At 35.2% G+C, this 115,343-nt stretch carries 109 protein-coding genes, 1 other RNA gene, 3 pseudogenes and 4 riboswitches (2 of these 117 running past the window's edge); of the genes and pseudogenes, 33 read left to right on the plus strand and 80 right to left on the minus strand.

Annotation, left to right across the window (positions count from 1 at the left end; all coding sequences use genetic code 11):
* The 4 genes from liaF to AC3IS5_RS18895 form a co-directional block, all read left to right on the plus strand.
* Positions 1-312, plus strand: partial view of a cell wall-active antibiotics response protein LiaF gene (liaF, locus tag AC3IS5_RS18880; protein WP_489425771.1) — the 3' portion only. The gene continues 390 nt to the left of window position 1, outside the view; the window shows 312 of its 702 coding nt (coding positions 391-702); the start codon falls outside the window, past its left edge; the stop codon is at positions 310-312.
* Positions 309-1,367, plus strand: coding sequence for a sensor histidine kinase (locus AC3IS5_RS18885; RefSeq protein WP_489425772.1), 1,059 nt, complete (start codon positions 309-311; stop codon positions 1,365-1,367). Before liaF ends, AC3IS5_RS18885 begins: the two co-directional genes overlap by 4 nt.
* Positions 1,342-1,971, plus strand: coding sequence for a response regulator (locus AC3IS5_RS18890; RefSeq protein WP_489425773.1), 630 nt, complete (start codon positions 1,342-1,344; stop codon positions 1,969-1,971). The genes AC3IS5_RS18885 and AC3IS5_RS18890 overlap by 26 nt, the downstream gene beginning before the upstream one ends.
* Positions 1,972-2,204: 233 nt before the next feature.
* Positions 2,205-3,500 (plus strand): helix-turn-helix domain-containing protein, encoded by a 1,296-nt coding sequence (locus AC3IS5_RS18895; protein WP_489425774.1) that lies wholly within the window; start codon positions 2,205-2,207, stop codon positions 3,498-3,500.
* A gap of 43 nt (positions 3,501-3,543) precedes the next feature.
* Here AC3IS5_RS18895 and AC3IS5_RS18900 read toward each other — a convergent pair whose 3' ends face one another.
* The 5 genes from AC3IS5_RS18900 to AC3IS5_RS18920 form a co-directional block, all read right to left on the minus strand.
* On the minus strand, positions 3,544-5,781 hold the full coding sequence (locus AC3IS5_RS18900; RefSeq protein ID WP_489425775.1) for a HAMP domain-containing sensor histidine kinase: 2,238 nt from the start codon (positions 5,779-5,781) through the stop codon (positions 3,544-3,546).
* Positions 5,782-5,783: 2 nt separating this feature from the next.
* Complete coding sequence (locus tag AC3IS5_RS18905) at positions 5,784-5,957, minus strand: hypothetical protein (protein WP_489425776.1); 174 nt, start codon at positions 5,955-5,957, stop codon at positions 5,784-5,786.
* Positions 5,935-6,627 carry a response regulator transcription factor gene (locus tag AC3IS5_RS18910; protein WP_489425777.1) on the minus strand — a complete coding sequence of 231 codons (693 nt, stop codon included), beginning with the start codon at positions 6,625-6,627 and terminating at the stop codon, positions 5,935-5,937. The genes AC3IS5_RS18905 and AC3IS5_RS18910 overlap by 23 nt, the downstream gene beginning before the upstream one ends.
* Before the next feature lie 92 nt (positions 6,628-6,719).
* A complete protein-coding gene (locus tag AC3IS5_RS18915) occupies positions 6,720-6,920 on the minus strand; it encodes a hypothetical protein (RefSeq protein ID WP_489425778.1) in 201 nt (66 codons plus the stop codon).
* A gap of 124 nt (positions 6,921-7,044) precedes the next feature.
* A complete protein-coding gene (locus tag AC3IS5_RS18920; protein WP_489427939.1) occupies positions 7,045-7,923 on the minus strand; it encodes an EamA family transporter in 879 nt (292 codons plus the stop codon).
* A gap of 113 nt (positions 7,924-8,036) precedes the next feature.
* On the opposite strand from AC3IS5_RS18920, the gene AC3IS5_RS18925 reads away from it, so the two are divergent.
* The gene (locus AC3IS5_RS18925) at positions 8,037-8,267 is read left to right on the plus strand and encodes a hypothetical protein (RefSeq protein ID WP_053418039.1); all 231 of its coding nucleotides are present in this window, start codon (positions 8,037-8,039) and stop codon (positions 8,265-8,267) included.
* 132 nt (positions 8,268-8,399) lie between these two features.
* Here AC3IS5_RS18925 and AC3IS5_RS18930 read toward each other — a convergent pair whose 3' ends face one another.
* The gene (locus AC3IS5_RS18930) at positions 8,400-9,383 is read right to left on the minus strand and encodes a homoserine dehydrogenase (RefSeq protein WP_489425779.1); all 984 of its coding nucleotides are present in this window, start codon (positions 9,381-9,383) and stop codon (positions 8,400-8,402) included.
* Between the two features lie 558 nt (positions 9,384-9,941).
* Positions 9,942-11,237, minus strand: coding sequence for an O-acetylhomoserine aminocarboxypropyltransferase/cysteine synthase family protein (locus tag AC3IS5_RS18935; protein WP_489427940.1), 1,296 nt, complete (start codon positions 11,235-11,237; stop codon positions 9,942-9,944).
* 115 nt (positions 11,238-11,352) lie between these two features.
* Positions 11,353-11,466, minus strand: a riboswitch (SAM riboswitch).
* Between the two features lie 199 nt (positions 11,467-11,665).
* Here AC3IS5_RS18935 and AC3IS5_RS18940 point away from each other — a divergent pair.
* Positions 11,666-12,397 (plus strand): NADPH-dependent oxidoreductase, encoded by a 732-nt coding sequence (locus tag AC3IS5_RS18940; RefSeq protein WP_489425780.1) that lies wholly within the window; start codon positions 11,666-11,668, stop codon positions 12,395-12,397.
* Between the two features lie 162 nt (positions 12,398-12,559).
* Here the strand turns inward: AC3IS5_RS18940 and AC3IS5_RS18945 are convergent, their stop codons facing one another.
* Complete coding sequence (locus AC3IS5_RS18945) at positions 12,560-14,245, minus strand: hypothetical protein (protein WP_489425781.1); 1,686 nt, start codon at positions 14,243-14,245, stop codon at positions 12,560-12,562.
* 124 nt (positions 14,246-14,369) lie between these two features.
* Here AC3IS5_RS18945 and AC3IS5_RS18950 point away from each other — a divergent pair, with 124 nt between their 5' ends.
* The 6 genes from AC3IS5_RS18950 to AC3IS5_RS18975 all read left to right on the plus strand — a co-directional run bounded on the left by AC3IS5_RS18950 (position 14,370) and on the right by AC3IS5_RS18975 (position 20,117).
* Positions 14,370-15,020, plus strand: coding sequence for a lysoplasmalogenase (locus AC3IS5_RS18950; protein WP_489425782.1), 651 nt, complete (start codon positions 14,370-14,372; stop codon positions 15,018-15,020).
* Between the two features lie 35 nt (positions 15,021-15,055).
* Positions 15,056-16,282: a peptidase T gene (gene pepT / locus AC3IS5_RS18955; protein WP_489425783.1), complete on the plus strand. Its 1,227-nt coding sequence runs from the start codon at positions 15,056-15,058 to the stop codon at positions 16,280-16,282.
* Between the two features lie 25 nt (positions 16,283-16,307).
* Positions 16,308-17,267 carry a DMT family transporter gene (locus AC3IS5_RS18960; RefSeq protein WP_489425784.1) on the plus strand — a complete coding sequence of 320 codons (960 nt, stop codon included), beginning with the start codon at positions 16,308-16,310 and terminating at the stop codon, positions 17,265-17,267.
* Between the two features lie 383 nt (positions 17,268-17,650).
* Positions 17,651-18,361, plus strand: a complete 711-nt coding sequence (locus AC3IS5_RS18965) for a Fe-S oxidoreductase (RefSeq protein ID WP_489425785.1) — start codon at positions 17,651-17,653, stop codon at positions 18,359-18,361.
* A 169-nt stretch (positions 18,362-18,530) separates the two neighbouring features.
* A complete protein-coding gene (locus tag AC3IS5_RS18970) occupies positions 18,531-19,820 on the plus strand; it encodes an Nramp family divalent metal transporter (RefSeq protein ID WP_489425786.1) in 1,290 nt (429 codons plus the stop codon).
* Between the two features lie 48 nt (positions 19,821-19,868).
* On the plus strand, positions 19,869-20,117 hold the full coding sequence (locus AC3IS5_RS18975; protein ID WP_489425787.1) for a hypothetical protein: 249 nt from the start codon (positions 19,869-19,871) through the stop codon (positions 20,115-20,117).
* A gap of 102 nt (positions 20,118-20,219) precedes the next feature.
* Here AC3IS5_RS18975 and AC3IS5_RS18980 read toward each other — a convergent pair whose 3' ends face one another.
* The 6 genes from AC3IS5_RS18980 to AC3IS5_RS19005 all read right to left on the minus strand — a co-directional run bounded on the left by AC3IS5_RS18980 (position 20,220) and on the right by AC3IS5_RS19005 (position 25,122).
* Positions 20,220-20,732, minus strand: coding sequence for a hypothetical protein (locus AC3IS5_RS18980; protein WP_489425788.1), 513 nt, complete (start codon positions 20,730-20,732; stop codon positions 20,220-20,222).
* Positions 20,729-20,938, minus strand: a complete 210-nt coding sequence (locus tag AC3IS5_RS18985) for a helix-turn-helix transcriptional regulator (RefSeq protein ID WP_193738191.1) — start codon at positions 20,936-20,938, stop codon at positions 20,729-20,731. Before AC3IS5_RS18985 ends, AC3IS5_RS18980 begins: the two co-directional genes overlap by 4 nt.
* 161 nt (positions 20,939-21,099) lie before the next feature.
* Positions 21,100-21,993: a ribokinase gene (rbsK, locus tag AC3IS5_RS18990; protein WP_489425789.1), complete on the minus strand. Its 894-nt coding sequence runs from the start codon at positions 21,991-21,993 to the stop codon at positions 21,100-21,102.
* Positions 21,994-22,199: 206 nt separating this feature from the next.
* The gene (locus AC3IS5_RS18995; protein WP_489425790.1) at positions 22,200-23,159 is read right to left on the minus strand and encodes a nucleoside hydrolase; all 960 of its coding nucleotides are present in this window, start codon (positions 23,157-23,159) and stop codon (positions 22,200-22,202) included.
* A gap of 147 nt (positions 23,160-23,306) precedes the next feature.
* Positions 23,307-23,993, minus strand: a complete 687-nt coding sequence (locus tag AC3IS5_RS19000) for a GNAT family N-acetyltransferase (protein ID WP_489425791.1) — start codon at positions 23,991-23,993, stop codon at positions 23,307-23,309.
* A 19-nt stretch (positions 23,994-24,012) separates the two neighbouring features.
* Entirely contained in the window at positions 24,013-25,122 is a 1,110-nt protein-coding gene (locus AC3IS5_RS19005; protein WP_489425792.1) for a mandelate racemase/muconate lactonizing enzyme family protein, read from the minus strand.
* Between the two features lie 95 nt (positions 25,123-25,217).
* Between AC3IS5_RS19005 and AC3IS5_RS19010 the strand changes: the two genes are divergently transcribed.
* The gene (locus AC3IS5_RS19010) at positions 25,218-26,462 is read left to right on the plus strand and encodes a hypothetical protein (protein ID WP_489425793.1); all 1,245 of its coding nucleotides are present in this window, start codon (positions 25,218-25,220) and stop codon (positions 26,460-26,462) included.
* 43 nt (positions 26,463-26,505) lie between these two features.
* On the opposite strand, the gene nhaC is transcribed toward AC3IS5_RS19010, so the two are convergent.
* The 3 genes from nhaC to AC3IS5_RS19025 form a co-directional block, all read right to left on the minus strand.
* Positions 26,506-27,957, minus strand: coding sequence for a Na+/H+ antiporter NhaC (gene nhaC, locus AC3IS5_RS19015; RefSeq protein WP_489425794.1), 1,452 nt, complete (start codon positions 27,955-27,957; stop codon positions 26,506-26,508).
* A 211-nt stretch (positions 27,958-28,168) separates the two neighbouring features.
* Positions 28,169-29,269: an amidohydrolase gene (locus tag AC3IS5_RS19020; protein WP_489425795.1), complete on the minus strand. Its 1,101-nt coding sequence runs from the start codon at positions 29,267-29,269 to the stop codon at positions 28,169-28,171.
* 185 nt (positions 29,270-29,454) lie between these two features.
* Positions 29,455-29,589, minus strand: a complete 135-nt coding sequence (locus AC3IS5_RS19025; protein ID WP_489425796.1) for a hypothetical protein — start codon at positions 29,587-29,589, stop codon at positions 29,455-29,457.
* A gap of 176 nt (positions 29,590-29,765) precedes the next feature.
* On the opposite strand from AC3IS5_RS19025, the gene AC3IS5_RS19030 reads away from it, so the two are divergent.
* Complete coding sequence (locus tag AC3IS5_RS19030; RefSeq protein WP_489425797.1) at positions 29,766-30,056, plus strand: hypothetical protein; 291 nt, start codon at positions 29,766-29,768, stop codon at positions 30,054-30,056.
* A 13-nt stretch (positions 30,057-30,069) separates the two neighbouring features.
* Here the strand turns inward: AC3IS5_RS19030 and AC3IS5_RS19035 are convergent, their stop codons facing one another.
* The 11 genes from AC3IS5_RS19035 to AC3IS5_RS19085 form a co-directional block, all read right to left on the minus strand.
* Entirely contained in the window at positions 30,070-31,710 is a 1,641-nt protein-coding gene (locus tag AC3IS5_RS19035) for a hypothetical protein (RefSeq protein WP_489425798.1), read from the minus strand.
* Complete coding sequence (locus AC3IS5_RS19040) at positions 31,703-32,458, minus strand: ABC transporter ATP-binding protein (RefSeq protein ID WP_489427941.1); 756 nt, start codon at positions 32,456-32,458, stop codon at positions 31,703-31,705. Before AC3IS5_RS19040 ends, AC3IS5_RS19035 begins: the two co-directional genes overlap by 8 nt.
* Positions 32,459-32,588: 130 nt before the next feature.
* The gene (gene mprF, locus AC3IS5_RS19045; protein WP_489425799.1) at positions 32,589-35,168 is read right to left on the minus strand and encodes a bifunctional lysylphosphatidylglycerol flippase/synthetase MprF; all 2,580 of its coding nucleotides are present in this window, start codon (positions 35,166-35,168) and stop codon (positions 32,589-32,591) included.
* 104 nt (positions 35,169-35,272) lie between these two features.
* A complete protein-coding gene (locus AC3IS5_RS19050; protein WP_489425800.1) occupies positions 35,273-35,827 on the minus strand; it encodes a superoxide dismutase family protein in 555 nt (184 codons plus the stop codon).
* A gap of 149 nt (positions 35,828-35,976) precedes the next feature.
* Complete coding sequence (locus AC3IS5_RS19055) at positions 35,977-36,753, minus strand: 3D domain-containing protein (protein WP_489425801.1); 777 nt, start codon at positions 36,751-36,753, stop codon at positions 35,977-35,979.
* Between the two features lie 556 nt (positions 36,754-37,309).
* Entirely contained in the window at positions 37,310-37,681 is a 372-nt protein-coding gene (locus AC3IS5_RS19060) for a helix-turn-helix domain-containing protein (protein WP_053418095.1), read from the minus strand.
* Positions 37,682-37,820: 139 nt separating this feature from the next.
* Positions 37,821-38,300, minus strand: a complete 480-nt coding sequence (locus AC3IS5_RS19065) for a PaaI family thioesterase (RefSeq protein WP_489425802.1) — start codon at positions 38,298-38,300, stop codon at positions 37,821-37,823.
* Positions 38,301-38,665: 365 nt separating this feature from the next.
* Positions 38,666-40,123, minus strand: a complete 1,458-nt coding sequence (locus AC3IS5_RS19070; RefSeq protein WP_489425803.1) for a carbon starvation CstA family protein — start codon at positions 40,121-40,123, stop codon at positions 38,666-38,668.
* Positions 40,124-40,283: 160 nt separating this feature from the next.
* Complete coding sequence (locus AC3IS5_RS19075; protein ID WP_489425804.1) at positions 40,284-41,012, minus strand: LytR/AlgR family response regulator transcription factor; 729 nt, start codon at positions 41,010-41,012, stop codon at positions 40,284-40,286.
* The gene (locus AC3IS5_RS19080; protein WP_489425805.1) at positions 40,999-42,750 is read right to left on the minus strand and encodes a LytS/YhcK type 5TM receptor domain-containing protein; all 1,752 of its coding nucleotides are present in this window, start codon (positions 42,748-42,750) and stop codon (positions 40,999-41,001) included. The genes AC3IS5_RS19075 and AC3IS5_RS19080 overlap by 14 nt, the downstream gene beginning before the upstream one ends.
* 149 nt (positions 42,751-42,899) lie before the next feature.
* Positions 42,900-43,337, minus strand: coding sequence for a hypothetical protein (locus AC3IS5_RS19085; protein WP_489425806.1), 438 nt, complete (start codon positions 43,335-43,337; stop codon positions 42,900-42,902).
* Between the two features lie 320 nt (positions 43,338-43,657).
* On the opposite strand from AC3IS5_RS19085, the gene AC3IS5_RS19090 reads away from it, so the two are divergent.
* Entirely contained in the window at positions 43,658-44,287 is a 630-nt protein-coding gene (locus AC3IS5_RS19090; protein WP_193741127.1) for a YfbR-like 5'-deoxynucleotidase, read from the plus strand.
* Between the two features lie 95 nt (positions 44,288-44,382).
* On the opposite strand, the gene AC3IS5_RS19095 is transcribed toward AC3IS5_RS19090, so the two are convergent.
* Positions 44,383-44,883 (minus strand): flavin reductase family protein, encoded by a 501-nt coding sequence (locus tag AC3IS5_RS19095; RefSeq protein ID WP_489425807.1) that lies wholly within the window; start codon positions 44,881-44,883, stop codon positions 44,383-44,385.
* Between the two features lie 832 nt (positions 44,884-45,715).
* Between AC3IS5_RS19095 and ssrS the strand changes: the two genes are divergently transcribed.
* From ssrS to AC3IS5_RS19115, 4 genes are all read left to right on the plus strand, one after another.
* Positions 45,716-45,911, plus strand: a non-coding RNA gene (gene ssrS / locus AC3IS5_RS19100) — 6S RNA.
* A gap of 583 nt (positions 45,912-46,494) precedes the next feature.
* The gene (locus AC3IS5_RS19105; RefSeq protein WP_489425808.1) at positions 46,495-47,022 is read left to right on the plus strand and encodes an RNA polymerase sigma factor; all 528 of its coding nucleotides are present in this window, start codon (positions 46,495-46,497) and stop codon (positions 47,020-47,022) included.
* Positions 46,997-47,947, plus strand: a complete 951-nt coding sequence (locus tag AC3IS5_RS19110; protein ID WP_489425809.1) for an anti sigma factor C-terminal domain-containing protein — start codon at positions 46,997-46,999, stop codon at positions 47,945-47,947. Before AC3IS5_RS19105 ends, AC3IS5_RS19110 begins: the two co-directional genes overlap by 26 nt.
* A 168-nt stretch (positions 47,948-48,115) precedes the next feature.
* The gene (locus AC3IS5_RS19115) at positions 48,116-48,478 is read left to right on the plus strand and encodes a hypothetical protein (RefSeq protein WP_489425810.1); all 363 of its coding nucleotides are present in this window, start codon (positions 48,116-48,118) and stop codon (positions 48,476-48,478) included.
* Positions 48,479-48,660: 182 nt separating this feature from the next.
* Here the strand turns inward: AC3IS5_RS19115 and AC3IS5_RS19120 are convergent, their stop codons facing one another.
* Together AC3IS5_RS19120 and AC3IS5_RS19125 are read right to left on the minus strand one after the other, a co-directional pair.
* Complete coding sequence (locus tag AC3IS5_RS19120) at positions 48,661-49,011, minus strand: hypothetical protein (RefSeq protein ID WP_489425811.1); 351 nt, start codon at positions 49,009-49,011, stop codon at positions 48,661-48,663.
* Between the two features lie 146 nt (positions 49,012-49,157).
* Positions 49,158-49,661, minus strand: a complete 504-nt coding sequence (locus tag AC3IS5_RS19125; RefSeq protein ID WP_489425812.1) for a DUF2716 domain-containing protein — start codon at positions 49,659-49,661, stop codon at positions 49,158-49,160.
* Positions 49,662-49,990: 329 nt separating this feature from the next.
* Between AC3IS5_RS19125 and AC3IS5_RS19130 the strand changes: the two genes are divergently transcribed.
* A complete protein-coding gene (locus AC3IS5_RS19130) occupies positions 49,991-50,191 on the plus strand; it encodes a cold-shock protein (protein ID WP_489425813.1) in 201 nt (66 codons plus the stop codon).
* A gap of 198 nt (positions 50,192-50,389) precedes the next feature.
* Here AC3IS5_RS19130 and AC3IS5_RS19135 read toward each other — a convergent pair whose 3' ends face one another.
* Entirely contained in the window at positions 50,390-50,599 is a 210-nt protein-coding gene (locus AC3IS5_RS19135; protein ID WP_489425814.1) for a DUF6440 family protein, read from the minus strand.
* Positions 50,600-50,881: 282 nt separating this feature from the next.
* Entirely contained in the window at positions 50,882-51,745 is an 864-nt protein-coding gene (locus AC3IS5_RS19140; protein WP_489425815.1) for an alpha/beta fold hydrolase, read from the minus strand.
* Positions 51,746-52,188: 443 nt separating this feature from the next.
* Here AC3IS5_RS19140 and AC3IS5_RS19145 point away from each other — a divergent pair, with 443 nt between their 5' ends.
* Positions 52,189-52,389 (plus strand): cold-shock protein, encoded by a 201-nt coding sequence (locus AC3IS5_RS19145; protein WP_489425816.1) that lies wholly within the window; start codon positions 52,189-52,191, stop codon positions 52,387-52,389.
* Positions 52,390-52,584: 195 nt separating this feature from the next.
* On the opposite strand, the gene AC3IS5_RS19150 is transcribed toward AC3IS5_RS19145, so the two are convergent.
* The 4 genes from AC3IS5_RS19150 to AC3IS5_RS19165 form a co-directional block, all read right to left on the minus strand.
* The gene (locus tag AC3IS5_RS19150) at positions 52,585-52,752 is read right to left on the minus strand and encodes a hypothetical protein (protein ID WP_489425817.1); all 168 of its coding nucleotides are present in this window, start codon (positions 52,750-52,752) and stop codon (positions 52,585-52,587) included.
* A 318-nt stretch (positions 52,753-53,070) separates the two neighbouring features.
* Positions 53,071-54,336 (minus strand): MFS transporter, encoded by a 1,266-nt coding sequence (locus AC3IS5_RS19155; protein WP_489425818.1) that lies wholly within the window; start codon positions 54,334-54,336, stop codon positions 53,071-53,073.
* A 142-nt stretch (positions 54,337-54,478) separates the two neighbouring features.
* Positions 54,479-55,234, minus strand: coding sequence for an SDR family NAD(P)-dependent oxidoreductase (locus tag AC3IS5_RS19160; protein ID WP_489425819.1), 756 nt, complete (start codon positions 55,232-55,234; stop codon positions 54,479-54,481).
* 258 nt (positions 55,235-55,492) lie between these two features.
* Positions 55,493-55,645 carry a hypothetical protein gene (locus AC3IS5_RS19165; RefSeq protein ID WP_489425820.1) on the minus strand — a complete coding sequence of 51 codons (153 nt, stop codon included), beginning with the start codon at positions 55,643-55,645 and terminating at the stop codon, positions 55,493-55,495.
* A gap of 931 nt (positions 55,646-56,576) precedes the next feature.
* Here AC3IS5_RS19165 and AC3IS5_RS19170 point away from each other — a divergent pair.
* Both AC3IS5_RS19170 and AC3IS5_RS19175 read left to right on the plus strand, forming a co-directional pair.
* Positions 56,577-57,311 (plus strand): glucose 1-dehydrogenase, encoded by a 735-nt coding sequence (locus AC3IS5_RS19170; RefSeq protein ID WP_489425821.1) that lies wholly within the window; start codon positions 56,577-56,579, stop codon positions 57,309-57,311.
* Positions 57,312-57,824: 513 nt separating this feature from the next.
* The gene (locus tag AC3IS5_RS19175) at positions 57,825-59,060 is read left to right on the plus strand and encodes an IS110 family RNA-guided transposase (RefSeq protein WP_489425426.1); all 1,236 of its coding nucleotides are present in this window, start codon (positions 57,825-57,827) and stop codon (positions 59,058-59,060) included.
* Positions 59,061-59,222: 162 nt separating this feature from the next.
* Here AC3IS5_RS19175 and AC3IS5_RS19180 read toward each other — a convergent pair whose 3' ends face one another.
* The 5 genes from AC3IS5_RS19180 to AC3IS5_RS19200 all read right to left on the minus strand — a co-directional run bounded on the left by AC3IS5_RS19180 (position 59,223) and on the right by AC3IS5_RS19200 (position 63,113).
* Entirely contained in the window at positions 59,223-59,489 is a 267-nt protein-coding gene (locus AC3IS5_RS19180; protein WP_489425822.1) for a hypothetical protein, read from the minus strand.
* A gap of 133 nt (positions 59,490-59,622) precedes the next feature.
* Entirely contained in the window at positions 59,623-59,802 is a 180-nt protein-coding gene (locus tag AC3IS5_RS19185) for a DUF4083 family protein (RefSeq protein ID WP_038183346.1), read from the minus strand.
* Between the two features lie 489 nt (positions 59,803-60,291).
* Positions 60,292-61,620 carry an MATE family efflux transporter gene (locus tag AC3IS5_RS19190; RefSeq protein ID WP_489425823.1) on the minus strand — a complete coding sequence of 443 codons (1,329 nt, stop codon included), beginning with the start codon at positions 61,618-61,620 and terminating at the stop codon, positions 60,292-60,294.
* Between the two features lie 108 nt (positions 61,621-61,728).
* Positions 61,729-62,289: a TetR/AcrR family transcriptional regulator gene (locus AC3IS5_RS19195; RefSeq protein ID WP_489425824.1), complete on the minus strand. Its 561-nt coding sequence runs from the start codon at positions 62,287-62,289 to the stop codon at positions 61,729-61,731.
* Positions 62,290-62,645: 356 nt separating this feature from the next.
* A complete protein-coding gene (locus AC3IS5_RS19200) occupies positions 62,646-63,113 on the minus strand; it encodes a MarR family winged helix-turn-helix transcriptional regulator (RefSeq protein ID WP_489425825.1) in 468 nt (155 codons plus the stop codon).
* 357 nt (positions 63,114-63,470) lie between these two features.
* Here AC3IS5_RS19200 and AC3IS5_RS19205 point away from each other — a divergent pair, with 357 nt between their 5' ends.
* A complete protein-coding gene (locus AC3IS5_RS19205; RefSeq protein WP_489425826.1) occupies positions 63,471-63,860 on the plus strand; it encodes a hypothetical protein in 390 nt (129 codons plus the stop codon).
* Between the two features lie 222 nt (positions 63,861-64,082).
* Here AC3IS5_RS19205 and AC3IS5_RS19210 read toward each other — a convergent pair whose 3' ends face one another.
* The 3 genes from AC3IS5_RS19210 to AC3IS5_RS19220 all read right to left on the minus strand — a co-directional run bounded on the left by AC3IS5_RS19210 (position 64,083) and on the right by AC3IS5_RS19220 (position 66,869).
* Positions 64,083-64,991, minus strand: coding sequence for a methyl-accepting chemotaxis protein (locus AC3IS5_RS19210; protein WP_489425827.1), 909 nt, complete (start codon positions 64,989-64,991; stop codon positions 64,083-64,085).
* Positions 64,992-65,191: 200 nt separating this feature from the next.
* On the minus strand, positions 65,192-65,659 hold the full coding sequence (locus tag AC3IS5_RS19215; RefSeq protein WP_489425828.1) for a MarR family winged helix-turn-helix transcriptional regulator: 468 nt from the start codon (positions 65,657-65,659) through the stop codon (positions 65,192-65,194).
* A 211-nt stretch (positions 65,660-65,870) separates the two neighbouring features.
* Positions 65,871-66,869 (minus strand): bifunctional metallophosphatase/5'-nucleotidase, encoded by a 999-nt coding sequence (locus AC3IS5_RS19220; protein ID WP_489425829.1) that lies wholly within the window; start codon positions 66,867-66,869, stop codon positions 65,871-65,873.
* Positions 66,870-67,151: 282 nt separating this feature from the next.
* Here AC3IS5_RS19220 and AC3IS5_RS19225 point away from each other — a divergent pair, with 282 nt between their 5' ends.
* Positions 67,152-67,403, plus strand: a complete 252-nt coding sequence (locus tag AC3IS5_RS19225; RefSeq protein WP_489425830.1) for a hypothetical protein — start codon at positions 67,152-67,154, stop codon at positions 67,401-67,403.
* A gap of 177 nt (positions 67,404-67,580) precedes the next feature.
* Positions 67,581-68,138, plus strand: a complete 558-nt coding sequence (locus AC3IS5_RS19230; RefSeq protein ID WP_489425831.1) for an SLOG family protein — start codon at positions 67,581-67,583, stop codon at positions 68,136-68,138.
* Positions 68,139-68,142: 4 nt separating this feature from the next.
* Here the strand turns inward: AC3IS5_RS19230 and AC3IS5_RS19235 are convergent, their stop codons facing one another.
* The 6 genes from AC3IS5_RS19235 to AC3IS5_RS19260 all read right to left on the minus strand — a co-directional run bounded on the left by AC3IS5_RS19235 (position 68,143) and on the right by AC3IS5_RS19260 (position 74,862).
* Complete coding sequence (locus tag AC3IS5_RS19235; protein WP_489425832.1) at positions 68,143-69,024, minus strand: DMT family transporter; 882 nt, start codon at positions 69,022-69,024, stop codon at positions 68,143-68,145.
* Between the two features lie 106 nt (positions 69,025-69,130).
* On the minus strand, positions 69,131-70,345 hold the full coding sequence (locus tag AC3IS5_RS19240) for an amidohydrolase (protein WP_489425833.1): 1,215 nt from the start codon (positions 70,343-70,345) through the stop codon (positions 69,131-69,133).
* A 2-nt stretch (positions 70,346-70,347) separates the two neighbouring features.
* The gene (locus AC3IS5_RS19245) at positions 70,348-71,583 is read right to left on the minus strand and encodes an amidohydrolase (RefSeq protein WP_489425834.1); all 1,236 of its coding nucleotides are present in this window, start codon (positions 71,581-71,583) and stop codon (positions 70,348-70,350) included.
* A gap of 269 nt (positions 71,584-71,852) precedes the next feature.
* Complete coding sequence (locus AC3IS5_RS19250; RefSeq protein WP_489425835.1) at positions 71,853-72,818, minus strand: bile acid:sodium symporter family protein; 966 nt, start codon at positions 72,816-72,818, stop codon at positions 71,853-71,855.
* Between the two features lie 167 nt (positions 72,819-72,985).
* Positions 72,986-74,278, minus strand: a complete 1,293-nt coding sequence (locus tag AC3IS5_RS19255; RefSeq protein WP_489425836.1) for a nucleobase:cation symporter-2 family protein — start codon at positions 74,276-74,278, stop codon at positions 72,986-72,988.
* The gene (locus AC3IS5_RS19260; protein WP_193738143.1) at positions 74,275-74,862 is read right to left on the minus strand and encodes a xanthine phosphoribosyltransferase; all 588 of its coding nucleotides are present in this window, start codon (positions 74,860-74,862) and stop codon (positions 74,275-74,277) included. Before AC3IS5_RS19260 ends, AC3IS5_RS19255 begins: the two co-directional genes overlap by 4 nt.
* Before the next feature lie 193 nt (positions 74,863-75,055).
* A riboswitch (purine riboswitch) is annotated at positions 75,056-75,157 on the minus strand.
* 242 nt (positions 75,158-75,399) lie between these two features.
* On the opposite strand from AC3IS5_RS19260, the gene AC3IS5_RS19265 reads away from it, so the two are divergent.
* Complete coding sequence (locus AC3IS5_RS19265; protein WP_489425837.1) at positions 75,400-75,588, plus strand: acetyltransferase; 189 nt, start codon at positions 75,400-75,402, stop codon at positions 75,586-75,588.
* Positions 75,589-75,744: 156 nt separating this feature from the next.
* Here AC3IS5_RS19265 and AC3IS5_RS19270 read toward each other — a convergent pair whose 3' ends face one another.
* Together AC3IS5_RS19270 and AC3IS5_RS19275 are read right to left on the minus strand one after the other, a co-directional pair.
* The gene (locus AC3IS5_RS19270; protein ID WP_489425838.1) at positions 75,745-77,205 is read right to left on the minus strand and encodes an amino acid permease; all 1,461 of its coding nucleotides are present in this window, start codon (positions 77,203-77,205) and stop codon (positions 75,745-75,747) included.
* 107 nt (positions 77,206-77,312) lie between these two features.
* Positions 77,313-77,491, minus strand: a riboswitch (Lysine riboswitch).
* A gap of 123 nt (positions 77,492-77,614) precedes the next feature.
* A complete protein-coding gene (locus tag AC3IS5_RS19275) occupies positions 77,615-78,481 on the minus strand; it encodes an aminoglycoside 6-adenylyltransferase (protein ID WP_489427942.1) in 867 nt (288 codons plus the stop codon).
* A 147-nt stretch (positions 78,482-78,628) separates the two neighbouring features.
* Here AC3IS5_RS19275 and AC3IS5_RS19280 point away from each other — a divergent pair, with 147 nt between their 5' ends.
* Positions 78,629-79,846 carry a CynX/NimT family MFS transporter gene (locus tag AC3IS5_RS19280; RefSeq protein WP_489425839.1) on the plus strand — a complete coding sequence of 406 codons (1,218 nt, stop codon included), beginning with the start codon at positions 78,629-78,631 and terminating at the stop codon, positions 79,844-79,846.
* A gap of 156 nt (positions 79,847-80,002) precedes the next feature.
* On the opposite strand, the gene AC3IS5_RS19285 is transcribed toward AC3IS5_RS19280, so the two are convergent.
* The 4 genes from AC3IS5_RS19285 to AC3IS5_RS19300 form a co-directional block, all read right to left on the minus strand.
* Positions 80,003-80,812, minus strand: coding sequence for a VOC family protein (locus AC3IS5_RS19285; RefSeq protein ID WP_489425840.1), 810 nt, complete (start codon positions 80,810-80,812; stop codon positions 80,003-80,005).
* A 12-nt stretch (positions 80,813-80,824) separates the two neighbouring features.
* Positions 80,825-82,024 (minus strand): M20 metallopeptidase family protein, encoded by a 1,200-nt coding sequence (locus AC3IS5_RS19290; protein ID WP_489425841.1) that lies wholly within the window; start codon positions 82,022-82,024, stop codon positions 80,825-80,827.
* A gap of 171 nt (positions 82,025-82,195) precedes the next feature.
* Positions 82,196-82,301, minus strand: a riboswitch (SAM riboswitch).
* Between the two features lie 82 nt (positions 82,302-82,383).
* Positions 82,384-83,439 carry a nitric oxide synthase oxygenase gene (locus AC3IS5_RS19295; protein WP_489425842.1) on the minus strand — a complete coding sequence of 352 codons (1,056 nt, stop codon included), beginning with the start codon at positions 83,437-83,439 and terminating at the stop codon, positions 82,384-82,386.
* Positions 83,440-83,666: 227 nt separating this feature from the next.
* Entirely contained in the window at positions 83,667-83,828 is a 162-nt protein-coding gene (locus AC3IS5_RS19300; RefSeq protein ID WP_489425843.1) for an LPXTG cell wall anchor domain-containing protein, read from the minus strand.
* 1,052 nt (positions 83,829-84,880) lie between these two features.
* On the opposite strand from AC3IS5_RS19300, the gene AC3IS5_RS19305 reads away from it, so the two are divergent.
* On the plus strand, positions 84,881-86,368 hold the full coding sequence (locus AC3IS5_RS19305; RefSeq protein WP_489425844.1) for a catalase: 1,488 nt from the start codon (positions 84,881-84,883) through the stop codon (positions 86,366-86,368).
* 448 nt (positions 86,369-86,816) lie between these two features.
* Here AC3IS5_RS19305 and AC3IS5_RS19310 read toward each other — a convergent pair whose 3' ends face one another.
* The 11 genes and pseudogenes from AC3IS5_RS19310 to xylF all read right to left on the minus strand — a co-directional run bounded on the left by AC3IS5_RS19310 (position 86,817) and on the right by xylF (position 98,984).
* The gene (locus AC3IS5_RS19310; RefSeq protein ID WP_489425845.1) at positions 86,817-87,281 is read right to left on the minus strand and encodes a helix-turn-helix transcriptional regulator; all 465 of its coding nucleotides are present in this window, start codon (positions 87,279-87,281) and stop codon (positions 86,817-86,819) included.
* Positions 87,282-87,361: 80 nt separating this feature from the next.
* Positions 87,362-88,939, minus strand: a complete 1,578-nt coding sequence (locus AC3IS5_RS19315) for a sensor domain-containing diguanylate cyclase (protein ID WP_489425846.1) — start codon at positions 88,937-88,939, stop codon at positions 87,362-87,364.
* Between the two features lie 485 nt (positions 88,940-89,424).
* Positions 89,425-90,471 (minus strand): aldose epimerase family protein, encoded by a 1,047-nt coding sequence (locus tag AC3IS5_RS19320; RefSeq protein WP_489425847.1) that lies wholly within the window; start codon positions 90,469-90,471, stop codon positions 89,425-89,427.
* A 31-nt stretch (positions 90,472-90,502) separates the two neighbouring features.
* The gene (locus AC3IS5_RS19325) at positions 90,503-91,492 is read right to left on the minus strand and encodes a Gfo/Idh/MocA family protein (protein WP_489425848.1); all 990 of its coding nucleotides are present in this window, start codon (positions 91,490-91,492) and stop codon (positions 90,503-90,505) included.
* Positions 91,493-91,516: 24 nt separating this feature from the next.
* Positions 91,517-93,019 (minus strand): xylulokinase, encoded by a 1,503-nt coding sequence (xylB, locus tag AC3IS5_RS19330; protein ID WP_489425849.1) that lies wholly within the window; start codon positions 93,017-93,019, stop codon positions 91,517-91,519.
* Positions 93,020-93,186: 167 nt separating this feature from the next.
* A pseudogene (locus tag AC3IS5_RS19335) lies at positions 93,187-93,321 on the minus strand (PspC domain-containing protein); the annotation flags it as partial.
* 138 nt (positions 93,322-93,459) lie between these two features.
* Positions 93,460-93,660: pseudogene (locus tag AC3IS5_RS19340) on the minus strand (hypothetical protein); the annotation flags it as partial.
* Between the two features lie 118 nt (positions 93,661-93,778).
* Complete coding sequence (gene xylA / locus AC3IS5_RS19345; protein WP_489425850.1) at positions 93,779-95,104, minus strand: xylose isomerase; 1,326 nt, start codon at positions 95,102-95,104, stop codon at positions 93,779-93,781.
* A gap of 30 nt (positions 95,105-95,134) precedes the next feature.
* Positions 95,135-96,304, minus strand: coding sequence for a sugar ABC transporter permease (locus AC3IS5_RS19350; protein WP_489425851.1), 1,170 nt, complete (start codon positions 96,302-96,304; stop codon positions 95,135-95,137).
* Positions 96,249-97,820 (minus strand): xylose ABC transporter ATP-binding protein, encoded by a 1,572-nt coding sequence (locus AC3IS5_RS19355; RefSeq protein WP_489425852.1) that lies wholly within the window; start codon positions 97,818-97,820, stop codon positions 96,249-96,251. Before AC3IS5_RS19355 ends, AC3IS5_RS19350 begins: the two co-directional genes overlap by 56 nt.
* Positions 97,821-97,892: 72 nt before the next feature.
* Complete coding sequence (gene xylF, locus AC3IS5_RS19360) at positions 97,893-98,984, minus strand: D-xylose ABC transporter substrate-binding protein (RefSeq protein WP_489425853.1); 1,092 nt, start codon at positions 98,982-98,984, stop codon at positions 97,893-97,895.
* A gap of 160 nt (positions 98,985-99,144) precedes the next feature.
* On the opposite strand from xylF, the gene AC3IS5_RS19365 reads away from it, so the two are divergent.
* On the plus strand, positions 99,145-100,293 hold the full coding sequence (locus AC3IS5_RS19365; RefSeq protein ID WP_489425854.1) for an ROK family transcriptional regulator: 1,149 nt from the start codon (positions 99,145-99,147) through the stop codon (positions 100,291-100,293).
* A gap of 600 nt (positions 100,294-100,893) precedes the next feature.
* On the opposite strand, the gene AC3IS5_RS19370 is transcribed toward AC3IS5_RS19365, so the two are convergent.
* A complete protein-coding gene (locus AC3IS5_RS19370; RefSeq protein ID WP_489425855.1) occupies positions 100,894-101,469 on the minus strand; it encodes a TetR/AcrR family transcriptional regulator in 576 nt (191 codons plus the stop codon).
* A 345-nt stretch (positions 101,470-101,814) separates the two neighbouring features.
* Between AC3IS5_RS19370 and AC3IS5_RS19375 the strand changes: the two genes are divergently transcribed.
* On the plus strand, positions 101,815-102,150 hold the full coding sequence (locus AC3IS5_RS19375; RefSeq protein ID WP_489425856.1) for a heme oxygenase: 336 nt from the start codon (positions 101,815-101,817) through the stop codon (positions 102,148-102,150).
* Between the two features lie 73 nt (positions 102,151-102,223).
* Here AC3IS5_RS19375 and AC3IS5_RS19380 read toward each other — a convergent pair whose 3' ends face one another.
* Complete coding sequence (locus AC3IS5_RS19380; protein ID WP_489425857.1) at positions 102,224-103,231, minus strand: C40 family peptidase; 1,008 nt, start codon at positions 103,229-103,231, stop codon at positions 102,224-102,226.
* 444 nt (positions 103,232-103,675) lie between these two features.
* Complete coding sequence (solA, locus tag AC3IS5_RS19385) at positions 103,676-104,821, minus strand: N-methyl-L-tryptophan oxidase (protein WP_489425858.1); 1,146 nt, start codon at positions 104,819-104,821, stop codon at positions 103,676-103,678.
* Positions 104,822-105,074: 253 nt separating this feature from the next.
* Between solA and AC3IS5_RS19390 the strand changes: the two genes are divergently transcribed.
* Positions 105,075-106,274: a class I SAM-dependent rRNA methyltransferase gene (locus tag AC3IS5_RS19390; RefSeq protein ID WP_489425859.1), complete on the plus strand. Its 1,200-nt coding sequence runs from the start codon at positions 105,075-105,077 to the stop codon at positions 106,272-106,274.
* A gap of 137 nt (positions 106,275-106,411) precedes the next feature.
* Here the strand turns inward: AC3IS5_RS19390 and AC3IS5_RS19395 are convergent, their stop codons facing one another.
* From AC3IS5_RS19395 to AC3IS5_RS19425, 7 genes and pseudogenes are all read right to left on the minus strand, one after another.
* A complete protein-coding gene (locus AC3IS5_RS19395) occupies positions 106,412-108,163 on the minus strand; it encodes a methyl-accepting chemotaxis protein (RefSeq protein ID WP_489425860.1) in 1,752 nt (583 codons plus the stop codon).
* 232 nt (positions 108,164-108,395) lie between these two features.
* Positions 108,396-109,262 (minus strand): MurR/RpiR family transcriptional regulator, encoded by an 867-nt coding sequence (locus AC3IS5_RS19400; RefSeq protein WP_489427943.1) that lies wholly within the window; start codon positions 109,260-109,262, stop codon positions 108,396-108,398.
* A 148-nt stretch (positions 109,263-109,410) separates the two neighbouring features.
* Complete coding sequence (locus AC3IS5_RS19405; RefSeq protein ID WP_489425861.1) at positions 109,411-109,647, minus strand: hypothetical protein; 237 nt, start codon at positions 109,645-109,647, stop codon at positions 109,411-109,413.
* Positions 109,648-109,653: 6 nt separating this feature from the next.
* Positions 109,654-110,670 (minus strand): N-acetylglucosamine kinase, encoded by a 1,017-nt coding sequence (locus AC3IS5_RS19410; protein ID WP_489425862.1) that lies wholly within the window; start codon positions 110,668-110,670, stop codon positions 109,654-109,656.
* Positions 110,657-111,202 (minus strand): annotated as a pseudogene (locus tag AC3IS5_RS19415) (carbohydrate ABC transporter permease); the annotation flags it as partial. The gene AC3IS5_RS19410 and the pseudogene AC3IS5_RS19415, both read right to left, overlap by 14 nt.
* Positions 111,203-111,245: 43 nt before the next feature.
* Positions 111,246-112,265, minus strand: a complete 1,020-nt coding sequence (locus AC3IS5_RS19420; protein ID WP_489425863.1) for a serine hydrolase domain-containing protein — start codon at positions 112,263-112,265, stop codon at positions 111,246-111,248.
* Between the two features lie 201 nt (positions 112,266-112,466).
* Positions 112,467-112,688 carry a YdbC family protein gene (locus tag AC3IS5_RS19425; protein ID WP_489425864.1) on the minus strand — a complete coding sequence of 74 codons (222 nt, stop codon included), beginning with the start codon at positions 112,686-112,688 and terminating at the stop codon, positions 112,467-112,469.
* A 393-nt stretch (positions 112,689-113,081) separates the two neighbouring features.
* On the opposite strand from AC3IS5_RS19425, the gene AC3IS5_RS19430 reads away from it, so the two are divergent.
* On the plus strand, positions 113,082-114,167 hold the full coding sequence (locus AC3IS5_RS19430) for a metallophosphoesterase (protein WP_489425865.1): 1,086 nt from the start codon (positions 113,082-113,084) through the stop codon (positions 114,165-114,167).
* Between the two features lie 69 nt (positions 114,168-114,236).
* Here the strand turns inward: AC3IS5_RS19430 and bioB are convergent, their stop codons facing one another.
* Both bioB and AC3IS5_RS19440 read right to left on the minus strand, forming a co-directional pair.
* Positions 114,237-115,238, minus strand: a complete 1,002-nt coding sequence (gene bioB, locus AC3IS5_RS19435) for a biotin synthase BioB (RefSeq protein WP_489425866.1) — start codon at positions 115,236-115,238, stop codon at positions 114,237-114,239.
* Positions 115,235-115,343: the final stretch of a biotin transporter BioY gene (locus AC3IS5_RS19440; RefSeq protein ID WP_489425867.1), read on the minus strand. 488 nt of this gene lie beyond the right edge of the window; the window shows 109 of its 597 coding nt (coding positions 489-597); its start codon lies off the right edge, out of view; it ends in the stop codon at positions 115,235-115,237. The genes bioB and AC3IS5_RS19440 overlap by 4 nt, the downstream gene beginning before the upstream one ends.

Below are 115,343 nucleotides of genomic sequence, written 5' to 3' on the forward strand. Positions count from 1 at the left end.
ATTCATGTGCAAGGGATTGTTGGTGATTTAACAATTGATACAACACAAACACTTTTACCGAAAGGTACTTCCCTTATATCAGTTCGTCAAGGCTTTGGAAAAGTGAGAATTGCCGTACCCTATGAAGTTCCAGTACGAATTCATTTTAATACTCTAGTTGGTGATGTTCAGCTTTTCGGCAACAAAATACCACGTTTATGGAATAAAACAATTTCGATGAAGGACGGCTATAATCAAGAAATTGAACATACTGTTGAGCTGATTATTACTGTATCAACTTTATTCGGGGATGTTGAGGTGATTCGTAAATGAAATCACTTTTCCCGAGATTTCTATCCATTTTCCTTATCGAAATTGCGATTGTTTTATTCGTTTTCTTCATTTTATGGGGATTTCCTGAATTAGATACTTGGTCCCCTCTATGGAAGTTATATTATTTAGAACTACCACTTGGTTTGTGGATTGCAACATTATTAGCTATTTTCAGCATAAGTATTGCTATTTGGTCTATTTCATTAACGCAAAGCAAAGAAAAAGAATTAGCAAATGTACTACAATCCTTAATACAAACGGATAAAAATACACCCGTATCAACAAAATATTTATCTAAAAATGTTCATAAATCTATTGAGTCTGTTGAAGACCTAATCATTACCCAACGGAAAAGTCTCCAACGAATTACAAATGAAAGAGCTGAGGCTGAGGATAAAATAATTCAAGAGCGAATCATTCAAGAAAGACAGCGCCTTGCTCGCGAATTGCATGATTCCGTATCTCAACAATTATTTGCAGCCTCTATGTTATTATCAACGGTCAATGAAACGGCACCTGAAGATTTACCATTACATTTCACAAAACCATTAAAACAAACAGAGACAATTGTACAACAAGCACAACTGGAAATGCGCGCTTTATTATTACATTTACGACCGGCTGCCTTGCACAACAAATCACTTGCTCAAGGTCTTGAAGATTTATTGTTTGAATTAAAGCAAAAAGTTTTCTTCAACATACATCATCGATTAGAAGAAGTTTCTTTACAAAAAGGTGCGGAAGACCATTTATTTCGGATTGCTCAAGAAACCTTATCCAACACTTTACGCCATGCAAAAGCAACTGAAGTTGACATTTTACTGGTGGAACGTGATAACCTTGCTATTTTCCGTGTACAAGACAATGGGGTTGGCTTCCAAGAGTATGATGAAAAAGCCGGCTCATATGGTTTAAAAAACATTGAAGAACGTGCCATCGAAATTGGTGGTACTTGTAAAATTGTTTCCGTTCCAAATCAAGGAACAGTTATAGAAGTAAAGATTCCAGTAGAGAAGGAGCATGAACCAGATGATTCGAATATTATTAGCGGATGACCATGAAATGGTACGGATCGGTGTATCAGCTTATCTTCAAGCACAACCTGATATGGAGGTAGTTGCAGAAGCTACTAATGGGCAAGAAGCGTTTGACCTATCGTTAAAACATCGACCTGATATTATTTTAATGGATATGGTAATGCCCATTATGACAGGTGCTGAAGCTACTGCTGCAATTATTAAAGAGTGGCCACAAGCCAAAATCATGATAGTGACAAGCTTCTTAGATGACGATAAAGTTTACCCAGCTTTAGAAGCTGGGGCTATTAGCTACTTGCTCAAAACAACTAATGCAAAGCAAATCGCTGATGCTATCCGTCAAACTGCAAATGGTACCCCTGTTTTAGAGCCTGAAGTAACGAGTAAAATGATGAAGCGGTTACGTCAAACCGATCGACCTCTTCATGAAGATTTAACTGAACGTGAAAGAGAAATCCTCCTTTTAATTGCACAAGGAAAGGCCAATCAAGATATTGCTAACGAACTCTTCATTGCCTTGAAAACGGTCAAAACACACGTCAGTAATATATTAGCTAAACTTGAAGTACAAGATCGTACTCAAGCAGTCGTATACGCGTTCCAACATCATTTAGCGAAGTAAGTGATGTTGGAAACAATAATTCATTTTAATAAATCCCCTATTTTGTGATAATAAGTAATAATATGATGTTTTAATACCACAATTTTTAAAGAATTATCTAAATTTTCCTACATCTATGAGTTTAGTCTCTACAAATAATAATTTTCGTCACACAAAATCACTCTTTTTACCGATTCTAAAATTATTTTAATAGTGTAATATCCAAAATAGTATAATTTATGGAAGGTATATATATGCAAAATATTGGGCGAATTATTAAATCTGAACGTATAAAACAAAACATGAAACAAAAAGTACTTGCTGAAGATATTTGTTCTACATCTTATTTAAGTAAGATCGAAAATGGCAACAAATCTCCCTCTCCCGAAGTACTGAACGACTTAATTGCGCGTTTACAAATTAATCTAAATTACTTTTCACAAGAAAACGAAGAGCAGATTATGGCTAATCTTTACGAAAATTACAAATCTATTGTGCTAACTCGTAACGAGCAAGCTGCTAAGGACAAAGTTAACCATTATATGAACTTTGAAATTAGGTTTGATGAACCCAAAAATTTTTACTATTATAATCTGTATTTGTTCAGACTTTTTTTAGTCTCTAAACAACCTCTAGATGAAATAGAACACTTTTTAACAGCCTTTTATGCCATGGAAGAAAATTTAGATGAACGTCAAAGTTTTATCTATAACGTCAATGCTAATATCTATCATTTTAGAAAAAGTAATTATATAAAAGCACTTTCCTATTTAGAATCATCTATAAATTTATTACCTAATATCCAATTAGAAGATTGGGAAAAAGCCGATTATTATTATATATTAGCTTTAAATTATTATTCCTTAAACCAAAACTTAAACGCGCTTAATTATGCAAAGAAATCTAGTGCTATATACGAATCACTAGGATACTTCGCACGCTCAGTTGATTGTAAAACTTTAATTGCCGCAACATACATTCAAAATGGTCACTACGCTAGTGCAGAGCAAATATTAGAAGATACTTCGCTCTTCTGTCATCAGCATCAGCTTCAACAATTTGAAAGTTTACTGTCGCAGAACATGGGTTTTATCTTTGCTCTCCAAGGGCATGCAAAAAAAGCTATTACTTTTTACAAGAAAAGCTATAATGCTAAAACAGAGCCTCTTAGTATTCTCATAACTATCCATTCAATCATTAAAGAATACTCTAAATTAAAACAAGAAGATTACGTGCGTAAATGGTGCGAAAAAGGGCTAGACCTTATAAAGGAAAATGAATTAACTGACAATACAACAACCTATTTATATCACTTTGAAATTTTCAAAATGAAACATCAGTTAATTCCCTTTGACGAAAAGCTGATCGCCAATGCCATCGACCATTTCCAACGAATCAATGACATTAAAAACGTTCAAAAATACGCTATTCTTTTAGGCAATTTACTTTATGAGCATCATGAATATAAAAAAGCCGCTTCCTATTTCCAAAGGTCAACTGAAGCTATGTATCAATTAAAGTACATTAATAAATGGGAAGACCTCACATAACAGTGAAAACCCAGATTGCGTCATAGCAGTCTGGGTTTACTTATTAATAAACGGATACTACATTTACTGTTACTTTAAACAAGTCTCCATCTACTTCAATTTTCATACGAGCACCATGTAAATCTACAATTGATTGTGCAATGGCTAAGCCAAGACCTGATCCATCTGTATGACGAGAAGCATCTGCTCGCTTGAAGCGTTCATAAAGCTCCTCAACATTTTCACCAATCTCATATTTCGTTACATTTTTTATAACAAATTCAGCTTCACCATTGTGCTGACGAAGAGTCACATAGACGCGTGTACCTTCTAGTGCATATTTCAGCGTGTTGACGATTAAATTATCCAGTACTCTCCACCACTTTTGACCATCAACATATGCAAATAACGGCCCATCTGGTGTATTCACACGGAAATCTAACGCAGATTTTGTTATATCCTCTTCATGTTCAGCAAGAGCTTGTTGTAACAACTGATTCAAATCGACCCGTTGTTTATGAAGCTCAATATTGCCCGAAGCCATTTTCGAAACTTCAAATAAATCTTCGATAAGCGTTTTTAAACGCTGTGATTTTTTATCTAAAATTGCAATATATGAATTGCGTTCTTCTTCTGTGACATTTGGTTTTTTTAATAAATCAGTGTACGTAATAATCGATGTTAATGGTGTACGCAAATCATGACTAACATTAGTGATTAGTTCTGTTTTTAGACGCTCACTTTTTGCCTGCTCAGAAATCGACGTGCGAACACCATCACGTAAATCATTTAGATTTTTGGCATGAGTAGCAAGAGCTGACTTACCTTGTATCTTAATTTCATTGCTCAAACGACCTGCAGCCATTTGCTCTGTTTCTTTCATAATACGATTTAAATAACTCATTCGGGTTAAGAATAGAAGCGTCGCTGGTAGTAGGATGAATAGAAACAGCGGAATGTATATGAGTATAAATATAGATGTGTCTACAAACGCGCTAGCAAAGCCTAATCCTCCCAAGAAAATAATTCCAAGTAGAATAACTGATTGGAAACCGATGCTACGATTTAAGAATAAATCCTGTAACTTCTCAAAAGCTTTTCTTGCTAAACTATTCTGATATGCTTTCACACGTTTCTCTTCGCTACTTAGATCTTCTAAAACAGATACTAACTGTACAAGGAATATCCATAAAATGAAATATAATAATACAAAAGCAAAGCCAAATCTGATTAACTGGTACACGCTAATATGATAATAACTATATTCAATCCCATCTTCTACCAATAACAAGCCTATAAACAGAGCCCATATCGTAACAAGTAGACTTATTATTCGTACATCAATCGACCATCGGCGAATCCAGTGAGCAGCATTATTATTTTCTAGAATGGCTTTCTTATTTGATTTCCAAGTTGCCAATAATATTACTAAACTTACTAAACCTAACCCCCAAATAATAGAGTACCAAATTTGGTTTGCTTTAAATGCTTTATAGTCTGTAGCAAATTCTGCATTTTCCAATGCATTCTTTGGAATTGTGATTAGCCCTTCGTACTGGTACGTTTTATCAATAAGTGCTTGGTCGATATCACTTGGCTCTAGCCTTGTCGATACACTATCTGAATCATCATACCAAGAATCCCCATAATCATTTGAATAATTGCTATTAATACTATTCGACTTAAGTAATTCTTTTCCTTTTCCAAATTTAATACTAAATGCAGCAGGACTATCTACATCACCAAATGTAGTTGTTTTCTGTGTATCCACATCAGTAAATTTAAAAGCAAAAAAGCGATAGTTATTCAATAAATCCCTTTTTTCTCTACTTACATTTGCCACGTAATCATCTATGGCTCTTTTCTTACTGTCAATAATTTTAGCTTTAATATGCTCATCGTCTTCAAAATTTTTCGTAATATCATCTATTTTAGCATCGCGTTCTTTAATCAAAGCTGCTTTCACTTTTGTTGACTTAGAATCGATTGCTTCAGAAATACGGTCTTCGTATTGACTATTAATATTCTCAATTTGTTCGCTCAAACTACCATATCTAGTACGATGTTCTTCGATTTCATTATCTGTCACAGTAATGGCCTTTTTCGCCTCATCAGCATCAATAGGGTTTAACAGAAGAGGCCCGATATTGTTTGTAAACTCATATAACTTAGATTGGAAAACTTCGGAATCAAAATAATCCTTACCTATATACTCCTGACCCTTCTGAACTAATGAATAAACACTGAACACAACAATTGTTAGTAGAAACAAACTAAAAAGCCTTCTAGAATTGCTTTTCATTATTAATCCCCTCCCATCCATCTTATTAGCTGAGCAAATGTCCTAGTCGTTCTTGCAAAGCTTAAATCTACTAAATCTAAAATAAAAGATAAGCAATACGTCAGGCTAATGACCGCTATAAATAATGCAAGGATTGACCATAAAAACGCATTATTATTTCTCGATTTTGTAGCCAATGCCCCACACCACCTTTAAAAAACGTGGATTTTTTGGATCCACCTCTATTTTTTCTCTTATCTTCCGAATATGCACAGCCACTATATTTTCCGCATTGTATGCAGGCTCGTTCCAAACACGCTCGTAAATTTCCTGAATCGAAAATACACGACCAGCATTCGCCATCAATAGTTCAGTTATCTTAAACTCAATTGGTGTTAGTTTCACTGAATCCCCATCAAGCGTTACTTCTTTGGATTCCTGATCCAGCACTAATCCTTGCACTGCAATTTTCGATTGTTGCTCATTATACGTCCCAAGTTTCACATAACGGCGCATTTGCGATTTCACACGCGCCACAAGCTCCATCGGATGAAATGGCTTCGTCACATAATCATCGGCCCCGACTGACAAACCATGTATTTTATCTGAATCCTCCGCCTTCGCACTCAACATTATTATAGGAATGTTACGCTCCTCGCGAATTTTAAATGTCGCTGTAATCCCGTCCATCTTAGGCATCATAATATCTAAAATTATTAAATGTACTTCATTTTCTGAAAGTATCTCCAACGCCTCGAGCCCGTCCGCTGCCTTTAATACGTTGTAGCCCTCATTTTTTAAATAAATCTCAATTCCATCACGAATATCCTGGTCATCATCCGTTACAAGAACCGTATATTCTGCCATCTCTCGCACCTCATCCCTCAACAAATTCAAATATATATTTTACTCATTCACTAATTTCGTAGTTCTATAACATTTATAATACACATCAAATCTTAAGACCACCTTATCACAAAAATGAAGAAATTCTTAAGGTTTTTAATAAATGCTGAAGGCGCTCGTTTAGACTCGACAAGCACTGGATATCTTAATAAAAATCTTGTTTGTTGCGCTAACTCAGTTGTTTGTTGCATCAACTCGACTGTTTGTTGTGCTATCTCGGTTGGTTGTTGCACTAACTCGACTGTTTGTTGCACTAACTCCACCCTTTGTTATTTAGCAGAATATTCACGTCCTAATTCTCTTTCATAATACCGAAAATAGCACACACTACTCATATCTATACTTCATTTTCCCCACAAAAAAGCTACTTAGCCTTAACTAAGTAGCTAAAATTTTATTAACCTTCTTAACACGACCGCCAAATGTAATCACTAAAATACCACCAAGTAGCATCGCAACACCAATCCATGCCGTTACACTTAGGTATTCACCTACTAGAAATACACCGAGTATAGCAGCCGTTAATGGTTCTCCTAGTGATAGTGTCACTGCTGAAGACGATGATATTTTTTGCAAGCCCGTTAAAAATAACAAATACGCGATACTCGTACCGAATACGCCCATGAATGCTAATGGTAACCAGTTTGCACTTTGCCCGACCCATTCAATTCCATACACTAATGAGATTGGACACAATAATAACGCACTGATCGAGAATGTCATCGCCACCGCTGGCAATGCTTCTTCTTTTTCCATTAATGCTTTGCTCACATGTGTATAGATTGCAAAAGCTGTTCCTGCACATAGAGCCATGGCAATACCAACCGGATTGACAGTTGCCTCTCCTTTATTTACAAACAATAATACACAACCAACTATCGCAAGTAATGTGGCTATTCCCCATGTGCGTGTCGGTTTATTTTTGAAATAAAGCCAATCAATTAAACCTGCAAATACTGGAGAACTCCCAATCGCTACGACTGTTCCAATTGCTACGCCTGTCAAACGTACCGATGAAAAAAATAGTGGTTGGAACAGGGCCATCGATAGTGCCGCAAAAAATGTATACTTCCAAGCCCAATGGCGAAATTTTATCTTTCTCATTAAAATAGCTATGAACAATAAAGTGCCGCCTCCAACTGTTGATCGCATCATGGCAACAGTAAGAGGATTAATACCATCTGTTAAAAATGTCTGCGTAGTACCAACTGTTCCCCATAAAACGGCTGCCAATAACACAAAGGCATACGGTAATATACTCACTTAACAGCTCACTCCTTATGTATCTTTTCATAAATATACCATAAATTCTGAAAGTTGAGGCAAACAGTTTCATCTATTATAATGAAGGCAAAAGGAGGCATTGAATTATGTACAAAACCGTCGCAGATACAGCGAAAGATATCTCAATGCCAGAGCAACAAGTGATGCGTTACATCCTAGAAGGTCGCATTCATGCCGTTCACGATGGCGAACAATTTTTAATCAGCAGTGACCAATTTGAGCGTTACCATGAACAACTTGAACGTATCAAAGAAGAAATTGAAATTTGGAAGAACACGCCCATTCCAGAAGATATTGATATTAAAGATGAAGACTAAAAGACAGCCAAGAGCTGTCTTTTTGATTTGGATTATATAGATAGAAAATTAAAACACCAATGGCATTTTACAATAGCCACTGGTGTTTACGATATGTAGAAGCTAGCAACTGATTGCCACTCTAACATTTAATTAGATTGTAACAGGTGCTGTTTGTTTAGCTAGCATATCTGCATAATCTTCAACCATTACACTTGCAGTTGGGAACATTCCTGCTCCAGGTCCTACAAGAGTTAGTGTCCCAATGTAGTTTGTATCAAGAGCAACAGCATTATTAACGCCCTCGATTGAGTAAAGTGGATGTTCTGGACCAACTAGTTCAGGTCCTACTTTAGCAATTAACTCTCCGTCTTCACCTAACTGTACATCTGCTACATGACGGTAACGTAAACCTTTCGCAGAAGCTTCTTCTACTTGCTCAGAAGTGATTTCAGTAATCCCAATTACATCAACATCTTCCCATCTTGGTTGTTTACCAAATGCTAATGCACTAAGAATCATAAGTTTTCGGAATGCATCTTGACCCGAAATATCGTTATACGGATCCGCTTCAGCATAACCAAGGTTTTGTGCATCTTTTAATACATCATCGAATGCTAAACCTTCACTACGCATTTGAGTAAGGATGTAGTTTGATGTACCATTCAAGATTCCTTGAATATGGTGTACATTATTTACACGTAAGATATTTTGCATTGTTTTAATGACAGGAACGCCACCAGCAGTTGTTGCTTCGTATCCCACTTGTACGCCATATTGCTTCGCTTTTTCTTGTAAAACTAAACCATGTTTAGAGAACATTACTTTGTTAGCTGTAATTACGTTACAACCATTTTCGATTGCTCGTGCTGAATATTTAAATGCGGGTTCTTCCCCAACTATTGCTTCAAATACAACTTGTAAATCTGGAATAGCTAAAATTTCTTCAAAGTTATCTGTTATTAACTCTTGAGGTGCATTTGAACGTGGTTTAGTCACATCACGCACTAAAATTTTAGCAATTTCAATATCTACTCCTAATGTTTCCTTAAACTGTTCACGCTTTTCATTAATGATATGATAAATGCCTTGCCCTACAGTACCAAATCCTAGAATTGCTACCTTTACTGCTGCCATATGATCGCCTCCAAAAATAATATTGCAATCTCACACTCAATCTCCAAATTGTTTTCAAACTCTATCTAGCATAGATGACATCAAAGTCAGATTTTAAAACTCATTTTGTAGTTCCGATTCTGTCTATGTTTCAGCACAATACCAAATGATATTGACTTCCACTTAATTCAGAGAAATAGACATATCGCTAATTACTAATTATGTTGCTGTACAACTGTATTGAACCCCTTTACAGCGTATCTCTCCCGTAATCCCCTTACGAATAGTTTTTCAAATAGCGTTTAGCAATTTTATCAATTACTAATATAATGTGCTTCAATTTTTTTACTTATTGATGATTTTAGACTATAAATGAACAGATTACAAGAAAAATCTTTCCGGAGAGGACAATTGTTTTTTCTAGAAGGTCACAAAAACCGATACTAACAATACTTTAACTGTATTTTAAATTTTGCGACATAACGTTTATAGTTTAAAAATAACGATTTAAAAAGAAAAAAGGACGACATAATGTCCCTCGTCATCCCTTGTCTTGATCTTTTCTCAATATATAAATACTTATTTTGCTACGACTGCTTCAGCTACTTTTGCAAAAGCATTATCTAGTGCTTCAATAATATCCTCAATTGCTTCTAAACCAATTGATAAACGTACAAGTTCTTCAGATACACCCGCTTGAACTAATTCTTCTGCACTTAATTGTTGGTGTGTTGTAGATGCAGGATGGATAATTAACGAACGTGCATCACCTACATTTGCTACATGCGAGAATAACTCAATGTTATCAATTAACTGGCGACCAGCTTCACGACCACCTTTAATTCCGAATGTTAAAACTGATCCGAAACCATTTTTTAAATACTTTTTCGCATTTTCGTGAGTTGCACTTTCTTCAAAGCCATTGAAGCTAACCCACTCAACATTTTCATGACTACGTAAGTATTCAGCTACTTTTTGTGCATTCTCATTATGTCGTGGTACACGTAAATGCAATGTTTCGAGACCTTGAATTAATTGAAATGCATTGTCGGGACTTAATGTTGGACCAAAATCACGTAGTAATTGGACACGCAAACGAGTTGCGAATGCAGCACTAGCAGCATCAACACCGTAACGAATACCATGGTAAGAAGCATCTGGTTCTGTATAGTCAGGGAACTTCCCTTGTGTCCAATCAAATTTACCAGCATCGACAGCGACACCACCGATTACTGTACCGTGTCCACCAATCCATTTTGTTGCAGAGTGCACTACAATATCAGCACCGAACTCTATTGGATTTGAACCATATGGTGATGGAAATGTATTATCAACAATTAATGGAATCTCATTTTCATGTGCGATATTTGCCAAAGCTTCAATATCCACTACAGTTAAACTCGGATTACCAATTGTTTCCACATAAATCGCTTTTGTATTTTCTTGAATCGCTGTACGGAAATTTTCTGGATCTCTTTCATCTACAAATGAAGCTGTAATGCCATAGCGTGGTAAAGTATTGGCTAACAAATTATATGTACCGCCATATAAACTACCTGAAGCAACGACATGATCGCCTGCACGCGCAATATTTAAAATTGAAAATGAAATAGCAGCCATTCCTGAAGATAATGCTACCGCCGCTGTTCCACCTTCTAATAGAGCAACTCGTTTTTCGAATACATCGACTGTTGGGTTCATAATGCGAGAATAAATATTACCGGGTTCTTCAAGTGCAAATAGTTTTTGAGCATGCTCCGTACTATTAAAAGCGTAAGCAGTTGTACGATAAATTGGTACAGCACGTGCACCTGTTGTTGGATCTGCCACTTGGCCACCGTGTAATAATAAAGTTTCTGGACGTAAATTTGTCATCATTCATTCCCCCTAAATGTTTTTTGAGATGGCAAATCGGAGGTGTGAGGAGGATTTTATGGAAAAATAAAAACCCCCTTCGCTAAGAAGAGGGTTGCATGAGCAATTTTTCCTCCCCTTATCTGTCAGATCCGATTAAAAATCTGTAGGAATTAGCACCATTGTGAGTTCGTCGCTCACCGGTTGCTGGGCATCGCAGGGCCTATCCCTCCGCCGCTCTTGATAAGAGTATTTGATTCAGTTCCATCTTGTTGACAAGTATAGAAGATATATCGAACTAATGTCAATACTTTTATTTGTTTTTTCTGAACATTAAATTAAATAGATGCACTTTTAAGAACGATGAATTTAATTTAAGTAGACTTTAAAATATGTTAGCCTAAAGATAGAACATAAATATATATTATTTGGCAAAGGGGTTTCGGATAATGGCAAGAGAATTACTACGTAGTCACGCTTCTGTGCGTAAATATACAGGCGAACTTATTACTAAAGAAGTTGTTATTGATTTAATTGAAACAGCACAAATGGCAGCGAGCTCGCATTTCGTACAAGCTTATAGCGTCATTTGGGTTACAGATGAAAATAAGAAGAAAAAACTTGGAGAACTTTCGAATAATGAATTCCAATTCGGAACAGCGGGTGCTTCGTTTTTATTTTGTGTAGATTTTAAACGACTGCAAGTTGCGGGACAGAAGAATGGTGTAGAAATTATTGCTGATTCTGCGGAGAACGTACTTGTGGGTGTAGCAGATGTTGCACTTTTCGCTCAAAACTTCGTTATTGCTGCTGAAGATCAAGGTTACGGTATTTGTTATATTGGTGGAGCACGTAATAATCCAAAAGAAATTAATGAATTATTTGGACTTCCTGAATATGTATTCCCATTGTTTGCTATGACGATTGGTGTACCTACGAAACGTAATGAAACAAAACCTCGTTTACCAGTTCAAGCTGTACTACATGAAAACACTTATGATGTAGAACAATATGACACATTGTTAGATGAGTATGATGCAACAATGGAAGCCTACTATGCAAGCCGTGGGTCGAATCGTAAAATGGCCAACTGGACAAAACAAATGGCGGATTTCTTAATAGAACAACGTCGACCACATATCAAAGAATTTTTGGCTCAAAAAGGCTTCACTTGGAAGTAATAAAGCAAGCTCTGAAATTAGGGATACTTAGTTTTAGAGCTTTTTTCTATGAGTTCAACCTATTATAAGTTGTTTTACTACGCCTCATCTCTTTCACTTCGTTAGATCACTATTCATAACCCCATAAAAAAACCTGCCACTATTTAGTGACAGGCTGGTTTTTTATTCTTTTACTAAACCTTCAATTACTAGCTCTTTTACAGGTAGGAAGACTTCGCCTGAGTTGATATATTTCACTTCGACTGTGTCACCTTCTTGTAGATAAATTGCTAGTGGTACAACTTCTGAGCTGACGCTATAGTTATCTTTGTTATCTAACATAAACGATACCGTTGTAAAATCGCCATTTTGCTCTTTATAAACGCGGACAATTTTCCCTTTAATAGTAGCTTCCTCTTGCTTAGAGCTACCGTTTACTGAACTACCACCACGACTTAGGATAGCTTTATATTGTCTTAATGCCTCATTTGGAGTAGCTCCTGAAACTGAAAGCTCAGGATTAGCAGCTGAGACGATGAAATAATTTTGTAAGAAACCATTTGAATCGAGTACTGGTGTTAACCAGCTTGCTTCACCATAGAAGTTATAGATGATTGGCATTTGACCATGCCATTTTTTCTCGATAAATTTCTTTTCGATTATTTGTAATGCACCTTGAGAATCCATGTACGCTTCCTCTTGGCTTCCAGTGTAATACGTTGCCTTTCCGGTGCGGCCATTTGTTAAGGAATAACCGAGCATTGAGTCGACACCTTCTTTAGGACTTGTAAAATCTGTGAAGTAGTACATCTCACCATTTTCATCAAAGACCGGGCTAACATTGGCTTCCGTTCCTTCATCCGAAGGTAATTTCACATCTTTTTTACCAAATTTACTATTCCAGAAACCGTGAATATAGTTACCAAAATAGCTATTTTGAAGGCTAACTGCTTCCGGTGAAACTGCACCGTCGATAAATGCTGGAACATCTTTTAAAGCAAATGTCTGAGATTTACCTGTTTTTGCATCGACCATGACAATACCTTCTGCATCAAATCCGTTACGCGCTGTGATGAATTTCCCATATGAACGAATGTAATATGGTTTACCATTATCATCTACTTCAAGTTGTGGCTCACCGTAGAAGATTTTTGTCGGATTTTCTAAACGAATATGACGCTCAACATTATTGTTTAAAAAAGAAGAAGTTGTATATTTCATTTCTGATTTGATGAATTTTGGATTATCTGAAGAATCTGTAGCACTCATTTTAAAATAACCTGGTGTTACTTTCCCCTTTGTCCATTTAAAGAAGCCTGAGAATTCAACAGGCGCAATATACACAAATTCACCGTTAACCTTTTGAATTTGCAAACTACCTAATTCATAATAGCTCGTATTAGGTACTTGGCTAAATGCTTTTTTCATTTTATTTCGAGCAAATTTTGGTGGTACGCTCGCAGGTGTTTTTGTTTCATCGAATGCTTTCAGTTCCACCTTTTGTGTCATTTCTGCTGATGTATATTTTTCATTCGCATTAAATAATGGCGCTGCCAAAATATATACACCAAAACCTAAGCTTCCTAAAAACAGAATACCTTTTATATTCCGTTCTATGCCACTTGCAGACCAAGCTCCAAGCGCTGTTAAAACAATCATCACTGGCCATAAAAGCGTCCAGTTTTGATCAATTATAAGAACATAGTAAATTGTTGCTGTCGCTATAAAGGCAACTATGAATACGAAAATAAAAAATTGGATTTTGAATTTAGCTTTCAAATCGCCATCTTTTGTTTTACTTGTTATCGGTACGATTAATAGTCCAGCTACCGCTGCAACTATCGCCGACATTATTAATGTAGCAATCATTTTGATCATCCTTTCACATATCTATTTTACGATACAATCTTCAGAAAGTTTCAGTTATATTTGATAATAGAAAGGTTTTATTTATTCTAAGCAAGAATACTCTTTAATGAAGGGAGGTGAGAATATGAAACAAAAAATTCTCATTAGCTTAATCATTCTATTAGGTTTCATTTATATTTTCTTTATACCTGCTGAACCAGCGAATATAAAACTTATCTTTAAAGTAATTCCTATGCTTCTCATTATTTGGTTAGCTTCTCTTCAAAAAGCACCTCTTAATACAAGTTATAAAAATTGGTTACTACTTGGCTTACTCTTTTGTATGATTGGAGACGCAACGCTCCAATGGTTTTTATTTGGATTAACTAGTTTTTTAATCGGTCATATTTGCTACATCGTTGCATTTGTACAACTTAAAGAAAAAATGATTGCTAAACCTGCAGCTATCCTTTTATTACTTTATGGAGTATTTATGGCTATTTGGATTGCTGGGACTGTCTTTAAAACTGGGGACATCATTTTAGGTGTTGCTGTCATAGCATATATCACTGTTATTTTAACAATGGGTTGGACAGCTATTCAGACAAACACGAAGCTTGCTACAATAGGGGCACTATCATTTATTTTCTCAGACTCAATATTATCGATTAATATGTTCATTACAGATGTACCTTTTTCGCATGCGCTTATTATGGTGAGCTATTACAGTGCCCAGCTATTATTTGCTATTAGTATTTCTAATTATTCCGTCATACGAAAGAAAGTGTTAGAATAGTGACAATGCTTTTACAATAAGGGGGATATTCCAATATGAAGGAAACAGTGATTGAAAGACTAGTACGTTATGCACAAATTGACACACAATCTGATGCTGAAAGCGAAACAACTCCATCAACTGAAAAACAATGGGATTTACTTCATGTACTTGAGAAAGAATTAGCCGAAATCGGTATGACTGAAATCTCTCTTGATGAAAATGGATACCTGTTTGCTACTCTACCAGCTAATTCAGACAAACAATTACCAACAATTGGTTTCCTGGCACACGTTGATACTGCTACTGATTATACTGGTACAAATGTTAAACCACAGCGTCACGACAATTACGATGGTGGAGATATTCAATTAAATGAAAACACAATTCTATCTCCAAAAAATTCACCAGAGCTTGCCAATTATGTAGGGCAAACATTGATCACTACTGATGGTACTACATTACTTGGTGCTGATGATAAAGCGGGTATTGTTGAAATCATGACAGCTATGGAATATTTAATTGCTAATCCTGATATTAAACACGGAAAAATCCGAGTTGCCTTCACACCTGATGAAGAAATCGGCCGTGGACCACATAAATTTGATGTTGAAGCATTTAATGCTGATTTTGCATATACAATGGATGGTGGCCCTTTAGGTGAATTACAATATGAGAGCTTCAACGCAGCTGGAGTAAAAGTAAAAACTTTTGGCGTGAGTGTACACCCAGGCTCTGCCAAAGATAAAATGGTCAACGCTATTACGATGGCTATTAAATTCCAATCTTATATGCCTGCAGATGAAGTACCCGAAAAAACATCTGGCCATGAAGGATTCGTTCACCTAATGAACTTCAACGCCCATATTGAAGAAGCAAGACTTTCTTATATCATTCGATACTTTGACCGCGAAGAATTTGAATCAAGAAAACAATTATTTAAAGAAGTTGAAGCTAAAATTAAAGCTGAGTTCGGTGAAGATGCCATTACTGTTGAAATAGCAGATCAATACTATAATATGGCTGAAAAAATTGAACCACAAAAAGATATTGTTGATGTAGCCTATACAGCAATGGAAAACCTAAATATCAAACCTCTTATTTTACCAGTTCGTGGTGGTACAGATGGGTCTCAACTTTCATATATGGGAATGCCTACTCCGAATATCTTCGCTGGTGGCGAAAATATGCATGGTAAATTCGAGTATGTTTCTGCTGAAACAATGGTTAAAGCTACTGAAGTTATCATAGAAATTGTCCAATTATTTGAACAACGAGCATAAAGTGTATTAATAGGTAGGTGGTATTTTGAAAGAAATTGCTTTAGGTGTTTTAGCGTCATTATTTTTTGCTGTAACTTTTATATTAAATCGAGTAATGGAGTTAGATGGTGGTAGCTGGCTATGGAGCTCATCATTACGTTACTTTTTCATGATTCCCTTTTTACTAGTTATTGTGATGTACCGTAAAGGCGTAAAACCAATGACAAAGGAAATGAAAAAACAACCTAAAGCTTGGCTAATATGGAGCTTTGTTGGGTTCGTTCTATTTTATGCACCGTTAACATTCGCGGCAGCTTATGGACCTGGTTGGCTCGTATCGGGTACATGGCAATTTACAATTGTTGCAGGCGTATTATTAGCACCACTTTTTTTCATACGACTTGGTGAAAAAACAATACGACAGAAGATTCCTATCTTGTCATTGCTTATATCGTGCATTATTTTAGTTGGGATTATATTAATTCAAATTCCTAGTGTTAAAACAGTATCTGCAGAAAGCTTAATGCTAGGCATCTTGCCAGTTATTGTTGCAGCGTTTGCTTATCCACTTGGCAACCGTAAGATGATGGATGTGTGTGATGGTCGCTTAGATACCTTCCAAAGGGTTCTTGGCATGACCATCGCTTCGCTTCCTGCTTGGATTATTTTAGCTGTTATTGCTCTAATAACAGTCGGGTTGCCTTCTGCTAGCCAAGTGATTAATTCACTTCTTGTTGGGATTAGCTCAGGTGTTATAGCGACTATCCTTTTCTTTATCGCAACAGATCGTGTCCGTAATAACCAAGGAAAACTTGCAGCCGTTGAAGCAACACAATCGACTGAAATTCTATTCGTTATTGCAGGAGAGATGATTATCTTAGGTATTCCTTTACCAGTGCCACTCGCCCTATTCGGCTTAGCTGTTATCATCATCGGAATGTTCTTACATAGCTATTACACAATGTTGATGAAGAAAAAGCAAACGCCCACTGTGGAAACTCAGTGAGCGTTTGTTTTCATTTAAAGCTAGATAAATGAAAGCGTTAAAGCACAACAAAAAACGGCAAGCCACTATAGGCTTACCGTTCCAGTTTTATCGATATATTCTTAAACTTTTGAGGGGGGTTTAAGAACACATTGTATTGTTTAGCTAAATTTTGGAGAAAAGTAGCTAATTAAAGTCCTTCTCTACTCGCTATGTTGTAAAGGAGGTTTTTCTTTATATGATAATGATAATCATTATCATATAAAGAGTCAAGTATTATATTGAAAATTCACTTATATTTTACAGTTTGGAAATTGTTACTTTCTTTTTTCTATGAAAGTATAAATATTAATCCAATAAGTCTTTAAAATTTTATTGTATAGTAATTTGTAAGAGGTGATTAAATGGGTACTTTATCTAAGGATCAAAGACAGCAACTAAATGCATACAGCGTATATACGGACGAGCCATCAATAGTACTCTTCCGGCTAGATCAATTGCAAGATGATTCATTTCTCCCTGATTTTATGAATCTTATGTATGCCATAAGTGGTGTAACGTCAGAAACAACTGCGATTTCATATTTCACAAAACGTTATGGCATGTTCATCGCTATGCAGTTTTACATGCTTAGTACATATGACGAAGTTTGGGATAGCGATGTTTCCTCAATCCATTTTGGAGCACGTGAAGAATTTGGTAGAACAGCGCTCTGCACATTTATTAAGGAAGATGATTGGCGTGTTGTTGATGATACGGAACGTGAGGAAGTAATTGCACATATTTTGCTCACACAATGTCATGAAATCATCCAGCAGTTACGCAAAATTACATCTGTTTCTCCATTAATGCTATGGGAAAACATTTTCGGATATATGCTATGGCATTTTCACACCCTACTTTCTAATCCTGGAACTGAAGATCAGGCACGTATTGATTTAGACATTTTAGAGGGTGACAAAGTATGGTCTAAGTTCTTAAAGCGATCTCAGTTCGCAAAGTATACTGGTGGTCAACATCCATCTAAATTAGTCAATATACCTGTTCGTAAGACATGTTGTTTCTCAAAAGACGTGCCAGGATGGTTACAATGTGGCTTCTGCCCTTTAAAATAAGGATTTTCTTTCCTATCTATAAAAAACCAAAAAATTAAATGTTTTTTTGATTAGAAAAATCATAAATTTTTCTTTACAATTTCCAAATTGAGGATTATACTGTAAACACCGAAAGTTTCCTTGAGGAAACTTTATTGTTCACACAACAATTTTGAGAGTGAGGGAAACTATGACGCAAGCTAGAGAGAAGACTGTCTATAAACGTTTTCGAGGCCCTACCGCTGAGGATGTATTAAAAGGTGATGTGAAGGGTTTCAGACGCATTTTACCATTTTTAGGTCCAGCCTTTATCGCTGCAGTCGCTTATATAGACCCAGGAAATTTTGCAACGAATATTACTGCCGGCTCAGAATATGGCTATTTACTATTATGGGTAATTGCGGTTTCTAACTTAATGGCTGTCCTTATCCAATCTCTTTCTGCAAAATTAGGGATTGCTACAGGAAAAAATTTACCGGAAGTTGCTCGTGAAAACTTTTCTAAAAAAACATCAATATTTTTGTGGATACAAGCTGAACTAGTTATTATGGCAACCGATTTAGCTGAATTTATAGGTGCTGCTCTAGGGCTGTACTTACTATTCGGTATTCCAATGTTACCTGCAGCGCTTATTACAGCTGCTGGTTCATTTGCTATATTAGAATTACAACGTCGTGGATATCGTGCATTTGAAGCAGGCATATCTGGAATGGTTTTAATTGTTGTTGCAGCATTTGCCTTTCAAACATTTATGGCGAAACCCGATGTCGGTGGTGTCATTTCAGGTATTTTCACACCACGATTTGAAGGTATAGATTCCATCTTACTTGCAACAGGTATTTTAGGAGCAACTGTTATGCCTCATGCAATTTATTTACATTCTTCTCTAACACAAAGTCGTGTTATTGGCCGTACTAATGAAGAAAAGAGGAAAATTTTCCATTTTGAATTAATCGATATTGTCATTGCTATGGTAATTGCTGGAGCAATTAATATGAGTATGTTGATTGTTGCAGCTGCTGTATTCTTTAAAAAAGGTATTGCTGTTGAAGATTTAGATGTTGCATTTGAAGGTTTAACACAATATATCGGACCGATGGCTGGTATTTCTTTTGGTCTCGGATTATTGATTGCTGGTCTAGCGAGTTCTTCAGTAGGTACGATGGCTGGTGATATCGTAATGCAAGGATTTATTCGGAAAAAAATCCCAATTTATTTACGACGAGCTATTACGATGTTTCCGCCTCTTGCTATTATTGCATTTGGTGTTAACGCAACTTATGCATTGGTATTAAGCCAAGTCATTTTATCATTTGGTATCGCATTTGCGCTCGTTCCCCTTATCATCTTTACAAGTAACAAAACAATCATGGGCGAGCTCGTAAATTATAAAATTACTACAATTGTTGGCTGGATAGTTGCTGCGATCGTAATTTTCTTAAATTTATATTTACTTTATCAAATGGCATTTGGTGCATAATCATAAACCAGTTCGAGCACACTTCTATATACAAGGGAGTGTGATTAAATGGAGAGACCTGAAATACCAGCTGATAAAAAGATTTTCGCTGATTTGCCATATCTAGATAATCCTGATGTTGTTGCTACCGATTCCATTAGCTTGTTCGATTTGCATGAAGATATGCAAACCGTTGATGCCATTCCTGTTGAAGAGCTAAATGATAAAGTGAAAGATGAAGACAATCATCATGGAACAAAATCAACCTCTTCTACAAAACGGAAATACTCACGATCAGTAGATGATATGGAAGCTTAAAATGGCTATATTGCAAATAAAAGAAGCTGTGCATAAAGTATTCATAAATACTTTTATGCACAGCTTCTTTAGGTTTTAGCGGCGATATAAAATAATGATATTTTATATCTCTACAATGTATTTACGAATTTCTTTGTAGTACAACAAATTTTGAATTATAAAAATTAAACAAAGAATAACAATGAAAAAATAACGATTAAGTGGAAAAAGCATAATTGCGATTGTCATTGGTATTGCCATTGTGTAAAAACTATATACTTTTTTCGTTGCTTTTTGCGTTACTTGTCGGAACATTTCATCTTCTTCAATGTATTCAGGTGGTTGAAATGAAAATAAAGATATTTTGTTATTTGGATGCTGTTTGTTATGTTTGGACAACTTTTGGAAATAGGCGCTATAAAAAGGTACTAACAATACTAAACCCACAAGTATCGTAACGATTGCTGTCATATCTATTCTAGCTACTACTACACCACCATCATTATCAATTAATGATCGTATCATTGAAAATAAAATATCCGAACAACGAACAACACCATAACTAAATATCATTAAAATAATAATTAGAGCAATATTCCAAAGTGGATATTGAACACGTAGGTCACTTTTTTTCATATTTCATCCTCCCCCTCTAACCAAAATAAATCGTCAACAGAAACTTGTAAATGTTTTGCCAACCGTAATGAAAGTGTTATTGAAGGAGAAAACTCCCCTTTTTCAATAAAACCTATTGTTTGTCTCGTAACTCCAGTACGAGATCCAAGCTCAGTTTGTGAAAACCCGTGACGTGCTCGTAATTCTTTCACTCGATTCCGTAGCATATAACAAACTCCTATACGTTAATTATTATATACATAATGTAATGTATAGTTAACATAATGTCAATTATTACCTGTGTTTCTAAAAATAATAAAAATGTCATTTCATAGAATTAAAATTCCGATGAAATGACATTTAAATATAACCTATTCATAAAAATAAATTATCTACCGAATTCTGCTGGGATATCTGGTTGAGCCCCCATTTCAGTTACAACAAATGCCGCTACTTTTGAAGCGTATGCAATAGCATCTGTAAGCAAATCTCCATGACATAATGCAACTGCTAAAGCTCCGTTAAAGGAATCCCCTGCTCCTGTTGTATCCACTACTTTTGCCATTTCAGCTGCTACGAATCCACTTTCTTCGGAAGTCATATAAAACGCCCCCTTACTCCCAAGCGTTACGACTACTGCTTGCACACCTTTTCCAAGCATAATAGAACATGCCTTTTGCAAGTTTTCTTCTGAATCTGCTGTAATTCCTGTTAATAATTCAAGTTCTGTTTCATTAGGTGTTAAAATTGATACTTTCTGTAACAGCGAATCTGGAATATCACGCGCAGGCGCTGGATTTAAAATAATTTTCACTCCATTTGCATATGCAAGCTCTGCAGCCTTTTCTACTGCTTCAATAGGTATCTCCAACTGTAATAACAATATATCACTTGCTTCAAAAGCAGCTTCCGATTCTTGGATCTGCTCAGGTGTTACAAGGAAATTGGCGCCAGGAAATAGGACAATCGAATTTTCTCCAACATCAGAAAGCTGAATAATTGCTTGGCCAGTTGCACCTTTAGAAGAAATCGCTTCAGTTTTAACGCCTTTTCTCTCCATATTCTCTTTCGCACGATTGCCATGGTCATCGGCTCCAACGCTCCCGATAAATTTGACGTCTGCGCCTAGCTGCCCTGCAGTGACTGCCTGATTAGCTCCTTTTCCCCCAAAATACAGATCATGCTTCGTACTGTGAATAGTTTCACCTTCTTTTACTATATGAGGCACTTCATATACAAGGTCAATATTAATACTACCTGCTACTATAATATTTTTAGACATAAATTAATTTACTCCTTTTTCTGCATAGCATTTTTAGTAAACATTACAACTGCGGAACTTCAAATATTGTTTCTTGATTAATAGCTTTAAATTTTTATATTATAAAAACTAAATTATTTTTCCATCTATATTAGTGCAAAATAATACTACTAAAAAAACTACTTGATATCCAAAAAGATATCAAATAGTTTTTAAATACTTCTTCCTTAAGCTAGTTGTTTACCAATCGTATTCACAGCATTAAAGAATAATTCGATAAATCCTTCACGATTAACTGTATGTAGTACTTTAACATTAGGAGCTTTACCTGTTTTACCTTCATAATCAACAATTGTTGAACCTGCTGTTAAACGGCCTTCCAACTCCACTTCTACAAAGTAGTCTCCACCTTGGAATAACTCTGGAGCAACAAGATAAGCAACTGCACACACATCATGTACACGAATTTGTTTTTCGAAATTTGGAGCATGAAATGGTGTTTGTGATTGTGTGAATGTATAAAATTTCATCATCTCAGAAACTTTTTCAGCAAATGAGGTTCCTGACTTGCTTAATCGTTCCATTTCATCAAGGGTAATATATGCTTTATGCGTTACATCTAAGCCACTCATAACAATCGGTAAACCTGAACGGAACACTAATTCTACCGCATGTGGATCAACATAAGCATTAAATTCAGCAGTTGTTGACATATTACCACCTACTACTGCTCCACCCATCCATGAAATCATTTTAATTTTCGGTTTTACTTCTGGGTGTGCTAATAATAACGCTGCTACGTTTGTTAGTGGGCCAGTCGCTACTATGATCATAGGCTCATCACTAGCTAAAAGCGTTTCACGCATTGCATTTACAGCTGAGCGTTTACTCGTTTGCAGAGTTGGCTCCGCCCATTTCACATTGCCTAATCCACCTTCACCATGAATATCTTCAGCCACTTCTAATGTACGGAACATAGGAGTATCTAGGCCTCTAGCTACTTCAACATCTTGTTTAATATACGTTAAGAAACTAAGTGCATTATACGTTGTTTTATCTTGCGATACGTTTCCAGCTTCCGTTGTTACTAAACGAATATCTAACTCAGGTCTTGCAAAAGCAAGTGTTAGCATCATTGCGTCGTCAATACCAGGATCACAGTCTAATATTACAGGGATCTTATTCAATAAATTCACTCCTCAATTCAGTTAATTCTATGTACTTCAATAAGTATTGTAACCTTTTTTGAAGCTTGTATCATCAACATATTATGTTCTTCTTTATCTATATCTTTATATTAAAAAGCCACCTTCTTTATCGAAAGTGGCTCATACTCATTTCATTCTTTTATACTCTACAAACCATTCGTCATTTTCTAGGAACATTTGTACACCAAGCCAACCTTCTTTTAATAGCTGTTGCTGCGTAATGGTATCACTCATTAATACTTTATAAGATTCATGGAATGACAATACCTCTTCAGTTGTTTTTTTGAAAAACACATAACGAAGCTTGCCACCATATTTTAATTTTAAAGCTGCAACCATCATACCTTGAGAAAATTTATCTTTTAGGCTTGGGATATTGAACGGCTTTACTGTTGCACAAATATAATCAAAACGTTCCACATCTACCTGTTCCATAATAACTTTAGCCAATGTCTTTTGAAGACCAAAGCCACGATAATCAGGCGAAACATTTGAAATTTCTTGGTATAAAACACGTGGTAATTGTGATTCTTCTACTCCACAATCACGTCCAAGATGCTCATCATCCATTTCAGGCTCAAGAAGTGCACGGAATGCAATTAGCTCTTCTCCTACAAATGCTCCAATCATTAAGCCGTTGCCATGAAGAATATATTCAAATTCCTCTTGTGATAGCGGCTGTAACACTGATTGATCTGGTAATGCATTATAAACAATAGTTTGTAATTGTTGTATTACCGGTAAATGTTCCATTGCTAATAAGCGTATATCAAATGGTGTTTCACCTAAATGACCTTTATATATACTGTTCATTCAAGCCCTCCTCCAACTGTTATTTCACTACATGCGAGTAGTGGCAAAGTTCTTGTAGGACAGCCTCATCTACATCAATGCCTAATCCAGGACGCTCATTTAAATAAATAAATGGTACATCATATTTTAAGTTACCTACATCTTTTGAGAATTTTAATGGTCCTGTTAACTCGACACTTGTCATAATTTTTTTTGAGAATGCAACATGGAATCCAGCCGCAGAACCGACTGATGATTCTACCATGGATCCGATTTGACATTCAATTCCTGCCATTTCAGCCATTGTTGCTAATTTCATCGCTGGATAAATACCTCCGCATTTCATCAGTTTAATATTGACCTTATCAGCAGCGCGTTTAGCAATTATTTCACGCATTTCTTTTACACCATGTAAGCCTTCGTCAATCATTAAAGGAATGTCTGTTTTAGATTTTATTTCTACCATCGCATCAATGTCGTCCGCAACAACAGGTTGCTCTAACCAATCTAAGTCAACGTCTCGTAATGCTCGTAAACCGCGTAAAGTTGTTGAGCTATTTCCCCATCCTTGATTGACATCCACACGGATTGCGATATCAAAGCCAACGCGCTCACGCACTGCTTGAATACGTTCTACGTCCTTCATGACTTCTGTTCCGACTTTCATTTTGAATGAGCGGTAGCCTTGTCTTACACGCTCTTCTGCTTCATTTGCCATCTTTTCAGGTGTACCAATGCTTAGTACATGTGTTATTGGGAATTTCTCATGATAACGACCACCGATTAATTGATAGACTGGTATATCTAATTTTTTTCCTGCTATATCGAAACAAGCAATATCAATTGCTGCTTTTGCTGCAGGCACTTGATAAACTGCCTTATCCATTAATGCGTGAATCTTTTCGAATGCCATTGGATCTTGACCAATCATTAATGGTGCAAGTTGGTTTTTTAATACAGCATAGGTGCTTTCCCAAGTCTCCCCTGTTACATGTTCATCAGGGACAGACTCACCGTAACCTATAATTCCCTCATCCGTAGTCATTTTCACAATTATAGAGGGCATTGATGGATATGTGTCATAGCTAACAATGAATGGTTCAATTAAAGGTAGTTCGATAGCAAAAATTTCAATTTCAGTTATTTTCATTTATATTCACCCTTTTCTTTTTATTTACGAGCTGTTATAGTTGTCGTTAAATAGTCGCTAATTAGTAAAAAAATATAACAAGGGAGTCATATTATATGTCAACAAAAATAGCAGTCATTTGTTCAAAAGCATTTATGAATCGTCTCAATATTATCTCACATGAAGTACCACATATACAATTAGATTTTTATATTTACAATTCACCAGAAGAAACACCTAATTTAATGAAACAAGTAAAACCTTGTGATGTTCTACTGTTGGCAGGGACATTGCCTTATTTATATGCCCAGCACTTATTAAGACAATGGCCAATACCTTGGACATATATAAAACAAGATGAAACGATGATATCAACGACCATTCTTTCTGCCATCTCTAATCACGATGTCACGATTGATCGGCTATCTATTGATGTAATGAGCTCAACTTTTATACAAAATGTCTTATATGATATCCAATATGAAGGTCCATTACCATTCATGCAAGAAATTGAATTATCGACACCAACTAAGCAATTACTTACAAATCATATTGCTCTTTGGCAGTCAAAGCAAATTGACTTAGTCATAACGAGTATTCATGCTATTTATGATGAATTAACGGCATTGGGTATACCTGTTATACGTATGCTTGATCCAAAAAGTTCGATTATCCGGCGTCTAAATGAATCTATATCTCTATCACAATTAACAAAATTGGAGTCTGCAAAAGCCGTTGCCGGACTTATAGAATTTCATGACGCTGCTCATAATACATTACAAATTGTTGAACAATTAGCTTCAACCATCCATGCTTCATATCAACAAATAGATGATTGCCGTTTTGAATTATTCACAACATATGGACATTTACAAAATGCACTAACCCAAAATAAACTCGAGTCTTTTTTTACTGATTCAGAAAAACCGGTGAAGCTTGTCTTTGGTTATGGTGAATCTATACTAGAAGCTCAAAGGAATGCACAACAAGCTTTAAAATATGCTTCACCTAATGCTATTTATATCTTAACTGAAAACAAGGAATTACAAGGACCATTTCCAAATACCACCACGACATTATCATTACAAGCAAAAGACCCTTATATTGTCCTTATGGCAAAGGAAACAAAACTTAGTCCACTCAACATTTCTAAAATTATGGCCTTTAGTAAAGCGAGACAGTCGTTACAATTTACAGCTCATGATTTATCCGAATATTTACAAGTAACACGGAGAACAACAGAGCGTATTCTAAAAAAACTTGTTGAACATAACTACGCTAAAATTGTTGGAGAAGAAATGACATATCAGCAAGGCCGACCACGTAGTTTATATGAACTGAATTTCTCCACATACAATTAATAAAGCCTTCTAGACATCAAATATGCTAGAAGGCTTTTGCCTATTAATCTAGTGCAGGTACACTATTTAAATCTTCTTCCTCTTTTAACTCCGCTTCATTACTCTTTAATAATGCCTGTTCTTCCGGCGTTAATTTAACGATAGAAAACCCAATATATCCATAAATAATTGAAAGAATTGGTACAGTAAAATTCAATATCGCATACGGCGCATATTCGAACGCGCTTACACCTAGTGTTGCTAGTATAAATACACCACACGTATTCCAAGGGAAGAACACCGACGTCAATGTACCGCCATCTTCTAAAGTACGTGATAAGTTTTTGGAGTGCAATCCTCTATCTTTATAAACCTTAACGAACATACGAGAAGGTACAACAATTGATATGTATTGCTCCGAACAAGTTGCATTTGTTGTAATACAAGAGGCAATTGTTGCAGCAACTAAGCTACCCGTTGATTTTGCTGCCTTCACAATAATATTCATCATTGATTGAAGCATACCAGAATACTCTAATACACCGCCAAAAGTCATCGCAACAAGGGTCATCGAGACAGTGAACATCATTGAATCTAAACCACCACGATTAAACAATTCATAGACCATTTCATTGTCTGTTTCTAGTTTAAATCCTTCTTGCAAAGTATTCAATGCATCTGCTGGTGCACCGCCCTGCACTAAGATTTGAGCGATAAACCCTAGTAAAATACCGACAATTAAAGCCGGGATAGCAGGTACTTTTTTCGCTACTAATGCTATTACAATAACCGGTACTAATAATAACCATGGCGAAATAACAAAGCTTTCTTGTAAAACACTTAATGTTCCTTCAATTTTTTCGATATCCATAGAAGAAGATGAAAACTGTCGACCAAGAATGCCAAATACAACTAACGAAATAAGTAACGCAGGAATTGTTGTATAAAACATATGCTTAATATGATCAAACAAATTTGTATCTGTTAAACCCGCAGCTAAATTCGTTGTATCAGAAAGTGGAGACATCTTGTCACCAAAATAAGAACCAGAAATAACCGCCCCTGCAATCATTGCAGCAGGAATCCCCATACTTAAGCCAATACCCATTCCAGCTACACCAATTGTAGCCATTGTAGACCATGAACTTCCGATAGCTAGTGACACAATTGAACAAATAAGCATAATCGTTACTAAAAACCATGCTGGAGAAATAATTTTCAAACCGTAGAAAATCATCGTTGCTACGACTCCTCCACCAATCCACGCGCCAATCGTTAGCCCAACTAACATTATTATTACTATTGCTGGTAATGCAAGACGTATCCCCTTATACATCATGCCTTCAATCTCTGTCCATTTATAACCATGCTTCCAAGCAACAATCGCCGCTACAATTGTACCCACAATTAATGGCACATGTGGACTTTGACCAAATTTCACGACTGATACACACATTGTGATAATCATAATCAAAAATGTTAAACCAGCCCAACCTGCACTAATCTCCTTTTTCATTTCTCACAACCCCTTTGCGAAAATATAAACAGTTTAGAATAGTCTATAAATAAACACTATTATAATAATAGTAATGGCCACTTCTTTTTGAGTCAAACCTTTTTTTGAAAGCGTTAGCATATTTGGTACATAAACTAGCAAAATTCATCTAACTGAAATTACTAAAAAATAAAAAACCTATGCAAAGATTTTCTTCGCATAGGTTCTTAAATTATTTCACTAGAGTTTTTGAAAGTACTTTCGCTAATACTTTAGCAGCATCTAGTAAAGCTTCTCTTTCAAAAGTCATTTTAGGATGATGTAACCCTGGGGCTAAATTGGCGCCAATACCGATCATTGTCGCTTTTAATTCTGGTTTTAACACTGTGTAGAAGTGAAAATCATCGCTACCTGGTGTGACAACTGCTGGCGATAAATGCTCTTTACTTAACACTTCAATAATCGCCTCTTCTGCCATCTTTGTAGCTTCAGAAGATACTTCTGCACCTGGTGTTAAATCCACCCAGTTCCATTTAATGTCTACATTAAATTGTTGCTTGATTCCTTCTAAGCCATGTTCAACTTTAGATTGTATCTCTTTTAATACACCGTTTTTCTGCGCGCGTACATCCATCGTAAAGCTTGCGCCACCTGGAATAATATTGATACTCCCGCCATCTGCTACAATTTTCGTTAATTTCAATGAATGTGGCTCAAATGGCGATATATAAATACTCTTCACCATTTGTTGTATAGCTACTACAACATCAATAGCATTTTGTCCTTGATGTGGTCGTGCGCCATGGGCATCTGTTCCATGGATACTTCCCTCTAAAAATACTGCCGCTCCATGGTGGATAGCTGGGGATACTTGCCCTAATTTAAGTTCCTCAATAGGACGTAAATGCACACCAAATAAATGGGTAACATCCTCAACTGCCCCTCTTTCAAAAGCAGCAACAGCACCGTTTCCTTTTTCTTCAGCTGGTTGGAAGATAAAACGAACACGATGATTTAACTTTTGATCTTTTAAATGTAATAGTGCACCTAATACCATCGATATATTGGCATCATGACCACATGAATGGTTTGCACGCCATTCGCCATCAACCTCTTGCCATAAAGCATCGATATCGGCACGTACTGCTACTACATCTTCCCCTTCACCGATTTCCGCCAGTAAACCTGGCACATCTCCAAGTAGTCTATAAGAAATGTTTAACTCATCTAATATAGACGCAATTTTTTTTGTTGTTTCATGTTCTTCCCAGCTAATTTCAGGATTCGCATGAAAATACTCAAACCAATTCACAATTTGTTCATCAATTATCACGTTAAACACCCCATCTGAATCACATCATACTGCAAAAATGAATAGATTTCCATCTCAGCTTTTCTGTCCTACTTTAATTTCCTGTTAATGTTTTTACTAGGAAACGAATTAAATTTCCAATGATATTATGTAAAAAATAGTCCCTTTTCATAAAAAAACAGCCCTTAAATACGGCTGTTCAATAGCTATAACTCCGTAAAAAAACCTTCAGGATATTGCTCACCATTATTCTCATGGCAAATCTCCTCACGTTTTTCCTCTTCTTTTTGAACCTCAAAATCCTGATCTACTAAGTACGTTTCAAATCTTGACACTTTCATTAGCATTCCCCCTTATAAAATAATTTTAGTGCTTTTAATATTACAATTTTCTCCACGTAAAATCAAGAGTTATAACCTAATTAATTTAAATTTTCTGTCATTTTATAAAATTGAAACAAAACCCAACATTTTACAGTATAATGATGACAATATAATTTTACTAAAGGAGATTGTTTATGAGCCCATTTTTAATCCCTATTTTCGCATTATTAATTCCAATTGTCGCTATTTCATCAAAAGCTTTCAATGATCGCTTGAAAATTAAACATTCTATACTAAAAGATGAACTCGAGCTTGAAAGACTGAAACAACAAAGTTTTATAGCTGAAACAGAAAAGCTTCGTTTAGAAATTGAACAAGTTCGTTCATCATCTTCACTATCCAAAGATGCTTTGTTAGAATTTAAGCCTATTCAACCAGACTTAAATATAGAACCTACACCAATCTCTTTTAAAGAAATAAAATAAAATCACGGTCGCTCTAAGAGTGACCGTGATTTTTCTTTTCTCCAAAAACAAGACGCCATCCAATAACAACCGCAATTATTAATATCAGCATATATATCAACTTAGCATATGGAATCATAGCGATTAAATAATGGACTAAAGCAAATGCACCAATGACAACCATTGCTAATAAAGTCTTTAAGGTATTATTATCTTGTGTTAATTCATGAGAATTTGAAAAAGGATATACTTCTCCATTCAAAAGTATATACGAAAGCAATGTCATCATAATTGCAACTAATAAAATAATAAGTAAATCCGGAATAATTGCCCATGAGAACATAGCAATGAATACAATGCTTAGCAGAGCAAAAGTGGGGAAGAACAACTTCACAATTGCTGCTTTGAGTGTACTACTATAAAACATTTTCGAGTTGCTAATCGGTGTTGCTCTAAAAATCCAGTTACCTTTATATGCTCCTGAAAACTTCAATAAATGAACAACCGTCGGAATCATAAGCGCACTAAAATACAAAGGATACACATTTTCATTTGCCATAGCTTCTTTTAAAGAACCGATTCGTACTTCATTAAAAAACATGACAAATGGAATAACAATGGCAAAACCTATTTGTGGATATGCCTTCAATTTAAATTCTCGTTCCTGCCGAATCATTAGTGAAGCAAATCGATAAAATGTACGCTCCTGAGCATTACGACATAAAATTTTCGAAGTCAAATCTTCAAAGAAATGTGACTTACCTTTAGTACGTATCGTATCACTCATCAGTTTTGATAAGCTTTTCTCAAATGTTGGCATCAACTTAATATATAACCTCAGCATCAGCAAGGGAATAACAATACCACATGCCATTAATATAAGCATATTTATCGAGTAATCTTGGTTTAGCAATACTTCAAAGAAAGCACTATACCAAAGAGGGGGTAAAAAAGCGTGCCACCACGAAAACGTATACTGTAAATTCATTTGAGTTAACTCAAATGAATTTGCCATAACTTGATAGCTAACCATTACTGCAACAGCTAAAAAGATTTGCACATAATTGATAAGATCCTTCAGTTTTTCACCACTAAAGAAACGTAGAATAAATAAATATGTGAAGGCAGTAATGACAACGACAAAACAACTAACAAAAACAATACTAACGATGAAAATGAGCCCGTAAAAAATACCAAATCGATATATACCAACAGCAAGTGGAATAATGACAAATGCACCTTCCACCAATGCTAAATAAATTACAATGTGCATTAATTTAGCCGCATTCAGTGTGCGATTACTGACCGGTTTTGGCTGTAATATATTTTTGTCACGCACATCTAACAATACGGCTGAGAAATCAGACACCATCGTCGTAATTGTAATGAACATTAGCACAGTAAATAAAATGCTCGACGCGAACATATATTGATTTCCCAAAAATAAAAAAGGGGTTAACAATAAGAGTCCGTAAAAAAGATATATCCAGAGTGATTTAATAAATTGATTGCCTTCTTTTTTCTGCTTTTGTCCATTGAAAATAGCCGGTATTCGACGACTATCCATGGTTAGTTTCAATTGAATAAGTTTCCTCATAATTGGATAATCGATATCAAATTTCTCAAAAATCCACCGGAACGCATCGAGTACTCTTAACGATTTAAAATCATTCATGTACTCGACCTTCTTTCACAATCTCAACAAAACGCTCGGCGATCTCCACCTGTTGATTAAATCCTGTCATCTGATTGAATATTTCCTCTAGTGTCCCCTCCTTACCTTGCTGTTGTAACTCTTCGAAACTACCATCTGCTACTACTAAACCATTAACTAAAAGCACAATTCGATCACTAATCTTCTCAACAACTTCCATGATATGAGAAGAATAAAAAACAGTCTTCCCTTCATCAGCAAGCTTTGCTAAAATCTCCTTCACAACGAGTACACTATTTGCGTCTAACCCACTTAAAGGTTCATCAAAAAACAATAAATCTGGATTATGCAATACACTAGAAATGATTAGCACCTTCTGACGCATCCCCTTTGAAAAAGAGGTTAAGCGTTGATGAAAAGCATGCTCTAACCCAAACTGAAACATCAATTGATACGCTTTTTTCTCAGCTTCTTCGCGCTCTAAACCATACATTTCTCCGGTAAAAGTTAAATACTCTGCGGCTGTTAAATGATCGTATAGCTCTGCTGTTTCAGGCACATAGCCAATCCTTTTTTTATATGTATAATCCCCATCAGCAATATCCTTACCGAAAATTTCAATTTTCCCTGAATAGCCTTCAATTAACCCAAGCATTAATTTTACCGTTGTACTTTTACCCGCTCCATTTGGTCCTATATAACCAATAATTTGCCCCTTACCTACTTCTAGATTAATACCATTTAAGACTTGTTTATTACCAAAAGACATCTCAACATTTTGTAATCGTAAAATGGGTTCACCTATCAACAAAACCACTCCTTTATAAGAATTTTCTTTTTTCTTTAATTATAATAAAACCTTAGAATCGTATAAAGGACTCTAAGGTTTTATGGTTATTTTATCGTTTACGAGAGTTTTTAATTTCAGATACTTGCTCTCTCATAGTAGCGTATTTATTGTCACCTATTAATATCATAATTTGTAACATTGTAAAAGGTAAATAAGCTCGTTTTCTATAAGCCAAATATTTAGGCTTCCATGTATTTGCGAATTTCTCTTTAAAATGCTGCACGTCTTTGAAATTATAATATTCTTGCCCATTAAATATAATTTCTGCAGCAATTTTCTCTGTTAATGTAGCATACTTGGAAACACCAATATGCGAAAGTGGTGTCATACCAACATTTAAAAGTTTGAAATTCTCACTCTTAGCCCAGATGAAGATATTAAGGAATAAATAATCTATTATACCTGTTGGAAGATCCGTCTTTTTCGAACGCATTAAGTCAATCGAGATAGTCTGTTCTTCATCATATAACGGGATGATATTTGAGAATGCCACAACTTGATTTTCACCGTTTTTTACAACCGCGAGCGGCGCAAATTGCAAATAATCTTCATTGAAATAGCCAAGTGAGAATCCCTTTTCTTTTCGATTATCCAGCCATTCATCTGATAAGGTGCGCAATTCTTTCATCAGATCCTTTTGAAATGGCGGCTGTATAATTTCAAATGAATATCCTTCCTGCTCTAAACTATTTGTTAACTTACTAACGGACTTTGCATCATCGTTTGAATATACAAGTTTATCTATATCAATATAGCCCTCTTCTCCTAATTTAAAGAAACTGTATCCATAGCCATGTAGATAAGGAACAAACTGATCGCTTACTTCATAAAAGACTGGCGTGTAACCGTAATAATCCGCATGCGCAACAAACTCTTCAATTGCTTCCGCAAAGTCTGCCTTTTCTCCAACCAAGTCTCCAAGGACAACTAACTTATCGGCACTTTCCTGATAAGGGAATAAGACAGTTTTCTTCTTATTCCAAAAAATATATTTATCATGTAAAAAAATAAGATGCGATAACTCTTTACCACCATATTTATTGAGATGTAAAAATATCTCTTTCTCATGTTGGAATGAAGATATTTTTTTGAATTGTGTCACTTTCCTTACCCAAACTTCTATTAATACAACAATGGTTACAACAATTAAAGCGATAAATGCGCTCCGAAATAGATCACCCGAATCCGTAATAAAGTATGGTCTCATGCTTTCTGGAATTGGATATCTTGCAGATGGCTTCGCCCAAATGCCAATACCCACATACAATGCTGTAATAATCAAAATAATAGACACATTTATAATTGAGCGACCCCACGTAACTATATAACTTTCACGATAGAAACGGTCTCTAGATACAAATAATAGCCCAGCTACAAAAATCATAAATAGCGCCTGTTCATATTGAATACCTTTTACAATAAATAATGCTGCAGCAAACAATAATACAAATAATGTTAATTGATATGACCGTCGATCCTTGTATGAAATACCATTCGATAACGCTAGCAATATAAATCCTGTCGCTACAGCTACCTGATGAGAAACATTGACTATCGGCAAAGATAATACATCTTTTGCATACTTAATTCTTTCAATGGCTCCAGGAGCAGCGGAAGATAACAAAAGCAACAATCCTGACAAAAACACAAGAACAGTAGCGGTGATATGACTAGCGCGTTCTAAAATAATATTCGGAACACTATTAAAACCGGCATTTAATTTACCCCATAGCTCTCGAAGGAACAAAGCAAGCCCCGCAAAAAAAGGAATAATATAATAACCAACGCGGTAAAATAACAGCATTAATAAAACAGATTCTTCAGGGACATTTAAACTTTGAGTTCCCCAGATGAACACTAAATCAAAAGATCCTAGACCACCAGGAATCATACTCACAATACCAGCACAAGAAGCAACAATGAAAATCGGCAGTAAATTTTCAAATCCAATTGGAACTTCTAGCATATAACTGATTAAGTATATAAATGCAAATGCACCTAACCATTCTAAAACTGATACACCTAGTAATCCTACATCACCTAATACATTGCGGGGTGTTGTTGTTTTTTTAGCTAATTGAACAATAGCTTTGATAATTAAAAATGGCACATATAAACCAATAATTGATACAGCGATAACTAAAATTTTCCGTTCATTAAATAATGGGAAATCCCAATAGAAGATTGGTAACACCCAAGCAAATAATGAAAGACCAGCTAAATAAAATAAAGTTACTGAAGCAATTGTTTTGAAAAATGCACCACTATCCACTTCTTTTTTCTTAAAATAATGCGTTCGTAACAACACACCAATTAAGCCGCCAAAACCAATTAGATTCGAGAAAGAGTTAATAATTAACGATTCTTTCATCAAACGTCTTAAAGGTCTTTTAATCTTTAGTTTTTTCACAATAAAATAGTCATAAAAAAACATTGGAAATACAAGAACTAAAGGTACAGCTGCCATTAATACTAAAGTACGAACATCTAAATTCTCTAGCTCTCGAACAATTTCTTGCCCATTAATATTCCCAAGTATCTTAACTATTTCATGGATAGCAAAAATCATTAATAGTACCGGAACAATGATTTTCAGCCATTGAAAAATTGTCGATTTGTTTAGTTTCATTCGCAACCACCCATTTACGTCAACTTCTTATACTACTACTATACAGTTGTGACGCGAAAAATGCTGAATTCGTTGCTTAAATTCTTATTTTTTTCACAAATCGACTATTTTTTAATAACTCCGCACGCTATTCTCTTACCAGAATTCCCTGATGGATCTGTTTTATAATCGTCTGATGATTCATGTATGACAAAAGCACTACCATTTCCATCTAGAATAGAACGACTATCTCCTTGTTTTAAAGTAAATGCTTTAGTCGAAAATTCCAAATCAACTGTACCATCTTTATCGATTTGTAAATTTGGCAAATCACCTAAATGGTACCCCTTTGGATTTAGATATCCATGTTGCTTTGCTGTTGGATTAAAGTGCATACCTGCCGACTCGAATGTAGGTGGTTCACATTTTCCGACTGCATGAATATGAATCGCCCTTTCGCCAGGTTCTAACCCTTGTAAAGCAAGTCCGATGTTAACACCTTCTTCTGTTTCAGTTAAAACTGCTTCACCAATAGATTTACCTTCACTATTAATAAACATTGCATGTGCAGATTCAGCTGGAATTGCTGTTACTTCTTTATAAGCTTCTTTATTAGAAGAACAAGCACCAAGTAATAATGTCATGCTTAGTAACATCCATTGTGATTTTTTTACTCTCATTGAACACCACTCCTTTTATAAAAGGATGGCTAAAATGTTTGAAATTATGTATGAGAAATGCTAATACACTCTCTTTTTAAAAAAGTAAATAAAAAATCCCTCTCACAACGAAATATTTTCGACATGAGAGGAACATTTTATATTGCATATTAGTTTAATACTTTGATTGTGACATTACGTACGCCCCACTGATAAACTTTGTTATTATCTGGGATAAAGACATCAATACGGTTCCCTTTAATAGCTCCACCCGTATCAGAAGCGATTGCTTCCCCATAACCTTCTACCCACACTCTTGAACCTAACGGGATAACAGAAGGATCGACTGCAATAACTTTTGCTCCTGGATTTGCACGTAAATCATAACCAGTAGCTGTCACACCTGAACAGCCTGTACAATAGGCTGTATATGCTGTCGCACGTACAGTCATCGTTTTACCTCCTTGTTGAGGTGCTGATGTTGTTGTTTGTCCAGATGTTGATTGGGCTTGTTTTGCTTGTGGCGCTTGAGCAGGTTTTTGTTGAACTCTTGTAATATTTGAAGTTGCCTTAGCGGATAATGCGAGTGTATCTCCTGCAAAGATTAAATCGCTTGACAAATTATTCCAACTCATCAAATCTGCTATAGTAACCTCATTTTCTTTGGCGATTTTAGTAAGTGTATCACCTTTTTTAATAGTATATGTGTCATCTGATTTTTCATCAGATTTAGATTCTAATTCTAGTTGTTGTGCTGGGAAGATTAAAGAAGAATCTAGCTCATTAGATGCTTGCAAGTCTTCGACTGAAATTTTGTTGGCCTGTGCAATAGCCCAAAGTGTATCACCTTTTTCAACATTATGGCTAACAGATGCAGCTTGCGCTGTCATTGTTGCAGATCCTAATATCAAAAAACCTGCCGCTAGTGCAATCAATTGTTTTCTCATCGTTAAAAACGACCTCCTTTTCACTAACACGGATAACTCTAACATCCCCATATGTCATGAATATTTCTAAATGATGTAGGGGGGGTATCATTCCTGTTACAATAGTTATCAATATTCTGTAATTTTATACATTTTTCTGTAAAATTTTTTTTCAAAGTGTTCTAAATGGTTGTCACAACTACTAAAACAAGCATTGGAATATAACTCCAATTAATTATTTTTGAAGTACTTGTTGCTCAAAAAACATAAAGAAACTGTCTCCAATTTTTATTGTTTTCTTGAAAAAAATTGTTATTACGCTAAATTTAAGGGTGAAAATAGAGGTTTGACCGTTCAAATATTACAAAGTTCATACTTGTTTTTAGAAGAAATACACAGTATAAGAATGTTTTTCAATTTATTTTCTGGTGGAATATTCCATCAGATAAATACTTTAAAAGCAAAATTTTATTTTAAAGCAGATATTTTCTTAACAAAAAAAACACCTTCCTTTATCATTTAGGAAGGTGTTAAGTAAATTTAATTTGACCATGCTTGATTACAAACATTTATTAATTTAAGAAATAACCTCTTTTTGCATAGCCTTTAATTCGGCCAAAGTATAAAGTTCTAATAAGTCCTGTTTGTTAAGTTCAGGCAATAATAAATGAATATCTCTTAGTAATACTTTACGTTTTTTAAATTTGTCTTTATCTTCTTTTTGCTCAGCTGATTCGTCCATTACATTCAATAGTAATTCATCGGCCGAAACTTGTAATACCCCACTTAACTTCACAATCCAGCTTGCTGATGGAACACTCTCTCCCATCTCCCAACTTTTAATACGGCTTGCGGACGTGCCAATTTTTCTGCCTAATGACAACATTGAATAATCATTTAACTCTCGTAGTTCCTTCAACTTCATTCCAAAAGCTTGCGCATCAAACATTTTTTCTCACTCCTTTTAATGTATTTTCTCTTGTGGGTTTTTGAGTTACTTCTATTATAAAGTTTTCGTATTTGCACTATTGAAATTAAGTGTTGAAAACTAACTCTGATGACTAATATTTATAGACTATATAAAATTGTTATTTAACAAAACTAGCTGGCATATAAGCCGCTACTACTTCTCCATTAACTACATGCTCATCCCCAGCATATAATTTCACGTGAACTTTGAATTTCTTTGGGTGAATTTCTTCTACCTTGCCAACAGCTTTTAGCTGTACCCCTTGTGGCGTAGGTTTCAGGTAATCCACATGTAATGATGCGGTAACGAATCTTGGCGGTTCCACACTATCACCTGGCTCATGACCATTTTTTCTATGGAGTGCCAATGCTGCTGATCCGGTACCATGACAATCAACAAGTGAAGCTATAAAGCCACCATATACGAATCCTGGTATAGCAGTGAATTTATCTCCTGATTCATAATAAGTAACGGTTTCTTCACCTTCCCAAACCGTACGAATATGATGACCTTCAGTGTTCAATCTTCCACAACCGTAGCACCAAGCAAATTCTTCCGGATATTCATCTTGAATAGCTATTTTTTCTACCTTATTCATGCACATTCATCCCCCTTATTGCAAAATAATCCAACTACTATACAATTCGACACCCTCCTTCTTATACCTTTTCTTTTTAACAACTTTTCTGCTTTAAAGAGAAAATTTTTATGTTAATCAGAATATTAATTAGAATATTAATTAGATTACAAAGCGGATTCACTTTAACTTAAAAGCAAAAAAGCCATTTCAGCTAATCGATGAAATGGCTTTTTTAACCTAATATACTGTTACAAATAAAACACAAATAATAATTATGGTAACAATCAATTTGAAAAGCCAAGGTATGTTTTCTTTTCCTTTTGAGTTGATCCTTTGCTCTTCTTCATCTACTATTTTGCGATAATTAGGACTGCAACATCCCATTAGATATAATCCTTCTTATAACCTGATACATCTTCATCCAATAATATTGAATTTTCATTCCTTTGTTTGACTGCAGCAACAAAGAAGATAGCAATTATTGCTAAAGTGATGACTGTGGATCCTATATATGCCACGTTTATCGGTAAATTAAAACCAATAGTAGCATTTAAAATGTATGTCATTGTTGTCATTGTCATAAACACTCCTGGAATAAGAGAAATCCAATAGTTTTTCTTTGCTAAAAATAAATACATTGTCGCAACCCATAAAGCAATCACTGCTGTAGATTGATTAGCCCATGAGAAGTAGCGCCAAAGAATATTAAAGTCTACTTTTGTTAAAGCAAATGAAATAACGAATAAAGGTAAAGCGATCCAAATTCGACTCATAAATTTAGCTTGTGATAATTTAAAATAATCCGCGATAATCATGCGCGCACTTCGGAAAGCAGTATCACCCGAAGTGATAGGTAAAATGATTACTCCTAAGATAGCTAATGTACCACCAAATGCTCCAAGCATCATAATAGAAGCATCACTAACAATCTTCGCTGGACCGCCAGCTGCTAATAATTCATTTAGCCCTTCATAACTACCAAATAAACTCATTCCTGCTGCTGCCCAGATCATAGCGATAACACCTTCTGCAATCATCATACCGTAGAAAATTTTACGACCTTCTCCCTCTTTTTTGGTCGTACGAGAAATGATTGGTGATTGGGTTGCGTGGAAACCAGAAAGTGCCCCACATGAAATTGTTAAAAACAGTAATGGATAAATCGGTAAATTATCTGGGTGGAAATTTTGTACTGATAGTTCAGGAATAGGAGCACCTGTAACAACTAGTCCAACGCCAACACCCAATGCACTGATTAAAAGCAAAGCACCAAATATTGGATAAAATCGACCGATAATCTTATCAATTGGCAATAACGTCGCTAAAATATAGTAGATAAAAATAGCACCAACGATAATCCCCATCGCTGTCCAACCGTCCATTAAGTTATAAAGTAATGTTGCTGGTGAAGTAACAAAAACAGTACCTACTAATAATAGTAGTAAAATTGCGAAAGCATTTACAACATGCTTCATAAATTTACCTAGAAACTTACCTGCTAGTTCTGGTAAATGTGCGCCTCGATTACGAATTGAAATCATGCCTGTTAAATAATCATGAACTGCTCCTGCGAAAATACAACCAACTACAATCCATATAAATGCTACAGGTCCGTATAATGCACCCATGATTGGACCAAATACAGGACCCACACCAGCAATATTTAATAGTTGAATCAACGAGTTTTTAGTCGTTGACATTGGGACATAATCAACACCATCTGCACTTGTGTATGCCGGTGTCGGCCTTGTTTCTTTTGAGCCAAAAACCTTTTCAACAAACTTTCCATAAGTGAAATATCCGACAATCAATAAGACTATTCCAACCAAAAATGTAATCATAGCCTTCCCCCCGTAATCACCATTTTATGAATGCGTTTCCATAATTATATTAAAAGAGAACTGTTTAAGAACATTCTGTGACTATCATGTCGATATGGACAATTTACATGTTAAAATCGCTGGCTAAAATGCAGGAATTTTTAAAATAAAAAGTATAATATTAAATTTCCAAAATTCTCCTTAAACTTTTTACATAATTACGACTTACCGGTAATAAGAGCTCCTGACCTTCTATTTCCAATTGATATGCGCCATTAAACCAGGGGCTTAACCCTTTAATATATTTCAAATTCACTAAATAACCTTTATGAATACGGAAAAACGAGTATGTTTGCAAACGAATCTCCAGATCTTTGAGCGCTGACTTTGTCTCATATTCACCATGCTGTGTCATAATTTTCGTTAGTTTATCCTCACGAGAAAAATAGAATATATTTTCCAAATTCAAATAGACAATTTCCCCATTTATGTCAACAGCCAACTTTCCTGAATCTTTCTTTTGCTCGTTAATAGGTTGAAACTGCAGTTTTTTCTTAACACGTTCTACTGCCTGCTCCATTTCCTCTTCTTCATATGGCTTTAATAAATAATCAACTGCTTCATAACGGAAAGCCTCTGCTGCAAACTGTGGATAAGCTGTTGAGAATATAATAAGTGGCACTTTTTTTAATGCTCGTAACGATTTCGCTACCTCCATCCCATTCATTGATGGCATTTCAACATCTAAAAATACGACATCTGGTAGGTGCTGTATAGCTTGCATTATCGCCCCTTCCCCTGTTTCAGCTTCACCTACTACCATAATAGAAGGAAATATAGATAAAAGATGCTTCAATTCCTCCCGGTTATATAACTCATCATCGACAATTAATGCTTTAATGGACTCCACTAATACTCACCTCCCTTTGCGGTACTGAAAATGTAATAGCAGTACCTTTTCCTTCTATGCTCTTTACTTGGATTGCTGCCTCATCACCAAAATGCATTGTCAATCTACGGTTCACATTATATAAAGCAATGCCATTTCCTGTTTTCGAAGTGATTTGTTCCTTACCAATTCGCTTAGCCAGTTCTAATGACATCCCTTGTCCGTTATCCTCAACCGTTACAACAATAACTTTATCTACTACTATAATTCGAACGAAAATTTTGCAGTGTTCACGCATATTTTGTATTCCATGTTTTACTGCGTTTTCAACAATTGGTTGTAGAGTAAGAGGTGGAAGATGCATAACTAATGCTTTTTCATCTATGTCGTAAATCACTTCCAATTTATGAACAAAACGCGTCTCCTCTATTTCTAAATAGGCTCTCACATGTTTTAATTCCTGAGCTAATGGAGTCGTTTCCATAGTAGTAGCCACTAAATTCTGTCTTAAAAAATGTGATAACGACAATAGAAGTTTCCTCGCCTTATCAGGATCTAATCGGATAAGCGAAACTATGGTATTCATCGAGTTAAAAAGAAAATGTGGACTAATTTGTGCTTGCAATGCTTTCACTTCAAGCTCTTTTGCGAGTTGAAAAGACTGCTTAGCTGCAGCAATTTCAAGTTGATTGCTAAGTAATGACCCTAGTCCTGAAATAAGCTCAATTACTACAGGGGTAATATCCTTACGCGATTGAAAATAAAATTTCATGGTCCCAATTGTTTCACCCCGTTGAGTTAAAGGTGCCACAATGGCGTCATGAAGCTGGCAATCCTCTCTAAGACAATGAATCATTTCACTACTTGCAACAGTCAGTTTACCATCCCCAATTACTTGCCTTGTTATCTGTGTCATAATTGGGCTATTTGGAATATGATGGTCATCACCTATCCCAACATGGGCTAATATTTTTGATTGATTCGTTATCGCAACTGCGCTTGTTTGTAATTCCTTATGTAAAATCTCACACACAGCTTGTGCCGTTTTCTGATTCATTCCTTCGCGTAAATAAAGTAGGGTCTGGTCTGCAATTCGTAGCGTCTTCTGCGCTTGTACTGCACCAATCTTCTCTTCTTCATTTACAACGTTTTTTAGTATTAACAAAAACACTGCGCAGCCTAATCCATTTGCCATAATCATAGGTAAGCCAATTACCTCTACAAGGTCCCAAGCTCTTTCAAATGGTTTTGATAGTAGCAGTATATTAAGCATTTGAAGCCCTTCACTTATGGCTCCTATAAAAAACACAGTAGGTAAACTAATCTCCTTATTCTTTTTATGGAAAATACCCGCAATAGCACCAGCCAAAATCGAAGCAGATCCACAAGGAACTGCTGTAAATCCTCCCAATGTTAAGCGATGAATTCCAGCTATCAAGCCGGCTCCAATACCAACTTTATATCCCCCTAGCAATCCAGCAATAACCACTCCAATTACACGTGAATTTGCAAGTGCTTCATCCGCTGAAAGCTCAGATGCCCAGCGATTAAACTGTTGTGTTTCAGTACTAAACTTCAAACCTGAATATGTACCTATAATCCCAAAAAAACCAAAAAACAAAATAGCCATCCATTGCTGGCGCTTACTAAGTTGCTCCTGTCCAATCAGACCACGTAAAAACTTCAAGCGTGTTAATATAAACGCGATCATGACGATTATTCCTAATCTCTCTAACATTGTTATAAACAATTCGAACATTCAATTTCCCCTTTGTTTGAACAATTATTGTTAACTTCAATTTTAACGGAAAGATCATTCTCAAGCACTGAAATTCCCAATAATTTGAAAAAATATTAAAAAAGCTATCTATTTATCAATTTGATGAATAGATAGCTTTCATATTTTTATTACCATAATGTCGGCTTTGCAACCATAAACCATAGCATAATTAACAACAGCACAATATAAATCCAAACAGATTTCACCAACTTATTGGTAAACTTCTGCTGATCGAATTCTGGTGTATTAAATGTACGAATAGTTGGTTTAAAAGCACTTGCCAAAAAGACGATTGAGCTAATCATTACAGCAAATGTCATGACAATCCATGACGTCAGTAAGTTCCAACCACCGAGCCACATAGCAAGCAATCCAGTAGTGACGAGAACATGGCCCGCATGCTTTACTATACGAATGGTAGTCGAAAATGTCCCCACATATGCCTCTAATGCATGATGATTTTCCGTCGTACGCATCTTCTTCAACATCGGTAACAATACAAAAAATGGTCCAATCGACAAAATGGCACTAATTACATGTATAAAAACGATTATTGAATATATCATTTGATCGAATCCTTTAAATGGTATTTATTTTTCGATATTCCTTCTATATTCACGATAATTGAAAAGGTAATAGAGTGCAATGTCTGAATTATGAACAAAAAACTACGTTGTTTTATTCAACAGTCATAAGCAAAAAAGTAGTATTTCTACGGTTTAATCATATACACTTAAACTAGTGTTAACCTAATGTAAATTACTTATTAAGAAATCGTAAATTGGACAGGTTTTTTATATTTCTGTAGTACAATGCAGATATAGGTGAAACCATCACATAAAAGGTTGCACTTTAGCATATACTTAATATAGAGGAGAGGATTTTTATAGGTATTCACAAATTTTTTACAAGTTTAAACGACTTAGAGCGAATTATTCGCTGTCCCGGACGCTTCAAATTCGAAGAGCACAATGTAGCAGCTCACTCTTGGAAAGTATCACAATACGCCATGTTCTTCGGTACCTTAGAGGAAATGAATGGCGCAACGATCGACTGGAAATCATTGTATGAAAAAACAATTAACCATGATTTCGCAGAAGTTTTCATTGGTGATATCAAGACACCCGTTAAACATGCATCGCCCGAGTTAAAACAAATGTTGGCACATGTCGAAGAGAAAATGATGGAAAAATTCATCGTCTCAGAAATTCCAGAAGAATTCCAAGCCATCTTCTTTGACCGTATGAAAGAAGGTAAAGATGCCACTACAGAAGGCCGTTTACTCGAATTCGCAGACAAACTCGACCAATTCTACGAAGCATTTGCAGAGCTAAAACGAGGGAATACTGATTTAGAATTTGTTTATATGTATCAAACTGCTTTAGAAAAGTTATTACGTATCCCACTGCCAACGAGTGTCGCATACTTCAAAGAAGTTATGTTAGCAGACGTTATCGCAGAAGAAACGCAAATTGATATTTACGCATTAACCCATGAAATTATCAATAAAGCCTAAGCCTTGGAAATAAAAAGGCGAAGAGCTTTTTTATTTTACCCTAATTTCATAAAAAAACTGCAAATCCCAAGCCTTAGGAATTCACAGTTTGCCCTTTACTTTGCTTCTATTTTATAAAACTCTTCAGGAATTGGCCCTACATTACGTCGATGATAGAGCAATGGTTCCTTTTCTGTATTTTCAATATTGATGACATGCCCGATTAAAATCGTATGATCACCCGCATCAACTTGCTGTACTGTTTCACACTCTAGCACGGATAATGTATCATTCAAAATAGGTAAATTTTGTACAGACTCTTGCCACTTACATTGACTAAAACGATTTTCAATTTTACTCGAAAATAGGTTACACATTTCTTGTTGATCGCTTGCTAAAATATTTACGGCAAATTTTTTCGTTTTCATAAATTCATTATATGATTTTGATTTTTTATCAATTGACCATAAAATGAGTAACGGATCTAGAGAAACCGATGCAAATGAATTGACCGTTAATCCAAGAGGTTCATGATTTTCATTAAATGTTGTTACCACTGTAACTCCTGTAGGGTAGTTACCTAAAGCTCTTCTAAATACTTGCTGTTGCTCTGACATATTATCCACTCCTATTTTTCAATTCCTTTTTATTATGATATCTCTATCATATGTTTATTTTTAACGAAATGGTTCGGTCAAGAGTATGACGATAAGTTTCTTATTTTAAAAATTATTTTAAAATAACAACCTGTAGATCGAGCGATTGTATTTCTTTCCTTGGGAGCAACAGTTGACTATAGCTTGCCATAAATCTTTAATTTTATCTCCAAGTAATACAACTAGTCGACCTGTTTTAGAATTAAAAGCTGTTGGAGTGTTTACTATAGCTAATTGGACAATCTCCTAAATACGTTCGTCAGAAATAACAAATTCATCAGTAATGCCATAAATAGATCGTCTTTCTTCTATTGCTAAATAAAAATTAGTACTACTGCATATTTCGGTTCATAAATTAAGATTTAAAAGCCATTTTTGAACTGCTCACGTCCAACTATATTCCAATGTAGAAACCTAAATCTCTAGTTGACTTATAAGAATTATAATCTTTATATATGTGGATAATTTTAACATTTGATAGCGATGTTTTCAAGAGTCATTAAGGTATGAAAAATAAATTATTATCACATTTTTCTAACCATCCGTTATTGAGGCGCAAACAGAATACGCAGTTTAAATTGATTTAGTCTACGAAAAATTTAAGACTTGAGAAGTAAAAGTGTGGTCGTTTTTCATCCAATCTTTTTTATGAACATTTTTTGTAAAACACATGCTCATTGCTCTTCATATCCCCTAGATAGATCAAATTCTTTAAATGATTCAATAACAATTTTTATTCTTTATTCTCAATCATCATTCTTGCAGTTCCATCAATTTTGCAGTATTATATGAATACAAGCTGCATTGTTCGTAATCATATTAAGTTTTAACCTTTAAGCTGTAAAAGGGAGTTTTAATTGAGGACGGACTGGCATGCCGCATTCCATTGTTAATGCGGACAAACATGAAACCCTCTGCGAACACCCACTTTGAGGAGTGGTGGTTTAAAACTTTCAATATTAAAAAATTACGGCATACGCGGCTTATTAAATTGCATTATATCAACGTTTTTCAACGTTTAAGCACTTACCTTTTGGTAGGTGCTTTTTTTTGTGCATATTTCTCCAATGGTGCAAATTTTTAAATTACTTCTTTTCAGGAATCTTAAATACTTCTCGCCCTAATGCTCTCAGTGAAAACCCTCTGTTTATTGGGGAATTCCAATCGAAAAGTGTCACTTCTTTTATATCCATTGTTTCCTCCTTCGAGTAAATACTCTCGTATACACTGTTACATGGGGTGTCATTATCGGTTTACCTACTACAATTGTTTTGTTAATTAGTGTTTATATAGCGTTGAAAAATAGTGTGCATCTTGGATTAGCAATCGTAATAGGTACAGTCTGTTGGGGATTATTTTTAGGTATACAGCATATGATACAACACGTTTTTCAATCATAAATATCGGCAAATAACCAAGATAACCGTTAGTGTATTGCCCCATCTAGTTGATAAAGGTTTGGGGAAAATTACAGAGGTAAATTATTTCAAAAAAAATTTTCAATAAAACTGTATACTTTTTAAAAGTTTATTCGTTATAGAGGTGTAAAAACAAAAAAACAGGTGGGCCACCATGATGAAAGTTCTTTCAATAGAGGAATTATATAAAGCAAAGTTTCATCTAATATATCAATATTTATTGAAATGTGGATGTTCACGTGAGGATGCAGAGGATATCATCCAAAATACCTTTTATAAAGCTATAACTAATATGATTCATCTAGAGGTTGAAAATCCTTCTGCATGGCTTTTTAAAGTAGCTACTCATAATTATTATGATTTATGTCGAAAACAAAATCGACAACCGCAGGTAAATGTAAATGATGAATTCCTTGAAAATATGCTTGCACATACTGAGGAAACGGAAAAAATTGTGATTAATATGGAAAATCGAACTGAGCTTCAATTAGTCATTAATCAACTTAAACCAGCACAAGCAAACCTATTATTATTGAAATACGAAATGGATCTTTCATATGAACAAATAGCTAATATATTAGATATAAAAATTGATACCGTTCGAACTTTACTTTATCGCGCTCGTAATCAATTTAAGAAGAAATGGAGTGAAACCTATGAAAAAGAACGAAAATTTAGATGATCTCTTCGATTTTAATAATAGTGAACAAAAAATAATCAATAAGGCAAAACGAAAAAGCTATATGCGAATGTCGAGTGTTAGTATTTTCATATCGATTGTTGTAATGGTGTTAGCAATATTATTTAAATTACAAGTTACACCCTACATTTTATCTAAAGAGATGATTGAAAAAGATACCTATTACGCTGTTTTTGGTGCAAATACTTACTTAAGTCCTTGGGAAGAACAAATAAAAGTCATTGGATCTAATGCTACTGCAACTCAATATAAGCTACTAAATGGACAACCCATTTTCAGAAGAGGAATTTCATTAGATTCCAGTATACATGAAACATATGTACAGCCTAATCAGAACAAATCTTACACTTATTACGGTCAAAATGTTATGCATTTTTATCATCCGATGGTTAAATATGAAAGTTTACCAAAAGATTCAATTAAGTTAAATGATAACGATATTAATGAAGCTATTGAAATGGCGATTTCATTTGATCAGGCGTATACGATTGAAGAAGTACAAAAAATGTTACCAAAAGAAGCTACTTTGAATTGGTACTGGCTTGATATATACAATGAAAATGAGATATCAAGTATGCAAAAATCCAATCAACCTTATGCCGAAACATCAGCACACATATTTACAGAAGATCAAGTTGCGGGTATTTCTACTTTCTCAAAAACGGGAGAGAAATATGAAAACCCAGTAAAAGAATTTATGGAAGATGTCTCATATGGAATGAAGAATAGTAAAGAAAATAAAGATGATTTTACAAACATTTTCAATACTCTTACTGTTAATGGAAAATTAAAACGAGAGAACATTCGGATTATTGGAGCTGTTGTTGTAGGAGATGCTCATACACTTGCTAAAGTATTAAAAGAACCTTATACACGTGCGTTAAGTATAGGAGCTACTACAAAGTGATACATGAATCGGTGGGGGATATTCCGTTATCTCCTACTGATTAGTAATTAAGCAAATCGTGTTCTTACCATTCTTAAGACTTATACTTTCTCATATTTTCTTCTGTATAAAAGGATGGAATCTTATTAACTGTATCGAAATAAATAAATAAATAAAGGAGACTTTTACATGAATAAAACTATGCAATGGATTATTTGGGTTCTTGCTATGATTGTTATAAACTTATCGGCTTTTTTAATTGCTTCATTTTCTCTTTTTGGCACACAGGAAGGAACTTCGATTTTTTCAGTAGATTATGCTATAGCATTTGGAATTATAGTAGTAGCAAACATTATAACAACTCAATTATTTTTAGCTATTAGAAAAAGGGATCAGAAGGGGTTTGTCTATGGTTTGTTTGTGGTATTAATACAAGCTATAAGTTTGTTTATGCTAACGAATACTATAATAAAACCAAGCTTCATTCTTATCTCTATTAGTATTGTAGCTGCAATGGTATTATTAATTTTCCAGTGTAAAAAGCAATTGTAATAATTGTGGAGGAAAGAACAATTGATTGTTCTTTCCTCTTTTTGCATTGTCTTCACATTTCTATAGGTATGTTGTCCGATTAACCTGCTGACTTTAGTTCAATTAGAAAAAGAGTGGTCTAAAACTGCTCAATTCTCTTCAAGTAAAGCACACCGTTAGTTGAACAAGTAATTCTTTGTTATTCACAAATCATCCACTTTAAGGATGTTCAAATGCTTCGTAGATGAAATCAAATCTATTTTTTTAGTCCCTTTTGTATAATAAACTGAAGCACCATCTCTTTCTCCCTTTTTCCACCCACTCACTTTAATTGCCAATTCATATCCAAATGGAATTCCGCTTTCTTCAGAGGTCGAGGACCAATCATAACTTTTCCCTCGAGAATTTCCCTGAACTAATTCAGCATTTTTAGGAATTGGAAAATTGTACAACTTCTCCGATGGTTCATATAGGGAAACTGTTATGAAATAATAGATTGCTCCTCCAATTAAAAGCGTAGTTAAAGCAAGTGTCCAACCAATTGTTTTCTTCAAACTATGCACCCTCCCATCTTCCTTTTCTTTTTTACATATTCTCCACAACCTTCAAGTTCACCTTCTTCAACTATCCTGCTGCGTTAGCACAAGAAGCGACTGCTCTAATTGAACAATCGCTACCCGTTAGTTCAACAAGGTTTAAATTATCCCTGACGTAATATCTTTTGAAACATTCTTGGTTGATGTTTTTCAAAACATTTTATCAATTCTTTTCCAAAAATAGTGATAGTCTCTTCCCAAGGGTGTCCTAATAGTCCCCATTCAAAATTTTTTTGAATAAAAAAGTAATAATCACCGTTTGGAAAAATAGGTACCGTCCATTCATCAAACTCGCTTTTTGGAAACTCCAAACGAGGGTTTATCCAATAACCTGTATGCTGCCAATCTACCGCATACATATATTCATTCTTCTGTGTGAGTTCTTGAAAAACAAGCAATGATTTTTCTTCTAGATCATTATAAATCTCATCATAAGTATCAAAATCTTCGGACCAATTTAAATAGGAGGATACATCATATGTGATAAATGGATTTGGAACTTCAAAAGATGGGAAGTTTGATATGCTGGGTTCAAAATTAAGTTCATCATATATTCTATCCCATACCTCTCCATCCTCTAATACGGATAATTCAATCCAATTTTCCATTTGAATAGCCACCTTTTAAATGCTTTTATTTGGTGTTATTATATCATTTCTTATTGAACTAACCTGCCCCGTTAGCACAAGAAGCGACTGCTCTAATTGAACAATCGCCTCCATTCGTTTAAGTAGGATTATTCACAAACCAATAGCTGATTTTGTCACATTTTTTTAATATTTTTCTTACTCCTCCTAATTGAAATTTTTTTTGGATAATGCTATTTTATAAGAAAGTTATTTTTGACTTTACTAAGTTGCAAATCTGTGATTTTCGTCTTAAGTAATTGAGCAAGAATAGAAATAAAGAGCGGATTACGCAACGGAGGTTTTTTCTCATGGAAAAAGGTACAGTAAAATGGTTTAACTCAGAAAAAGGTTTTGGATTTATCGAACGTGAAGGTGGCGAAGATGTATTCGTACATTTCTCAGCTATCCAAAGCGAAGGATTCAAATCTTTAGAAGAAGGTCAACCAGTAACGTTTGAAGTTGAAGCAGGACAACGCGGTCCTCAAGCAACTAACGTTCAAAAAGGATAATTAACTTTTTCCTAGAAAGAGGATGTAATTCTGTAATTTACAGAGTTGCATCCTTTTCTCTTTTTGCGAAAGAACTTTTAAAAAAACTCATTTGTTCAACTAACCTGCCTCGTTAGTTCAATAAAGAAAAAAAGAGCTGCATATGCAACTCAATGAACTTCAAGTAAAGCACCCTATAGTTGAACAAGATAAAGTGTGTTATTCATTATTTGGTTTTATCACTGGTTTTCCATCCTTATCCAATAGAAGGGTAATTCCCCCTGCATATCCGCTCCAACTAAATAAATAGTGAATTCCTGTTTCTCTATCTACTATTATTCTGTTTCCATTAGCCACGCCATTTTCTGTAAAGATTTCTTCAAATCTCTTCTTTGAGCCTTTATTCTTCTCTGAGTCTTTATTAAACATTTTTTCGCCCCCATATTACTGAAATTTCAAATAACCCCTTTTTATATTACGATCTTAGCAGGTAATTATTACAAAAGTAGTAAAAAGGTAACGATTTTCTTGGAAACAGCACATTGTATTAACCTGCCCCTTTAGTTGAATAAGAAAAAAGAGCCTTCTGTACAGATTAATGCTCTTCTACTAAAGTCCTCGTTAGTGGATCAATGAAAGCGAACAGTAGCTGTGATTTAATAGATATGTTTTCTATACAGTAACTATATAGTGAGGAGAAGAATTACTTAATCAAGAGATATTATCTTTTAAAAATTTTATGACTAAATCATCAGTATCTTTGGATAAGTTACCAAGCCAAATCAAGTGTCCCCAGTTATCCAATAAACATAGTTTTGAATGTAATATATTTTCGTGAGCTAGCTTGGCGTGCTCTGTAGCAACTGAACTATCAAATTTACTATGCATAATTAAGGTAGGGCAATTAATAGATTTTAAATCTTTAACGGTTAGTTCCTTTGTTTGCGATAAATCAATTAAGAATCCATGGCCAGAGCGTTGACGATTATTCATTTGAGCAGTTAATGTAATGTCATTACCATTAATTTTGTCTTTTGCATCTTTGTATTTTAGAGTACTAAAAGAAGAAAACATTTGTTTGAAGATGAAGTGTGGGAAACGATTACTCATCGCTGAAATCATACCCCAAGTATACTTTTCAGTTCTAGAATTGAATAAGACCAATGCTGCTTTATATGTTCGATCCTTTGGAGTGAGCCATTCTTTAGTGACTGCAGATTGCAAAGTAAGTGTACGGGTAAGGTGTGGGAATTTTTTTGCAAAAATAATCCCTGTTGGTCCACCAGCTGATATAGCCAATACGTGAGCTTTTTCTATATTTAAATGCTGTAATAGCTTTGCATAGTAGTCACAAGCCATAGAAAGTGTATCTCCTATTTCCTTAGATGTTTTTCCGTAGCCTGCTCTTGAAGGTGTGATAATTGAGAAGCCATTCTCTGATAATGCTTTATATCCAAATTCTTCTTGACAATTTGAATGTCCACCATGAAAAACGAGTACTGGTTCTCCTAACCCTACAATCGAATATTCAATAGATCCGTTATTAGTCGCATATTCACCGTATGTTTTCTTCACTTTAATAAGCCCCCTTACCAATTTTTCACATTCCCTAATTTAATTATATATAAGGGCACGTACATTACAATAAAGTCAGGTTAAAACATCAAAATGAGAGCTAGAATCTTCTCCTTGCAGCTCATTTAAAACGGTTCCATAAAACCAATCTATGCAACAGTTCTTATTCAACTAAACTTCCCCGTTAGCACAAGAAGCGACTGCTCTAATTGAACAATCGCCTCCATTTTCTTTTAAGTAGGATTATTCACAAACCAATAGCTGATTTTGTCACATTTTTTTAATATTTTTCTTATCCTCCTAATTGAAATTTTTTTTGGATAATGCTATTTTATAAGAAAGTTATTTTTGACTTTACTAAGTTGCAAATCTGTGATTTTCGTCTTAAGTAATTGAGCAAGAATAGAAATAAAGAGCGGATTACGCAACGGAGGTTTTTTCTCATGGAAAAAGGTACAGTAAAATGGTTTAACTCAGAAAAAGGTTTTGGATTTATCGAACGTGAAGGTGGCGAAGATGTATTCGTACATTTCTCAGCTATCCAAAGCGAAGGATTCAAATCTTTAGAAGAAGGTCAACCAGTAACGTTTGAAATTGAAGCAGGACAACGTGGTCCTCAAGCAACTAACGTTCAAAAAGGATAATTAACTTTTTCCTAGAAGGAGGATGTAATTCTGTAATTTACAGAGTTGCATCCTTTTCTCTTTCTCGAAAGAATTATTAAAAACTCATTTATTCAACTAACCTGCTTCGTTAGTACAATAAGAAAAAAGAGCTGTCTAAGCAGCTCAATGATCTTCAAGTAAAGCACCCCGTTAGTTCAATAAGAATTAATGACTTCACCAAATGCTTGATATCAAGCGAATTATCATTCTTGGTATAAAAATTATAATGTTCCAGACCACTTCAAATATTATAGAACCACCAATCTCACCTAAAATTTCTTTAAAAAACCCATCCTGCTTTTCTGCTTTTCTGCTTTTCTTTTTTTCTTTGCCATCATACATCTCCGAATCCCTTAATTTATACCCTCTGTAACTAAACTGCCCCGTTAGTTGAAGAGCAACAATCTTTTCGAAAACATCCAAAACAAATGATCCATTCCGAAATAACGTTTTTTGTTCAATTTTTGAGTTCGATACACTTCTCTATTCATGATGAATAAAAAAGATGCCCCCTCCTTTATTACTTATACGAGTAATAAAGGAGGGGGCATCGGTTGTATCATAACAGATAAATGTATTGTAGTACAAAGTGTCTTCTAATTTTCACAGTTGAACATAATATACTATTCTATGTTGAGTTAAAATAATCTCATAAAATGATTATTTCCATAGACCTGCTTTTTCTAATTTCTTTTTACCTGTAAATGCTACGAATACTAATACTACATTGATGATTAACATAGCAGCAATTGCATATAAAACAGATGTATAGCTACCAGTTAGTTCGAAAACAAAGCCATATCCAGGTAATGCAACGATACCAGCGATAGCTAAACCAAGAGCAGCAGTAGCGTAGATTTGAGCGTAATCTTTAAGACCGAATAAAGCGGATGTTAAAAGTGGTACTAATGTTCCTAGAGATGCAACAACAAAACCATAAATACCAATAGCTAGGTTGAACATTAATGGGTTCTCTGGAACTGTTAAAAGAATAGCAACTGGAACTAAACCTAATAGCATTGCGAAGACTGCTGTGTTTTTTGCACCAATCTTATCACTTAAAATACCGAAAGCAAGTGCACCGATTAATACACCGAATTGCCAACCACCCATTGCAGAACCAGCAAATTTAATATCGTAGCCTATGCCCATTGCGAATGGTGCAACGTGTTGACCGAAACTACTAATTGCAGTGATAAAGAAGAAGAATAGTAATAATGCATAAAATGCGCTAGATTTTTTTGCTACAGCAGCAGTTACACCTTTAACTTCTTGTTGTTGAGAAGAAGCTGGATTATCTGCTTGCACTTCATTGCTACCTAATGGTTGAAAACCTTTTTGTTGAGGTGCCATACGAATTGTTAATAACACGATTGGCACAACAATTGCCATTACGCCTAGACCTAATGCGAAATACGTAATTCTCCAACCTTCGTTAGCGATTAAGTTACCAGCCATTGGTTGAAGAATCGCACCGAAAATACCACCTGACGCTACCATAATACCCATAGCCAAACCGTTATGCTTTTTAAACCAGTTATTGATTAATACTGGACCCGCGATTTGCGTGATGAAAATCGAACCTATCGCCATAGGGATACTGAATAAATACCAACCCCACACAGAATTCATTAATCCGAACATAGCAAATGACCCTGCTTGTAAAACCATTGACGTTACTAGTATTACCCTAATATCGAACTTCGACATTATTTTACCTGCGATTGGTAAGAAAATCATTGTGACAATGGAGGAAATACTAAAGTATAACATTAAGCTTCCCATCCCAATTCCTAAATCTTCTGTAACTGGTGTTAAAAATAACCCACCTGCAGTCATGATACCGCCTTTTGCTAAGCCGACCATAAGTGCTACGCCTAATAATAACCACCATGCATAGTGGATTTTTTTCTTTTGTTGAGTCATGATGAACTCCTCGATTCAATGTTTATTTGATGACCATTTTGCTTACTCAAAATGGCGTTAGTTTCATATACTTGTTTTTTATTAGATAGATAATGATTTATAATTTGGATGCCCTTTACGTAAAGGCCCCCTTTTTAAATTATTAGCGTAATTTAATTGATCCGCCGTCTACCATGATTGTTTGACCCGTAATATAAGCCGAATCTTCTCTTGCTAAGAATACTGCAACGCGACCGATATCGTCCTCAATTTCACCTAGTCTTCTTAGTGGAATTTTAGAAAGCATTCCTTGGTAATATTCTGGGTTTTCTTCTGCCCATTGAATCATACCCGGCGATTTAGCGATTGGTGCAATGATGTTTACGTTGATACCAAATGGACCAAATTCATTCGCAGCCACACGCGTAATTCCACGAATCGCTTCTTTTGCAACTGCGTAAGAAGCTTGATTAACGTCGCCATTAATGCCAGCGCCTGATGCGAAGTTGATGATATTTCCTTTTGATTCTTTTAAATATGGTAGTGCAGCTTGCATTAAGTAGAATGTTGGATAGAATCCAGTATTAAATGATAAATCGAAATCTGCTTGTGTTGTGTCCGCAATCGAGTTCATTCTTGATGCATGTGCATTATTTACTAGAATATCTAGTTTGCCATATCTTTCAACGACTTGTGCCACGATGTTTCCAAGTTTTTCATGCTCTGCAAGGTTTGCTTGAATGAACATTGATTCTGGTTGGTATTCTTGTAATTTCTGAATTGATTCAGTTCCTACTTCAGCATTTAAGTCAACAATTACAACTGTTGCTCCCTCTTTTACAAAGGCAGTTGCCATTCCCATACCAATACCGCCTGCGCCACCTGTAATAATTGCTACTTTACCGTCTAGTCTTTTCATTATTATTTCTCCTTTAAGAATAAGTATTTATAAATGTACCTTGAAAAACTAAGATACCTTTTGATAGTTGTTAGGTAACTTTTAAGAACCAAGTTACTTTATGTAACTCATATTATCTCGAATTCGAGATATTGTCAATTGCATGAACTCGACTACTTTAATAATTTATAATAAAAAAACCTAATGATGCGATTTAATAAATAGTTACCTTGTTTCAAAAATATATAGAACATGTGATTACATGATATTGGATTATATTTATCCCATTCTCTTTTGTACTTGTCGACCCACCTCATCCATTACCCAGTTAGATATAGTAACAGTAATAAAACCATCTTCCAAAGTGACAAGTCCACCTAATGCGAGATGAACAGTTGATTTACAGTTTAGATTCATGTCAATGACTACCATTTCAATATCTTCACCGTACTTGTGAAAGTAATCTTCAACTGTTTCTTTTATTGATTTGATAAAATAGCAGTTGAACCAAAACAAAAAGCAGTGGAAAGTTCGTTTGAATCGAACTTTCCACTGCTTATTTTATTTTTGACTTTATCAATACCTATGCAATTACAAGGACGTTTTTGAATACTGATAATTAATATGCTAAACCAAATAGAGCTTTGATATGTGCCATATAACGAATGTTAGATGCTTCCTTCATAAGCGTTGCTGGAAGACCTTTATTTCCATTCAATAGATTATGAAATGTAATTCCAATTAACTTTTAGACAAAGTGTCTCCTATATCTATCAATACTTTTACATTGCAGAGTCCGGTTTTTCTCCAATTATACGAAAATAGTTCGATGCATCCTGTAAAGCCACCACAAAATAATAAAAAGCAGTTCTAGAAGATTGAATTACAATTACTTCTACTAATATGTCCTTTTCATTTTTTCACATTTCTTGCCTAATATTACAATCCCCTAACAGATTAAATAAAAAATGAGAAACTGTTTTCATGCTTATAACTTCTCAGAACAAAAATCCAAGCAAAATTGCACTAATTTCATTTTACTAATTTTTACACATCACTTATCGAGATGTTTCTTAAATATTCCCTACAAATTCTAAAGAACTATATAAACACTAATAATCATTATATATAACTATAAATAAAAATAAAATACCCAATAATTAACCATTTAATGCACAAAATTATTATAGATATTTAAAATTTACTAGTCAACTGAGTTCATTGAATTGACATTATCTCGAATTCGAGATAATATAATTACATAAAGTAACTTGATTCTTAAAAGTTACCTAACAAATATCAAATGGTATCTTTGTTTTTCAAGGTATATTAATAAATACTTATTCATAAAGGAGAAATAATAATGAAAAGACTAGATGGTAAAGTAGCAATTATTACGGGAGCAGCACAAGGTATGGGTGCGGCACACGCAAAATTATTCATAGAGAACGGTGCAAAGGTTATTTTAACAGATTTAAATGAAGAAAAAGGCATTGCATTCGCAGCTGAATTAGGTGAAAATGCCCTTTTCATTAAACAAAACGTTGCATCTGAAGAAGATTGGGCAACAGTTATTGCGAAAGCAGAAGAAGCTTTCGGTCCAGTAAACGTATTAGTAAACAACGCCGGTATTACTATGGCGAAAAATATGCTTGATATTACAGTAGAAGAATACCGTCGCATCGTAGACATTAACCAAGTGTCTGTATTTTTAGGTATGAAAACTGTAGCAGCTTCAATGATGAAAGCTGGTGGCGGTTCAATAGTGAATATTTCTTCAATGAACGGCTTAGTTGGTGGTGCTGTAGGTTACACAGATACAAAATTCGCAGTACGTGGGATGACAAAAGCGGCTGCGATCAACCTAGCACCAATGGGCATTCGCGTAAACTCTGTACACCCAGGCGTTATCGCAACACCAATGGTTGTACAAGAAGATACAAAATCGGCTGTAGAAGCATTCTCTCAACATATTCCATTAAAACGCGTAGCACAACCAGAAGAAGTTTCAAATATGATACTGTTCTTGGCTTCTGATGAGGCTAGTTACTCAACAGGTTCAGAATTTGTTATCGATGGCGGATTAACTGCACAGTAATAGAAGTGCATGAAAAAATCTTAATATGATTTATAATGGCCGATTTTCTATTAGTATAGAAAATCGGCCATTATTTTTTATTTAATTAAAAACCGCACTTATTTGTGGTACGGTTCACCGAAACTAATATTAATCTATATTACTTCTTTTTCTTCGTCCATCTATCTCTCTTGTTAAATGATAAAACAAACACCTTATTGAACTAAACTGCCCCGTTAGTTCAAGAAGAAAAAGGCTCTACTCCTTATTGAAGTAAAGCACCCGTTCGTATTATAAGGTCAGCCAGAGAAATCTGGTTGACTATTTTTTATTCAATTTATAGATTGATAGTAGCCGGGGTAGAACGGAAGCACCCGTGGGATTTAATCCCGACAACTAAACAGTTCGCCCTCTACTTGTTAACACATGATTAGGCTGGTTGGGACAAATAGATCCCGTATAACAAGCGAAGATATGAATAACAAGCTAGATAGAGGTTACCGGTCAATACACTACATGAGGAGGAGATAAACTATGAATCCAGTAGTTGGTCTGGATGTCGCCAAAGGTGAAAGTCAGGTTCAAATGTTCTTGGATAAAAAAATGCCCTATAAAAACAGTGTGAAGATTGAACATACGGTGGAAGGACTTGAAGAGTTACACTCTTATTTACTAGATTTAGAGCGTCAAACAGGATTAAAACCACCTGTTGTTTTGGAATCAACTGGCCATTATCATGCCTCAGTTGTACAGTTTTTAGAAACTAGAGAATACATTGTCATTATCGTCAATCCGCTCGTTTCATATCGAGCGAAAAGCTCTAGTTTACGAAAAACTAAAACAGATGCCATTGATGCCTATCACTTAGGTGAACTGTATTACAAAGAGGATTTAGAGCCTCAGAAAAAGCGTGGTATTCAGCTTTTAAACCTTAGGCATCTGACAAGGCAACACGAAAATATGACGGGAATTATGGTTCAAACAAAGCTACAATTCCAAGCTATATTAGATCAAGTTTTCCCTGAGTATAAAGGAGTTTTTGGTGATTTATACGCTGAGATTTCATTAAGGACTTTACAGTCCTTCCCTACATCTGAATCAGTACTAAATACAAGTGTAGAAGAGATTGCACAATTTATTGATAAGCATTGTAAAGCACGTTCGTATAAGTGGGCGTACGAAAGAGCTGAGCGATTAATCGCAGCTGCAGAACGTAACCCATTTCAGTCAACGCTTTATCAAAGCCTTCTTGTCAGTCTGAATATGTATATTGATTTACTTCAAGCGTACCGCCAACAACTTTCTACGTTAGAGCGTGAGATTGATCAATTGGCGGCACAACTCGAAGAATATGAATTAATCCAGTCACTTCCCGGTATAGGTGAAAAAATCGCAGCCACGATACTTTCAGAAATTGGGGAAATTGAGCGGTTTAATCATCCGAAAAAGTTAGTAGCCTTTGCGGGACTAGACCCAAGTGTGTTCGAATCAGGTCGCTTTAAAGGCACGAAAAATCACATTACCAAACGCGGCTCGGCTAGACTTCGCCACATGCTTTACACAGCCGTTCGTTGTTCAATTCGAGATAGCCGTAAAAAGAAAACAACAGATGAAACCATTGCACGAAATAAACGATTACGAGCCTTCTACGATTTAAAACGCGAAGAAGGTAAGCCGTATAAAGTAGCTATTATTGCTTGTGCTAATAAGCTTTTACACTGGATTTATGCGATTTTAAAAACGAAAACACCGTTCCAAGTAACTATTTAGCTACAGTATTTTCAAATAGAACAAAAACCTTCCACATTAATGAGGAGGGTTATTTGTGTTGTGCATTTTTAGTATAACATGAAGTGTTTTTCGATTAAAAATATTTTACTTGACTTTCTATTAGCTGGTTTAGTTGAATAAGAAAAACAATATTTATTACTTCTATTCGTTAATATTAAGTATCTTATAATAGGCAAAAATGATGGTCGTGAGACCAATCCCAAAAAGGATACTTCCAGCAGCCAAGAAATTATTTGTAAAACCTTCAAGTACAACAAGGTATGTTGAATTTTCTACTACATCTTGTTTAAATATCCAATTTTCAGCAACTGATAATCCAAAGTTAACACTGAAAAATAACAATATAAAACCAATTGCAGTTATTAAAGAACCTAAAGCAACTAAACCTATTAATTTATTTTTTGTCATTATTCTTCCTCCAATCTCTTCTTAAACTAACCTGCCCCGTTAGTTCCATAAGAAAAAGCTACCTTAAAGACAGCTCCAATCTTCAGCTAACGCACCCATTAGTTGAATGGCGTAGAGAGTAAAAAATCAAGTATTAATGTTTATTTTGCTCATCTAACTTTTGTAAAATAGTGTCTAATTTTTGGTTAATTATCTGTTTTTCTTTAGTTGAATCTTTTAATCGTTTAAAAGCAATAAAAATAATAGCAATAACTAAAATAAGAAAGACAAAATATATTAAAGTCACTATAACATCGCCAATATTCACACTCACAAAAAAACACCCCCTAAATTCATTTAATCACTTCTCTATACTAATATAATAACAAAAAGTTACGATCTTCTAAATAGGTTAGCAATCCTTATTCAAGTAAACTGCCCCGTTAGCACAATAAGAAAAAAGAGCTGTCTGAACAGCTCAATGATCATCAAAGCACCCGTTAGTTGAAGAAGAAAATTATATACAATTTGTTTGTCTTTACCTCTTTAGTTTTTGGTTAATTTTTCCCAATAGGGTCTTTTTATAAGAGAAATCCCGCCACTTCTGCAAGTGACGGGATTAACGCAAATCTAATTTTCCATTCAGAGAGAGTTCCAACAGCTTACTGACTTTCATCATGCTGACTTAAGTACAATTCAAAATCTGAATGTTATTACACCGAGATATTATTGATATTAGAAGATACACACAGGAATTGGACTTCATCTTGTCAAATTTACTTTTTAAATGTCGAGCACAGATCCAAAAAATCAATGCCATATCTTAGCTATACCATTTTCTATGATAATAATAAATCGTCAGAAGTACGATGAATTCGGATGTTGGGATTGCGAGCCATACACCAGTTAATCCAAATAATCGTGGCATGATCATAAGCAAGATGAGCAACACGACAATTTCACGTGCGGCAGTAATCCACGTTGCCATTCGGATGTGTCCGATGGATTGATAATACGTCATCATGACAAAGTTTGTTCCCATAAAGAGATACGCGATAAAGAATAGCTTAATGCCCGATACAGCCAGTGTAATCACTTCTTCAGGGAAATCACCGAACAAGCTGACAATTTGTGTTGCTGCAAATTGACCGATGAACACAAAGAAGATACCTGCTGCGAGAGCCGTCCCAATTGCCAGACGTATTGTTTGTTTCATCTTCTTTTCATCTTTTGCCCCGTTATAATAACTAATCAGTGGTTGGATGGCGGACCCCATTCCTAAAAACAACAGCAACATCACACTATGAACATAATTCAAAATTGTAAATGCTGATACGCCGACAGTTCCAGCGAGCTCTTTAAATGCGAGATTATGCGAAATTGTAAAAACCGAAATTCCGACTTCCGCCAGAAAACTTGGGAAACCAATGACTAATATAAGAAGTGCGAGTTTCTTATCAAATTTGAAACGCACAAAACGCAAGTTGCTTTTTTTTCTGAAAAAATGTGTGCTGAGTATGATTAGTCCTACAAGTGCCCCAAGGACTGTCGCAATAGCAGCACCCTCTACGCCATAATCAAGAACGAATAAAAACACATAGTTCAAAATGATGTTGACAACTGACGTAGCAATTAGTGCAATCATTGCTGTATTTGGACCGCCATCATTTCGCACTAAAATACTAAAAGCATTTTCTACTGTGAAGACGAATCCAAACAGTAGCATGACGTTCAGATAACCTGATGTATATTCAAACGTATCGGCATTCGCCCCTAGTAAATACGCAAGTTCTGTTCTAAAGACAAATGCAGTAAGCCCGATGATCATCGTTAAAATAAATATAGAGCTAATGGCATGTGAAAAAATGATACGTGCTTGATCTGGTCGTTTAGCGCCCATCATAGCAGAATATCGGGTCGCAGCGCCAATACCAATCCATAATGACATGGCGACAAAAATTGTATAGACTGGGCCAGCAATTCCGACACCTGCAAGGGCGACTGGACCTAACTTGTTGCCGACCATAATTCCATCAACTACAATATTGACAGCCATCAGCAACATTCCGATGATTGATGGGATTAAATACCTCAGGAAAGATTTCCCTACAGATTCTGTGTCTAAACGGTTTACTGTTTGTTCTTTTTTCATTGCTATTTCAAATCCTTATCTATTAATTGGTTTTAAAAACAAAAAAACTATTTCAGTTTTTTTAGTTTTCTTAGGGTGAAAAGAAACTGGCATATATGTGCCAGTATATTAATCATTTTTTTCAGTCAGAATTCCAGTCAATAATACATCCACAATTGTTTCAAATGATTCTGTTATAGAGATACTATGCCCTAAAAAGAATTGTTTATCAAACGTTATATTCGAAGCCTCAATAATCAGTTTCATCAATAAGTCGATGTTCATGTCCTTAATGATCCCCGATTGGATTCCTTCTTCAAGAAGTGCTTTAAGATCATCCCACTGGTTCAATTCGCGATTTACGCGTTCCCATTGTGCAGGGTAGTATCGTTTCAATTGCTCAAAAATACGCAAATCGTAAAACTCATTGTATTTCGGTAAGACAAGAATAGTTTTTTTTATTTTTTCCGCGAGAGTGAATTCAGGATTGTCGATGATTAGGCGAGCCTGTTCATCAAACTCACTAAGCGTCAAATCAATGATGGAATCAAGAATATCTACTTTCGATGAAAAATTTTCATATAACGTACGCTTACTTATACCAAGTCTTTTCGCCAGATCATCCATTCTGAACTTAATGCCATTATTTCGTGTCTCTTCAATGAATGCTTGTATGATTCGTGTCTTCAATTTATAATCCCCCTCAAGAAAACTATAAACACTTTTTTAGTTTTCTTGGTTTTATGATACTTCAGTTGTTTGAGTAATGTCAACTCGGATTATCAACAGCCGATAGGTAGACCAGGATCATAGGGGCACATAAATACAAAATATAAATATATAATAAGAAAACAAATAAGACCACCCATCACGGAGTGGTCTTATTGTTGGTTATTTAACTAAAGCACCCGTTACTTTAAGTACATTTCTTCACAAACTTTAAACTGAAAGTAACTATCTAATAGAAAAGTTCAATAAAAAACTTGTAGGACAAAATCTAATTTTAGACTTTGTCCTACAAATCAAAAGTTTAAATTTGTATATGCTTAACTTTTACTTAATATCTTTTTTGTTAAATCCAAAAATAAGCTTTTTTCATCATCTGTAAGATTTTCAGTGACCATACTTTCCACGGTTCTCCAAACATTTAAGACTTCTTCTTTTATATCGATTCCTGCTTGAGTAAGGGAAACTAGTGTTACTCGTTTATCCAAATCAGAACGTTTCATAGTTACAAGGCCAGCTTCTTCTAATCTACGAACGGACTTTGCAACTGTTGAATGATTAATTCCCAATGATTTACCAAGCGCATTTTGAGATTGATTGTCTGTGTGCCATAGCTGCATTAGCATCATTTCTTGTCCTGGAAATAATCCAACTTTTCGTAATAACTCAGATGCTGTTGAACGATGATATCGAACGAGTGCGATGATTGCGAAATTTGCAGGGAATTCTGAAGCAGTGAAAATTCCATCGACTTCAGAAAGAGTTTTAGGAAATTGATTTTCTAACATAAAAGCTTCCCCCTTTTCAATTATTGATTGTTCCTTGTTGGATACTTCATATATCCTTTACTATCCCCATCAAAGAATGTGCTACGAACAGTTTCATTCAATAATACACCATTTTGAAGTCGTTCTTCTAGGTCTAGGTTTGCTAATGACTAAACACTAACTGGATCAATATCTGCACATCTTTCTAATTTAAGTTGCCTCGGCACAAAAAAACATAGATGTTCCGTCACTATAACTAATATGTATCTATGAAAATTCTTTTGAGTTGCATCATTTAAGTTTTTATGATAATTTTATGTTGCCGGCAACGTATATAGTATTTGAAGTCAATTTTTTTAGTAAGAAGGGAATATTAGAATGCAAAAACAAAATTTAGTTTATAAAATTGTTCGTATTATTTTTGGAGTAATGATGGTAGGATCGGGCATAGGTATGATCGTTTTAGGTGGATTCCCGATTGAGTATGAAAATGTTTCTGCGAATCAATTTATGCAAGCAATGGTAGGGACGGGGTACTTTGTTCTGTTTTTAGCTTTAGTAAAAATTGTTTGTGGTATAGCATTTATTACAAACCGTTTCTTACCGTTAGCATTAGTCATCTTTATGCCTGTTTCAATAAATATGGTAATGTTCCATATTTTCTTAGAACCAGTAACAGGTATTGGTGCATATATGATTTTAATAATGAACGCATATTTAATGGTCAAAAACATTGAAGCATATCGCCCGTTGTTAAAAATGAAATAAACAGAGGTTTTTTATGTAATTACGATCCTTCTAATACTTGCTTTACATCTGATTTTTAATAATAAAAAACGTTCAATAGTACCCATGTGTACTTATTTGAACGTTTTTCTTGAATTTTTATTTAATTATATTATTCCTACAATTTTCACCTTTTCGTATCACTCATATATTTATTACTTATGCTGTTTTGCTTTGTCATACTTTTTCTTTTTTTATATTCCATCAAATAACTTCCGTGAAATTCTGCGCCTTTTCATCCAATGCTTCAGCAGAAGTTGATATTTCTGCAAAGTCTTGTATTGCTACATTGATTTGATCATGCGTCTGCTCCACACTTTGGGACACTCGGTTTATACTTCCGGTTACTTTTTCAATTTCCAAAGTAATTCCTTCAACATTATCTCTAACTTCGGAAATTGAATGAGCTACCTTTTCAGACAGTTTTCTTACTTCCTTTGCAACAACATCAAAACCTCGACCATGCTCTCCTGCCCTAGCAGCTTCAATTGCCGCATTTAATGCTAATAGATTTGTTTGGGAAGCAATTTCACGAATGGTTTTCACGATTCCTTTAATAGAATCAGCTTGATTCTGTAAACTTACTAAATTAACTGTATTTTCCTCTGATTCTCTTGCGATACGATTAATCGTCTCACGCAATTCTTGGCTTCTCATTATTCCGGTTTCGGAACGATTATGTAGCTGTTTGGACATGCCCTTTAAATCGTCGGCTACTTCCATGATCATATTCTGGCGTTCTGTTATATTAGTAGCTATTTTCGATACGCCTATTATTTTATTACTATTTTCAGCAAAGATAGGCATATAGGTAGCTTCTAACCATACTCGATTACCCGTTGCATCCATCCGCTCAATTTTATCTTGAAAGCTCTTCCCCGATATTAAACTTCTCCAAAATCGTTCATAGGAAGCACTGTTTACGAAGGATGGAAAGCAAAATTCTTTATGATTCTTCCCGTACATTTCTTCCACACTATAACCTAAAGTTTGTGCAAAAAGATTATTTACGTATGCCACTTTTCTATTTAAATCAAATCGTATAATAGCTAAATTATTTTCAATGGCTTTCACTACTAGTTCATCTGTCACTTGATTATCAAGCGCATTCATATTAACCAACTCCTCTTATTTGATTATTCATGTCATTATTACTCAATGTATTTCTTTTAAATTTTTCTATAAAAAATGTATCTAAGTTGAGTTAATTTATTTTTATTCTCGTTCCAATATGACAGTGCTGTTATATATCTAAAATTATGTAATGATTCTGTTGCAACTAAATAGTCCAAGCCCCATCAGCCAATCTCACTTCAATATGATAAATGCTCACCTTTCCCCCCCATCTCATTTAGTTGTGTTAATAACTCGTTTAATTCATTTAAGCGAGATTTCAATTCCCCATCTTGTGCTAATAATGTTTCACATTCCGATACTTTATTGAGAATCTCTTCGGTAATTAAAGTTTCTTGTAGCTGCGCTTTTTCTGTAAGCGACACAATGATAGCCCGCTTATCTTGAGTAGAAATCCCCTTTGTTACCCACCCTTTATCAACTAACCTATTAATTATCGGATTTAGTGTCCCTATGCCTAAACACACCTTTTCACTAAGCTGTTTCACTAATAATTGATCCTTCTCCCAAAGCGCTAAAAGTACCAAATATTGCGGATATGTTAAGTCAAAAGGTTCTAAAATTTGGCGATATAATTTTGTAAATTGATTTGCCGCCTTATAAACTTCAAAACAAAGCTGGTTGTCTAATTTAAATGATTTATTCATATTACTCTCTCCAAATATATATCGTGTACGATATATATTTTATTTTATATTTCGATAAATGTAAATTTTTAGTCAAAATATCTTTTCCACTTCTATAACAAGGACTTTTTCTTTATGTACCTTCATAAAAAAGAAACAAAATGAATAACAAAACGCATGTAAATATACATGCGTTTGTTAACTTATAAATATATTAAATAGTGAAGATACGCTACAAGACTACCCGCCAATTATTATTACAAGTTGCTATAATCTCCTTCATTTCTAGTAACTCGTTTGCAATGAGTTCGGTCATATCTGTTTGAATTTCTTTTATAATGGGTTTTCCTTTGAACATATCAAAATTACCTGCCCCGCTTGCACGATAACTATTCATCACCACTGTAAATTGTCTATCCATATCTATTGGTGAATCTTCGTATAATAGTTTTGTAACTCGTGCACCTATAGGATTGGAAATCTTCAATTCGTATTCAATTCCCTCCCACATATCGTAGTTAAAATGCTGGGCTTTGGGTTCAACAAATATTGGATTTACAACGATTTCTCCATTTTCCTCACTAAAATAAGTTGCACATTGCTCTAGTGCATCTTTTATATCTTGTCCTGTCAATTGAAGTACTTTTAATGTGTTTGGATAAATATAATTTGAAACAATATTCGAAATCATTGCTCCTGTAACTTTCATTTGAAGATTATTTATAAACTCTACATAAGGATGGTCTGCCAAACGTGTTTGAAAAGCATCAACAATTTGCATATCCCCCTGAATTTCACCAATTCTTTGATCCAGCCATTGCTCTGTTTCCTTTTGAATTGTCGCAATAGCCTCGAGTGTGGCCACATCTGCTGGAACACTTTCATCAATTGCAATGAGCTTTGATTCATGCTCAACCCTTACTACCTTCCCGCTTGGATCGTGAGAAATGGAAAGAATAATTTCTCCAAGTGCCTGTCCTTGTGTGCCTGGTTGTATGATAGAAATTCCATTCAATTTATCAGCTAGCAAGCGATGTTGATGGCCTGTAATGAGCACATCAATGTTTGGTATCTTTTCACAAATAGCATAACCTTGATTTTCCCCAGTATCTTGCTCTGTCAATTCTCCAGTTTGTAAATGGCGCTCAAATCCGCCATGATATGCAACAATTAACACATCTACTTTTTCATTTTGATGTATGTGATTGCACCAATATTCAGTTGATTGCAAAGCATCTTCAAATCGTAAACCTTCTATATGAGCGGCCTCTTCCCATAACGGTACAAAGTGTGTCGTAACCCCGAGAATCGCGAGTCTAATACCTTCTATCTCTTTAATAATATACGGACTCCCGAAGTATGGATCACCACTATCTTGATGAACAATATTCGCACCTAACCACGGAAATTGAGATTGCTCAACAACATTTGATAATGTTTTTAATCCAAAGTTAAAAACGGAGACCCTTTCCCTATACAGGTTGTTCTGAATGGATTAACGCCCAATTCTCAAGTGTTAAATGGGCAAGTTCAAGTTTACCTTGCAGGTGGGCAAGGTATTTCAAAAGTTCAAGCAACTGATGGTTCTTGGCCGACGAACTTCGGTTATGGTGATATAGGAGTAATAACTGCTGACGAAAACGGACGCGCAATAAAAACAATTTATCTTCGTCTAAATCCATCTGTTTCAAGTACAACAGCAAACCTTCGCCTCCGCTTAGGTTCTGGAAATAATGTATTAACCAATACCGTAGATTTAAACTAAACAATAGATAAGTTGGTCACCTTAGAAGCAATAAAACTATTATAGAACCTATTTGGGTGGGTAACCTTCAAATAGGTTCTTTTTATCTCAACTTTAATGCTTGCATATACTTTTCCATTCCTTCACTAAGCATGTAAAATACTTTATAGTATATTAATTCTATAGAGGAGGCATTTCATGCTAAAACGTTTAGTCATTACTGGCTACAAGGCACATGAGCTAGGCATTTTTAATGATCAACACCCGGGTATATCGATTATAAAAAAGTCATTACATAATCAATTGATTTCCTTAATTAACGATGGATTAGAATGGGTTATTTTAAGCGGTCAACTTGGTGTAGAAACTTGGGCAGCAGAAGTTGTACAAGAACTGCAAATTGAATATCCAGAGTTAAAATATGCGATTATCACGCCATTTCTGGATCAACAAAAGAATTGGAATGAACAAAAACAAGAAAAATACGATATGATTGCGGCAAAAGCTAACTTTGTGACGAGTTTAACGAAGCGACCCTATGAAGCCCCTTGGCAATTTATCGAGAAAAATAAATTTCTTATAAAAAATTCAGATGGTATTCTCATTATTTATGATGAAGAAAACGACGGTTCTCCTAAATATATAAAAAAACTTGCCGAGCTGTATGCCGACAAGCATGATTACACGATTCTCAATATTAACGCCTATGATTTACAGGTTGTTGCTGAAGAAGAACAGATGAAAGAATGGGACTAGTTTTTTATAGAAGTGTTTTTTTAGTTCTCAATGAAATCGTAACTCCACACACAATCACAATTCCACCTAATAATTGAAATAAGTCAATTGGCGTTCCCAGTACAATTAAACCAACAACCATCGCAATAAATGGTTCCAAATTCATCAACAACGAAGCATTAGATGCTCCTACTTTCTGAATCGAGTTATTCCAAAGATAAGTACATAGGCCGTGCATAATAATCGCTGTGACTATTAATAGTAACCAATATGATAATGGCACTGTAAGGGCTTGCTCCATATACTTCCACTGCACAAATGGTAGCAACCCAATTAAACCAAAAATATTACTATAGAAAGTTATGACGCCAGGCGGCATCGATTTTGATAGTTGTTGAACAAAAATGAGGAAAATAGAAAAGGATAACATTGTTAATGTTATTAATAGCTCACCTTTACCAAAGTGGATTGTCACAAAAGAACCATTTGTTATGACTAGCCAGACGCCTAGTAAAGCAGCTAATGAGCCGAACCAAAATAATTTTTTCTTTCGCTCTTTAAAAAAGGCTACAGATAAAATGGCCGTCATTATAGGAGACAATGCTAAAATAAGCGCAGCTTTAACCGGTTCTGAATATTGCAAACTGGCATAAAAACTCCATTGATTGAGGGTAATACCAATAAGCCCCGCAACAACTAATATTAGAAAACCTTTTTTAGATAGCCTATAATTCCTTACTTCTCGGTAAGTAATGCTCCATAAAAATAGCACTATAAAAATTAATCGAATAAACGCAATAACACTTGGAGCAAATACATTTACTAATATTGCACCAAAAATAAAATTACTACCCCAAGCAAAAACACAACAAAATAAAATGAAATACGTAACTAATTGGTTTTTCATAAAAATACCTTTCTACAATTTTTCAGCCTACACAAAAACCCCAGAAAGAGGATACCCCTAAGAAGATCAGTAAACACTGCTTCCTTTAGGATTATCCTCTAATTATTTATACAAATTGTCCATTCACCATGACTGTACGTTTAAGTGGTTTACGCGCAACTACTTCTGCTGAAGAAGTGGCATCAAAGAAAATAAAATTCGCATCATCTTGAACATTTGGCCAAACCTTTTGACCATCCTCATCTAGAGCTGTAAGTCCGCCCGTAATCCATTTCAAGGCTTTTCTAAGTGATTTCTCATCAATTTTACCCGTTAATTCACAAAAACGAGTTACTTTTTCAAGAACATCACCAGAGCCATATGGACTCCAAGAATCAAAGAAACCATCACAACCAAAGTTCACATTTACTCCGTATCGATCAAGTAAATCGATTGGTGGGATAACTCTCTTTAGATTAATAGGAACTGTAGACATAATTGCTACATTATTTTCTGCTAGACGTGTAGCAATTTTTTCTTGTTCACGGATAGAGACATCACCTAAGCAAAATGAATGGCTTAAAGCTGTACGTCCATGATAATTTACATCCTCAACAATGTCTACCCATTTATCCACTGTATAATAGCCCACGTGCCCTCCATCATGAAGGTGAATATCAACGTCTGCATCAAATTCTGTAGCTATATTCATAGTTTCATATAAAGATTTTTCAATTGCATTATCAATTCCTGCTGGGTCTAATCCCCCAACCATTGTTGCTCCACTACGCATCGCTTCTCTAATTAAAGCAGGAACATGATCTCGAAGTAAACCATGTTGTGGGAAAGCAATAACGTCTGCTGTTACTTTACCTTTAAATGAATCCAATGCAGCAATAACACCCTCTAAATTTTTTAGTCCGATATAAGGATCAATATTAACGTGTGTACGAATATGCGTCGCACCATTTGCTAAAATTGTTTCAATCATTTTTGTCGCTCTTTGCTGTGTAGAATCAGCAAGTAAAGGTAGTTCGCTTGCCTCATGTGCTAATCGTTCTTTTAAGTTGGCCACAGGTGTACAAGCTCTCCACCCTAAAGACATATATGTTTTATCAAGATGATTATGCATCTCTTTAAATGTTGGAACTGCAAGTTTTTCTTTCATATCAATACTATCTTCGTTTAAAGGAATGTTTTCAGAAATAGATATTAATTTTGTTATTTTACCCTCAGTTATTTGAATATGGAATAATGCTGTTTCAGTTTCAACTGTTCCATCTTCTAAGGTTCTTTCTCCTACTTCTAGTTTCACATTCGAAAGCCACTGTACTTTAATCATTATTACCCCTCCTGCCCTACTAGTTCTTCATTTGTGAAAATCAGCTGACCTTGTGAAATAACATGCGTAATTGGCCTTCTTCTAGCTACAGCATGTGCCGAACATTGTGCGTCAAGTAATACTATATTCGCTAAATCCCCCACTTGAGGCCAAACTCTCATGCCTACATCATTTAGAGGTGTGATTCCGCCCGAAGCATATTTCCAACAACGGCTAAGTGAGTATTCATCAATACATTTAAATCTTTCAGCAAATGTATTTAACTTTTCTACAGTATTCCCTGTCCCAAATGGTGACCAGTGATCCGTTAAACTATCGTGTCCAAGCGACACTTTCACCCCATTATCATATAAGTATGGAATTGGAATAGTTGTTCGACCAATTGGCACTGTTGAAGTGACATCGATTTGAGCATCAGCTAAAGTCGCCGTTAATGCTTCTAACTCTTTACCTTCTAAATCGCCTAAAGCCATTGCATGACTAATTGTTACTTGACCAACTTTGTTTGCCTCTTTCGTTAATTTTGCCAATTGATAAAATTCAAAAGCACCAAGTGTATTTGGATCATGAATATGCATATCGATACCTGTGCCTGCTTCTACTGCAATATCCATAGTAGTATGTAATGATCTATCAATATCACGGTCAATAACAGAAGGGTCCACTCCACCAACTAATGTAGCACCCATTTTCATAGCTTCACGTATTAATGGTTCAACACCCGAACGTAATAATCCATGCTGAGGAAACGCTACAATATCATAAGTAACTTGTCCTTCAAATTTTTGAAATGCCTCTTTCGTAATTTCTATATGCTTCGTACCAATTTGAGGATCAACATTACAATGTGACCTTATGTGGGTATGACCTTGAGAGATGAGTAATTGAATCATATTTTCTGCACGCTGAAGTGCTATAGGAAGTTGAGCAGGTAATAATTCTTCCTCCTCTTCTATTCTAGTGAAAATACCTTTCGTAGCTGGCTTACAAGCCTTCCAAGGACCACTAAAATATGTTTTATCAACGTGAATATGCATTTCTCTAAAGGCAGGCATTAATAAAGATTCTTGTGCATCTAAAACCTCAATATTAGAAGACAGTATATCTTTCCCGATTTCAGTTACTTGTCCATTCATAATTAATACATCAAAAATCTCAGTTTGCGTATTTACAATATGACCATTTATATAGCTAAAACCTGTTTCTAACTTAGCGTTTTTTATCAATAGATTCTGCATTACCATACTACCTCCTATATGAATAAAACTAAATTGGCTACAATGAGCATCAAATTGCACGCAAATTCCGCTCATCTTGTAAATCATATACCATTGTCGATATATTATCTATTTTCTGAAATCAATAGTCTCATACTAAATTTGATATTGACGTGGTGCATACCTTAATTTCAAAAATTTAGAACAGGTTTTATTATCTACAACTAGAGTGATGACAAAATAAAAAAGCTATTCCACTAAGTGTTTAACACCAGTAGAATAGCCTTGAATTATTGTTCTTTTTTTCCTTCTAATACTTTTAACATCTTTTTATTAGCCTTCCAACTCCAATAAGTTGCGAGTAATGGACCCGAAATATTGTGCCATACACTGAAAATCGCACTCGGAACTGCAGCTAATGGACTGAAATGGGCAACTGCTAATGCTGCTCCTAGACCGGAATTTTGCATCCCTACTTCGATAGAAATTGCCTTTTGATCTTCATAATTCAATTTCAGTGCTTTTGCAATTAAGAATCCAAATAGTAAACCTAAACCATTGTGTAAAATAACAACAGCGAATATTAATAGCCCTGTTTCTAAAATTTTATCGCGACTACCACCTACAACAGCAGCTACAATCATCACTATCGCAATAACTGAAACGAAAGGCATAACGCCAATTGCAGCGTCTGTTTTATTTTTGAATATTAATTTTACAACAACGCCTAAAACAATCGGGATTAACACAATTTTAACAACAGAGATGAACATATCACTTGCGGATACCTTTAACCACTCACTAGCTAGTAAATACACGATAGTTGGTGTCAAAAGTGGAGCGAGTAGAGTCGTAATAGAGGTGACTGTTACAGATAATGCTGTATTCCCTTTCGCTAAAAATGTCATAACATTTGAAGCTGTACCACCCGGGCAAGATCCAACTAAAATGACACCTATTGCGACTTCTGGAGATAAATTAAAACCTTTAGCTAGTATGTATGCTAATAATGGCATGACTATAAATTGCGATAAAACACCGACTATAACTCCTTTAGGCTGCTTCAAAATCAATTTGAAGTCTCCTATAGATAATGTCATCCCCATCCCAAACATGACAATCCCTAATAATAATGAAATATAAGGGGCAATCCACGTAAATTGCTCTGGTGCGTATAATGCTAGACCTGCAACTACCAAGACCCATATGGCGAAAGTATCGCCAACAAATTTCCCGATCTTTTCTATCGTCTGCATGTTACTTACCTCCTTTACAATTTTATTAGATTATATGCTCGAAATTTTAATTTATCATACAAAATAAATGTTCTAGTTTATAATCCCTGTATTTTAGTGATATATGGAAACAAAAAAAGATACACCACTATAAAGAAGTGATGTACCTTAAAATAATATTAAACTTACTAATCTACTAATTCTTCCTTTGATTCTTCTCTTCTCCATGGAATCATATTAAAAATAATATTTAATACGATAGCAGTTACACTTCCTGCAACGATACCATTACTTGTTAGGATTTGAACGCTAGAAGGTAAGACTTTGAAGATATCTGGAACAACTGTAACACCAAGACCCATGCCGATTGCACAAGCGATAATCATTGAATTACCTTCAGACTGATTGATCGTTGTACTTAACATTTTAATACCTTGAGCAATAACCATCCCAAACATTGCAATCATAGCCCCACCTAGTACAGGCGTTGGAATGATTGTCGTTAATGCCGCCACTTTAGGCAAGAAACCTAATGTCACTAAGAAACCACCTGTGACGAAAATAACATTACGTGTACGTACGCCTGTCATTTGTAGTAACCCAACATTTTGTGAAAATGCTGTGTATGGGAATGAGTTGAAAAGACCACCTATAATAGAAGCTAATCCTTCAGAACGATAACCACGAGCTAAATCCTTTTCTGTCACAGGTTGCTTACATATATCACTAAGTGCAAAGTAAGAACCTGTCGACTCTACTAAAGATACTAATGCTACAAGTGTCATCGTAACGATTGGTTCCCAATGGAATGTTGGTGTACCAAAATAGAATGGCTGAACCATTTGCAAAAAGTCAGCTTTAATCACTGGAGTAAAGTCAACTTTACCCATGAAGATTGCCGCAATTGTTCCTAGTGCTAATCCTATTAAAATAGAAATTGCTCGAGCAAATCCTTTTGTGAATCTATAAATTAAAACAATAGTAATCAATGTTCCAAATGCTAACGCGATGTTAGGAGCAGAACCGAAATCCTTAGCTCCTTGACCACCACCCATATTGTTAATAGCAACTGGTATTAAAGTGATTCCTATAATTGTTACAACTGAACCAGTGACAACTGGTGGGAAAAAACGTACTAACTTTCCAAAAAAACTTGCAATCAATACTACAATTAGGCCTGAAGCAATGACAGAGCCATAAATTGCGGATAAGCCATATCCTTTACCAATTGCAATAATTGGTGCTACTGCCGTAAAGGTACAGCCTAAAACGATTGGTAAACCTATACCAAAAAACTTACCACGTACCACTTGTAATAGTGTTGCAATACCGCACATCATTATATCAATGGAAACTAAATACGTTAATTGCGTTGAATCAAACCCTAAAGATTTACCAATGATTAAAGGAACTAGAATAGCCCCTGCATACATTGCTAATAAATGCTGTATCCCAAGTGTCACTAATTTCAGGTTTTTCATCGAGCCAATTCTCCTTCGGCAAATGTTACTTTACCGTCTTCCAAAGATGAAATGATTGCTAGAGAATCAATACGAATACCTTTTTCACGAAGTAGCTTACCACCATCTTGGAAACCTTTTTCTATGACAATACCTACGCCACTAGCAGTTGCACCTGCTTGTCCAACGATATCAAGTAAGCCTTTCACAGCTTCTCCATTCGCTAAGAAATCATCAATAATTAGTACAACATCATCCGATTTCAAGAAATCTTTTGATACAGAAATTTCATTTGTTTCATTCTTTGTAAATGAATGAACTTTTGAAGAATATAAATTTCCTGCTAAAGTTAAAGATTTTCGTTTACGAGCAAATACTACGGGTATACCTAAAATAAGACCTGCCATAGTAGCTGGTGCAATACCTGAAGATTCGATTGTAACGATTTTTGTTAAACCTGCATCTTTATAGCGATTCGCAAACTCTTGACCGATTTCTTGCATAAGTTTCGGATCAATTTGATGATTCAAGAAAGAATCAACTTTTAATACTGTGTCTGATAATACTTTACCGTCTTGTACGATTTTGTCCTGCAGTGCCTTCAAGTTTAGGCGCTCCCTTCTTTTCCTAGCAGTTTCTTAATTTTGTACCATATTAATCATTAATACTCGTATGTATAAACTAGAATATAATAAAAAAACTCAGAAACCATGCATCCATTCATACTACGAGTGGAGCAAAGTCCCTAGAGCTAAAAGTTCTTTGGGTATAAAAAAATAATGTCATTAGACATTAACTTTCTATATCATTGCCTCTCATAGTCAGTTTGTTTACGGCAAACCGGTAGAAACTTGCGAGCCTTATTCTCGCTATTATATGAGTGAATGCTATTAAGATTTTCGTTATAGAATGTTCCTATTATAGCACTCAAATTTTGAATTTCAATCCTTACAAATAATGAAAGACTATTCAATCTTTTTCGTGTTTTTAAAGCACTAAAACAAAAGGAACTATGTGGTATTTAACTAGTTCCATCTATTTAAATATTCCATTTATTTCAGCTCAGCACATTAGAACTTATGCTATAATTCTACTCAAGGTATTTTACAAAAAATACAATTTCAAGGAGTTGGAGATGAGGTATGGGTAAATGTCCTAAATGTGACGGAAACGAAATGAAAAAAGGAGTACTTCACAGTGGTGCTGTAATTCTTCAAATGGTTCCAGCAAATAATATCAGAGGCAAATCTTCACCTGTATCAGCTGAGTATTGTAATGATTGTGGATACATTGAAACTTTTTATGTCACTGAGCCTAAGAATTTGCAATAGCTTTTCTTATTCCACTATTGATTAATATGTCATTCAGATAATTTATTGCTTTACTCCCTATAAACACATTCATGAATTTGTTTATAATTGCAATTGGGTGTGAATTAATAAAACAAAAAAACTACGCAGCTTAGAGGCTACGTAGTTCTTTTTTAGTTAACGGTGACTATCAAAGTCACAATCTTCTAGTTTGACGATTTTCGTTTTATGAACAATTTTATAGCCAAACCAAATAGCTAAGAAAATTGGCAATCCGATATATGAAACAAGGATACCGTACCAGTCGATATGATCACCTGTGAATGCTGTATAGTTTTGTCCAACAACAACGATTGCACAAAGTACAAAGGCAAAGATCGGACCGAATGGGAACCATTTTGCTTTATAAGGTAATTCGTTTAAATCGCGACCTTGTACAATATAGGCTTTACGGAATCTGTAATGACTTACTGCAATCCCTAACCAAGCTACAAATCCACACATACCTGATGCATTTAACAACCAAATGTAGACAACACCATCACCAAAGAATGATGCGATGAATGATACACAAGCAACTAAACAAGTTGCCACTAACGCAGCCATCGGAATACCGCGTTTGTTTAGTTTAGTAAACATTTTAGGCGCTTTACCATCTTTAGCAAGCTCCCAAAGCATACGTGATGAAGCATATAAACCAGAGTTTCCTGATGATAAAATCGCTGTTAAAATGATCGCATTCATAATTGAAGCTGCAAACGCGATTCCTGCATTTTCAAATACTAAAGTAAACGGACTTACTGTAATATCACTACTAGCTAAACGTTCATCAGTAAATGGAATTAATAAGCCAATCGCTAAAATCGCTAAAATGTAGAATAACAGAATACGCCAGAAAACTTGACGAACAGCTTTCGGAATATTCTTTCCTGGATCTTCAGTTTCACCAGCAGTAATTCCTAGTAGTTCTGTTCCTTGGAATGAGAAACCTGCTGCTAAGAAGATACCAAACATTGCGAAGAAACCACCATGGAATGGACCATCTTCAATGAAGAAGTTTTTGAATCCAACTGGGTCATGTCCACCCATTAAACCAAATACCATCAAGAAGCTGACGATGATAAAGACGACAATTGTAACGACTTTAATAAGTGAAAACCAATATTCACTTTCACCAAAGCTTTTAATCGATAAGACATTCAAAGTGAAGATGATTACTAAAAATCCTGCGGTCCAGACGAATGATGATACATCAGGGAACCAAAATTTCATAATTAATGATACAGCTGCAATTTCAGCTGCGATTGTAATTGCCCAGTTATACCAGTAGTTCCAACCAAGAGCAAAACCTAGCGCTGGGTCAACGAATTTAGATGCGTAAGTACTAAACGAACCTGATACAGGCATAAATGCTGCCATTTCCCCTAAGCTTGTCATTAAGAAGAACACCATAATACCAATTAAAGAATATGCTAATAACGCTCCACCTGGACCCGCTTCGTGGATAGCTCCACCACTTGCTAAGAACAGCCCTGTACCGATTGTTCCTCCAAGTGAAATCATCGTCACATGACGACTTTTCAATCCTCTATTAAGACCTTGCGTTTCTACGCTTTGGCCGTTATTTTTATTACTCATTAAGAATCTCCTCTTTCCATTTTTCATTGCAAGAAGGTTAACTTGATGTCATAAAAAATACCATCACAAGGAATATGCGATGGTATCAAAACATGCCCATCAACCTTGATAAAGATAGCTCAACACGCCCGCTAAGACGTGACAGTTCTGCACCTTTCGGCAACAGCCCCAATGATTATAAGAAAAAGCTTATAAACACTTCGGCGATATTCCCTTTCAAATAGAATCACTGACGCTTTTCGCCTCATCCATTTTACTTTTTAATACCGCGACCTCTACCTCATCGAATGGATGAGGCATTGCAATATATTAATTTAATATGCCCCTATTATAATACAAGAGAGTTCTATGTTCAAGATGTAAATTTTCTTGAATATTAAAACATTTTAAGTTAATGTTTGTTAAATCTTCAAAATATTACTTCAGTATCACTCGGTAGCGTTTGAATATGCTTTAAATAATTGAGCACTTTAACACCTTCTTCATAACTTTGGAATGAAAGCATGCTAGCAACATTTGTTGCTGTACTTTGAAATAAATCACACATAGTAAATAGTGCTTGCCATGCTGAATCATAGCTAGCATTATTATATGTTGCAAGTAACTGCTCCCACATCTCTTTTGGTAATAGGTACTCAAGGTCCTTGCCGTTTTTACCAACACTTCTAGAAAAGTCTGTTTGCACTCCGACTTGCCATGAAAGCATTTGAATAAGCATTTCACGCGTATTATTAAAATGTGCTTGTGCATAGAGCATCTCTTTTCTCCATAATCCTTTCGCAATATATGTAGCAACCCACCAAAATTCATTACAACAATCTTTATAATGTTCTTCTGTTGGGCATTGTACCCAGTAATTGACGTCCGTTGGTAGAGGGAGTTTAGGGAGTGACCCATCTTTATCTAACAAGATTGTAGTTAAACTGTCTTCTTTACAATATGCTTCTTGTTCTTCGACAGGGATAAGCATCAAATCAATTCGGTTCCCATCCGAAAATTGCATCAAATATGTATAGCGCCCGCCAAGCTCAGGTTTAAACAACACCATATCTTCTGGCGTTTGCATAATGATCCTCTCTCCAAAAATATCTACCCAATGAGGATTGTTAGTAAATGATTTGATATCCGTCACAATATAAACGATATCAAAATCTTGAAAGGGATCCTTTTTTACATTTATATTTGTTCTTGAACCATTCATACAAACTGCACGTACTCGCTCATCATTTTCCGCTACATCTAGGATTAAATCCATCATTTGTTGCGCTGTTCTCATCATCAATACCCCCGTATTAAATTGGTGATTTTATTTTAAGCCATCTTATTAGGATTATCCATTTTCTTTGATATAATTAACCTTTGTCAATTAGTAGGTTTAAAATATTATAAGATTCATAAATATATATAATAGGAGGCGTTACAATTGGCAACAAATCAAGCTGTTCAAAATAGCAACAAGCTAAAATGGAATCGTAATGTTTGGTTACTTGTAATTGGGATTATTTTCATCGCTTCTACATTACGTGCTCCTTTAACATCTGTAGGTCCAATCATTTCATTTATTCGTGATGGCCTACATATTTCAAATGTATTAGCAGGATTTATCACAACGATTCCCTTACTTGCTTTTGCTGTTATTTCACCATTTGCGCCAAAATTTTCAAAGCGCTTTGGCATAGAACGTACTTTACTATTCTCAACAGCATTACTAGCTATAGGAATTCTTACTCGATCTTTAGGAACGACATCCATGCTGTTATTAGGTACATCCCTAATTGGTGTCGCAATTGCTTTTGGAAATGTACTATTACCAAGCTTAATTAAATTGAAATTCCCTTTACAAGTTGGATTATTAACAGGGTTATTCACAGTCTCTATGAATATATCGGCTAGCTTAGCAGCTGGGATTAGTTATCCGCTCGCTAGTGGTGAATTCGGTTGGAAAATTGCACTTGGTATTTGGTTCATTTTAGCGGTTATTGCCTTTATTGTTTGGCTTCCACAAATCCGCAAACCTAAGTCAGAAGTGAAAAGTGCCACTCAAACTAAGAAAGAACAAGTCCCACTTTGGAAATCTCCCCTTACTTGGACCGTTACATTAGCAATGGGTTTCCAATCTCTTATCTTCTATACAACCGCTGCTTGGATTCCTGAAATGCTGCAATCACAAGGTATGAGTGCTAATACAGCTGGATGGATGTTCTCCTTTATGCAGTTCTCACAATTGCCTGCAACGTTTATCATTCCTATTATTGCAGGTCGTAGAAAAGATCAACGTCCTCTTGTTGCAGTATACGGCATTCTTTATATAGTAGGATTTGGTGGTATTTTAGCTGGATGGACTTCATTGACAGTATTATGGATGATATTGCTAGGACTTGCAGGTGGTGCATCATTTAGTTTAGCGATGATGTTCTTCTCACTTCGTACGCGTACAGCTGATGAAGCGGCTGAATTATCAGGTACTGCTCAATCATTCGGTTATTTATTAGCGGCAGTTGGCCCTGTACTATTTGGCTTTATCCATGATATTTCAAATAGTTGGACAACAGCCAACTTCCTATTCCTTATTACTGTAGTATTATTAGTGTCAGCTGGTATGCATGCTGCAAAAGAAGGTTATGTTACACCTGAAAAGTAGAGATGAATCCGAGCTTATAATGGCTCGGATTTTTTCGTATTGTTAACTTAAAACTACATTATCCTAACCATACTAGTCATAGAAAAAAGCTATTACGCAGTCTCAATCACTGCATAATAGCTTCTCTAGATTTATCGGTGCACTAATCTATATAACTTATTTCTCAAAATGATAACGACCATTTAACAATTCAAATGTAGCAGGTTCTTTAGCTCCTGAGAAATTCACTTGGAATGGACATTCTCCTAGTTCTGCTAATACTTTTGCAACAACTCCCTCTCCAATAGGGCTAGCAAAGTATAAGTCACCGCCAGCTAATGTAAGAACCTGTATAATAGCATTCAACTCCGGATCGACATACGCTTCTGCAAACTCTAACCCTAAATATCGAGACCATTTTTCAGCAGTTTTTTCAGCATCTATTACTGCAAAAGTAACACCTGCAAAGTCCAACTTTTCTGGTTGCTTTCCAATGACTCCTTTTTCAACTTGCTCCTGTCTACGCTTATCATCATTGTCATCCCATTGAATAATAAATGGCAATTGAAGAGAGTCATTTTCTTCTCCAGCGTAAAGTAATTGCCAGCTTATAATACTGCCATCCGGTCGTTTTCTATTCATTGGCACTGGACCATTTACTGATAAACCTTGCTCTTTCAAACGCTCTGCTATACCTTCAATATCCGTTGTGCGAATTGCAAATCTTACGAAACCTTCTGTGAAATCATTATTTACTACTGTTTCAATAAGGCTGTGATGCAAATGCTCTGCCCCAGTTACTAGCTCTCTGTCGTATGTACCAAGGTACTCTATATAACTTAGATCAAAGTAACTAAGTGCATTGTACGTTCCGCGTCCTTCATGTACGCCACCTTCAACAGCATGAATTCCTTGGTTTTGTAATGATTGTATTACTTCTTTTGGTTCCTCTACAAAATGTACTACGTGATCAAAAGATAATGTCATGTTCAAGTCCCCTTATTTAAATAAATAATGTGAAACGATTTTCACAAATGCTTTCTCTATTGTTAATAACGCTCTTTCATCAAAATCGAATTTCGGATGATGATGTGCAAAATGAGTGCGTTCGTCGTCATTCTGTGATCCTGCTTTAAAATAAGTACCTGGCTTTTCATTTAAAAAGTACGCAAAATCCTCTCCACCCATTGACGGTTCAAATTCAATCACCGATTCAGTACCAAATTCCCTTTCAAATAAATCTTTCACAAGAGCAGTTTCAGCCGGATGATTGTATAAAGCTGGATAGCCGTGTAAATAATCAATTTCATATGTGGCATGTGCTGATTCCGTTATGCCTTTGACGATTGAGTAGATTTCTTCTTTTACCTTATTACGAACTTCATCCGTCATTGTGCGAACCGTTCCTTCAATAAGTGCCGAATCTGCAATAATATTAAAAGCACTTCCTGCATGGAATACACCGACTGTCACTACCGCTGCATCAAATGGATTTAAGCGACGACTGACAATTTTCTGCAACGCTCCAACGATTTCGCTACCCACAACAATTGAGTCGATGGATTGTTGTGGTTTCGCACCATGGCCACCTAGTCCTTGAATTTTAATCGCAAATTTATCAACTGCAGCCATTTTAAAACCATCCCCAACAGATACCTTTCCAACTGGTGAACCCGAATCTAAATGCGCGCCAAATACATAATCGACTTCCTTCAATACATCTTCAGCAATCATGAATTTCGCACCACCAGGAGGTTTTTCTTCCGCATGTTGGAAGATAAAAATAATATTACCGTGCAGATGCTCTCTGTAATGGCTTAGCGTTTTTGCTGTCGCAAGTAATGCGGCCGTATGTCCATCGTGACCACAAGCATGCATGACACCATCCTTTTGGGATTTATAAGCAACTTCTTTTAAGTCTGTAATAGGTAATGCATCAAAATCAGCTCTTAAAGCGATTGTTTGACCAGCATGATCCCCTTTCAAAATACCGATTAAACCATTTCCGCCTATCCCTTTTTTCACCTCTAAACCGAAGCTCTCAAGTTTTTCTGCAATAAATTTTGCAGTTTCATATTCTTCAAAAGATAACTCTGGATGCTCATGCAAATATCTCCTCCATCCAACAATTTCATCAAATCCTTGATCTATTTCTTCATAAATTGTAGTTAAAAGTTCTTTTTGCGTTATCGCACTCATTCAATATTCCTCCCTCAATTTATACCTTTAATACAAATTGGTTTACTTTGAATTTGAGTTAAATTTTTTTCTTAGAAACTTTGCATTATATGCTCTATAAATTTATTTCATGATATTAAAAAGCCGATTTCTCTATTTCATTTAGAGAAATCGACTTGGTATGTAAGTCTCTCCTCATCTATCAAGCTTTTAATCAACTTGCTGGAAGTAGCACCTTGCTTTAAAAGCGGTTGCTGAGATATCACAGGACCAGTCCCTCCATCTCTCTTGATAAGAAAACCTATTGAATTAGTAGTAATTAAAAATCATGTTACGCCAATCTATTAAAAATTGCAATAAATTCCCTGATATTCTCTAAGTCAATATGGCGCTTTCTGATAAAAATAATTTGGTGTTTTACGTTCATTGTCATATGGTTTATGGAATATATGCGTTGTAGCCGGTGATAACGGTGGAATAAGCCATGTCCAATTTCCCGTTACGTCACGCCCTGCAATTTGTTCATTGGATTCGAAGCGTTTGAATTGTTGTGCTGCTGTATGGTGATCAACAATGCTCACTTCATCTTCTTTATACGAGTATAAAACTGCCGCATTTAATTCAACTAATGCACGGTCTTTCCATAAGGAAGAATTTGAAGCTGTATTTAAACCCATTTTTTCTGCGATGGTTGGTAACATATTATATCGATAGTCATCAGCTAAATTACGTGCACCAATTTCCGTTCCCATATACCAGCCATTAAACGGAGCAGCTGCATATGTAATACCACCAATTTCTAATTTCATATTCGAGATCATCGGTACCGCATACCACTTCAGATCAAGTTCCTTAAACCACTCAAATTCGGGGTGTCGGATTGGAACTTCCAATATATACTCAGCTGGAATATCGAATAATTGCGGTTGTCTTTCTCCAACTTGAATAACAAGTGGCAATACATCGAAACGCCCACCTTGTCCTTGCCAGCCAAGTTGCTCACATTTCTTCGTAAACTCCACTGAATCTGGATCTCCCACAATGCCATCTGGCGTTTCATACCCAGCATAGCGGATTAATTGATGATTCCAAACACGTACATTACGTTGAGAGAAAATTGTAATCGTCGGACGGATTCGACCACCATTTGTTGCAAAATCAATATGCTCTAGAAGTCCTTGAAAAATGTCGTGCTCACTTGTTAGTTCGCGCTTATCAAGCACTTGCAACGTTTGCCAAAACAAACGACCAATACATTTATTGCTATTACGCCAACCTACTTGTGCACCAAATTTCAGTTCATCTATTGTATGTTCATAAAATCCATTCTCTTGGATATCATGCTCTACTTCAGCTAAGCGTCTTCCTAATTCCTCTTCAGATCGCTCTGTTTCCGAATAATACAATTTTATAAAATCAATAGCCTCATTCAACATCGCCACAGTTCCTCCTGTTACCACTCGACTTCCTAACTACCATCATAGAAGAATTGATTTCCATTAGACAAGGTATAAGACTTAAATAATGTGGTGTTTTTGTGGCAACTGCCATTTTTGGCATAAAAAGAATGATTAAAGGTTTTGTAAATCAAAAAAACCAACATATTTAATACATAATAAAGGGACTATTAATGGTATAAAACCAATTAATAGTCCTCTTTTCACTATGCTTTTTTAGTTCTTCTGTTAAACAATATCGATAATCCGAGTAGGATAACTGCTCCCCCTACAAGCAGTGTCCATAATTGATACTCTGAACCTGTTTGAGATAGTGAACTACTTTCATTAGCACCCTTGATATCGCTTGGTTTATTTGAACCTTTCAATTCAACTGTTGTTTCTGGACCATTTGGTTATTGTTATTCTAGACACCTTTTAATAAATAACTTATTTTACCAACTTATAAACTCGTTTAACAAAAAAAACTTATATTATTAAATATTACATTTTTTCTATGTATTCTATTTCCGAAATTCCTTGTGAGATTACTTCGTAAAATCCCATCACTCTCCACTAATACATTTCATTTCACTCCATTTATTTAACAATCTAATAGAAAAGATACTACTTCATTAGCGCGTAAAAAAACTTGTCGTTGGTCGCTAACTCCCTTCTAGAACTATATAAATTTTAAAGAGTTAGCGATATACATAATACAGATTCTTATAAAAATCCTTCCATTACATAAAACACAAATTGCCTCTACTATATCTGAACCTCAAAATTCCAAAATTCTATAGATTTCAATACCATTAAATTCCGATACTCATCTAGAGTCGGTACCCCATTGTAATTTCAAAAAACTGTCACACTATCTTTGACATAAATTATTTATGATTAAAATATATTAATGGAATAAGGTTCATTCGAAAGAATTCATAATACTGCGCTCATTATTCGAAATAAATATATAAATAGATTTATTGAATCATGTTCCGTTCACCCATAACATTGTTTTCAATTAGCTATACAATAGACAACGAGTTGATAATAATAATCACTCTAATTTACATGTAGTAATCAAATTATGCTTTAAATGAGAAGTATTGATTTGAAATAATTTATTTGCAGGTAGATATCCAATTTAATATAATAAAAACACCCACTAATTCTAGTGTTCTTTTTCAATGTTTTTTCAAACGATTATCACTATATCTGTAGTGCATACAATACATTCAACTTTACCCCCCCAACTAACACTAGTCTTTAAAAGTAATTTTTTGTAATTTTATAGTTCGTACACTTTACACTCTTTTTATAGGATATACTTAAAGATATAAATTCCTTAAAGATAATCATTATAATTTACTTTCAACTAGCAATCTGTTATATTAGTTTTGAAGAGTTCAATTGAGATCAAAATAGGAGGCACAACATTATGACAAATGATAATAATAAAAAGTTAACAACTGCTGCCGGCGCGCCAGTCGTTAGCAATACTAACTCTATGTCTGCAGGTAAACGTGGACCCCTTTTACTGCAAGATGTATGGTTAATCGAAAAATTAGCTAATTTTAACCGTGAAGTTATTCCTGAGCGTCGTATGCATGCTAAAGGTTCAGGTGCATTTGGTACTTTCACAGTAACTCACGATATTACTAAATATACAAAAGCTGCAATCTTCTCTGAAGTAGGTAAAAAAACAGAAATGTTCGCTCGTTTTTCTACTGTAGCAGGTGAACGTGGTGCTGCAGATGCTGAACGTGATATCCGCGGATTCGCATTAAAATTCTACACAGAACAAGGTAACTGGGATTTAGTTGGTAACAACACTCCAGTATTCTTCTTCCGTGATGCAATGCACTTCCCTGACTTAAACCATGCTGTTAAACGTGATCCGCATACTAACATGCGCTCAGCTAATAACAACTGGGACTTCTGGACAAACTTGCCTGAAGCATTGCACCAAGTAACTTATGTTATGGGTGACCGTGGTATCCCAACTGATTACCGTCATATGCACGGTTTCGGTTCACATACGTATTCAATGATCAACGCTGATAACGAACGTGTATATGTGAAATTCCACTTCACTTCACAACAAGGTATTAAAAACTACACAGACCAAGAAGCTGCTGAAGTAGTTGCAAACGACCGTGAATCTTCACAACGTGACCTATTTGAATCAATCAAAAAAGGCGATTTCCCTAAATGGAAAATGTCTATCCAAGTGATGACAGAAGAACAAGCTCGTAACCACCGTTACAATCCATTTGATTTAACAAAAGTATGGTATAAATCAGAGTTCCCATTAATCCCTGTTGGTGAATTCGAATTAAACCGTAACCCAGCTAACTACTTTGCTGATGTAGAACAAGCTTCATTCGCACCATCTAACGTAGTTCCTGGTATTAGCTTCTCACCAGACCGTATGTTACAAGCTCGTTTATTCGCTTATGCAGATGCTGCTCGTTACCGTTTAGGTGTAAACAATACATCTATCCCTGTTAACGCACCAAAATGCCCAGTACACAACTTCCACCGCGACGGACAAATGCGTGTAGATGGCAACTTAGGCAGCACATTGCACTATGAGCCAAACAGCTACGGTGAATGGCAAGAACAACCATCATATAAAGACCCTGCATTAGCACTTGATGGACCAGCAGATATCTATGACTTCCGCGAAGATGATGACAATTACTTCGAACAACCAGGTAAATTGTTCAACATCATGAGCCCAGAAGAACAACAACGTTTATTCGAAAATACTGCTCGTAACATGGAAGGTGTTGAGTTCTTCATTAAAGAACGTCACATCATTCACTGCTACAAAGCAGATCCAGCTTATGGTACAGGTGTTGCCAAAGCAATGGGTATCGATATCAAAGATATCGACCTTAACAAAGAAATTCAATATCGCTAATATTACAAAGCCTCGTTTAGCTACTATGCTAAGCGAGGCTTTTTTTATTTTTTAACCACTTATCCACAATTAACTTAATTATTTTGAATATTCTACGCACTTATTAACAGAATTGGTGTATAACTTTGTCTAGATTGTGGATAGTATCATTTTTCTACCAAAAAGTTATCCACAAAAAACAACTCTCCTTTTTTGAAGAGTTGCCTTTTCAGTTTAAATAAACTATTTAGCTTCTAGTTTTACCTGTATTACCTATGTATAAAGCAAGACCTATATGTATATTACATTCGTTACTGTAATACAACTTACGAGTGTTGTTACTAAAACAGTTTGATAATCTAATACAAAAATATATACTCAATTCCTGACTCAACTTGAAGAATAATTGCATTTGTAATGTAACATAACAAAAATAAAGGCATCCACATATTACATGGATGCCTGATACTTAATTAGAGTGATTTTCTTCTAATATACGGGTAAATTCTTCTAACGCCGCTACTTCATTCATCGTACTAAACCAACGATATGATTCAGAGTCTAAAATCCGATAATGGTTGCTTAAAATATTTTGTTGCAAACGATATCCTTTATCCTCTTGTATTGTACGCCACCAGACATGTCCACCCATAGTTTTTTCTTTTGGACGTGCAATCACGTCATGCGCTGTTAGCTCGACTACTTCCATCGGATCGCCACCCATTGCATTTTGCAAAATTGAACTTTCTCTAAATAGGGCACAAAGGGCAACTGTTGTCGTCCAGCCACATGGTGTTCGTTGCTTTTCGATTTGAACAAGTGTTTTTTTTGATATACCTAGTACCTCAGCCATTTTATCCTGAGTATAGTTATTTTCCGTACGTACTAACTTAAATTTCTCAGTAGCGATACTAATGATTTTTTCTTTATCCATACTTATCACCCTTATTTGTTTCTTTTAGTGTAATTTTATACTATTGAGTACAAAAAGGGAATTTTCTATTATATAGTGGATTAAAGAACAATTGATATTTCTTTTGCCATTACAACTCGATTTCTACCTTGTTCTTTCGCCTCATATAAGCATTGATCTGCTAATCCTATCATTGTTGCAGGCTCACTTGCCATTGAAGGATATTCTGCAATCCCCGCTGAAATTGTAATATTATTTCCAGTTGGACTTATTGTTCGCTCTATATCTGTTCGCAGCTGCTCTGCTACTAAATAAGCATCAGTTACAGATGTATTTGGCAGTAAGATGATAAATTCTTCTCCACCATAACGGCAACATAAATCATTTGCTCTTGTTGCTTTTTTCATTTTCAAAGCTAAGAATTTTAATACTTCATCTCCAACACCGTGACCGTATGTATCATTCACCGACTTGAAATGATCTATATCTATTAAAATAATTGAGTAAGGTGTATTTCCACTTGTCCATTTTTGCATTCGTTCATTTAATGTTCGTCGATTAGTCAATCCTGTAAGTGGATCTGTCGTTGATTGGTCCATAAAGAAGCTTACTTGTCCATGGAGAAAAGATAGGCTCTGAATTAATGCTTTTTTTAGTTGTATAACTTCATAATACCAGCCGGGTACTTGAGCAAGATTCTTTTCTTCGTTTGCTTTCATACTACTTTCCGTTAATGTCGCTAGTTGCTGTAATGGACGTGCAATTTTAAGTGAAGCCCATAAGATGATAATTAGTGAAACAAGTAATAGTGGTAATGCAACGTACAGCATTTGCTTTACCATATTTGTTGCTGGTTTTAAAGCAATTTCAGTTGAGCGTTGTGCCACAACTCCCCAATCGGCAATTGAAATATATGAATATCCTGCCAGCATGTCCTTACCTTTAGAATTGATCAAACGAGCTGCACCTGTACTATGATTTTCAAGCATTTCGCTTACAACTTTATTATCAGATACAACATCATTAATGCGTGATTTATCATGATGATAGATTATACGGCCATCTTTATCTACTACATACACGTAAGAACCGTCTTGATAAAAATGCTCACCAAGAACTTCGTACAATACATTATCTTCTTTCAAATAAATAGTCCCGCCTACAAGTCCTAAATAACTACCATCCTTCGAGAAAACTGGCACTGAGATGAAAATCAGTAGACGATTTGTAATTCCATGATACGGTTTGGAGATCATTGGCTTCTTTTGCAAAATCGCTTCTTTCATCGCTTCAGATGTGAGTTTTTTGCCTTTCAAATCTAGTGATTGAGGTGACGTCGCCAGTACTTTACCCTTTGCATTCACAATCGCTACAGAGTTAAAAGTAAATGTCTGATTTTTCACCCGATCTGCTTCATGTAAAAGTTTTCCTTCATCATCTATAAAGGATGCAACTTCTTCGGCACTAATAGTTAGCGTTTGAAATGTTTCTTTTATATAATCATTAGCTGTCGTTGCTAGTTTTTGTGCATACGCATGATTCGTTTTAAGAGTACTCTCTTGTAAAGATTGCGTATTCGTACGATAGCTACTCAACAAACTACTCGCTATTGTTAAAAAGAATGCCAAAACAGCTACACTGATAATTAAATGGTGTAGTTTTAGATTAATTTTTTTCATATGTATCTACTCATTTCTTTAGGATAAATATCCACTTCATAGTACTTAAATATTCAATTATAATTATTGAAATAAAGAATCCCTTCAAATCCGCCAGGTGCTTTTGGGATGCCTCTTGCTATAGCCTAAAAACCCCTTGTAAGGCGCCTAACAGTTCTTCATATATTAAGCCTATATAAGACGATTAACTCACTAATTTTAGCACATTTCAAAATCTCTATTATACTACGTCTCAAGCATTATTGGGAAAAACAGAATCTTCACCATCATAACACTGTATAGTATCGTCAAAATATACTTCTATTTTAATGCCTAAAGACCCACAGTTTGTCCAACATATAATCAATAACCTATCTTTCTTATTAATACTTTTGGATTTCCCATACCTTTTTCGGAACTTATAAACTTATTTTCATGTAAACAATAAAGCAGAAAATGGCATCAAAAAACCGCTTAGTATTTGACGGCACTAAGCGGTTTCATTATTAATTAGTTGTGAAAATATACTTTGTATACTTATAATACTCCTTACCTTTTTCCAAAGTAGATTCTCTTAAATCATCATATTCAATCGAATACGGTGGTAACTGCGTTTCTAAACATAGGCCTAAATAATTTTTAGATTCAATATCCCCAAAAAGATAACCTTCACCTAGTTGTTGACCTGTGTATAAAACGATATATGGATTATTAGTTATTATGCTCATTTGTCTACCACTTTCATCATCTTTCAAAACAACATCATATTCACTACTCTTTAATAATTTAAAAGGATGGTCATAGCCTTGACCAGCAATAATCACTTGTTCATCAGCAGAATGGATACCATCTGCTATTACTCGTTCAGATCGAAAGTCAAATACTGTTCCTTCTACATCTTCTAAACTACCAGTCGGCAATAACTCATCATTTAAAGACAAAAAGTGGCTGCTATTAATTTTCAAAATATGTTGTGAAATATCTCTTCTTAAATTGCCACTAAGATTAAAATAACTATGATTTGTCATATTCAATACTGTTTTTTGATCACATGCACCACGATATTCAACAATCAACTCATTAGTATTATTAAAGATATACTTCACTTTTGCCGCTAGAGCGCCAGGAAATCCGTTATCTCCATTAACACTAGTATATTCAAATTGTAATACTATTTCATCTTTAGACTCCATGATAGTAGTATTCCAAATGCTTTTGTCAAAACCATTTCTACCACCATGTAATTGATTTTCTCCTTCATTACATGGTAATTGAATGACTTTGCCATCGATTAAAATTTTCCCCTTTGCAACTCTTCCGGCATGTTGCCCAATAACTGCACCGATATAATGTGGATTGTTCTCGTATTCTTCAATCGTATCAAATCCTAATACGATATTCTCTAATCTTCCTTCTCGGTCTGGCACAATTAATTTCGTAATGATACATCCAAAGTTTGTACAAGAAAATTCTAGACCTTGATTATTTTGAATAATATATTCATAAATAATTTGGCCGTTTTTTTCACCTAAGTGTTTTGTGGTAAGTTTCATATGGTCCACTCCCTTTCTGAACACAACTATTTCACTGTTTGACCATCTTTTTTTCACTAAGAGATTTATAACATGCTTCAATAGTTTGCATATTATGGACTATAGCTTCTCCAGAATAGGACGGCTGTGTATCTTGTAAAATACATTGTGAAAAATGCTCAACTTCTAGCTTATAAATATCGCCTGGGATTTTTTCTGTGGTTATTTTCGAGCCCTGCATTAAAACAACCTCACCAATACCACCATTTCGATCCGGTCTAAATGCATATGGTACTGTAATTTTTCCTTTTGTACCTACAACTTCATACTCATTACGTTCAATCATTTCAAAACTACAATCGATTAATGCGGTTACATTATTATCCATTACCATATGCAAATACGCTGAAGTATCGACCTGTGTTGCTTCATCAATTTCTGCCTTTGCAGAAATTGATATGGGTTCGGCTTGTAAGATATACCGCGCTGCATGAATAGAATAACACCCTACATCATAAATACTGCCACCACCCATTTCAGCCTTCATCCGTATATCGCCATCACGATTTTCAAGATAAAATGAATGACTAGATTTGAAGAGCTTTACCTCGCCAATTGCACCTTCCGCAATAAGCTCTTTAACTCGTTCATGCTGTGGGTGAAACTGATACATAAATCCTTCCATGAAATGCACATTATTTTTACTACAGCTTTCAATCATATCAATAGTTTCTGCAGCAGTTATAGCAGCTGGCTTTTCACATAAAACATGCTTTCCATGCTGGGACGCCTTTTCAACCCATTCCTTATGCAAATGATTTGGTAGTGGTATATACACTGCATCTATTTCCGGATCTAGCAATAAGTCCTCATATGATTCATATGCCTTTTTTATTTTAAGCTCTTTGGCTGCTTGATGTACTTTTTCACCCCGACTCGCAATAGCTACTAATTCAGCATTTTCCGCACGGCATATCGCTGGAATCAATTCTGTTCTCGCAATATTAGCTGTACTTAATACTCCCCAACGTACTACTCCCATTCTAGTTACCTCCTTAAATACTCTTTATCTTCTAAATTTCTTTAAAGATTGATTTAATAAATTTGTTTGTTGATAGATTTGTTGATAGATTTTGAATAACTCTGTATAGATTACAACATTTCCTTCAATCGGTTCATAGGTATCCTTAACCTGCACAAAGACTTCCGCACATTCCTCTATCGTTTTAAACCATCCTGATCCAGTTGCTGCTAGCATAGCTGCTCCCACACCGGGTCCCTGTTCACTCACTAGGTTTTCAACCGTTACATTGAAAATATCTGCTTGCATTTGAAGCCATGTCTCATTTTTGGCACCGCCACCAATCGATACAAGCCTTGCAATCTTTTTACTTTGCAGCCTAAAGATTTCGATGGTTTCATTTAATGAAAAAGTGATACCTTCCATAATAGCCCTAGCAAATTCTTTTTTAGTATGTGCACTATCTATTCCAATAAAGCTACCTCTAATAGTCGCATCAGAATAGGGCGTTCTTTCACCAACTAAATATGGCGTAAAGAGTAAACCATTTGAACCAACCGGTATTTGCTCAATACCATCAAGAAAATCTTCAAAGCTTTCACCAGTACCTGCAAAGTTTTGCTTAAACCATTCAAGACTATGTCCAGCTGATAATGTAACACCCATTGAATAATATGCGTTCCTTACAGCGTGATTGAAATAATGAATCTTACCTTCGAATTCTAATGAACTATCTTTTTCATAAGATAAAACCACTCCTGATGTACCGATGCTGCACATCATCTTCCCTTCACTTAAAATTCCTGCTCCAATTGCTCCACATGCATTATCCGCGCCACCAGCAAATACTTTAGTATCTATAGATAAGCCTGTTTTATTGGCAACTTCTGCAGTAATTGTACCGACAAAATCTGAAGACTCTACTAAAGGAGGACAAATATTAATGTCTAAGTTCAAACTATCGCAAAGTTCCCTACTCCATTGTCTTGTCGTAACATCTAGTAATGATGTTCCTGCAGCGTCAGAAAATTCGCTACCAATTTCGCCTGTTAAACAGTACCGTAAATAATCTTTTGGTAGTAAGAAAACCTTTGTTTTTTCTAATATCTCTGGTTCATACTCTTTAACCCATAAGATTTTAGGAAGAGTAAATCCTTCAAGCACCGTATTTTTTGTGATTTTTAAAAGTGTATTTAATCCAACTTTATCTAAAATATAGTTACATTGTTCAGTTGTCCGAGTATCATTCCATAAAATTGCATGGCGTAAAGGGCAATTTTTTTCATCCAATAGAACTAAACCGTGCATTTGTCCTGAGAAACTAATACCCACAATGTCTTCAATGTTACCCTTAAACTGTAATACGAGCCGCTGTATTGCTTTTATTGTTTTAGCTTCCCACTCAGCTGGATTCTGTTCACTATATCCAGATGCCATTTGAATAAGCGGATACTCCTCTAGTGCTTCAGCTATTATTCGACCACCCTGATTCATTAATAACACTTTTACTGCACTCGTCCCCAAATCGATGCCAATTACGTATTTCATTATTAAACCTCTTTTCATAAGGCTGTTTTCTCAAAGATTGTTGCTATTAAAACCAAAAGACAGATTTAATCTACAAAATGTGTAGAATGAACTCTGTATTTTTGGTTTTTAATGTCCGTGAATCGAATATTTAACAAGAGCCTTCCGTTAGCATAACAAGGGATGATTTAATATAATTTATTATCATTTTCTAAAGTCGCTGCTAAAAATAAATATACAATGATAGATGTTGGACTTGTAAATAAAAATATTAACCTAACGATTGTAGAAGATATACCGAAAAATTCTGCAACTCCTCCACGAACGCCTTGTAATTACCTGTTTTTCGAAGATTTTTTAATTTTCGAATAATTATACCATATGAAATAAAGAAAAATATACTTCTGCTTATTAAAGTAAGCTGCGCCTTTAGTTTAAGAACAATAAACCACTGAATTCGCTTAAAAAGCATCTGATAATAGGTGATTACTGTCTTTTCTTAATGCTTCGACTGTGAAATAGTTAGATTTTTGACAAGCTGAAATAAGCATTTGCTCTATACGATTTTCAAATGCCAAGTTTTTATGTAACTCAAGCCAACGATGCCAATAGAGGTAATTATCCAAATAATACGTACCAACACCTTGAAATCGTTCCATCCATCACCTGAAAATGCATTATATTCAACCATAATCAGTATTTTTAAGAGAGCAACAATCTATACGAAAACAGCCTTTCATAAAAAGGGTATGCATCAAATCGCATACCCCTTAAACTTGGTTATTTTTCTGATAGAGCTGTTAATAAGTATTGGTTGATCGTCGCTTTGATTAATTCTGTTCTTCCTGAAGAGTTTTGAATGTCTCCTAATCCTAAAGCATATTCTTCTAATTTCTTAAAGTCTGTTTTACCATCTACAATTTCCTTACCTATACCCAAATCATAGCTGCTATAACGATTAGTAATCAGTTCCTCAATGACATTGTCGTCGATTAAATTCTGAGCAACTTTTAGACCGATAGCAAAACTATCCATGCCCGCAATATGTGCGTAAAATAAATCTTCTGGCTCAAATGAACCTCTTCTTACCTTGGCATCAAAGTTCAGTCCTCCCGCACCAAGCCCTCCATTTTGGAGAATTTCATACATCGCTAAAGTTGTTGCATACAAATCTGTAGGAAACTCATCTGTATCCCAACCTAATAATGGGTCTCCTTGGTTTGCATCTACTGATCCTAGCATGCCATTAATTCTTGCAACGCGTAACTCGTGTTCAAACGTATGACCAGCAAGTGTTGCATGATTTGCTTCAATATTAAATTTGAAATAACTTTGTAGATTATAGTTTTGCAAAAATGCTAAACCAGTAGCTACATCAAAGTCATATTGATGCTTCGTCGGTTCCTTTGGTTTTGGCTCGATTAAAAATTGGCCATCGAAACCAATTTCTTTTGCATAATCCACTGCTAAATGGAAGAAACGACCTAGATTATCCTGCTCCAACTTCATATTTGTATTAAGTAACGATTCGTATCCTTCACGTCCACCCCAAAACACATAGTTTTCAGCATTTAATTCTTTAGCCACTTCAAGTCCTTTTTTTACCTTGGCAGCCGAGTAAGCAAAAACATCTGCATTTACTGCCGTTGCTGCACCATGTACAAAACGGGGGTGTGAGAACATATTAGCAGTATTCCATAATAGCTTCACCTTGCTAGTAGACATATAATCCTTAATCATCGCTACAATCTCATCAAGATTTTCATTGGATTTTTTCAACGTGCTTCCCTCAGGTGCAACGTCAACATCATGAAAGCAAAAGTAGGGGACATTCAGTTTTTCAAAAAATTCAAATGCTGCCTCTACTCTTGCTTTTGCTAAGTCCATACCACTTAAATGATTCCAAGATCGAATCATATTGCCTCTTCCAAATGGATCACTACCATCCATCGTAAATGTATGCCAATAAGCTACTGCAAAACGTAATGTTTCCTCCATCGTTTTACCACCGACGATTTCCTCTGGCGCATAATATTTAAATGCTAGTGGATTTTTTGAATGTGCTCCTTCAAATGAAATTTTATCTATATTTGCAAAATAGCTCATACGCAACTCCTCCTTATAAATCTATATTGATTATTGTTTTTTACTAGAAATATCAATCCATACTGCAAGAATCAATATCAAACCTTTAACGATATATTGCCAATACGCACCGATATTCATCATACTCATACCATTATCAATACTCGCCATTATAAGTGCGCCTATTAATGATCCGATAATTTTTCCTTTACCGCCTACTAAACTCGTTCCTCCAATAACACAAGCTGCAATGGCATCTAACTCATAACTATTACCAGCACTTACAGTTGCAGCATTTAGACGACTTGTCAGTAAGACACCCGCAATTCCGCACAACGCACCCATAAGAGTAAATACCCATAAAGTATTACGTTTTATATTAATGCCTGAAAGTGCTGCAGCTTCTTGATTTCCACCAATTGCATATACATACCTACCAAAGGATGTTTTATTAGAAACAAAAGTAAAAATGCCAGCAATCACAATTACAATTAAAATCGGTATCGGGATACCATAATAACGATTAAGCATAAATGTTATTAATATAATAAAGAAAGAATATAAAGATGCTTTACCATAATCGACAGTTGACGATAATACCAACAAACCCATACTTTTCCTTTTTGATCTGTTTTTAATCGTTCCACCAAATAACAATAAAATACTGCCAATAGCTAAAATATATCCAAGTGCATACGGCAAATAACTATTCCCGATAACCTTAAAACTGCCATTCATCGAGGATATTGTCTGTCCATCGCTTAACCCGATTAGTACACCACGGAAAATCAACATTCCTCCTAGCGTCACTATAAATGCCGGCACATCACGATAAGCAACCCACCAACCTTGCCACACTCCAATTAATGCACCTATTACAATAGCTGAGAGAATAACTGCAAATGTATTCCAGCCATACCAAACTTGTAAAATAGCTGCAATACCACCCGTTAAACCAACTATTGATCCAACAGATAAATCGATATGACTCGCTACAATTACTAATGTCATACCTACCGCCAGTACAGCAATTACGGACATTTGTGAAAATAAATTCGATATATTTCTAGATGAGAGAAACTCACCATCTGTAAAAAGGCTAAAAATAATTGCAATTAAAACCAAAGCTAGTATCAATGTGTACGATTGAAGATCTAGCTTAAAATCAAGTTTTTTCGTGGACTGAACATTCTTCTCGTTCATTGATAATTGCTCGTTCATCCTGCTTCCCTCCAGTTGCACACATCATTATTTTTTCCTGTGTCGCCTCTTCACGCAAAAATTCGCCAGTAATTTGCCCTTCACACATCACAAGTATGCGATCTGACATCCCCATCACTTCTGGTAATTCTGAAGAAATAATAATAATGCCTACACCTTGTTGTGCGAGTTCATTTATTATTTTATAAATTTCATATTTTGCACCAACATCAATACCCCTAGTTGGTTCATCTAAGATTAAGATTTTGGGATTATTCATTAACCATTTACTTAATACTACTTTTTGCTGATTACCCCCGCTTAACTGACTAACCTGAACCTCTAGGTTGGGCGCCTTCAATTTCATCTTTTTTGTAATGGCTTCTGCACTTTGAATTTCTAATGCTCGATCAATAACTCTTAATTTCATTACTTTATTTAGAGCTGCTAACGTCGTATTTTTGGTAATGTCCATGCCTAAAATTAAACCGTATCTTTTACGGTCTTCAGAAACATAAGCCATACCATTTTTAATAGCGTCTGCAGGTGTTTTTATATTCATCACTTTAGAGTCTATTAATACGTTCCCAGTTTTTTTGCCTTTCATTCCTCCGAATAGGCCAATAAATAATTCCGAACGACCTGCACCCATCAAACCGGAGAAACCTAAGATTTCTCCCTTTCTTAAAGAAAAGCTTACTTGATTAATGACTTTCTTATTTGAATCATTTACCCAACAATAATTTTCAACTTCTAAAATACACTCACTTTTCACTTCACGTTTTTCATAAGGAAATAATTCTTTTAACTCTCTACCTACCATTTTTGTAATAATTTTTTCTTCAGTGATTTCTTCTATTGGATTAGTACTAACTGTTTGACCATCTCGTAAAATAGTTACTGAGTCAGCTAATGCCATAACTTCCGTCAATTTATGAGAAATATAGATGCAAGTAACTTGCTGCTCACGCAGTTCATTTAATAGTTTCATCAATATTTCAACATCACTTTCAGTTAGGGCTGCTGTTGGTTCATCTAAAATAAGTATGTCTGCATTTTTTGTTAATGCCTTGGCAATTTCCACCAATTGCTGTTTACCTACTGATAAATTATTCACTTTCGTCTGTGGATCTATATTTAGCCCGATACGCGCTAATATTTTTTGAGACTCAATATAAATTTTATTCCAATTAATAAACGGTTTTCTCATCAATTCATTGCTTAGAAAGAGATTTTCTGCTACTGTCATTTCACCAACTAGTGCTAGTTCTTGATATATAATTTCTATTCCCGCTTCTTGAGATTCCTTAATAGATTTAAAGTTACACTCTTTGCCATTTATAAAAATCTGACCTTCATAACTACCATGTGGATAAACACCACTCAGAATTTTCATCAAGGTCGATTTCCCAGCACCATTTTCACCGCATAAAGCATGGATTTCGCCTTTTTTCACAGAAAAGGTAACATTATTCAGAGCACGAACGCCGGGGAATTCTTTTGTTATATGCTTCATTTGAAGAGTAAAATTCTCCATAAACTAAACACCACCTATAAATGAGGGTTTTTAAGAAAATGAGAGGGATAATCCCCCTCATTTCGCATCATCTTATTTCTTTGGACGATCCGCCTCAGGAACATTTTTGTAAACTTCTTCGTATTTGTGGAAGCCATCTTTGATGATTGTATCTACAATGTTTTCTTTTGTTACTCGAATTGGTTCTAGTTTGATAAATGGTACATCCAATTTACCGTTATTAACGGTCGAATCAGATGCTACATCTTCTTTTTTACCTAACTGCACTGCAACTTCTGCACTTTTTGTTGCGATTTGTTTAATCGGTTTGTATACAGTCATTGTTTGCAGCCCTTCAGCAATACGTTGAATCGCTGCTAAATCTGCATCTTGCCCAGAAATAACAACTTTACCTGCTAAACCTTGTGAATCTAACGCTTGAATTGCTCCACCCGCTGTATTGTCATTTGAGGCAACTACAGCATCGATATCATTTTTATTCGCAGTTAAGGCATTCTCCATAATTTTCAAGGCTTCATTTGCATCCCAATCTTTAGCCCATTGATCCCCGACAATTTTAATATCCCCTTTATCTACTAGGGGTTTAATAATATTCATTTGTCCTTCACGGAACATTTTAGCGTTATTATCCGTTGGCGAACCGCCCATTAAGAAATACTTCCCTTTAGATACCTTCTCAACTAACGCTTCTGCCTGCATCTCGCCAACTTTTATATTATCAAATGATACATATGCATCAATTTCGCTGTTATTAATCAATCGATCATATGCAAGTACAGGAATTCCTTCTGCTTTTGCTTGATCAACTACTGTTGAAAGTGAATCAGAATTAATTGCAATAATAACTAGAACATCAATATTCTGTGACAACATATTTTGAATTTGTGATAGTTGTTTTGCCTCATCACCATTTGCAGATTGTACCAGAACCTCTGCTCCTAACTCCTCTGCCTTTTCAACAAAGAAATCGCGATCATGCTGCCAACGCTCCAATGTTAAATCTGAAACCGAAAGACCAATTTTCATACTTTCTGAGCTTTCCTTGTTATTCCCTTTATCCCCATTGTTATCGCTTTCATTTTTTGCAGCTTCACCACAAGCAGAAAGAACAATCATTACTAAAAATAAGCTACAAAAAAACAGTAATCCTCTGAACTTCTTCATACATTATCCCCCTTTTTAGTTATCTGAATATTCTAAATGCAATGTTATCTTAACACAAGGGAATTAGTTTGTCTATTCAACAAACAAAGTTTTTGTTATATAATGGATTTATAAAGAGGAGGGAGTTAAGATAAACATTAATACTTGGAATCAACAAATAGTGAAACAAAAAAATAAACAGTTAGTACTAAACTTAGTTAGATTTTCAACATCAATTTCTCGAGCAGATATTGCCCAATCTTCCGGTTTAAACAAAGCAACCGTTTCATCATTGATGGCCGAACTAATTGACGATGAGTTTATAATCGAGACAGGTCCTGGTGAATCAAGTGGCGGTAGACGCCCCGTTATGTTAACTTTCAATAAATATGCTGGGTATTCCATTGGTGTGGATATAGGTGTTAACTATATTTTAGGAGTAGTAACTGATTTATTAGGAAATATTGTTCAAGAAGAAAAGCTTAGTATCGAATCACTTCCCTTTGAACAACATATTGATCTCATAAAAAGCATTATTTATAAGCTAATACAAAACACTCCAAATAGTCGTTACGGAATTATCGGTATTGGTATTGGCGTTCCAGGAATTGTAGACAAGAAAGGTACTGTATTAATTGCTCCTAACTTGCAGTGGCATAATATGAACCTATTAGCCATTTTCGAAAAGGAATTTAACTATCCTATTTTCATTGAAAATGAAGCTAACGCTGGTGCTTACGGAGAAAAAAGATTCGGTGCAGGAATAGAAAATGATAATCTAGTATATGTAAGTTTAGGTATTGGAATTGGTGTTGGAATTATTTTAGAAAGTAAATTATTTGAAGGTCATAAAGGGTTCGCAGGTGAAAATGGACATATGATTATTTCATTAGACGGCGAAAAGTGTATGTGTGGTAATAAGGGTTGCTGGGAAGCATACGCTTCTGAATATGCGCTATTAAAGCAAGCTAAAGAGAAGAAATTTTCCCAACAGCCCACATTAGAACTTCTAATTCAGCTTGCTGAAAAACATGATTCAGCTGCATTAGAATTATTCAATCAAATCGGGAAATATATCGGAATAGGTATTTCAAATCTAGTCAAAACAATTAATCCGAAGGTGCTTATTATTGGAAATAGACTTGCTACTGCTAAAGAGTTCATAGAGCAACCAATCCAAGAAACCGTTTCTAAACATAATATGTGGTTCAATGATTCTCTAGTACAAATCGTCTTTTCTGACTTAGCAACCTATTCAACCTCCTTAGGTGTTTCGGCCTTTGCTATAGATAACTTTTTAAATATCCAGTCTAACATTAGTGAAGTTTAATTCTCTATATATAAAAGGATGCCTTCTCAAGGCATCCTTTTTCATGAATCACTTTCTCCAACAACCGTTCAAAATCTTTTTTCGCCTTCCTCAGTGTTAAATCGATTAGCTTCACTTGATATTCATTTAACTCATTTTCACTCAAAGTTGATTCATAGGCTTCTGGGTCCCCCAAAAAACTTCTTGAACTAGGATTTGATCGAATTGGGTATTTTTAATGCCTTTTTTTATTGTGACACTGTCTGTTTTTGTCCAGTCTTATGGTACTGGCTACCCCTTGTCAGGCGCCTACGCTCAATTTTTACAGTTATTCATATGTTCAATCTATATAGGAGATTTATTAAAATATCCTCCTAATTATGTTGCTCGAATGATTACTATAAAAAGAAAAACAGCCTACTTCAATTAAGAAATAGACTGATTTATATCGGCAAGCGTTACGTTTATAAAATTGTATGGTTGATTCTATTTCCTTGTCCCCTGTTATCATTTCCATAGCAAATTCACTTAACTAGTAAAGCCCCTTCGTCCTTATATCCCAACGCCTATTTATGTATAAAAATTCGATTGTTTTATATAAATATTAGCCAAGCTATCCTCTTATTTTACCTTAGTAATACCATAGAAAATTAGTTCTTTAATAGAGCGAATCCATTCTTCCTGTGCAAATCCCTCACGATTTGGCGTTGCTATACTTTGAAGCATAAATCCAAGTATTAAATCGCTAGGTATTTCTTTATTTAGAATATTTTCTTTTTTACCTTGTTCAATCAGCTCTTGTATGATATTTCGCATCTCTAATTGCAATTGCATCAGAGTTTTCTTTTTCAGTATCACCAATTCAGACTCATTATCTTGAATTTGATTTCCAATTTCGAAAAATTGCTGTAAACTTTTATATTTGTATATTTTTGTGAGTAATTCATCTAACCGCCCTAGTAAAGGTATCTGTTGATCAATCGACTTTAATTCAACATGCACCTTCTGCAAAGCCGATACCATATAATTACTAATAAGTTCTTCTTTGTTCATATATTGTTTATAAATTGCTGCCCTCGAAACTTGCAAAGTCTCTGCTAGTAAGCTAAACGTAAAACCCTCATATCCATACCTCAATAAAAGTAAATGCGTTGTTGTAAATAGTTCATCATGTGTAAATTTTCTCTCTCTCGCCATTTTATTCACCTCTATTTATAAAATATTCCCCTAACATAAGTACATATACACCATATTATACCATTAGTTACCAATATCAGCGTTGGAATAGTGAATATTACGTTAATAGATTAAATCCATATTCTCTACTACTCAAAAATCTCCATAGGACATTAACATTTGGACATGTAATACATCTCGTAAAATTAGAAAATTTTACTTAGCTCGCTCGGTATTGGCATTTTGAGAATTATTTCATATAAAATATAGGTTCTTATTTGCATTGGCATTTCGGAATGGTATACGATTTCTTAAAAGGCATAGCTTTCTAGTATGCTAATGTTTTAAAAAAAGGAGAGATTGTTTATGTTCGTAGTAACTAACCGTATTAAAACGAAAAAAGGCTTTGCTGAAAAAATGGCTCCTAATTTCACACGCCCAGGTGCACTTCAATCATTTGAAGGTTTTGTCAAAGTTGAAGTAGCTGTATGCAAAGATTTTGAAGAATACGATGAAATGAGCGTTAATATGTACTGGGAAACACTTGATGGCTTCAAAACATGGCGCGAAAGTGATGCCTTCAAAGCATCTCACAAACGTCCAGAAGCAAAACAAGGTGAAGCTCCAAAAGAATCTCCAATGCTTGGTAGTCAAATCGTTATAGCTGAAATTGTTTCACGCATTGAAGCATCACAAGCTTAAACTTTTATTCAATAAGAAAGGCTCTACGCTGGAGTTGTAATTCTCCAGCTAGAGCCTTTTTAATTTTATACTATTAATCTAATGATCCGTAACTTACGATACGTGGTTCCCAGTAACTACCTTTTGCAACACTTTGGTATTGTACTTTGTTCCCTGCTGCATGTAATACTTTGTTGTTTCCTGCATATAAACCAACATGTGTAATCGTGCTACCTCCTGGTGTTGCAGTGAAGAAGATTAAATCGCCTACTTCTGGACTACTTACTTTTTTAGTAACAGCACGTTGAGAGCGACTATTATGTGGTAATGTTCCGTATCCAGCTTTTTTATATGCATAAGCTGTAAAACCTGAGCAATCAAAACCTGATGGCGACATGCCACCCCATACATAAGGAACGCCTAAATATTGACTACCTACACTTATAACTTTGTTACGAAGTGCTGAGTTTGAGCTAGAAACTGTTGATGTTTTTTTGTATTTTTTTAGGTATGAGCTTGATACCCAACCTGTCTTACTATTGTGTTTGACTTTATACCATGTTGTTCCGCTTACTGTCTTTTTATATGAAGCTGTCACGACAGCTCCTTTTTTTAGCGTTGTTATTTTCCCACTTTTTAGTGATGCACTTTTACGCATATTTAATATTGATTTCGTTTTATATTTACCACTAATTTTTGTTGCTTTCGCAGTAGATGTTGTTGATTTTTTATATTTTTTTAAGTATGAACCAGATACCCAACCAGTTTTTCCACCGTGATTTACTTTGTACCATGTTGTACCACTTACTTTCTTTTTATATGTAGCTGTTACGACTGCACCTTTTTTTAGTGTAGTAATTTTCTTGCTGCTTGTAGATGGACCTTTACGCATATTCAATGCTGCTGTTGTTTTATATTTACCTGAGATTTTAGTTGCTTTTGAACTTGAAACCATCGTTATTTTGTTAGCAGAATCTTGTAAAACATTCGTTGCATTCGTTTGTGTAGGTTGTTGAGGTTGATTATTTACTAATGCTCCAAGTCCAAGTGTTAACGTCAAAGTAGTTGCTGTAATAGCTTTAAATACTGTTTGCTTGTTCATATGAATAATGTTCCTCCAATTTTTTCTTTTATAGTAGATAATAATATTTCGATGTTTATAGGTGTATATATCTTTTTTTTATTAATTCCACTATTAATACTAAGGAAAGTCAGTTGGAGAAACAACAGCATTTCATTTACAATGTCATTACACTTTATTACAAATAACTCAAAATCCTTATACTATATCCAATTTTTAATACAACAGAAATATAAAAGGATTAATTTCCCATTCAATACTAACTTTCATCATTACATTATTTAATTGAGAAATTTTCACTGAAAATAGTAACTACTTATTAAAACCATGAATATTAAATGCAAAAAAACTCCCTTATGCTTTAAAAGCTAAGGGAGTTTTTTTATTTAGTGATAGAACTTGCAGGATTTCTTACATTTTCTACAATTTTGTTTTTTAGATGCCGTTCTGTATTTTTTACTGTAATCATATTTCCCCTACTTTATTAAAGCGTTTAATAGAAAACGGTTTAATATCTAAATCTGTAGATCCTTTTGTAATCAAGTCGCTTAGTACTTCTCCAACAGCGCTAGCAAACTTAAACCCATGTCCTGAGAAACCCGCTGCGATGGCGATGTTATTGTATTTTGGATGGACATCTATGATGAAATCTTCATCTGGCGTCATTGTGTACATACATGTTTTGCCCAATTTCAACTCATGCTCACGTGGCATAAATTCATCTAGGAATCCATTTAGATTTTCTACATCACCTGCAACATCACCAAATGCAAGTTTGACTTCATCTGGATTAATAGTATCCCCTCCATCATGCCGTCCTACTTTTAATCCTGCGCCATCAATACTTGGGAAACCGTAGTATATACTTTCCGCAAACTCGAATGTGAAAGCTGGAAAATCGTTTTGATTATAGTATTTTTCGTCTACATCGTACCAAGCGAATGTTTTGCGAATTGGGTTTAGTGGAAGTTCTAAATCCAATTGTTTTAGTATTTCTCCTGCCCAAGCACCCGCAGAAATAATTACGGAGTCTGCTGTAAATGTTGCACCATCTTCTGTATAAATCGTAACTTTTCCTGACTGTGGATGGACTTTAGTAACACGGCTATTTGTACGAATAGTTGCTCCTGCATTTATGGCTAACTCTCTATAAGCTTCAACGCATGATTCTACTCTTAACACGCCTGAAGTAGGTTCGAAACAACCTAGGAAGTTTTCTGGTAACTGCATACCTTCCCATTTTTCGTTCACCTCGGATGCCGTCATAACCTCTAATGGTAGATTAAATTTCTCAGCACTCTTAATCACATTTTTGATGAATGGAATATTTTTATCCCCAACATTTATGACACCCGTTTGAAGGAAAATTTCCTTACCTGTTTGTTGTGCAAGTTCTTGCCATAAATCACGTGCACGTAATGCGAGTGGAACATACTCTACGCCTTCACCATATGCATAACGAATTATGCGTGTCTCACCATGGTGACTCCCTTTATCATGTGGCGGATTAAAGGCATCTAATAGTAAAGTCTTTTTCCCGCTTTGTGAAAGGAAATAGCCTGCAGCCATTCCCATTGAACCTGCCCCTATAACTATCACATCATAATGCATATTCATTACCCCCTTGATACTTATTATTAATATATTACTATGAATTTTTAGAATATTGGGGAGTGATATGGAATATTGCTGAAATGTACATGACTGATGTTCAACTTCTTAACTTGCAAGTGATACCTTTAAATAGTCCCATTTTATATATTTCACTATTTTATTATTGAATCAACCTTAAACTTCCCCATTAGTTTCGCATTTTATGGCGAAAAATGCGATAATGAGGAAAACGAATATTAAGGATGACATGATGACAAAAATGATAACACTTAGAGTGGATCAAAGCTTTCTTGCAGATTTAAAAAGAGGCTATCCATTAATTTTAAAAGAGGCTGTAGTTAATACAGATATGCTACGTGAAGAAGGCGAACTTATCCGCCTTGTGGACCGCGCTAATCGCTATTTAGCAACTGGATATTATGGTAATCAAAATAAAGGAATTGGTTGGGTCCTTACGACAAAAGAACATGAAGAGATTGATGGGGCATTTTTCAAAACTAAATTGAAAACTGCACTAGATCACCGTGCTGACTTTTTCGAAGATAGCCAAACAACGGCATTCCGTGTCTTTAACGGAGAAGGAGACGGCATTGGCGGTCTAACAATCGACTATTTTGATGGTTATTATATGGTTAGTTGGTATAGTGATGGAATATATAGCTTCAAACAATATATCTATGACGCACTTGCTGAATTAGTTGAATTCAAAGCTATTTATGAGAAAAAACGTTTTGATACGAAGGGCCAATATATCGAGCAAGATGATTTCGTAATGGGTGAACCTGGAGATTTCCCTATCATTATTAAAGAAAATGGTATGAATTTTGCTGTGAACCTAAATGATGGTGCAATGACCGGAATTTTCCTTGATCAACGCGATGTACGTCGTACAATCCGTGACTATTATGCAGAAGATACGAATATGCTGAATACTTTCTCTTACACTGGTGCATTTTCAGTTGCTGCTGCTCTTGGTGGCGCAAAAGAAACAACGAGTGTTGACCTTGCAAAACGTAGCTTAGCGAAAACGATTGAACAATTTAGTGTCAATGGTATCGATTATGAAGCGCAAAATATTAAAGTAATGGATGTATTTGATTACTTCAAATATGCCGTTCGTCACAACATGAAATATGATTTAGTTGTACTTGATCCTCCTAGCTTTGCACGTTCGAAAAAAATGACATTTAGTACTGCAAAAGACTATCCGAAATTGCTAATGGACGCAATTGCTATTACGGAGAAAAATGGTATTATTGTTGCTTCTACAAACAATGCAAGCTTCGGTATGAAAAAGTTCAAGACATTCATTGATAAGGCATTTAAAGATTCAAACACTCGCTACAAAATTGTTGAACAATCTTCTCTACCAAAGGATTTCCGCGCAAACCGCGACTTCCCTGAGTTCAACTATTTAAAAGTTGTGTTTATTAAAAAGCTGAATAAATAATAGTTTAAACCGCGACCAGAAATGGTTGCGGTTTTTATATTTTAGGCTAATCACTCATACTCCAAATCTCCGGTTATAATTAAATACATATTAACATAACAAAAAAAAGAGGCCGCAACTGCGCCTCTTTCTCTAGATTACTTCACTTTAAACTGTTTGATTACGGCCATCATTTTCTCAGCATTTTCAGCTAAATAATGACTGACTTTACTTAACTCATCAATGATTTCAACTTGTTGATCTGATGCACTTGCCACTCTTGTAGCACGATCTGCGTTATTTAATACAATATCGCTCATTTGCTCTGTCGAAGCGAGAACTTCCTCAGAACTTGCAGACATTTGTTCAACTACAGCCGAATCCTCTTGAATTTCTTCGTTTACATGCTGTACAGATTCTAAAATAGCTTTCAATTTTGTACCAATTGAACTGACGGCTAAACTACCTACCTTCACTTCATGAGAACTATCATTCATTTCTTTGATAACATTTCCAGCAATATTACTAAAGTTTTTAAGATGTTCACGAATATCTTCAGCTGAATTACGTGACATTTCTGCAAGCTTACGTACCTCATCTGCAACAACTGCGAAGCCTTTACCTGATTCTCCAGCTCTCGCCGCCTCTATTGCAGCATTCAATGCTAATAAATTCGTTTGGTCCGCTATACTTGTAATGACCGCAACCATCTCTTCAATTGAACGGAACTTATCTCCCATTTCTGTCACATGCACTGCCGTCATTAATACCGATTGTTCAACATTTTGTATTTGTTCTACGACCTCGTGTGATTCCTTCACACTTGATTCAACTAAAGAGGTCATGTCAATTGATGCCTCTGAAATATTTGAAGTGGAATCAGCCATTTTTTGAATACCAACAGCCATTTCCTCCATTGCATTCATGATCTCACCATTGTTCACTCTTTGTTGTTCACTACCTGATGCAATTTGCAAAATGCTATCGGAAATTTCATTATTCGAAGTATGTACCATTTTTGTAGTTAAACTAATTTGATCAATTACCTTTTTCAAATCTTGAGAAGTATTTAGTACCTCTGTGAAAGTACCTTTTAGCTTTGTCAAAGACTCTGAAAATGCTACTTCGAAACGAGTAATTTCATTGTTTCCTTTAAATTTTACTGACTCTAGTTTTTTCTCAGCACCTACAATATCACCATCAGCAAATTGTACTGCCGCTTCTTGTAAGACAGTTAAAGGGTGAAGCGTACTGTTTGTATAACGACGAATAATGTATATTAAAACCGCCCCGATTAGTAAAATGACACCTATAGCAACTGGTAACGTCTGCTTCAAAACTTCCGATTTTACTGCTTTTACATCATCAGCTGCAATATCAACTCCAATAAGTGCAATTGTCTCGCCCTCTGCATTCTTCATAGGGACAACTGCTGACAGTAAATCTCCGAAACCTTCAAAGTATTCAATACCCGAATGGTAATAACCATCCTTATTAATTGTATTCATTATTTTGGAGTCGATGTCCGACACATCTGTACCAATTACAGAAGCTTCTTCTACATCTTTAGGTGCACCATCAACTAGAATTTTTGCAGTATCACCTTTTTCTACCACTGTCATCGTATACAAATAAGTTACACCGTTTTTTACTCCAATATCCGCCAACTCTTCACGTAACGACCAATATAAATTAGATTCCTCTTGATTATTCACAAACTGTTGAAATTCATCTACATCCAATTGTGCAGCAACATTTTCCCCGATACGGACAGCTTGACTCCCCATTGTCTTGTCCACTGACTTCGTTGTATTTGAATATAAAGCATACGAAAAAGCCGCAATTACAAGTACTATCACAATTACAACAAATAGAAAAACCTTATTGCTTAATTTTGTCATGCCTTTCATTCCACACTCTCCTCCCCAAGATTCCTATAACTAATTTATAATTTATGCATTTCAAATTACACCTACACATTATCCATAATATACTATTTTGAATGATTAAACGGATTTGGACAATATACATTTTGTACAAATATGATAAACTATTTTGAGAATTTGAACTTTGAGCAAAAAGCAAAAAAAAGAAATATCTGCCCTAAATTAAGAGCTGATATTTCTTTTAAGAATAGTTGATTCACCGTTTTCTAACTTTTTCATGTAACGTTTTAATTACTGTTCTCGTTTTATCCAAATACTTTATTGTCTCTTCATATGTACTAGTTGCTACGCACATAAATAGTATATCTAACACATGTAGCTGTGCTAGTCGCGAAGAAGTAGCACCACTTCTAAAAGTAGCTTCTACTTTAGGTGAAGTATATAAACAAATATCCGCCAAACTAGCAATGAGTGAATTTCCATATCTTGCAAGACTTATCGTTGTAGCATCTACGCCATTTGCTATCTCTAATACTTTAGCTACCTCATGCGTTTCACCTGAAAAGGAAATACCAACAACTACATCTCCCTCTTCTGCGTTGGCAATGGCGGTGGCACCTAAATGCGTATCCGTGAAATACATACAGTATTTATTAATGCGTACAAATTTTTGATAAGCATCCATTGCAGCTATTGCAGATGCACCAACACCAAAAAAGAAGATTCTCTTAGCATTTAATATTACATCCACAGCAAGCATAAGTTCTTTTTGATCGATTAAATCTGCCGTCTCACGTAAAATTTGCATACTATAATTTGTAATCTTATCAATTGTTAACTCTAATGGCTCATTCGGTTCGATATCACGTACATCTATCTTTTCGCTTTGTAAATCTCCAGCTATTCTAAGCTTCAATTCTTGTATGCCACTTAGACTCAATGATTTACAAAGGCGAATAACAGCCGCACTGCTTGTATGGCTTTGTTTGCCAATGTCGATTGCCGTCATTTTAATTGCCTCAGCAGGGTGTTTTAAAATATATTGAGCAATTTTCCGTTCAGAAGGTGGCAAGCTAGCTTCCATTTCAGCAAGTATAAGCAATCCGGAATTCATCTTTTCTATACTATTAACCCCCTGCTTCATTGTTTAATATTGAAGAAAGATTACTAAATTCTCTTCCTTAACTAGATATTTTTTAGTTGTATTGCTGCACGAACTTGGCCTTTTGAATTTGCTAAAAGTTGTTTTGACTCATCCAAAGTTGACTGTGTTAAAAGCATCTCCCACTTGTTCCTGCACCTACATAGAATAATCGTCCCCCTTCTTCAAGAGAATGATATACAACCTGAATCGTTTTTTCTATTTTTGGTAGAACCTTTTCAATAGCTAGTGGTATTTTGAGGTCATCCTGATTCATTAACTTTATAATTTCAGCTACAGACATTAAATCTAAATTGGTTGTTTCCCTATGATGCGCTTCTGTTTTCAGTTTTGGCTCTCGCTCCATAGATTTTCAATTCCTCCTAATCTTATTTTCAAGATCAACTTTCATCCATGTCTGTAACAGATCGACTTTCATTTTCTTTGTGATTGGAATGGACATATCAAGAAGTGCTAAAGTAAATGCACCCACTACTGGTGAAACGGATGGTTTAATCAATTCGTTGTCACCTGAGACTAGGCTTAAAGACTGCTCAAATTGACTTAGGAAATACTCATTTTCAAATAAGCCACCACACACAACAATTGGTAATGACTTAGCACTTTTCTCTCTTGAGTATATAACTCCCAAAAGGTGCACTAATTGAGCCACAGCATCAATTACAATTCGACACGCTACATCGTTACCTCGCTCTGCTAATTTCAAAACAATCATCGCAATGGATGATATGATCAAACGTGGTTGCTCCTGTTCATAAACTTTCGTGATAATGTCTACGGTATTATTTAGTTGGAGGTATTTGAGAACCTCTTCCGTAAATTCATCAAGCTCCTCTTGTAAATCGTAGAGTTGCGAGATATGACTTAATGCTTGTGTTCCAATATAATAACCACTACCTTCATCGCCAAATAAATAGCCCCATCCCCCTGCTCGACGAATTTCGCGCCCATTCTCTTGTACTAAATAAGCAAGAGAACCCGTACCCGCTATTAAAACCAATCCATCCAATTTAAATGTGCCACTTACCAAGGCAGCTACTGCATCATTGGTAACTCGAATTTCACAACGATATGGTTGGAAATATTCTTGTATCCATTCATTCCAGCAGACTAAATCTTCCTCACGATCACCACCGGCTGCACATACAAATACAGCCTTAACCTCCGCTTTTTGAACAGCGGACTTTACTAACAACTTATCTAATAGAAGGTTTATTTGGATTTTAACTTTTTCTTTTGGAGTAGCTTTTATATTCGAGCCTTCACCAGTTACAAGAGCTAGAATCTCACCATCGCTATTGCCAATTACCGCTTGAGTTTTAGTACCGCCACCATCTATTCCAATAAAATAACGTTTATTTAACTGCACCTGCCGTCAGTCCTTCCATAAACTGCTTTGAAGCGATGAAAAATAGTAAAATCATTGGTAATGAAGCCAAAGTTAAGTTAAGCCTGCAAATAGCGAACCCCAATCTGCTGAATGTTCACCAAATAATGACATCATTCCTACAGGGATCGTCATTTTTGCCTTTTCCGTAATAAAAATTAATGGGAAGAAAAAATCATTCCATGCAGATATAAAATTAATAATAACTACAGTCCCTAACGCAGGTCGCATAATTGGCAAGAGCACATGCCAGAGTATGCGTATATTTCCTGCACCATACATTCGAGCAGCGTCCTCCAATTCAACAGGCATTGTGCGGAAAAAACCTGTCAAAATAAGCATCGTTAACGGAATCCTCGTTGCAACATTCATAAAAATTAATGACCAAAGTGAATTAATTAATCCTAAATCTCTCATCAAAATAAATAATAATCGGTATCATCATTCCTAATAAGAAAATAAAGAAAATGGCATTAGTCCACGAAAATTTAAAACGTGCAATATAAAAGGCGGAACCACCTATTCAATACCTTCATGTCTGTTCCTCCACTCCAAAATTAGTTAAGCAATTCCTCATAAACCAGGTCGTGAATCTGTCTTCTGATTTCTCGAATTGAGTTATTTCTTCCAAAATGCACGGCATTTGTTAATAATACGATAGAAGATTTTTTTACAGGATCCATGCAAATACTAGTTCCTGTAAATCCTGTATGTCCAAAAGCTCCTACGCTAACCCTCTTTCCAAAGGATACTGATGGTTCTTCACCAGTCAGCACTTCAAACCCAAGACCCCTTCCTAAAAACGTATTCTTATATGCTAACTCCATCCAATTGAATGGAATAACCGACTGTTGTCGAATACCTAACCAATACTCTGAAAACAAAAGTAAATCCTTTGCACTTGAAAATAAGCCCGCACTACCAGATACACCGCCTAGTAAATGCGCCTTCTCATCATGTACATCTCCTTGGACATATTGCCCTCTAACTAGTTCAGTAGAAGCCACTTTATATTTTTGGCTATCCTGCAATAAAAATTGTGTATTATGCATATTCCACGGATAAAAAAAATGTCGTTTCACAAATTGATTTAACATTTCCCCTGTCACTTTTTCTACTATTTTGCCTAATAAAATCATCCCTAGATCGCTATAAGCGACAAATCGACCTGGATTATAGACTAAATTACATGCTAATATTTCACTCATTATATCCCTGTTATGATGTCTCTCTACTTTTGGTAATAACCCTGCTGGCAATCCTGAACTATGCTGTACCAAATGTCGAATCGTCACCTTTGGAAAACGAAATGCTGGTATAATTTCCGACACACTTCTATCAAGTTGAAGTTCATTTCTGCTTAGTAAATATAAGATAGCAGGTAATGTAGCAACGACCTTTGTTAAAGAAGCCAAATCAAAAAGGGTATTCTCTGTGATTGCATGCAATTGCAAATCCTTTCCTATGAAATGCCCGTAGCTCTTGGTTATTAAATGCTTCGAATCCTGTTGCACACTAATAACTGCGCCCGGAAGCAATTTTTGTTGAATTATTTGTTTGATATACTCATCTATCATGACAACACCCTTGTAATTTTTTTAGATTTTCCGTGTTATTACGATATGAAATTAAATAACAAAAAATAATCGGATTTCTGATTTTTTTTTACAAACCCTATACAAATAGAAAAAGAGCTATCCGTCATAATAGCGGATAACTCTTTTTCTATTTGTTCTATTGAATACATCAGTCAATCTTTACAAAAAAATTGCACTTGATTATAATGTCAATTCTTGCAACGCCTTTTTCAATGCCTGAACCTCTTCTAAACTTAATGTTACGCCTTTACCCATCTTCGTATGATCCTCAGACCAATCTCGTAGATCATACTTAGGTGCACGATCATTCCAACTGATTAAATTTAATTCTTTCTGCCAACCTTTAGCACCCTCAGAAAGTACCGCAATGTTTTCTACGATTTCGTATTTTAGCTCTGCCATTTACTCTAACTCCTTTGTTCTTTAATAACTTCATCATTTGGGCTAACTAGCTTAAATACAGCAGGTTACTATACTATTTTCAGCGCCATCAGCCTCGTAATAATCAATTATATCAGAACTTTTCTATTTCTTATTTATGAAGGGAATACACACTAGCTGGATAAACAAAAATACTATTTGCATGGATACGTATTACAAACACATTTTTTTCTTTCACTTTTTCAGATACTTTAGTTTACCCATTAAAAGTAGATTATCTTCCAATCCGTAGAAATCTACATTATTTTATATTGTAAAGGAAAAATTTGTTTCTATTTAAGCAGGATTTTCAACTTGTGTTATTGAATTATTAAGAACTGTTATTACTTTTACATAAAAGAGGGATCAACAACTATGAGAGTAGAGAAGGTTCATGTAGAAAAAGAAAAGCGAGTCATTATTGTTTCAGATATTCATGCAAGTTTGGATTTATTTAAAAGGTTGCTTCATAAAGTTACTTACACAACATATGATTATTTAATCATTAATGGTGATATGTGTGAAAAAGGTGAGAATAGTTTAGAAGTTGTAGAATACATTAGAACACTATGTAATCACTCTAGTAATGTGTATGTCACTAAAGGCAACTGTGATGTATTGTTCCGTTATGTAGAAAATGGTGACCAAAGTATTCTCCCCTATATTGAAAAAAGGAAGAACTCCATTTTAAATGAAATGCTAGCTGCCAATCATAAATCCTTAAATGATTTTGAAAATTTAGAGCAACTAACCCAATATTATCGTCAACATTTTGGAGAAATATTAACTTGGATTGAACAATTACCACATGCAATCGAAACAGAGGAATTTATAGTGATTCATGCAGGAATTGAAAATAAAGAAGATTGGCAACAAACAGAGGAGACATTTGCTTTGCAAGCAGGTGCATTTTATGAAAAAAATCATCAAGCTGACAAAATGGTGATTGTTGGACATTGGCCAGTGGTGAATTATAGATTTAATCAAACAACTTCACATCTCCCATTAATCGATTTTGATAAGAAAATAACGGCAATAGATGGAGGAAATCGAATCAAAGAGGATGGTCAATTAAATGCTTTAATCATTCAGGATAATCAATATACGTCATGTTATGTTGACGATTTAACAAATGAAGTCATTATAAAAAAAGACCATCTTGATACAACAAATCGAGTAGGTACTGTTACATATCCATATTATGAAATGCAAATCATTCAACAAGAACATTATTTCACGCTTTGTGAAAATATTAATCTCCAGCAACAACAATGGGTCAAAAACGAATATTTACAAATTGCTGATGGAAAAGCAACATGTACCCGAGGGATTAGTACAACATTTCTTTCAGTTCAAGAATCAGAAAGAGTATGGCTCTTAAATGATTCTACAGATGGATATATCCTGATTAAAAATTCAATTGGCGAGATCGGATGGATCCCTAGAGAGTGTGTATTCTAAGATAGATTCATAAGATAAAAATCATTCAACACAAATACCCTGCCGTAATAATCTACGACAGGGTTTTTTTTAATTAACTTTTAATTCACGTTGTAAGGGCTCCAAATCCACTTCAAACCCTAAATCTTCAAGCATTTGGCGATCTTTTTCTCCTGCTTGTCCTTCCGTTGTTAAGTAGTCACCTAGGAAAATAGAGTTTGCCGGGTATAAGCTGAGTGGTTGAAGTGTACCAAGATTCACTTCTCGGCCACCAGATACCCGAATTTCTTTAGATGGGTTGATAAAACGGAATAAGCATAATACTTTTAGACAATAACGAGGGTTGAGTTCATGTGTTCCCTCTAGTGGGGTACCGTCTACTGCATTTAGAAAGTTAACTGGAATAGAATCTGCATCCAATGCATGTAGGCTGCGCGCCATTGCAAGCACATCTTGTTGTGTCTCTCTCATACCGACGATAACACCAGAGCAAGGTGAAATACCCGCTTCTTTAGCTAGTTCAACAGTTTTTACACGATCATCATATGTATGTGATGTCGTAATGTTCTCGTGATGATTAGCAGACGTATTGATATTGTGATTATAACGATCAACGCCCGCTTCCTTTAACTTCTGTGCTTGTTCTGGCTTTAGAATACCTAAGCACGCACAGATGGTCATATCACTATGTTTTTCTTTTATAGCCTTTACAGAATCTACGACAATATCAATTTCTCTGTTAACAGGACCACGTCCGCTCGCAACGATACAGTATGTTCCTACATTTAATGATGCAGCTTGGTCCGCTCCTGCGACGATTTCATCTTGTTTCATCATCGCATATTTTTCAATCGGGGCTTTTGAAATAATGGACTGTGAGCAGTATCCACAATTTTCTGGGCATAGACCTGATTTCGTATTAATAATCATATTTAATTTTACTTTATTACCATAATAATAATTTCGAATTTTATAAGCTGAGTGTAATAAAGGTAATAAATCTTCATCTGGGCTTTTTAATATTGCTAATGCTTCGGTATCTGTCAGTTGATATCCATCCAGGACTTGCTGTGCTAACACCTCATAATTCATCGTGATTGCCTCACCTTCAACACTTTTTGTAATCGATGACCAAATACGCCTGCAAATACGGCTAATATTAAATCTTTCGGTAATGGTGGCATCATCCAAAGCCAT

The sequence above is a fragment of the Viridibacillus sp. KH_047 genome, assembly GCF_057838945.1.

Excerpts from the sequence above, each read along its gene's own strand:
- AC3IS5_RS19175 (WP_489425426.1), top strand. The coding sequence starts at position 57,825 with ATGAATCCAGTAGTTGGTCTGGATGTCGCCAAAGGTGAAAGTCAGGTT.
- AC3IS5_RS18965 (WP_489425785.1), top strand. The coding sequence starts at position 17,651 with ATGGGTACTTTATCTAAGGATCAAAGACAGCAACTAAATGCATACAGC.
- AC3IS5_RS19165 (WP_489425820.1), bottom strand. The coding sequence starts at position 55,645 with ATGGTAGTCATTGACATGAATCTAAACTGTAAATCAACTGTTCATCTC.
- AC3IS5_RS19200 (WP_489425825.1), bottom strand. The coding sequence starts at position 63,113 with ATGTTAGAAAATCAATTTCCTAAAACTCTTTCTGAAGTCGATGGAATT.
- AC3IS5_RS19210 (WP_489425827.1), bottom strand. The coding sequence starts at position 64,991 with ATGAATGCGCTTGATAATCAAGTGACAGATGAACTAGTAGTGAAAGCC.
- AC3IS5_RS19320 (WP_489425847.1), bottom strand. The coding sequence starts at position 90,471 with ATGAAACTTACCACAAAACACTTAGGTGAAAAAAACGGCCAAATTATT.
- AC3IS5_RS19010 (WP_489425793.1), top strand. The coding sequence starts at position 25,218 with ATGTCAACAAAAATAGCAGTCATTTGTTCAAAAGCATTTATGAATCGT.
- AC3IS5_RS19285 (WP_489425840.1), bottom strand. The coding sequence starts at position 80,812 with ATGACATTATCTTTTGATCACGTAGTACATTTTGTAGAGGAACCAAAA.
- AC3IS5_RS19160 (WP_489425819.1), bottom strand. The coding sequence starts at position 55,234 with ATGAAAAGACTAGACGGTAAAGTAGCAATTATTACAGGTGGCGCAGGC.
- AC3IS5_RS18970 (WP_489425786.1), top strand. The coding sequence starts at position 18,531 with ATGACGCAAGCTAGAGAGAAGACTGTCTATAAACGTTTTCGAGGCCCT.
- AC3IS5_RS18980 (WP_489425788.1), bottom strand. The coding sequence starts at position 20,732 with ATGAAAAAAAGTGACCTACGTGTTCAATATCCACTTTGGAATATTGCT.
- AC3IS5_RS19030 (WP_489425797.1), top strand. The coding sequence starts at position 29,766 with ATGAGCCCATTTTTAATCCCTATTTTCGCATTATTAATTCCAATTGTC.
- solA (WP_489425858.1), bottom strand. The coding sequence starts at position 104,821 with ATGCATTATGATGTGATAGTTATAGGGGCAGGTTCAATGGGAATGGCT.
- AC3IS5_RS19265 (WP_489425837.1), top strand. The coding sequence starts at position 75,400 with ATGGGTAAATGTCCTAAATGTGACGGAAACGAAATGAAAAAAGGAGTA.
- AC3IS5_RS18945 (WP_489425781.1), bottom strand. The coding sequence starts at position 14,245 with ATGATTGCTACATTAATAATGTCGGCGATAGTTGCAGCGGTAGCTGGA.
- AC3IS5_RS19180 (WP_489425822.1), bottom strand. The coding sequence starts at position 59,489 with ATGACAAAAAATAAATTAATAGGTTTAGTTGCTTTAGGTTCTTTAATA.
- AC3IS5_RS18975 (WP_489425787.1), top strand. The coding sequence starts at position 19,869 with ATGGAGAGACCTGAAATACCAGCTGATAAAAAGATTTTCGCTGATTTG.
- AC3IS5_RS19245 (WP_489425834.1), bottom strand. The coding sequence starts at position 71,583 with ATGCAGAATCTATTGATAAAAAACGCTAAGTTAGAAACAGGTTTTAGC.
- AC3IS5_RS19060 (WP_053418095.1), bottom strand. The coding sequence starts at position 37,681 with ATGTTTGATGCGCAAGCTTTTGGAATGAAGTTGAAGGAACTACGAGAG.
- AC3IS5_RS19240 (WP_489425833.1), bottom strand. The coding sequence starts at position 70,345 with ATGATTAAAGTACAGTGGCTTTCGAATGTGAAACTAGAAGTAGGAGAA.
- AC3IS5_RS19155 (WP_489425818.1), bottom strand. The coding sequence starts at position 54,336 with ATGACTCAACAAAAGAAAAAAATCCACTATGCATGGTGGTTATTATTA.
- AC3IS5_RS19000 (WP_489425791.1), bottom strand. The coding sequence starts at position 23,993 with ATGAACAGTATATATAAAGGTCATTTAGGTGAAACACCATTTGATATA.
- pepT (WP_489425783.1), top strand. The coding sequence starts at position 15,056 with ATGAAGGAAACAGTGATTGAAAGACTAGTACGTTATGCACAAATTGAC.
- xylB (WP_489425849.1), bottom strand. The coding sequence starts at position 93,019 with ATGAAATACGTAATTGGCATCGATTTGGGGACGAGTGCAGTAAAAGTG.
- AC3IS5_RS19205 (WP_489425826.1), top strand. The coding sequence starts at position 63,471 with ATGCAAAAACAAAATTTAGTTTATAAAATTGTTCGTATTATTTTTGGA.
- AC3IS5_RS19350 (WP_489425851.1), bottom strand. The coding sequence starts at position 96,304 with ATGAACGAGCAATTATCAATGAACGAGAAGAATGTTCAGTCCACGAAA.
- AC3IS5_RS19065 (WP_489425802.1), bottom strand. The coding sequence starts at position 38,300 with ATGAATAAGGTAGAAAAAATAGCTATTCAAGATGAATATCCGGAAGAA.
- AC3IS5_RS19270 (WP_489425838.1), bottom strand. The coding sequence starts at position 77,205 with ATGAGTAATAAAAATAACGGCCAAAGCGTAGAAACGCAAGGTCTTAAT.
- AC3IS5_RS18950 (WP_489425782.1), top strand. The coding sequence starts at position 14,370 with ATGAAACAAAAAATTCTCATTAGCTTAATCATTCTATTAGGTTTCATT.
- AC3IS5_RS19250 (WP_489425835.1), bottom strand. The coding sequence starts at position 72,818 with ATGCAGACGATAGAAAAGATCGGGAAATTTGTTGGCGATACTTTCGCC.
- AC3IS5_RS19050 (WP_489425800.1), bottom strand. The coding sequence starts at position 35,827 with ATGAGAGTAAAAAAATCACAATGGATGTTACTAAGCATGACATTATTA.
- nhaC (WP_489425794.1), bottom strand. The coding sequence starts at position 27,957 with ATGAAAAAGGAGATTAGTGCAGGTTGGGCTGGTTTAACATTTTTGATT.
- AC3IS5_RS19130 (WP_489425813.1), top strand. The coding sequence starts at position 49,991 with ATGGAAAAAGGTACAGTAAAATGGTTTAACTCAGAAAAAGGTTTTGGA.
- AC3IS5_RS19430 (WP_489425865.1), top strand. The coding sequence starts at position 113,082 with ATGAGAGTAGAGAAGGTTCATGTAGAAAAAGAAAAGCGAGTCATTATT.
- bioB (WP_489425866.1), bottom strand. The coding sequence starts at position 115,238 with ATGAATTATGAGGTGTTAGCACAGCAAGTCCTGGATGGATATCAACTG.
- AC3IS5_RS19355 (WP_489425852.1), bottom strand. The coding sequence starts at position 97,820 with ATGGAGAATTTTACTCTTCAAATGAAGCATATAACAAAAGAATTCCCC.
- AC3IS5_RS19390 (WP_489425859.1), top strand. The coding sequence starts at position 105,075 with ATGACAAAAATGATAACACTTAGAGTGGATCAAAGCTTTCTTGCAGAT.
- AC3IS5_RS18925 (WP_053418039.1), top strand. The coding sequence starts at position 8,037 with ATGTACAAAACCGTCGCAGATACAGCGAAAGATATCTCAATGCCAGAG.
- AC3IS5_RS19110 (WP_489425809.1), top strand. The coding sequence starts at position 46,997 with ATGAAAAAGAACGAAAATTTAGATGATCTCTTCGATTTTAATAATAGT.
- AC3IS5_RS19080 (WP_489425805.1), bottom strand. The coding sequence starts at position 42,750 with ATGTTCGAATTGTTTATAACAATGTTAGAGAGATTAGGAATAATCGTC.
- AC3IS5_RS19190 (WP_489425823.1), bottom strand. The coding sequence starts at position 61,620 with ATGAAAAAAGAACAAACAGTAAACCGTTTAGACACAGAATCTGTAGGG.
- AC3IS5_RS19235 (WP_489425832.1), bottom strand. The coding sequence starts at position 69,024 with ATGAAAAACCAATTAGTTACGTATTTCATTTTATTTTGTTGTGTTTTT.
- AC3IS5_RS19395 (WP_489425860.1), bottom strand. The coding sequence starts at position 108,163 with ATGAAAGGCATGACAAAATTAAGCAATAAGGTTTTTCTATTTGTTGTA.
- AC3IS5_RS19290 (WP_489425841.1), bottom strand. The coding sequence starts at position 82,024 with ATGAGTGCGATAACGCAAAAAGAACTTTTAACTACAATTTATGAAGAA.
- AC3IS5_RS19380 (WP_489425857.1), bottom strand. The coding sequence starts at position 103,231 with ATGAACAAGCAAACAGTATTTAAAGCTATTACAGCAACTACTTTGACG.
- AC3IS5_RS18930 (WP_489425779.1), bottom strand. The coding sequence starts at position 9,383 with ATGGCAGCAGTAAAGGTAGCAATTCTAGGATTTGGTACTGTAGGGCAA.
- AC3IS5_RS19170 (WP_489425821.1), top strand. The coding sequence starts at position 56,577 with ATGAAAAGACTAGATGGTAAAGTAGCAATTATTACGGGAGCAGCACAA.
- AC3IS5_RS19135 (WP_489425814.1), bottom strand. The coding sequence starts at position 50,599 with ATGTTTAATAAAGACTCAGAGAAGAATAAAGGCTCAAAGAAGAGATTT.
- AC3IS5_RS19275 (WP_489427942.1), bottom strand. The coding sequence starts at position 78,481 with ATGAGAACAGCGCAACAAATGATGGATTTAATCCTAGATGTAGCGGAA.
- AC3IS5_RS18885 (WP_489425772.1), top strand. The coding sequence starts at position 309 with ATGAAATCACTTTTCCCGAGATTTCTATCCATTTTCCTTATCGAAATT.
- AC3IS5_RS19255 (WP_489425836.1), bottom strand. The coding sequence starts at position 74,278 with ATGAAAAACCTGAAATTAGTGACACTTGGGATACAGCATTTATTAGCA.
- AC3IS5_RS19055 (WP_489425801.1), bottom strand. The coding sequence starts at position 36,753 with ATGAGAAAACAATTGATTGCACTAGCGGCAGGTTTTTTGATATTAGGA.
- AC3IS5_RS19105 (WP_489425808.1), top strand. The coding sequence starts at position 46,495 with ATGATGAAAGTTCTTTCAATAGAGGAATTATATAAAGCAAAGTTTCAT.
- AC3IS5_RS19150 (WP_489425817.1), bottom strand. The coding sequence starts at position 52,752 with ATGTATGATGGCAAAGAAAAAAAGAAAAGCAGAAAAGCAGAAAAGCAG.
- AC3IS5_RS19375 (WP_489425856.1), top strand. The coding sequence starts at position 101,815 with ATGTTCGTAGTAACTAACCGTATTAAAACGAAAAAAGGCTTTGCTGAA.
- AC3IS5_RS19095 (WP_489425807.1), bottom strand. The coding sequence starts at position 44,883 with ATGTCAGAGCAACAGCAAGTATTTAGAAGAGCTTTAGGTAACTACCCT.
- rbsK (WP_489425789.1), bottom strand. The coding sequence starts at position 21,993 with ATGTCTAAAAATATTATAGTAGCAGGTAGTATTAATATTGACCTTGTA.
- xylF (WP_489425853.1), bottom strand. The coding sequence starts at position 98,984 with ATGAAGAAGTTCAGAGGATTACTGTTTTTTTGTAGCTTATTTTTAGTA.
- AC3IS5_RS18910 (WP_489425777.1), bottom strand. The coding sequence starts at position 6,627 with ATGGCAGAATATACGGTTCTTGTAACGGATGATGACCAGGATATTCGT.
- AC3IS5_RS19035 (WP_489425798.1), bottom strand. The coding sequence starts at position 31,710 with ATGAATGATTTTAAATCGTTAAGAGTACTCGATGCGTTCCGGTGGATT.
- AC3IS5_RS19230 (WP_489425831.1), top strand. The coding sequence starts at position 67,581 with ATGCTAAAACGTTTAGTCATTACTGGCTACAAGGCACATGAGCTAGGC.
- AC3IS5_RS18895 (WP_489425774.1), top strand. The coding sequence starts at position 2,205 with ATGCAAAATATTGGGCGAATTATTAAATCTGAACGTATAAAACAAAAC.
- AC3IS5_RS19295 (WP_489425842.1), bottom strand. The coding sequence starts at position 83,439 with ATGTTGAATGAGGCTATTGATTTTATAAAATTGTATTATTCGGAAACA.
- mprF (WP_489425799.1), bottom strand. The coding sequence starts at position 35,168 with ATGAAACTAAACAAATCGACAATTTTTCAATGGCTGAAAATCATTGTT.
- AC3IS5_RS19215 (WP_489425828.1), bottom strand. The coding sequence starts at position 65,659 with ATGAATAAATCATTTAAATTAGACAACCAGCTTTGTTTTGAAGTTTAT.
- AC3IS5_RS19070 (WP_489425803.1), bottom strand. The coding sequence starts at position 40,123 with ATGATTACATTTTTGGTTGGAATAGTCTTATTGATTGTCGGATATTTC.
- AC3IS5_RS19310 (WP_489425845.1), bottom strand. The coding sequence starts at position 87,281 with ATGGATAAAGAAAAAATCATTAGTATCGCTACTGAGAAATTTAAGTTA.
- AC3IS5_RS18890 (WP_489425773.1), top strand. The coding sequence starts at position 1,342 with ATGATTCGAATATTATTAGCGGATGACCATGAAATGGTACGGATCGGT.
- AC3IS5_RS19115 (WP_489425810.1), top strand. The coding sequence starts at position 48,116 with ATGAATAAAACTATGCAATGGATTATTTGGGTTCTTGCTATGATTGTT.
- AC3IS5_RS19005 (WP_489425792.1), bottom strand. The coding sequence starts at position 25,122 with ATGAAAATAACTGAAATTGAAATTTTTGCTATCGAACTACCTTTAATT.
- AC3IS5_RS19315 (WP_489425846.1), bottom strand. The coding sequence starts at position 88,939 with ATGAAAAAAATTAATCTAAAACTACACCATTTAATTATCAGTGTAGCT.
- AC3IS5_RS19125 (WP_489425812.1), bottom strand. The coding sequence starts at position 49,661 with ATGGAAAATTGGATTGAATTATCCGTATTAGAGGATGGAGAGGTATGG.
- AC3IS5_RS19420 (WP_489425863.1), bottom strand. The coding sequence starts at position 112,265 with ATGATAGATGAGTATATCAAACAAATAATTCAACAAAAATTGCTTCCG.
- AC3IS5_RS19025 (WP_489425796.1), bottom strand. The coding sequence starts at position 29,589 with ATGAAAGTGTCAAGATTTGAAACGTACTTAGTAGATCAGGATTTTGAG.
- AC3IS5_RS19325 (WP_489425848.1), bottom strand. The coding sequence starts at position 91,492 with ATGGGAGTAGTACGTTGGGGAGTATTAAGTACAGCTAATATTGCGAGA.
- AC3IS5_RS19085 (WP_489425806.1), bottom strand. The coding sequence starts at position 43,337 with ATGATATATTCAATAATCGTTTTTATACATGTAATTAGTGCCATTTTG.
- AC3IS5_RS18985 (WP_193738191.1), bottom strand. The coding sequence starts at position 20,938 with ATGCTACGGAATCGAGTGAAAGAATTACGAGCACGTCACGGGTTTTCA.
- AC3IS5_RS19425 (WP_489425864.1), bottom strand. The coding sequence starts at position 112,688 with ATGGCAGAGCTAAAATACGAAATCGTAGAAAACATTGCGGTACTTTCT.
- AC3IS5_RS18935 (WP_489427940.1), bottom strand. The coding sequence starts at position 11,237 with ATGACAAATTTACGTCCAGAAACTTTATTATTACACGGTGGCCAAGTG.
- AC3IS5_RS19145 (WP_489425816.1), top strand. The coding sequence starts at position 52,189 with ATGGAAAAAGGTACAGTAAAATGGTTTAACTCAGAAAAAGGTTTTGGA.
- AC3IS5_RS18900 (WP_489425775.1), bottom strand. The coding sequence starts at position 5,781 with ATGAAAAGCAATTCTAGAAGGCTTTTTAGTTTGTTTCTACTAACAATT.
- AC3IS5_RS19040 (WP_489427941.1), bottom strand. The coding sequence starts at position 32,458 with ATGTCTTTTGGTAATAAACAAGTCTTAAATGGTATTAATCTAGAAGTA.
- AC3IS5_RS19305 (WP_489425844.1), top strand. The coding sequence starts at position 84,881 with ATGACAAATGATAATAATAAAAAGTTAACAACTGCTGCCGGCGCGCCA.
- AC3IS5_RS19370 (WP_489425855.1), bottom strand. The coding sequence starts at position 101,469 with ATGGCGAGAGAGAGAAAATTTACACATGATGAACTATTTACAACAACG.
- xylA (WP_489425850.1), bottom strand. The coding sequence starts at position 95,104 with ATGAGCTATTTTGCAAATATAGATAAAATTTCATTTGAAGGAGCACAT.
- AC3IS5_RS18940 (WP_489425780.1), top strand. The coding sequence starts at position 11,666 with ATGGCAAGAGAATTACTACGTAGTCACGCTTCTGTGCGTAAATATACA.
- AC3IS5_RS19405 (WP_489425861.1), bottom strand. The coding sequence starts at position 109,647 with ATGGAGCGAGAGCCAAAACTGAAAACAGAAGCGCATCATAGGGAAACA.